The sequence below is a fragment of the Bacillus sp. V2I10 genome, from assembly GCF_030817055.1.
Lineage (GTDB): Bacteria > Bacillota > Bacilli > Bacillales > Bacillaceae > Bacillus_P.
Genome location: NZ_JAUSYV010000001.1, coordinates 4,080,092 through 4,195,114, shown reverse-complemented (window position 1 = coordinate 4,195,114; position 115,023 = coordinate 4,080,092). Strand labels below are relative to the sequence as shown.

At 40.7% G+C, this 115,023-nt stretch carries 118 protein-coding genes, 1 pseudogene and 1 riboswitch (2 of these 120 only partly in view); of the genes and pseudogenes, 88 read left to right on the top strand and 31 right to left on the bottom strand.

Annotated elements, in window-relative coordinates; genetic code table 11:
• From QFZ72_RS21280 to QFZ72_RS21210, 15 genes and pseudogenes are all read left to right on the top strand, one after another.
• Window positions 1–572 (top strand): annotated as a pseudogene (locus tag QFZ72_RS21280) (PhnE/PtxC family ABC transporter permease); it begins 273 nt to the left of the window's first position.
• Between the two features lie 317 nt (window positions 573–889).
• Window positions 890–1,327: a phosphonate C-P lyase system protein PhnG gene (gene phnG / locus QFZ72_RS21275; RefSeq protein ID WP_307437476.1), complete on the top strand. Its 438-nt coding sequence runs from the start codon at window positions 890–892 to the stop codon at window positions 1,325–1,327.
• Window positions 1,314–1,934, top strand: coding sequence for a phosphonate C-P lyase system protein PhnH (gene phnH, locus QFZ72_RS21270; RefSeq protein ID WP_307437473.1), 621 nt, complete (start codon window positions 1,314–1,316; stop codon window positions 1,932–1,934). Before phnG ends, phnH begins: the two co-directional genes overlap by 14 nt.
• Window positions 1,935–3,056, top strand: coding sequence for a carbon-phosphorus lyase complex subunit PhnI (locus QFZ72_RS21265; protein ID WP_307437472.1), 1,122 nt, complete (start codon window positions 1,935–1,937; stop codon window positions 3,054–3,056).
• Between the two features lie 25 nt (window positions 3,057–3,081).
• Complete coding sequence (locus QFZ72_RS21260) at window positions 3,082–3,942, top strand: alpha-D-ribose 1-methylphosphonate 5-phosphate C-P-lyase PhnJ (RefSeq protein WP_307437470.1); 861 nt, start codon at window positions 3,082–3,084, stop codon at window positions 3,940–3,942.
• Window positions 3,939–4,790 carry an ATP-binding cassette domain-containing protein gene (locus QFZ72_RS21255; protein ID WP_307437467.1) on the top strand — a complete coding sequence of 284 codons (852 nt, stop codon included), beginning with the start codon at window positions 3,939–3,941 and terminating at the stop codon, window positions 4,788–4,790. The genes QFZ72_RS21260 and QFZ72_RS21255 overlap by 4 nt, the downstream gene beginning before the upstream one ends.
• A gap of 19 nt (window positions 4,791–4,809) precedes the next feature.
• On the top strand, window positions 4,810–5,991 hold the full coding sequence (locus QFZ72_RS21250; RefSeq protein WP_307437464.1) for an alpha-D-ribose 1-methylphosphonate 5-triphosphate diphosphatase: 1,182 nt from the start codon (window positions 4,810–4,812) through the stop codon (window positions 5,989–5,991).
• A 14-nt stretch (window positions 5,992–6,005) separates the two neighbouring features.
• Window positions 6,006–6,611 (top strand): DapH/DapD/GlmU-related protein, encoded by a 606-nt coding sequence (locus tag QFZ72_RS21245; RefSeq protein ID WP_307437461.1) that lies wholly within the window; start codon window positions 6,006–6,008, stop codon window positions 6,609–6,611.
• Between the two features lie 25 nt (window positions 6,612–6,636).
• Window positions 6,637–7,350: a phosphonate C-P lyase system protein PhnL gene (gene phnL, locus QFZ72_RS21240; protein WP_307437459.1), complete on the top strand. Its 714-nt coding sequence runs from the start codon at window positions 6,637–6,639 to the stop codon at window positions 7,348–7,350.
• A gap of 20 nt (window positions 7,351–7,370) precedes the next feature.
• Window positions 7,371–8,228, top strand: a complete 858-nt coding sequence (locus QFZ72_RS21235) for a PHP domain-containing protein (protein WP_307437455.1) — start codon at window positions 7,371–7,373, stop codon at window positions 8,226–8,228.
• Between the two features lie 287 nt (window positions 8,229–8,515).
• Window positions 8,516–9,211, top strand: coding sequence for a sigma factor-like helix-turn-helix DNA-binding protein (locus QFZ72_RS21230; protein WP_307437452.1), 696 nt, complete (start codon window positions 8,516–8,518; stop codon window positions 9,209–9,211).
• Window positions 9,212–9,241: 30 nt separating this feature from the next.
• Window positions 9,242–9,823: an ATP-dependent Clp endopeptidase proteolytic subunit ClpP gene (clpP, locus tag QFZ72_RS21225; RefSeq protein ID WP_307437447.1), complete on the top strand. Its 582-nt coding sequence runs from the start codon at window positions 9,242–9,244 to the stop codon at window positions 9,821–9,823.
• A 158-nt stretch (window positions 9,824–9,981) separates the two neighbouring features.
• Window positions 9,982–10,356 carry a nuclear transport factor 2 family protein gene (locus tag QFZ72_RS21220; RefSeq protein ID WP_307437445.1) on the top strand — a complete coding sequence of 125 codons (375 nt, stop codon included), beginning with the start codon at window positions 9,982–9,984 and terminating at the stop codon, window positions 10,354–10,356.
• 396 nt (window positions 10,357–10,752) lie between these two features.
• Window positions 10,753–11,256, top strand: coding sequence for an RNA polymerase sigma factor (locus tag QFZ72_RS21215; RefSeq protein ID WP_307437442.1), 504 nt, complete (start codon window positions 10,753–10,755; stop codon window positions 11,254–11,256).
• A gap of 170 nt (window positions 11,257–11,426) precedes the next feature.
• Window positions 11,427–11,807: a hypothetical protein gene (locus QFZ72_RS21210; RefSeq protein WP_307437439.1), complete on the top strand. Its 381-nt coding sequence runs from the start codon at window positions 11,427–11,429 to the stop codon at window positions 11,805–11,807.
• A 111-nt stretch (window positions 11,808–11,918) separates the two neighbouring features.
• Here QFZ72_RS21210 and QFZ72_RS21205 read toward each other — a convergent pair whose 3' ends face one another.
• On the bottom strand, window positions 11,919–13,454 hold the full coding sequence (locus tag QFZ72_RS21205; RefSeq protein ID WP_307437436.1) for a glycine betaine uptake BCCT transporter: 1,536 nt from the start codon (window positions 13,452–13,454) through the stop codon (window positions 11,919–11,921).
• A 575-nt stretch (window positions 13,455–14,029) separates the two neighbouring features.
• Here QFZ72_RS21205 and QFZ72_RS21200 point away from each other — a divergent pair.
• The 11 genes from QFZ72_RS21200 (at window position 14,030) to QFZ72_RS21150 (ending at window position 23,047) form a co-directional block, all read left to right on the top strand.
• Window positions 14,030–14,308: a YhdT family protein gene (locus QFZ72_RS21200; protein ID WP_307437435.1), complete on the top strand. Its 279-nt coding sequence runs from the start codon at window positions 14,030–14,032 to the stop codon at window positions 14,306–14,308.
• Window positions 14,305–15,738, top strand: coding sequence for a sodium/pantothenate symporter (panF, locus tag QFZ72_RS21195; RefSeq protein ID WP_307437432.1), 1,434 nt, complete (start codon window positions 14,305–14,307; stop codon window positions 15,736–15,738). Before QFZ72_RS21200 ends, panF begins: the two co-directional genes overlap by 4 nt.
• 154 nt (window positions 15,739–15,892) lie before the next feature.
• The gene (locus QFZ72_RS21190; protein WP_307437429.1) at window positions 15,893–16,291 is read left to right on the top strand and encodes a peptidoglycan-binding domain-containing protein; all 399 of its coding nucleotides are present in this window, start codon (window positions 15,893–15,895) and stop codon (window positions 16,289–16,291) included.
• Window positions 16,292–16,510: 219 nt separating this feature from the next.
• A complete protein-coding gene (gene ssuE / locus QFZ72_RS21185; protein ID WP_307437426.1) occupies window positions 16,511–17,065 on the top strand; it encodes an NADPH-dependent FMN reductase in 555 nt (184 codons plus the stop codon).
• A gap of 23 nt (window positions 17,066–17,088) precedes the next feature.
• On the top strand, window positions 17,089–17,247 hold the full coding sequence (locus QFZ72_RS21180) for a YezD family protein (RefSeq protein WP_307437423.1): 159 nt from the start codon (window positions 17,089–17,091) through the stop codon (window positions 17,245–17,247).
• A gap of 106 nt (window positions 17,248–17,353) precedes the next feature.
• Window positions 17,354–18,520 carry an LLM class flavin-dependent oxidoreductase gene (locus tag QFZ72_RS21175; protein WP_307437420.1) on the top strand — a complete coding sequence of 389 codons (1,167 nt, stop codon included), beginning with the start codon at window positions 17,354–17,356 and terminating at the stop codon, window positions 18,518–18,520.
• 15 nt (window positions 18,521–18,535) lie between these two features.
• A complete protein-coding gene (locus QFZ72_RS21170) occupies window positions 18,536–19,306 on the top strand; it encodes an ABC transporter ATP-binding protein (protein WP_307437417.1) in 771 nt (256 codons plus the stop codon).
• Window positions 19,307–19,322: 16 nt separating this feature from the next.
• Window positions 19,323–20,168 carry an ABC transporter permease gene (locus tag QFZ72_RS21165; RefSeq protein ID WP_307437414.1) on the top strand — a complete coding sequence of 282 codons (846 nt, stop codon included), beginning with the start codon at window positions 19,323–19,325 and terminating at the stop codon, window positions 20,166–20,168.
• An 18-nt stretch (window positions 20,169–20,186) separates the two neighbouring features.
• The gene (locus QFZ72_RS21160; protein WP_307437411.1) at window positions 20,187–21,530 is read left to right on the top strand and encodes an LLM class flavin-dependent oxidoreductase; all 1,344 of its coding nucleotides are present in this window, start codon (window positions 20,187–20,189) and stop codon (window positions 21,528–21,530) included.
• 26 nt (window positions 21,531–21,556) lie between these two features.
• Window positions 21,557–22,576 (top strand): aliphatic sulfonate ABC transporter substrate-binding protein, encoded by a 1,020-nt coding sequence (locus QFZ72_RS21155; protein WP_307437409.1) that lies wholly within the window; start codon window positions 21,557–21,559, stop codon window positions 22,574–22,576.
• Window positions 22,577–22,645: 69 nt separating this feature from the next.
• Window positions 22,646–23,047, top strand: a complete 402-nt coding sequence (locus tag QFZ72_RS21150) for a hypothetical protein (protein WP_307437406.1) — start codon at window positions 22,646–22,648, stop codon at window positions 23,045–23,047.
• A 45-nt stretch (window positions 23,048–23,092) separates the two neighbouring features.
• Here QFZ72_RS21150 and QFZ72_RS21145 read toward each other — a convergent pair whose 3' ends face one another.
• Window positions 23,093–24,106 (bottom strand): aliphatic sulfonate ABC transporter substrate-binding protein, encoded by a 1,014-nt coding sequence (locus QFZ72_RS21145; protein WP_307437405.1) that lies wholly within the window; start codon window positions 24,104–24,106, stop codon window positions 23,093–23,095.
• A gap of 341 nt (window positions 24,107–24,447) precedes the next feature.
• Between QFZ72_RS21145 and QFZ72_RS21140 the strand changes: the two genes are divergently transcribed.
• Together QFZ72_RS21140 and fbpA are read left to right on the top strand one after the other, a co-directional pair.
• A complete protein-coding gene (locus QFZ72_RS21140; RefSeq protein WP_307437403.1) occupies window positions 24,448–24,735 on the top strand; it encodes a DUF2325 domain-containing protein in 288 nt (95 codons plus the stop codon).
• Window positions 24,736–24,883: 148 nt separating this feature from the next.
• Window positions 24,884–24,988: riboswitch (SAM riboswitch) on the top strand.
• Window positions 24,989–25,089: 101 nt separating this feature from the next.
• Window positions 25,090–25,242 (top strand): Fur-regulated basic protein FbpA, encoded by a 153-nt coding sequence (fbpA, locus tag QFZ72_RS21135; RefSeq protein ID WP_307439915.1) that lies wholly within the window; start codon window positions 25,090–25,092, stop codon window positions 25,240–25,242.
• Between the two features lie 181 nt (window positions 25,243–25,423).
• Here fbpA and QFZ72_RS21130 read toward each other — a convergent pair whose 3' ends face one another.
• Window positions 25,424–26,335 (bottom strand): hypothetical protein, encoded by a 912-nt coding sequence (locus QFZ72_RS21130; protein WP_307437400.1) that lies wholly within the window; start codon window positions 26,333–26,335, stop codon window positions 25,424–25,426.
• A complete protein-coding gene (locus QFZ72_RS21125; RefSeq protein WP_307439912.1) occupies window positions 26,336–26,848 on the bottom strand; it encodes an RNA polymerase sigma factor in 513 nt (170 codons plus the stop codon).
• Window positions 26,849–27,072: 224 nt separating this feature from the next.
• On the opposite strand from QFZ72_RS21125, the gene QFZ72_RS21120 reads away from it, so the two are divergent.
• The 4 genes from QFZ72_RS21120 (at window position 27,073) to QFZ72_RS21105 (ending at window position 30,580) form a co-directional block, all read left to right on the top strand.
• Entirely contained in the window at window positions 27,073–28,014 is a 942-nt protein-coding gene (locus tag QFZ72_RS21120; protein WP_307437396.1) for an ABC transporter ATP-binding protein, read from the top strand.
• Entirely contained in the window at window positions 28,011–28,967 is a 957-nt protein-coding gene (locus QFZ72_RS21115) for an ABC transporter permease (protein ID WP_307437395.1), read from the top strand. Before QFZ72_RS21120 ends, QFZ72_RS21115 begins: the two co-directional genes overlap by 4 nt.
• A 98-nt stretch (window positions 28,968–29,065) precedes the next feature.
• Entirely contained in the window at window positions 29,066–29,905 is an 840-nt protein-coding gene (locus tag QFZ72_RS21110; RefSeq protein WP_307437393.1) for an STAS domain-containing protein, read from the top strand.
• A 105-nt stretch (window positions 29,906–30,010) separates the two neighbouring features.
• Window positions 30,011–30,580, top strand: coding sequence for an MEDS domain-containing protein (locus tag QFZ72_RS21105; protein WP_307437391.1), 570 nt, complete (start codon window positions 30,011–30,013; stop codon window positions 30,578–30,580).
• Window positions 30,581–30,618: 38 nt separating this feature from the next.
• On the opposite strand, the gene QFZ72_RS21100 is transcribed toward QFZ72_RS21105, so the two are convergent.
• Complete coding sequence (locus QFZ72_RS21100) at window positions 30,619–31,020, bottom strand: hypothetical protein (RefSeq protein WP_307437388.1); 402 nt, start codon at window positions 31,018–31,020, stop codon at window positions 30,619–30,621.
• 244 nt (window positions 31,021–31,264) lie between these two features.
• On the opposite strand from QFZ72_RS21100, the gene QFZ72_RS21095 reads away from it, so the two are divergent.
• Window positions 31,265–32,269, top strand: a complete 1,005-nt coding sequence (locus QFZ72_RS21095; RefSeq protein ID WP_307439910.1) for an LLM class flavin-dependent oxidoreductase — start codon at window positions 31,265–31,267, stop codon at window positions 32,267–32,269.
• Window positions 32,266–32,889 carry a peptidylprolyl isomerase gene (locus QFZ72_RS21090; protein WP_307437384.1) on the top strand — a complete coding sequence of 208 codons (624 nt, stop codon included), beginning with the start codon at window positions 32,266–32,268 and terminating at the stop codon, window positions 32,887–32,889. Before QFZ72_RS21095 ends, QFZ72_RS21090 begins: the two co-directional genes overlap by 4 nt.
• A gap of 26 nt (window positions 32,890–32,915) precedes the next feature.
• Here QFZ72_RS21090 and QFZ72_RS21085 read toward each other — a convergent pair whose 3' ends face one another.
• Both QFZ72_RS21085 and QFZ72_RS21080 read right to left on the bottom strand, forming a co-directional pair.
• Window positions 32,916–33,146, bottom strand: a complete 231-nt coding sequence (locus tag QFZ72_RS21085) for a hypothetical protein (RefSeq protein ID WP_307437380.1) — start codon at window positions 33,144–33,146, stop codon at window positions 32,916–32,918.
• A gap of 106 nt (window positions 33,147–33,252) precedes the next feature.
• Window positions 33,253–34,302, bottom strand: a complete 1,050-nt coding sequence (locus QFZ72_RS21080) for a lactonase family protein (RefSeq protein WP_307437378.1) — start codon at window positions 34,300–34,302, stop codon at window positions 33,253–33,255.
• Between the two features lie 431 nt (window positions 34,303–34,733).
• On the opposite strand from QFZ72_RS21080, the gene QFZ72_RS21075 reads away from it, so the two are divergent.
• Genes QFZ72_RS21075 through QFZ72_RS21065 form a run of 3 tightly spaced genes read left to right on the top strand, consistent with a single transcriptional unit; the run spans window position 34,734 to window position 36,964 of the window.
• On the top strand, window positions 34,734–35,546 hold the full coding sequence (locus QFZ72_RS21075; protein ID WP_307437374.1) for a basic amino acid ABC transporter substrate-binding protein: 813 nt from the start codon (window positions 34,734–34,736) through the stop codon (window positions 35,544–35,546).
• A gap of 42 nt (window positions 35,547–35,588) precedes the next feature.
• Entirely contained in the window at window positions 35,589–36,245 is a 657-nt protein-coding gene (locus tag QFZ72_RS21070) for an amino acid ABC transporter permease (RefSeq protein WP_223441003.1), read from the top strand.
• Window positions 36,242–36,964 (top strand): amino acid ABC transporter ATP-binding protein, encoded by a 723-nt coding sequence (locus QFZ72_RS21065; RefSeq protein WP_307437365.1) that lies wholly within the window; start codon window positions 36,242–36,244, stop codon window positions 36,962–36,964. Before QFZ72_RS21070 ends, QFZ72_RS21065 begins: the two co-directional genes overlap by 4 nt.
• Window positions 36,965–37,087: 123 nt before the next feature.
• Here QFZ72_RS21065 and QFZ72_RS21060 read toward each other — a convergent pair whose 3' ends face one another.
• Together QFZ72_RS21060 and QFZ72_RS21055 are read right to left on the bottom strand one after the other, a co-directional pair.
• Window positions 37,088–37,627, bottom strand: a complete 540-nt coding sequence (locus tag QFZ72_RS21060; protein WP_307437362.1) for an STAS domain-containing protein — start codon at window positions 37,625–37,627, stop codon at window positions 37,088–37,090.
• 221 nt (window positions 37,628–37,848) lie between these two features.
• Complete coding sequence (locus QFZ72_RS21055; RefSeq protein ID WP_307437358.1) at window positions 37,849–38,919, bottom strand: DUF3900 domain-containing protein; 1,071 nt, start codon at window positions 38,917–38,919, stop codon at window positions 37,849–37,851.
• A gap of 102 nt (window positions 38,920–39,021) precedes the next feature.
• Here QFZ72_RS21055 and QFZ72_RS21050 point away from each other — a divergent pair, with 102 nt between their 5' ends.
• From QFZ72_RS21050 to QFZ72_RS21030, 5 genes are all read left to right on the top strand, one after another.
• Window positions 39,022–39,189 carry a hypothetical protein gene (locus QFZ72_RS21050; protein ID WP_307437355.1) on the top strand — a complete coding sequence of 56 codons (168 nt, stop codon included), beginning with the start codon at window positions 39,022–39,024 and terminating at the stop codon, window positions 39,187–39,189.
• Between the two features lie 264 nt (window positions 39,190–39,453).
• The gene (locus tag QFZ72_RS21045; protein WP_307439908.1) at window positions 39,454–40,668 is read left to right on the top strand and encodes an acyl-CoA dehydrogenase family protein; all 1,215 of its coding nucleotides are present in this window, start codon (window positions 39,454–39,456) and stop codon (window positions 40,666–40,668) included.
• Window positions 40,669–41,044: 376 nt separating this feature from the next.
• Window positions 41,045–41,365 (top strand): DUF3870 domain-containing protein, encoded by a 321-nt coding sequence (locus tag QFZ72_RS21040; RefSeq protein WP_307437352.1) that lies wholly within the window; start codon window positions 41,045–41,047, stop codon window positions 41,363–41,365.
• Between the two features lie 5 nt (window positions 41,366–41,370).
• The gene (locus QFZ72_RS21035; protein ID WP_307437349.1) at window positions 41,371–43,056 is read left to right on the top strand and encodes a sigma-54 interaction domain-containing protein; all 1,686 of its coding nucleotides are present in this window, start codon (window positions 41,371–41,373) and stop codon (window positions 43,054–43,056) included.
• A 113-nt stretch (window positions 43,057–43,169) separates the two neighbouring features.
• A complete protein-coding gene (locus tag QFZ72_RS21030; RefSeq protein ID WP_307437346.1) occupies window positions 43,170–43,712 on the top strand; it encodes a DUF420 domain-containing protein in 543 nt (180 codons plus the stop codon).
• Between the two features lie 235 nt (window positions 43,713–43,947).
• Here the strand turns inward: QFZ72_RS21030 and QFZ72_RS21025 are convergent, their stop codons facing one another.
• From QFZ72_RS21025 to QFZ72_RS21015, 3 genes are read right to left on the bottom strand one after another with little or no spacing between them, the layout of a single operon-like run.
• Window positions 43,948–44,115, bottom strand: a complete 168-nt coding sequence (locus QFZ72_RS21025; RefSeq protein ID WP_223441021.1) for a hypothetical protein — start codon at window positions 44,113–44,115, stop codon at window positions 43,948–43,950.
• A gap of 53 nt (window positions 44,116–44,168) precedes the next feature.
• Window positions 44,169–44,612: a hypothetical protein gene (locus QFZ72_RS21020; RefSeq protein WP_307437342.1), complete on the bottom strand. Its 444-nt coding sequence runs from the start codon at window positions 44,610–44,612 to the stop codon at window positions 44,169–44,171.
• Window positions 44,564–45,694: an Ada metal-binding domain-containing protein gene (locus QFZ72_RS21015; protein ID WP_307437338.1), complete on the bottom strand. Its 1,131-nt coding sequence runs from the start codon at window positions 45,692–45,694 to the stop codon at window positions 44,564–44,566. The genes QFZ72_RS21020 and QFZ72_RS21015 overlap by 49 nt, the downstream gene beginning before the upstream one ends.
• Window positions 45,695–45,805: 111 nt before the next feature.
• On the opposite strand from QFZ72_RS21015, the gene QFZ72_RS21010 reads away from it, so the two are divergent.
• From QFZ72_RS21010 to QFZ72_RS20900, 23 genes are all read left to right on the top strand, one after another.
• The gene (locus tag QFZ72_RS21010) at window positions 45,806–46,012 is read left to right on the top strand and encodes a hypothetical protein (protein WP_307437335.1); all 207 of its coding nucleotides are present in this window, start codon (window positions 45,806–45,808) and stop codon (window positions 46,010–46,012) included.
• Between the two features lie 255 nt (window positions 46,013–46,267).
• The gene (locus QFZ72_RS21005; RefSeq protein WP_307437333.1) at window positions 46,268–47,416 is read left to right on the top strand and encodes an acyl-CoA dehydrogenase family protein; all 1,149 of its coding nucleotides are present in this window, start codon (window positions 46,268–46,270) and stop codon (window positions 47,414–47,416) included.
• Window positions 47,417–47,440: 24 nt separating this feature from the next.
• Window positions 47,441–48,706: an MFS transporter gene (locus QFZ72_RS21000; RefSeq protein WP_307437330.1), complete on the top strand. Its 1,266-nt coding sequence runs from the start codon at window positions 47,441–47,443 to the stop codon at window positions 48,704–48,706.
• Between the two features lie 12 nt (window positions 48,707–48,718).
• On the top strand, window positions 48,719–50,335 hold the full coding sequence (locus QFZ72_RS20995; protein WP_307437327.1) for a long-chain-fatty-acid--CoA ligase: 1,617 nt from the start codon (window positions 48,719–48,721) through the stop codon (window positions 50,333–50,335).
• Window positions 50,325–51,209, top strand: coding sequence for a 3-hydroxyacyl-CoA dehydrogenase family protein (locus QFZ72_RS20990; protein WP_307437324.1), 885 nt, complete (start codon window positions 50,325–50,327; stop codon window positions 51,207–51,209). Before QFZ72_RS20995 ends, QFZ72_RS20990 begins: the two co-directional genes overlap by 11 nt.
• 10 nt (window positions 51,210–51,219) lie before the next feature.
• A complete protein-coding gene (locus tag QFZ72_RS20985; RefSeq protein WP_307437321.1) occupies window positions 51,220–52,038 on the top strand; it encodes a 3-hydroxyacyl-CoA dehydrogenase family protein in 819 nt (272 codons plus the stop codon).
• Window positions 52,039–52,049: 11 nt separating this feature from the next.
• Window positions 52,050–53,198: an acyl-CoA dehydrogenase family protein gene (locus QFZ72_RS20980; RefSeq protein WP_307437316.1), complete on the top strand. Its 1,149-nt coding sequence runs from the start codon at window positions 52,050–52,052 to the stop codon at window positions 53,196–53,198.
• A 19-nt stretch (window positions 53,199–53,217) separates the two neighbouring features.
• Complete coding sequence (locus tag QFZ72_RS20975) at window positions 53,218–54,399, top strand: thiolase family protein (RefSeq protein ID WP_307437313.1); 1,182 nt, start codon at window positions 53,218–53,220, stop codon at window positions 54,397–54,399.
• A 22-nt stretch (window positions 54,400–54,421) separates the two neighbouring features.
• Window positions 54,422–54,805, top strand: coding sequence for a PaaI family thioesterase (locus QFZ72_RS20970; RefSeq protein WP_307437311.1), 384 nt, complete (start codon window positions 54,422–54,424; stop codon window positions 54,803–54,805).
• 6 nt (window positions 54,806–54,811) lie between these two features.
• Entirely contained in the window at window positions 54,812–55,594 is a 783-nt protein-coding gene (locus tag QFZ72_RS20965) for an enoyl-CoA hydratase/isomerase family protein (RefSeq protein ID WP_307437308.1), read from the top strand.
• A gap of 16 nt (window positions 55,595–55,610) precedes the next feature.
• A complete protein-coding gene (locus tag QFZ72_RS20960; RefSeq protein ID WP_307437306.1) occupies window positions 55,611–56,024 on the top strand; it encodes a PaaI family thioesterase in 414 nt (137 codons plus the stop codon).
• A 434-nt stretch (window positions 56,025–56,458) separates the two neighbouring features.
• Complete coding sequence (locus QFZ72_RS20955) at window positions 56,459–57,283, top strand: M55 family metallopeptidase (protein ID WP_307437303.1); 825 nt, start codon at window positions 56,459–56,461, stop codon at window positions 57,281–57,283.
• A gap of 13 nt (window positions 57,284–57,296) precedes the next feature.
• Window positions 57,297–58,229 (top strand): ABC transporter permease, encoded by a 933-nt coding sequence (locus tag QFZ72_RS20950; protein ID WP_307437299.1) that lies wholly within the window; start codon window positions 57,297–57,299, stop codon window positions 58,227–58,229.
• Window positions 58,229–59,182 (top strand): ABC transporter permease, encoded by a 954-nt coding sequence (locus QFZ72_RS20945; protein WP_307437297.1) that lies wholly within the window; start codon window positions 58,229–58,231, stop codon window positions 59,180–59,182. Before QFZ72_RS20950 ends, QFZ72_RS20945 begins: the two co-directional genes overlap by 1 nt.
• 4 nt (window positions 59,183–59,186) lie before the next feature.
• Window positions 59,187–60,182: an ABC transporter ATP-binding protein gene (locus tag QFZ72_RS20940; protein ID WP_307437295.1), complete on the top strand. Its 996-nt coding sequence runs from the start codon at window positions 59,187–59,189 to the stop codon at window positions 60,180–60,182.
• Window positions 60,183–60,214: 32 nt separating this feature from the next.
• Window positions 60,215–61,831: a peptide ABC transporter substrate-binding protein gene (locus QFZ72_RS20935; RefSeq protein ID WP_307437292.1), complete on the top strand. Its 1,617-nt coding sequence runs from the start codon at window positions 60,215–60,217 to the stop codon at window positions 61,829–61,831.
• A gap of 63 nt (window positions 61,832–61,894) precedes the next feature.
• A complete protein-coding gene (locus QFZ72_RS20930; protein ID WP_307437290.1) occupies window positions 61,895–62,818 on the top strand; it encodes a S66 peptidase family protein in 924 nt (307 codons plus the stop codon).
• 15 nt (window positions 62,819–62,833) lie between these two features.
• Window positions 62,834–63,937, top strand: a complete 1,104-nt coding sequence (locus tag QFZ72_RS20925) for a dipeptide epimerase (RefSeq protein ID WP_307437288.1) — start codon at window positions 62,834–62,836, stop codon at window positions 63,935–63,937.
• The gene (locus tag QFZ72_RS20920) at window positions 63,934–64,854 is read left to right on the top strand and encodes a C40 family peptidase (RefSeq protein ID WP_307437285.1); all 921 of its coding nucleotides are present in this window, start codon (window positions 63,934–63,936) and stop codon (window positions 64,852–64,854) included. The genes QFZ72_RS20925 and QFZ72_RS20920 overlap by 4 nt, the downstream gene beginning before the upstream one ends.
• Window positions 64,851–65,861 (top strand): ABC transporter ATP-binding protein, encoded by a 1,011-nt coding sequence (locus QFZ72_RS20915; protein ID WP_307439906.1) that lies wholly within the window; start codon window positions 64,851–64,853, stop codon window positions 65,859–65,861. The genes QFZ72_RS20920 and QFZ72_RS20915 overlap by 4 nt, the downstream gene beginning before the upstream one ends.
• Entirely contained in the window at window positions 65,858–66,637 is a 780-nt protein-coding gene (locus QFZ72_RS20910) for a serine hydrolase (RefSeq protein ID WP_307437283.1), read from the top strand. The genes QFZ72_RS20915 and QFZ72_RS20910 overlap by 4 nt, the downstream gene beginning before the upstream one ends.
• A 443-nt stretch (window positions 66,638–67,080) precedes the next feature.
• Complete coding sequence (locus QFZ72_RS20905; RefSeq protein WP_307437280.1) at window positions 67,081–67,500, top strand: hypothetical protein; 420 nt, start codon at window positions 67,081–67,083, stop codon at window positions 67,498–67,500.
• Between the two features lie 77 nt (window positions 67,501–67,577).
• Window positions 67,578–68,030, top strand: a complete 453-nt coding sequence (locus tag QFZ72_RS20900; RefSeq protein ID WP_307437277.1) for a YoqH family protein — start codon at window positions 67,578–67,580, stop codon at window positions 68,028–68,030.
• Between the two features lie 184 nt (window positions 68,031–68,214).
• Here QFZ72_RS20900 and QFZ72_RS20895 read toward each other — a convergent pair whose 3' ends face one another.
• Window positions 68,215–68,892: a carbonic anhydrase gene (locus QFZ72_RS20895; RefSeq protein WP_307439904.1), complete on the bottom strand. Its 678-nt coding sequence runs from the start codon at window positions 68,890–68,892 to the stop codon at window positions 68,215–68,217.
• A gap of 144 nt (window positions 68,893–69,036) precedes the next feature.
• Between QFZ72_RS20895 and QFZ72_RS20890 the strand changes: the two genes are divergently transcribed.
• The 3 genes from QFZ72_RS20890 (at window position 69,037) to QFZ72_RS20880 (ending at window position 71,783) form a co-directional block, all read left to right on the top strand.
• Window positions 69,037–69,627, top strand: coding sequence for a TetR/AcrR family transcriptional regulator (locus QFZ72_RS20890; protein ID WP_307437274.1), 591 nt, complete (start codon window positions 69,037–69,039; stop codon window positions 69,625–69,627).
• Between the two features lie 111 nt (window positions 69,628–69,738).
• A complete protein-coding gene (locus QFZ72_RS20885; RefSeq protein ID WP_307437272.1) occupies window positions 69,739–71,118 on the top strand; it encodes an MFS transporter in 1,380 nt (459 codons plus the stop codon).
• Window positions 71,119–71,168: 50 nt separating this feature from the next.
• A complete protein-coding gene (locus QFZ72_RS20880; RefSeq protein ID WP_307437269.1) occupies window positions 71,169–71,783 on the top strand; it encodes an FMN-dependent NADH-azoreductase in 615 nt (204 codons plus the stop codon).
• Window positions 71,784–72,030: 247 nt separating this feature from the next.
• On the opposite strand, the gene QFZ72_RS20875 is transcribed toward QFZ72_RS20880, so the two are convergent.
• Entirely contained in the window at window positions 72,031–73,275 is a 1,245-nt protein-coding gene (locus QFZ72_RS20875; protein WP_307437268.1) for an ATP-binding protein, read from the bottom strand.
• 171 nt (window positions 73,276–73,446) lie between these two features.
• Between QFZ72_RS20875 and QFZ72_RS20870 the strand changes: the two genes are divergently transcribed.
• From QFZ72_RS20870 to QFZ72_RS20850, 5 genes are all read left to right on the top strand, one after another.
• Window positions 73,447–74,319, top strand: a complete 873-nt coding sequence (locus tag QFZ72_RS20870) for a dimethylarginine dimethylaminohydrolase family protein (RefSeq protein WP_307437266.1) — start codon at window positions 73,447–73,449, stop codon at window positions 74,317–74,319.
• Between the two features lie 410 nt (window positions 74,320–74,729).
• Window positions 74,730–75,647, top strand: coding sequence for a LacI family DNA-binding transcriptional regulator (locus tag QFZ72_RS20865; RefSeq protein ID WP_307437265.1), 918 nt, complete (start codon window positions 74,730–74,732; stop codon window positions 75,645–75,647).
• 61 nt (window positions 75,648–75,708) lie between these two features.
• Window positions 75,709–77,472 (top strand): glycoside hydrolase family 13 protein, encoded by a 1,764-nt coding sequence (locus tag QFZ72_RS20860; protein ID WP_307439902.1) that lies wholly within the window; start codon window positions 75,709–75,711, stop codon window positions 77,470–77,472.
• Window positions 77,473–77,587: 115 nt separating this feature from the next.
• Entirely contained in the window at window positions 77,588–78,610 is a 1,023-nt protein-coding gene (locus tag QFZ72_RS20855; protein WP_307439901.1) for a M42 family metallopeptidase, read from the top strand.
• A 145-nt stretch (window positions 78,611–78,755) separates the two neighbouring features.
• Window positions 78,756–81,869, top strand: a complete 3,114-nt coding sequence (locus QFZ72_RS20850; RefSeq protein WP_307437262.1) for a cell wall-binding repeat-containing protein — start codon at window positions 78,756–78,758, stop codon at window positions 81,867–81,869.
• 283 nt (window positions 81,870–82,152) lie between these two features.
• On the opposite strand, the gene QFZ72_RS20845 is transcribed toward QFZ72_RS20850, so the two are convergent.
• A complete protein-coding gene (locus QFZ72_RS20845; protein WP_307437260.1) occupies window positions 82,153–82,671 on the bottom strand; it encodes a CBO0543 family protein in 519 nt (172 codons plus the stop codon).
• Window positions 82,672–83,054: 383 nt separating this feature from the next.
• Between QFZ72_RS20845 and QFZ72_RS20840 the strand changes: the two genes are divergently transcribed.
• On the top strand, window positions 83,055–83,312 hold the full coding sequence (locus QFZ72_RS20840) for a cell wall-binding repeat-containing protein (RefSeq protein ID WP_307437257.1): 258 nt from the start codon (window positions 83,055–83,057) through the stop codon (window positions 83,310–83,312).
• A 26-nt stretch (window positions 83,313–83,338) separates the two neighbouring features.
• On the opposite strand, the gene QFZ72_RS20835 is transcribed toward QFZ72_RS20840, so the two are convergent.
• Window positions 83,339–83,980: an alpha/beta family hydrolase gene (locus QFZ72_RS20835; RefSeq protein WP_307437255.1), complete on the bottom strand. Its 642-nt coding sequence runs from the start codon at window positions 83,978–83,980 to the stop codon at window positions 83,339–83,341.
• A gap of 163 nt (window positions 83,981–84,143) precedes the next feature.
• On the opposite strand from QFZ72_RS20835, the gene QFZ72_RS20830 reads away from it, so the two are divergent.
• From QFZ72_RS20830 to manA, 5 genes are all read left to right on the top strand, one after another.
• Window positions 84,144–85,091 carry an ABC transporter ATP-binding protein gene (locus tag QFZ72_RS20830; protein WP_307437253.1) on the top strand — a complete coding sequence of 316 codons (948 nt, stop codon included), beginning with the start codon at window positions 84,144–84,146 and terminating at the stop codon, window positions 85,089–85,091.
• A 3-nt stretch (window positions 85,092–85,094) separates the two neighbouring features.
• A complete protein-coding gene (gene opuFB, locus QFZ72_RS20825) occupies window positions 85,095–86,615 on the top strand; it encodes an osmoprotectant update ABC transporter permease/substrate-binding subunit OpuFB (protein WP_307437252.1) in 1,521 nt (506 codons plus the stop codon).
• 302 nt (window positions 86,616–86,917) lie between these two features.
• On the top strand, window positions 86,918–88,870 hold the full coding sequence (locus QFZ72_RS20820) for a BglG family transcription antiterminator (RefSeq protein ID WP_307437250.1): 1,953 nt from the start codon (window positions 86,918–86,920) through the stop codon (window positions 88,868–88,870).
• A 125-nt stretch (window positions 88,871–88,995) separates the two neighbouring features.
• Entirely contained in the window at window positions 88,996–90,930 is a 1,935-nt protein-coding gene (locus tag QFZ72_RS20815; protein ID WP_307437247.1) for a PTS fructose transporter subunit IIABC, read from the top strand.
• A gap of 194 nt (window positions 90,931–91,124) precedes the next feature.
• On the top strand, window positions 91,125–92,066 hold the full coding sequence (gene manA, locus QFZ72_RS20810) for a mannose-6-phosphate isomerase, class I (RefSeq protein WP_307439898.1): 942 nt from the start codon (window positions 91,125–91,127) through the stop codon (window positions 92,064–92,066).
• Between the two features lie 728 nt (window positions 92,067–92,794).
• Here manA and QFZ72_RS20805 read toward each other — a convergent pair.
• From QFZ72_RS20805 to QFZ72_RS20795, 3 genes are all read right to left on the bottom strand, one after another.
• Entirely contained in the window at window positions 92,795–93,028 is a 234-nt protein-coding gene (locus tag QFZ72_RS20805; protein WP_307437243.1) for a hypothetical protein, read from the bottom strand.
• A gap of 152 nt (window positions 93,029–93,180) precedes the next feature.
• On the bottom strand, window positions 93,181–93,699 hold the full coding sequence (locus QFZ72_RS20800) for a GNAT family N-acetyltransferase (RefSeq protein ID WP_307437240.1): 519 nt from the start codon (window positions 93,697–93,699) through the stop codon (window positions 93,181–93,183).
• A gap of 388 nt (window positions 93,700–94,087) precedes the next feature.
• Window positions 94,088–94,633: a helix-turn-helix domain-containing protein gene (locus QFZ72_RS20795; RefSeq protein ID WP_307437237.1), complete on the bottom strand. Its 546-nt coding sequence runs from the start codon at window positions 94,631–94,633 to the stop codon at window positions 94,088–94,090.
• Between the two features lie 214 nt (window positions 94,634–94,847).
• On the opposite strand from QFZ72_RS20795, the gene QFZ72_RS20790 reads away from it, so the two are divergent.
• The gene (locus QFZ72_RS20790) at window positions 94,848–96,209 is read left to right on the top strand and encodes a D-serine ammonia-lyase (RefSeq protein WP_307437233.1); all 1,362 of its coding nucleotides are present in this window, start codon (window positions 94,848–94,850) and stop codon (window positions 96,207–96,209) included.
• A gap of 433 nt (window positions 96,210–96,642) precedes the next feature.
• Here QFZ72_RS20790 and QFZ72_RS20785 read toward each other — a convergent pair whose 3' ends face one another.
• Both QFZ72_RS20785 and QFZ72_RS20780 read right to left on the bottom strand, forming a co-directional pair.
• Complete coding sequence (locus QFZ72_RS20785; RefSeq protein WP_307437232.1) at window positions 96,643–97,266, bottom strand: LysE family translocator; 624 nt, start codon at window positions 97,264–97,266, stop codon at window positions 96,643–96,645.
• 206 nt (window positions 97,267–97,472) lie between these two features.
• Window positions 97,473–97,754, bottom strand: coding sequence for a VOC family protein (locus QFZ72_RS20780; protein WP_307437230.1), 282 nt, complete (start codon window positions 97,752–97,754; stop codon window positions 97,473–97,475).
• Between the two features lie 200 nt (window positions 97,755–97,954).
• Here QFZ72_RS20780 and QFZ72_RS20775 point away from each other — a divergent pair, with 200 nt between their 5' ends.
• The 4 genes from QFZ72_RS20775 (at window position 97,955) to QFZ72_RS20760 (ending at window position 104,170) form a co-directional block, all read left to right on the top strand.
• The gene (locus QFZ72_RS20775) at window positions 97,955–100,342 is read left to right on the top strand and encodes a M14 family zinc carboxypeptidase (RefSeq protein ID WP_307437224.1); all 2,388 of its coding nucleotides are present in this window, start codon (window positions 97,955–97,957) and stop codon (window positions 100,340–100,342) included.
• 354 nt (window positions 100,343–100,696) lie between these two features.
• A complete protein-coding gene (locus tag QFZ72_RS20770) occupies window positions 100,697–100,876 on the top strand; it encodes a small acid-soluble spore protein H (RefSeq protein WP_252204575.1) in 180 nt (59 codons plus the stop codon).
• A gap of 588 nt (window positions 100,877–101,464) precedes the next feature.
• Window positions 101,465–102,613 carry a glycoside hydrolase family 76 protein gene (locus QFZ72_RS20765; protein ID WP_307437219.1) on the top strand — a complete coding sequence of 383 codons (1,149 nt, stop codon included), beginning with the start codon at window positions 101,465–101,467 and terminating at the stop codon, window positions 102,611–102,613.
• Window positions 102,614–102,625: 12 nt separating this feature from the next.
• Window positions 102,626–104,170 carry a GxGYxYP domain-containing protein gene (locus tag QFZ72_RS20760; protein ID WP_307437216.1) on the top strand — a complete coding sequence of 515 codons (1,545 nt, stop codon included), beginning with the start codon at window positions 102,626–102,628 and terminating at the stop codon, window positions 104,168–104,170.
• 211 nt (window positions 104,171–104,381) lie between these two features.
• Here the strand turns inward: QFZ72_RS20760 and QFZ72_RS20755 are convergent, their stop codons facing one another.
• The gene (locus tag QFZ72_RS20755) at window positions 104,382–104,516 is read right to left on the bottom strand and encodes a hypothetical protein (RefSeq protein ID WP_307437214.1); all 135 of its coding nucleotides are present in this window, start codon (window positions 104,514–104,516) and stop codon (window positions 104,382–104,384) included.
• Between the two features lie 407 nt (window positions 104,517–104,923).
• On the opposite strand from QFZ72_RS20755, the gene QFZ72_RS20750 reads away from it, so the two are divergent.
• Window positions 104,924–105,151: a hypothetical protein gene (locus tag QFZ72_RS20750; RefSeq protein ID WP_307437213.1), complete on the top strand. Its 228-nt coding sequence runs from the start codon at window positions 104,924–104,926 to the stop codon at window positions 105,149–105,151.
• A 56-nt stretch (window positions 105,152–105,207) separates the two neighbouring features.
• On the opposite strand, the gene QFZ72_RS20745 is transcribed toward QFZ72_RS20750, so the two are convergent.
• Window positions 105,208–105,390 carry a hypothetical protein gene (locus QFZ72_RS20745; protein WP_307437211.1) on the bottom strand — a complete coding sequence of 61 codons (183 nt, stop codon included), beginning with the start codon at window positions 105,388–105,390 and terminating at the stop codon, window positions 105,208–105,210.
• Between the two features lie 125 nt (window positions 105,391–105,515).
• On the opposite strand from QFZ72_RS20745, the gene QFZ72_RS20740 reads away from it, so the two are divergent.
• Entirely contained in the window at window positions 105,516–106,436 is a 921-nt protein-coding gene (locus tag QFZ72_RS20740) for a patatin-like phospholipase family protein (RefSeq protein WP_307437209.1), read from the top strand.
• 296 nt (window positions 106,437–106,732) lie between these two features.
• Entirely contained in the window at window positions 106,733–108,361 is a 1,629-nt protein-coding gene (locus tag QFZ72_RS20735) for a M14 family metallopeptidase (RefSeq protein WP_307437206.1), read from the top strand.
• A 50-nt stretch (window positions 108,362–108,411) separates the two neighbouring features.
• On the opposite strand, the gene QFZ72_RS20730 is transcribed toward QFZ72_RS20735, so the two are convergent.
• The 8 genes from QFZ72_RS20730 to QFZ72_RS20695 all read right to left on the bottom strand — a co-directional run bounded on the left by QFZ72_RS20730 (window position 108,412) and on the right by QFZ72_RS20695 (window position 114,786).
• Complete coding sequence (locus QFZ72_RS20730) at window positions 108,412–109,590, bottom strand: NupC/NupG family nucleoside CNT transporter (RefSeq protein WP_252208463.1); 1,179 nt, start codon at window positions 109,588–109,590, stop codon at window positions 108,412–108,414.
• A 169-nt stretch (window positions 109,591–109,759) separates the two neighbouring features.
• Window positions 109,760–110,377, bottom strand: a complete 618-nt coding sequence (locus QFZ72_RS20725) for a YczE/YyaS/YitT family protein (protein WP_223441133.1) — start codon at window positions 110,375–110,377, stop codon at window positions 109,760–109,762.
• Window positions 110,378–110,680: 303 nt separating this feature from the next.
• Window positions 110,681–111,409, bottom strand: coding sequence for an amino acid ABC transporter ATP-binding protein (locus QFZ72_RS20720; protein WP_307439896.1), 729 nt, complete (start codon window positions 111,407–111,409; stop codon window positions 110,681–110,683).
• Between the two features lie 29 nt (window positions 111,410–111,438).
• Window positions 111,439–112,104, bottom strand: coding sequence for an amino acid ABC transporter permease (locus tag QFZ72_RS20715; protein ID WP_307437202.1), 666 nt, complete (start codon window positions 112,102–112,104; stop codon window positions 111,439–111,441).
• 33 nt (window positions 112,105–112,137) lie between these two features.
• Window positions 112,138–112,917 (bottom strand): transporter substrate-binding domain-containing protein, encoded by a 780-nt coding sequence (locus QFZ72_RS20710; protein ID WP_307437201.1) that lies wholly within the window; start codon window positions 112,915–112,917, stop codon window positions 112,138–112,140.
• Between the two features lie 438 nt (window positions 112,918–113,355).
• Window positions 113,356–113,859, bottom strand: a complete 504-nt coding sequence (locus tag QFZ72_RS20705; protein ID WP_307437199.1) for a GNAT family protein — start codon at window positions 113,857–113,859, stop codon at window positions 113,356–113,358.
• Window positions 113,860–114,019: 160 nt separating this feature from the next.
• Entirely contained in the window at window positions 114,020–114,283 is a 264-nt protein-coding gene (locus tag QFZ72_RS20700; protein ID WP_307437196.1) for a hypothetical protein, read from the bottom strand.
• Between the two features lie 80 nt (window positions 114,284–114,363).
• Window positions 114,364–114,786 (bottom strand): pyridoxamine 5'-phosphate oxidase family protein, encoded by a 423-nt coding sequence (locus QFZ72_RS20695; RefSeq protein WP_307437194.1) that lies wholly within the window; start codon window positions 114,784–114,786, stop codon window positions 114,364–114,366.
• A gap of 164 nt (window positions 114,787–114,950) precedes the next feature.
• On the opposite strand from QFZ72_RS20695, the gene QFZ72_RS20690 reads away from it, so the two are divergent.
• Window positions 114,951–115,023, top strand: partial view of an FAD-binding oxidoreductase gene (locus tag QFZ72_RS20690; RefSeq protein WP_307437191.1) — the start only. Its footprint extends 1,379 nt past the window's final position; only the first 73 of its 1,452 coding nucleotides appear in the window; the start codon lies at window positions 114,951–114,953; its stop codon lies beyond the right edge, outside the window.

Sequence of the window (115,023 nt, the reverse complement as noted above, 5' to 3'; positions counted from 1 at the left end):
CTTGCAGCTCTTACGACATTGTTTGGAGCTGTAATCGCCTTATTTCTTGGTCTATTTGCAGCGCGGAATTTATCGAATGAGAAGGTTTCAGCTGTTATCAAAGGAGCAGTCGCCTTTATTCGAGCTGTTCCTACGGTGTGCTTTGGGTGTTAATTTTTGCTGTTGCTGCTGGACTCGGCAGCGTAGCCGCTGTAATCGGAATGACATTTCACTCTGTCGGATATTTAATTAAAGCTTACTCGGAATCCTTCGAGGAGATGGATGAAGGAGTCATTGAAGCCCTGCGGGGAAGCGGGGCAAGCTTCTGGCAAATTGTGTTTCAGGCTGTCATGCCTTCAACGATTACCTATTTGATTTCATGGACGTTTCTGCGATTTGAAATAAATTTTGGGGTAGCTGTAGCGATGGGTGCGGCTGCAGGTGCGGGCGGAATCGGATTTGATTTGTTTATGGCAAGCGGATTCTATTTTGACTTGAGAGAAGTTGGAATGATCACATATTTCATTTTAACGTTTGCTATTTTGCTTGAGATTCTGGCTATTCGAATTAAATCAGGTCTTCATGTCCGATAATGAAACGCCGATGCTTCGGCGTTTTTTAGCGTTTCGCCTTTTCTTCTTACTTAATTCCGAGACTTTCAACCATTTTCCCGAGACTTTTTCATTTAATTCCGATACTTTCAAAAATAATTCCGAGACTTTCGGAATGAATTCCGTATAAATGTGAACAAACCGAACCAGAGATATATAGTCTCTCTTAACTTTACTCATTCTTTACCTTTTTTTACATTCCCTTAACCTTTGAAACTTGGCGACAAGTTAGATTGTAAGTAAGGAAAAGATGAAAAGCTCTTTCATCTTCAAACAGACTGTTTATGAGAGGAGAACCAATGAAAAAATCAAGGTTATCAAAGATTTTAATAGAAGGAAATCCAAATCTGCTTAAGAAATTATCAGCCCAAGTTGAGGAAACTCACACAGTTAATGTAAAGCGTTCACCAAGTACTGGTCTTGTCATGATGAAAACGCGTGATTCGGTTTCCAGGCAGCCATTTTATATGGGTGAAGTTCTCATTACAGACTGCACCGTTGAAGTTCATGGCTCACAAGGATTGGGTGTCCTTATGGGCGAAGAGTCTGACCGGGCATATTCGCTTGCCGTTGTGGATGCCGCCTTTAATGCAAAGCTTCCGCTTGCTGGGTTTTGGCTTCATGAACTTGAAGAGGAAGAAAGGAACATAGCAAAGCTAAAGCAAAAAGAAATGTCAATACTTGCTCGTTCACAAGTAAGTTTTGACACGATGGAGGATTACAATGACAAAAGTTGAGCCGTTTGATGCTGTGAACAATACACAGCAAATTTACCGCAAGCTTCTGGATTGCATGGCAAGACCGGGTAAAGTGAATTCCATTGAGCCTTATTTAGCCCAAGAGGATCATGAGAGTTTATTTTCTAAGCCCCTGCTTAGTCTTGCTTATACGCTTGTCGATCGGGAAGTGAGTTTTCACGTGATAGCTGATCTTAAAGAAAAGGCTGAACAATATATATATTGGCAGACTTTCAGCCAAACTGCCGAGCTGCATGAAGCCCATTATGTTTTTATCGGGAAGCAGCTGAGTGATGCAGAGATTCAAAGTGTAATGAATGAAGTAAAGGCTGGAACTCTGGAAGATCCTCATTTAAGCGCAACGATTCTGATTCAAGTGAATACACTGACAGATGGTTATGGAGATGGCATGAAGCTAAAGTTAACTGGCCCTGGCATTCAAGGCGCAAGAGAGGTATATACAGATGGACTGCCTTCTGCTTGGATCGCCGAGAGAAAGAAAATAAACAATGAATTTCCGCTCGGAGTTGACATGATTCTGACAACCTCTTCTGGTGAAATCATGGCGATTCCACGTACTACAGTGATTGAAAGGGAGGAGATCTGAGTGGGGTATGTAGCAGTAACTGGAGGGCAAAAAGCGATTGAGCATGCAAGTCGTCTAGTTGATTATTTTCGCTTAAAGGATAGGGGAGAAACCTTAAAAACGAATCAAATTGAAAGTCAAATGCGCCTTTTGATCGATCGGGTGATGGGAGAAGGCGGCTTATATGCACCTGAATATGCAGCCCTTGCCCTCAAGCAATCAGAAGGAGATCCTGCTGAAGCGGCATTTTTATTAAGAGCCTATCGCTCTACTCTTCCAAGAAACTATTATTCTCTTACCGCCGAACCAGGGGACATGAGAGTGGTCAGAAGAATTTCCTCTTCATTTAAAGATATCCCTGGCGGACAGCTGCTTGGTCCAACCTATGATTATACCCATCGCTTATTAAATTTTCATTTAAGAAATGAAGATGAACAAGAAATTCAATCATTTTTGGAATCTATGAATCTCGATGCAGAAGACATCAAGTTTGAACACACTTTTCAAAAGGTTGCAGACTTGTTGAGAGATCAGGGTTTTCTTTCAAACCGGGAGAAGAAAGAAGAGGAGCCTTTTGATATTACCAGGGAAAAAATAACGTTTCCGGCTTCACGATCTGCCAGGCTTCAATCTCTTGCAAGGGGTGAAACTGGAGCCATGACGGCGATGGCTTACAGCAGTATGAGAGGGTATGGAGTCGTTCATCCGACGATTGGAGAATTGCGGGTTGGACAAACAGATGTTCATATCCCATATCCGTTCGGAGATAAGGATGACAGTCTCTATATTGGAGAAGTCCTGCTGACTGAAGTTGAAACCATCAACTCTTTTACACAGAACGATGAGGGAGAAGTCGAGTTTATGCTAGGTTACGGACTGACATTTGGTCAAAACGAAGTAAAGGCGATCGCTATGGCCATTTTGGAAAGAAGCTTGGAGACTAAGGGGACATCCCCTGCACAGGATGAAGAGTTTGTGCTGCTGCATATAGACAGCATTGAATCAAATGGCTTTGTCTCCCATTTGAAATTGCCTCATTATATTACCTTTCAATCCACTTTGGATCGAATCCGGCAGGCTCAGGCAGAAACAGCTTCTAAAACAGCCCAATTCGAAAGAGAAGGATCGTTCAGTCATACATAATTCTGGAGGGAAAGGAGTGTTAATCATGAAACAGCAGCTAAAGCAAGCATACAATTATGCTTTTTTAGACGAAGGATCAAAAATGGAAATTCGCCGTTCCACACTGAAAGCCATTGCCATTCCAGGCTATCAGGTCCCTTTTGCATCAAGAGAGCTGCCAATCGGCAGAGGCTGGGGAACAGGCGGACTGCAGCTTACATTATCATTGATCGGAGAGAGGGACTGTGTGAAGGTTATCGATCAAGGTCATGATGACAGCGTGAATGCGGTCAGCATAAAAAAGTTGATTGAATCTTGCTCAACCGTCATAACTACCAATGATTCTGAGGAAGCCACGATTATTCAAACCAGACACAGAGTACCTGAAACACCACTGCGAGAAGATCAAATATTAGTTTTGCAGGTGCCCCTGCCTGAACCGCTGAGAAGAGTAGAAGCAAAGGAGCAGGAAACGAAAAAGCTGCATGCTGAAATGGACTACAGCTCAATGTGGCTTAGATTATATGAAGATATTGTGCACTATGGAAAAATTACGATAGGCGCTGATTACCCAAGCTTGGTGAATGGCCGCTACATTTTTAATCCAAGTCCAATCCCGCGCTATGATTTGCTGAAGCTTCATCAGGCAGAGGGCCTCTATCTTTTCGGAGCAGGAAGGGAAAAGAAGATTTATGCCATTCCTCCTTATACGAATGTCGCTCCGCTTGAATTTGAGGATTATCCTTTTGAAGCAGAACGGTTTGAAGGTCTTTCATGTCATATATGCGGCAGTGAAGACACGTTCCTTGATGAAATATATAACAGCGAAACAGGAGAGAAAGTGCATCAATGTTCAGATACCGGCCATTGTGCAAAGGTTCAGGGAGAAAGGGGGTTAGAGGTATGATCCAGCCATCGGCGGACACCCCTCTATTAAAAGTAAGAAACCTGAATAAACGATTTGGGAAAGGATGCACTCATTGTCATTCACCGCAGGATCTTAATAGCAATGACAACCGTTGTCCAAAATGCGGCAGTGTCTGGGCGTGTATTGATGTAAATGTGGATTTGTATCAAGGAGAAATTTTGGGAATCGTCGGCGAAAGCGGTTCAGGGAAGAGCTCCTTCGTTAAGAGCCTCTATTTTGATGATGCTGTCACTTCAGGAGAAGCAACAATCTCCACATACCATGACGGAAAAGCTAACATTTTTTCAGTCTCTGCCCAGCAGAAACGGTACATTCGCAATTACATGATGGGAATGGTTTATCAAAACCCATGGCTCGGTCTTAAAATGTCGTTTTCAAGCGGCGGAAACATTGCAGAAAAATTAATCGCGTCAGGGACCTACCATGTCGGAAACATCCGTGAACGCGCATCAGATCTGCTTCTGCATGTTGAAATTCCGGTCAGCCGGATGGATGAGCTTCCGAAGAATTTCAGCGGCGGCATGCAGCAGCGCGTGCAGATTTCAAAAGCGATGGCGAATAATCCTCCCATTCTTTTGCTTGATGAAGTGACAACTGGCCTGGATTTATCGGTACAGGCAAAAGTATTGGATCTTATCCGCTGCATTCAGCGTGAGTTTGGCGTATCCATGATTGTTGTATCCCATGATCTTGGCGTGATTCGCATGCTTGCTGACCGGACGCTTGTGATGAAAAGCGGAAGAGTTGTCGAACAGGGATTAACCGACCAAATCTTAGAAGATCCAGAGCACCCTTATACTCAATTGCTTGTGCATTCTCTTTTATAAAAATTAGATGAGGTGACCTATGAAAATCTATCATGCAAAAATCGCAACGCCTGAAAACGTCATCGAGAATGGGACGATTGAAATTCTTGAAGGGAAAATCGCTTCTATTACTGAAGGAGAACCGAAAGCGATTGGATTTGAGGATATTGATGCAGCAGGAAGATGGGTTTTCCCAGGTTTGGTTGATTCCCACAGCGATGCCATTGAATTAGAGCTGGAACCTCGTCCAAGCAGTACTTTTCCAATAGAAATCTCATTTTTCGAGCTGGAAAAAAAGCTTGTTGGAGAAGGTATTACGACAATCTATCATTCTTTATCGCTAATGGAAGAAAATGCAAAAAAATGGATTCGTCAAAATGATACGGTGCTTCAGGTAATTGATGATATTAAAAGGCTGTCTGCCGGAAAACAGCTGATCCGCCACAAAACACACTTAAGATATGAAATTACAAACACAGACGCAGTTGAAGATGTGAAAAGAATGATGAAGGACGGAAAAATTGATCAATTATCTTTTATGGATCACACGCCTGGACAAGGTCAATTTCGTGATTTAGAGGTTCATAAACGATTGTTAATGGATCACCGTCATTTTACAGAGGAAGAAGCAATACAGGTCATTGAAGACAGCAAGCTGCTGCCGAAATTAGGCGGTGAAATCTTAACGAAGCTGTCAGAGCTTGCAGCAGAATATAACATCCCCCTTGCCTCTCATGATGACGATACACTTGAGAAAATTGAATTGGTTAAATCATGGAACGCTGTCATAAGTGAGTTTCCAATTGAGCTTGATGTAGCAGTGAAGGCGAAGGAAGAAGGACTTTATGTTGTCATGGGTGCACCAAATGCCCTGCTTGGAAAATCACACAGCAATAACGTTTCTGCACTGGAAGCTGTTCAGAATGGTGCGGTTGATATTCTATGCTCTGACTATTATCCATCATCTTTATTGCATGCAGCTTTTAAATTGTATAAAGGAGGAATGCCAATCTATCAAGCTTTTAATATGGTGTCTTTAAATCCAGCGAAAGCGCTGGGCATTGATGCGGAAATAGGTTCGATTGAAGAAGGAAAGCTTGCAGATCTCATTTTTATCAGTGAAGAAGGTGTGCGTCCGGTTCTTGAAATGGTGATGGTAAATGGCCAGGTTGTCTGTCAAATGAATTATCACTTCCCTGCAGCAGTCCCAATTCCAATGTAAAGGATGAAAAAAGAATGAAATTATCAGAAAAACCAACCATTCATGAGGGTGCAAATGTTCTTGACAGTACACTTGGCGCCTGGACAGAAATAGGAGCAAACTCCGTTATAGAAGAATCTATCATTGGTGATTACACCTATACTGCCGGAGATGCTCAAATTACGTATTCAGAGGTCGGGAAGTATTGTTCAATTGCCTCCCATGTGAGAATTCATCCGGTTAATCACCCAATGTGGAGAGTCACGCAGCATCACTTGACCTACCGCAGAGTTCTATATGACTTAGCTGAATATGACGACACGGAGTTTTTCGAATGGAGAAAAGACCATAAAGTAACGATTGGCCATGATGTCTGGATCGGCCATGGTGCCATTATCATGCCGGGTGTATCGATTGGTACAGGTGCAGTCATCGGTTCTGGGGCTGTTGTGACCAAAGACGTCCCTCCTTACATGATTGCAGCTGGAGTGCCGGCAAAGCCTATTAAAGAGCGCTTTCCAAAAGAAATCGCGGAAAAACTGCTGGAGATTGCATGGTGGAATTGGGATCGCCCTACATTGGAAGAACGCTTTGAAGAATTAAATAATGTCGAACTTTTTATCCGGAAATATGGAAAGTAATCTCCGCCCTAGAAGGAGGAAATCAATGAACGAATTATTGAAAGTAGAAAACTTGCAAAAAACGTTTAATATGCATGAATTTAATGAAAAACAGATTGTAGGCTGCAATGGCATCAGTTTTTTACTTAACGAAGGTGAATTTATCGGAATAACAGGCAAAAGCGGATCAGGAAAGTCAACTGTACTAAAAAGCATTTACCGGACGTATGCACCGACAGGCGGTTCGATCCATTACAAATCGGAGCAGTTTGGACCTATTGATTTGGTGAAAGCGACCGATCGTGAAATGATTGCAATCCGAAAACATGAGATAGGATATGTATCTCAATTTTTAAATGTTATGCCAAGGATTACAGCTATTGAAGTTGTTGCAGAAGCACTGATGGAAATGGGAAAAGGAAGCGAACATGCAGCGGCGGAGGCAAAATCAATATTGGCTCATTTCAACCTTCCATCTTCCTTATGGGATTCTTATCCCCGCACGTTCAGCGGCGGAGAAAAACTGCGGCTGAATTTGGCACAGGCCATGGTCAAACGCCCTAAATTATTGCTGCTCGATGAACCGACTGCCTCCCTTGATGATGCATCAAAGATTTCGGTTAAGGAAATGATTCTCCAGCTGAAAACAGAGGGAACAAGCATGATTGGCATTTTCCACGATCTTGATTTCATGGAGACAGTGGTGGATCGTGAATACAGCTTAACGCAAGGTGTATTAAAGGATGAAATGATCGTTTAAGAATGGAGCTGACAGAAAAAATGATCGATTTGCATTGTCATACAAAGATATCGGACTGTTCATTTACAACAGAAGAAGTTATTTCAATTGCTGAACGAAAAGGTGTTACGCATTTGGCTATCACAAATCATGACACAACTTCAGGGCTCAGTGAAGCAGCAGAAATCGGAAAGACTCTTGGCGTTTCCATTATTCCAGGCATAGAAATATCTGCATTTGATTTCACTCGGGGAAATCGCGCCCACATATTAGGACTGTATGTGACACCTGGACATGAAGCAATAAGTGAACTCTGTCAGCCTTTAATCGAACAAAGGAACAAAGCATCCCAAAAGATGGTCAGGATTTTAATTGAAGCAGGTTACGACCTGTCATGGAATGAAGTCGAGGAGCTTGCTGCAGGCGGAACAGGTGTCTATAAACAGCATATTATGCATGCATTATTGAAAAAGGGCTACACACCATCCATTTATGGCACACTATACAAAAAGCTGTTTTCAAAAGGAAGTACTGCAGAAGAGAGAGGACTGGCGTATATACCTATTGAATATGTATCAGCAGAAGATGCGATTAAAGCCATTCGAAGGGCCGGTGGAATGCCTGTCCTTGCACACCCAGGCCAATTTCATAACTTTGATGCAGTCGAAAAATGGGCACAACTTGGCTTAGAGGGAATTGAAGTCAACCATCCGCTGCATAATCAAACAGACAGAATGAAAGCTAGACATTTAGCAGAGCGCTTTAACTTGATTCAAACAGGAGGTTCCGATTTTCACGGGTTTTATAGTGATACCCAATCTGAAATTGGAGCTTTTGCAGCAGATCAAGTGGAATTTGATAAACTGATCGCGAGAAAAGATAGTATGCTAAAGCTATGATGTGTGATAGATATCCAGAGGGGTATCTTTTTTTTTCATAGCTGGAATAACCTGATACAAGGAAAATTTCCCGGTACGAAGATCGTGTGGATACGTTCAAATCAGACAAGACTCTTAATGTTTAACTTTCTAAAAAAAGTCCAGCTCTAAAACAGAGCCGGTTTTTTTCATCTAAATGGTCAAAACCAATTGAAATTGTATAAAATAAAAATAAATAAACCGAACCCGTATCTTTTAATCCCCCTTCATTCGTTTAAAAAGCAGAGAGGTTTAAAAGGAGTGAGATCATGCACGGTAACAGGCTGTCAGACATTAAAAAACAGGATTGGCAAGCGTTTGAAATACTTGAGCACTACCCAAAATTACAGCAATATTGTCAGTTTCTGACCCAAAATAAACATGACGGGGAAGATGTAGCCCAGGATGTGATGCTAAAAGCGATTCTTAAATACGAGCAAGAAAAAATCAGTTCTGCCCTTTTGAATAAAATGGCGTATCATCATTGGGTCGATTTGATTCGAAAAAGGAAAAAAGAATCTCTTGGCGAGCTTCCTGAGCTGAGTGCAAGGGATCATGCATCACGAATGAATGAACTTTCAGCAATGATTGATCATTTAGTGGCGAAGTGTACCCCAAAGCAAGCAGTCCTTTTTCTCCTGAAAGAAGGATTTCAATTTCAGTCCAAAGAGCTTGCAGAAATGCTTGAGACGTCCGAGACTTCGATTAAATCCGCTTTGTTCCGTGCAAAGAAACGATTAGCGAAGGATAAGGAAGAGGCTGATTCCTACTGGGACGAGGAAGAACGCGAGCTGCTTTCTGACTTGATGTATACCTCCCTGCAATTTCAGGACCCATCTCCTTTGCTTCAGGCGTTGCCGAAAATTCTTACATTTGATGGTGCTGACAGCCCTGCGCTCATCCTTACAAGTGTGCGCCCTTTACCGAGCTTCTCTTCTTCGGCCTCTCTGTGCATGGCTGCATAGCCTGCAAAATCGAAACGAGGAGGAACTCAGATGAGTACGATTCCATATGTCATTGAACAGTCAGGGCGCGGAGAGCGTTCCTATGATATTTACTCGCGCCTATTGAAGGACCGCATTATCATGATTGGTGATGAAATTAATGATCATGTAGCAAACGTAGTTGTCGCCCAGCTCCTGTTTTTGGCGGCAGAAGATAACGAAAAAGACATATCCATTTATATAAATAGCCCTGGTGGATCAATTACGGCTGGGTTCGCAATTTTTGACACAATGCAATATATCAAGCCTGATGTCAGGACCATCTGCACCGGCATGGCCGCTTCATTTGGCGCGATGCTGCTATTGGCCGGAACAAAAGGAAAACGGTTTGCACTCCCAAACAGCGAAATCATGATTCATCAGCCGCTTGGCGGAGCACGCGGCCAGGCAACTGAAATTGAAATCTCCGCCCGCCGCATCCTTAAGCTTCGCGAACACATCAATGAAATCATCGCTGAACGCACAGGTCAATCCATTGAAAAAGTAGCAAAAGATTCTGACCGTGATTATTACATGAGTGCTGCTGAAGCGAAAGAATACGGGATTATTGATGAGATTATTGTTTCGAGATGAGAAGAAAGATACATGACTGCCTGTGGGGGCTCTCATGTATCTTTTTTTGTGTATATATTGAACTTTACTATTGGCAATTGTAAATTAAAGATAAATCCACTTTATGGAGGTAATAACATGACGTTCATGATTCATGTTTATAAAAAGGAGGAAGAATAATGAACTCACATCTAAAAGAACATTTAAAAGAATTAGAGAAAAGCCATACAAGTCTAGAAGTGCGGGAAAGCTGTGAAGAACTGGACAAGATACTTGCGGATGATTTCTTTGAAATAGGCAGTTCGGGTTATATGTTTGATAAAAAAGAATGTCTGGAAAACGGATTAGTATTGACGGAGATGACCTTACATAATTACGAAATTTATCCTTTAGCTCCGGATGTTGTATTATCCACCTATTTTATAAACGATAAAACCAGAAAGCGAAATACACTTCGCAGCTCAATCTGGAAAAAGATCGACGGCAGGTGGCAATTGTTTTTCCATCAAGGTACCATAACCGATTTGCAGGTAAGTGATGTTGAAAACGGATAACTAATTAAAACCTTTTAAAATATGCACTAGGAATCACCGATTTTGATCCTAGCAAAATAATAACCTTTTAAGGCAAGAATCGGTGGCTCAGATAGATGTAATGCATTGTTTTGACCGCTCGCCCCGAGTTTCTGACCACCCCACAGCGATTTGTGACCTTTCAGACCATTATTTTTATAAAATAAGTCAAAAGCTGAGGTCTGTTTCTCTATACCGACTCAATCAGGAGAGTAGTTTATTCTTTTTTCCCTAAAAAAAATGACTAATAGGCAAATCTTAAAAATTCTTTAAAAAATCTTAAGAAAAAGTTTCCTTTCAACATACGATAAGCTGACATATAATCATGACATGGAAAGTAAATTTAACGAGAATACTAGAAAGACGGGTGAGTCATTCATGCCCCCAGCAGCTATAGGATGTAAACAGACTACTTTTAATGATATATATCAAACTTATTATACGGTGATATACCGGATTGCACTGCGGATGACAAAGGATCCCCATTTGGCTGAGGATATTGCCCAGGAAACCTTTCTTAAGGCTTTTATGAAGATGGATACGATATTTGAAAAAGAGAAGCTGAAAAATTGGCTCTCCGCCATAGCGAGGAGAACGGCAATTGATTTGTTTTTAAGAAAGAAGAGAAACGAGATCTCGATTGAGGAGCAGCTGATAGCGGACGGCAGGGAACTGATTGAGGATACGATTGACTATACGCTGTTAAAAGAGAAGACGAAGCTGCTGGTTTCTGCGCTTAAATCCGACTACAGAGAAATAATGACGCTAAAACTTTTTTTGGAAATGAAAGATCAGGAGATTGCAGAGTATCTTTCTTTGAACCTATCGACTGTTAAAACAAAAATACATAGAGCGCGAAAGGAATTGAAGGCTGCGCTGTAAAAGAGGATGAAAACTCATGGGAGTTCATCCTCTTTTTTTAATTCCGAAGTGTTAGGGTCTAGTTCTATTTCAAGAACATATATCTAAAAAAAGATGGAAATAATTATCAGAAAAATGAAACTTTAACGCGGCTGAATAGTATTAGTAGTTGTAAGAAGGGGGGAAAAGATATGGTCTATATTTTTACACTTATCCTTTACGCTGTCACACTCGGTTTCATTGGACTTGGTATCTTTATGCTATTCGTTGGTTATGAAAAAAAGAAAACAATCATTGTTCTAACCATTGCCCTCATTTTAGTCATTGCAGGACTATCCATTAATAAACTTATTCCTGTCTCAGAAGGTGAAAGAACGATAAATGTAGACAATAAAGCAGTTTCTGAAATAGATGGCGTTTTTCATTGTGTTTTGAATGACGATTACCTGGAAATGGATTTCAGCTATGAAACTGGCGATAAAGCCAAAGCAGATACTTTTTGTAAACAATTTAATCAAGGTGAAGAATATACGATAAAATTCGTTCGCAAAGATGGGGTTAATATGATATAGGAAGTGATAAATTAACTGCACTATTTATTTAAAAACATGGAAAAGGGTATACCTGAAAAAACACCCTTTTATAAGTGAAAAACAATTGAAAAAAGCAGAAGCTCCAAGCCATCAGGCCGGAGTTTCTGCTTTTTTCTTTGGTTTTTTAACTGGCACTTGATTCATGCCCAGTTCTTTCGCCTCTTTTGTTAAAGCTTTTATTAAGCTGATGGTCATAAGGGCCATAATGACTGAGAACGGCAGAGCCGCAATGATCATCGTGTTCTGAAGAGCCTGTAATCCGCCTGAATATAGGAGGACTAATGCGATTGCAGCAAGGAATACTCCCCAGATCACTTTCACGCTGCCGCTTGGATTTTGCGAGCCGTTTGTTGTCATCATACCGAGAACAAATGTACCAGAGTCAGCTGATGTGATGAAGAACGTACTGACTAACAGCATAGCAATAATAGAAAGAATAGTGCTCATCGGGTAATTCTCAAATACACCGAAAAGGGATTCTTCTGTTGCAAGTGCTGAAATCTTAGCTACACCCTCATGCTCAAGCAAGATAGCAGATCCGCCAAAAGTTGAGAACCAGATAAATCCGATTAGTGATGGGATGAGCAAGACGAATACGACAAATTCCCGAATGGTTCTTCCTTTAGATACACGGGCGATAAAGATACCAACAAAAGGAGACCATGCAATCCACCATGCCCAGTAGAAAATCGTCCAGCCATTGATCCAGCTGCGGTTTTCTTCATTGAGAGGCGAGATGCGGAAACTCATGTTCAATATATTTTGCAGGTACGTTCCAATCGTGTCTGTAAAAAGATTAAGCGTAAAGAGCGTGGGCCCAAAAATGAACATTAAAATAAAGAGTGCAAAAGCTAAAACCATGTTTGCGTTACTTAAGATTTTAATCCCTTTACCAAGTCCGCTCAGTGCAGAAAGGATGAAAAGAATGGTAAACACAGCAACAATTATAAATTGAACGGCCATGTTTGAAGGGATACCATATAAGAAGGATAAACCTCCGTTGATTTGAACTGCTCCAAAACCAAGAGTAGTCGCTACCCCGATGACAGTTGCGATAACCGCGATTACGTCGATCGCTTTACCAATTGGTCCATTTGCATGGCGCCCGATAATTGGTTTTAGTGTTGCGCTGATTAATCCAGGCTCACCTTTTCGGAAAGTAAAGTAAGCAAGAACAAGTGCTACGATTCCATAAATGGCCCATGCATGGACACCCCAATGGAAAAAGGTGAATCTCATGGAATTGCGAATTGCCTGATCTGTGCCTGTTTCACCAGTTGGAGAACTTAATGCATAGTGACTAATCGGTTCAGCCGCTCCCCAGAATACAAGACCAATTCCCATCCCCGCACTAAAGAGCATTGCAAGCCAGGTTGGGCGTGAAAACTCAGGCTTATCCTCCTGCTTCCCAAGTTTTATCCGGCCAATCGGGCTTACCAGAAGATATAAACAAACAAAAACAAACACGGTAACGATTATCAGATAATACCATCCAAACTTATCTGTAATAAATCCTTGCATACTGCCTGTGACACTTTCAAGAGATGATGGTGCAAAAACACCGACCAAAACGAGAAATGTCAAAATGGCAGCTGACACGTAAAATACAGCTGAAACATTTTTCATATTAAAATAAAAACTCCCATCTTTGATAGATTCGCAGAGGGCTTTACTTCAATTGGAAAACACAAAAACATGCAAAACCAACAATTCATTTTATCTCTTTTTTTATGAAGCAATAGTAACTAACCCTTAAAGATTGCGTTAATAAAATACGTTAACTAATCATTCTCACTTAGCTATTATTTCCTCATGAACACTAAGCTGTCTGAACATTGATTCAGGCAATTTACATCTGGATGGATGTTTGGTTATGTGTTTGTCTTGCAGCGCGGACATTCTGCTCGGATGCGGGGGATTGTGATGGTCTTCTGAATAAGGCACTTCAACAGTATACACTACCTGAGCAGGTAATGTCTGTTCATTAAGAGCTTTTTAACAAAATTGTAATTGGCAGAAAAGAACCGTGTTTTGCAGATTTTTGTGTTTTTGAAGCAAACCTCTAAGAACATTTCCCCATTCCAAAGGGTTTTAAAACTGTTTTTGTGAAAAAATGAACATGAAAATCTGTAATGAATATTCTCCAAAAGACAGATATAATAAATACTAGATTTGCGAACTGTGCTAAAAGGAGATATGGGATGAAGAAAAAAGAAGATATTCGTTTTAAAATTGCCCATAGAGAAGCCAAAATCGGAATTGGTCTTGTTCTTTTTAATTTTATTTGGTGGTTTGGCTTCGCCTATGGGCTTGGTTCGGGTGACCCTGAGAAATATAATTACATCCTCGGATTGCCAGAGTGGTTTTTTTACAGCTGTGTTTTTGGTTTTCTTGTTATGATCGCACTTGTCATCATCTGCGTGAAATTCTTTTTTAAGGAAGTATCGTTTGAGGATGAGGAAGAAGGTGATCAAAGGTGAATTGGGCAGTTATATTACCATTATTGCTGTTTCTAATCCTCATTTTCTTCATCGGCTTTTGGGCGAACCGTTATGTGAAATCCGCAGACTCCTTTTTGCAGGAGTATTTTCTTGGCGGAAGGCAGCTCGGGGGATTTGTGCTTGCGATGACGATGATTGCAACATATGGAAGCGCAAGCAGCTTTATTGGAGGACCTGGCGTTGCATATACAAGAGGACTTGGATGGGTGCTCTTATCCATGGCTCAGCTTGCAACAGGTTATTTTGTGCTGATGGTGCTTGGGAAAAAGTTTGCGATTATGGCACGGCAGTACAAGGCGATTACGCTGATTGATTTTTTAAAGGAAAGATATAAGAGCCATGCGGTCGTCATTATTTCAGCCATCAGCATCATTGTTTTTCTGTTTTCAGCAATGGCAGCTCAATGGGTTGGCGGAGCAAGATTGATAGAATCACTGACCGGGCTATCATATACAACAGCCTTGTTCATTTTTGCCGTGTCCGTACTTGTTTATGTCATTATTGGTGGATTCAGGGCCGTAGCTCTGACAGATGCAGTTCAAGGTGTCATTATGTTTGTGGGGACGCTTGTCCTGCTGGTGGCTACAATTATTGCAGGCGGCGGAATCTCAAACATTATGGCAGAGCTTGTGGCAGAAAATCCAAATCTTGTTTCTCCATACGGGGCTGAGCGGGATTTGACTCCGCTCTATGTTTCTTCTTTTTGGATCCTGGTTGGAGTTGGTGTCGTCGGCCTTCCGCAAATTACTGTCAGAGCGATGTCTTATAAAGATTCTCGTTCAATGCATAGAGCGATTATTATCGGTACAGTTGTGATCGGATTTATTATGCTAGGCATGCATTTAATTGGTGTTTTTGCACGGCCGATCCTCCCTGGTGTAGATATAGGAGATCAAGTGATGCCGATGCTGACGCTGAACGTATTGCCGCCTTTGCTTGCAGGACTAGTGCTTGCTGCACCGATGGCCGCAATTATGTCGACAGTAGATTCGCTGCTGATTTTGGTCAGCTCAGCGATTGTGAAGGATATTTATTTGAACTACATTAAGCCTGAAGCAACGGAAAATCAGGTGAAAAAGACAAGCTTCTGGGTAACAAGCGTGATAGGGATTTCTGTTGTTCTGTTTGCCCTAAGCCCGCCTGAACTGCTGATCTGGCTGAACTTGTTTTCGTTCGGAGGACTCGAGTCGGTCTTTATATGGCCAGTTGTTTTCGGTTTATATTGGAGCAAAGGGAATAAATACGGTGCCGTATCTTCCATGATTTTTGGAATGGGTTCATATATTCTGCTTGACCGGCTTCATCCAAATGCACTTGGCATGCACACTGTTGTGCTTCCGATTCTGATTTCATTTTGTGCCTATGTTGCTGGAAGTCTGTTTACACAGCGAACAATTAAAAATAAATAAATTGGTTCATTTTTCCTGAAAAAAGTGAAACTTTTTGTCTAGTGACTCGTACCTATAGTACAGTTCTAAAAACATGGACTCATACATATGGGAATCACCCAAGTGCAGTCGGGTCAGCAGAACTGAATGATCGATTTTTCAGGGGGAAAAGAGAATGTCATTAGATGCAAAAGCGTATTCATGCAATGGAAGAAGTTCATGGTCAGGAAGTACACGTTCAGAAACAGAAGGGTATCAATGGATAATCAATACTTCGGACAAAGGATATGTTAAATCTGGAGTATCCATTTGCGGAGTAGTCCTAAGCAACACTGTTATTGATTTCAGCACTTCCTTTATCGTTAAAAATGGCTATTCAGGCAACAAATCATCTTATGTAGCAAGCATTCAAAGAACGCTTGCATGCCTAGGCTATTCACCTGGCGCTGCTGATGGGATCTTCGGAATCCAGACAGAACGGGCTGTAAAGGACTTTCAGGCTGACAAAGGCCTTGCTGCTGACGGAATTGTGGGCAAGGATACATATTATTGCTTATCAACTGCCAGATACTAAAAAAGCGTGTTATCCTTCACTTTGAAGGATAACATGTTTTTTTTATTGGATAAATTTATAAAAAAATAAAAACCTAGTTGACTTATCGGATTAATGTATTATAAAATACAGACAATTAAAAAAATAGTTGATTTGCTAATCGGAAAACCGAAGGCTCCAGATCTTGCTTCTAAGCGAGAATTGGAGCCTTTATGCTTATCAAAGAAAGGGTGGTAAAACATGAGTTATATCGTTGCCATATCGGGGAGTCCGTCGTCAGAATCCAGATCTTCCATTCTGACAAACTACTTGAAGAGGGAAGCTGAGCAGAAGGAAATTCAAATAAAAGAAATCTCAGTTCTTGATTTTGAGCCTGAGGTGCTGATCCGCGGCATTTACGATCATCCGTCCATTCTGCAGTTTATACAGGAACTAAAGGGGGCAAGCGGTGTCATTATCGTATCTCCTGTTTATAAGGCTGCTTATTCTGGGGCTTTAAAAACCCTGCTGGATCTTCTTCCCCAGGATATATTAAAGGATAAACCTGTGTTTCCTTTGATGGTTGGAGGAAGCGGGGCACATTTGCTTGCGATTGATTATTCTTTGAAACCTCTGCTGGCCGCTTTAAGTGCCCAGACCATATTAAAAGGCGTCTATGTCTTAGATAAGTTTGTGGATAAGTCTGACCTCAGAACCCCAATTAAAGATGAAGAGGTTCAGTCAAAAGTAACGGTTCAATTTAAACAGTTTATAGAAATTGCTTCAAACTTAAAAAGCTCTGCTGAATTGAAGTAAAAAGGAACAGGGAGGAAAAGCGGATGGCAAATATTAACGAGTCAAAAGTTCAGCAAATTTTAACCGCACTGAAAAAAATCAATTACGGCTCTGTACTCATTATCATTCACGATGGTGAAATTACGCAGCTTGACAGCACGGAAAAGAGCAGATTCTCAAAGACTAAACCTGTTAAAAGCTGAAAATTGCCTGACAGTCATTCGACCGGTCATCCGGAGAAGACACGAATTCTACTTGTAGAACGTGTCTTTTTTTAATGAAAAAAAAGATGGAAAGGGATGAATGAGTTTGAGTGATACAGGAAAAGAGATTGAATTTGGATGGTTTATTCCTACAACTGGCGACGGGAAATACATTGGAGTGAAGCCTGAGAAAGAATCAACGGCTGAGTACATGATCGAGGTTGCACAAAAAGCAGAAACGGCAGGTTTTACGTTTGCTTTGATTCCAACGGGAGGTTCATGCCTTGATGCTTGGATTGTAGGATCCATGATTGCCTCCCATACCAGCATTCTAAAACCATTAGTAGCTATGCGTCCGGGATTGATTGAGCCGGTGCCTGCAGCAAGGATGGCGGCTACTCTGGACGTTTTATCCAATGGGAGGGCTTTAATAAACATTGTAACTGGCGGATCTCCAGACGACTTAAAAGCAACAGGAGACCCCTTGGCCCATCATCATGACAAACGCTACGACAGAACGCTTGAATTTTTGCAGGTCATAAAAGGACTCTGGAAAACCCAAATAGCTGCAGAAGGTAATGAATTTTTAGCAGCGCATGCTAAAAGCAGTGAGAAGGGTCTATATTTCAAAGGAGACTATTATGAGATTGAAAATGGCGCAAGTCAGCCTGCACCATTTCAGAAACCTTATCCTCCTATTTATTTTGGCGGAAGCTCGCCTGCAGGAAAACGGACTGCTGCTGAAACAGCTGATGTATACCTCATGTGGGCCGAACCCCTTGATTGGATCAAGGAGCAAATGGACGAGGTAGAAAGTCTGGTAAAAAAGGTGAATGAAGAAAAAGGCTTGAACCGCCGGCTTCGGTATGGTCTTAGAGCTCAGGTTCTGGTGAGGGAAACGGAGGAGGAGGCGTACCGCGCTGCATGGGAAATTATCAGCAAAGTGGACCAGCGGGCAATTGATCAATCCAATCAGCGCTTCACGAGAACAGATGCAACGAACCAGAAGAGACAGAATCAGCTGAGAGTACAGTCGGCTGATCAGGATTATTTTGCAGGGCCTAATTTATGGACCGGTCTTTCTGCAGTCAGGGGCGGGGGCTCACTGCTGCTTGTTGGCACTCCGGACCAAGTGTCTGACCGAATACTGGAATATGCAGATCTCGGTATTTCCTCCTTTATTTTATCCGGATATCCTAATCTGGAGGAAGCAGAGATAACGGGGGAGCTGCTTTTGCCGCTTGTCAAAGAAAAGCTGAAAGTAAAAGCGTAAAGAAAGGAGAAGGCTATGGCTTTACTTGAAATGAATGATTTAAACAAACGGTTTGAAAGTGAAAAAGGATATACTCATGCGCTGAAAGATATAACGCTCTCAGTTAAAGACGGTGAGTTCATTACGATTATCGGTCCAAGCGGATGCGGCAAAAGCACCCTGCTGAAAATAATTGCCGGACTTGATACGGATCTGTCGGGCAGTGTTCAGATCGAGGGTGAAGAAGTAAAAGGACCGAGTATTGACAAAGGGTTTATCTTTCAGGAACCGAGACTTTTTCCGTGGTACACGGTGGAGAAAAACATAGCAGCCAATTACTCTCTGCATGAAAGGGAGACGTGGAAAAAAGTAAAGGAACTGATTCAGCTTGTAAAGCTGGATGGGTTTGAAAAAGCCTATCCTAAGGAGCTGTCAGGCGGAATGGCCCAGCGTGCAGCGATTGCAAGGGCCCTGCTTAGAAATCCAAAAGTGCTTCTGCTCGATGAGCCGTTTGGAGCGCTTGACGCTTTTACAAGATCCCATATGCAGGAAGTGCTTCTTGATATATGGCAAAAGAACCGGACAACAATGCTCTTTGTGACACATGATATCGATGAAGCTATCTATCTCGGGGACAGGGTCGTCATTATGAACGCAAGACCTGGTTCGATCCGAAAAACGGTTACGATTGATTTGCCGCATCCAAGAAAAAAAACAAGCCGCCCGTTTCAGGAATACCGCCAGCTTATTTTAAATGAGTTTGAAAAAACGGAAGAGCTTGAGCTGCTGGACAGTGCAGGTATCTAGAGGAGGTGAAAATGAGATGAGTCAAAAAGCTTTATGGATTTTTGCACCAGCTTCCAAACAGGGGAATAAAAGCAGCTTAACAAAACAAAAGAAGAAAAAGGCTCAAACCGGTGCTTTTATGAGGGGATTATTATTCCCCGCTGCCCTTCTTGCCATATGGGAGCTTGCAGGTTATCTGGGAGTCATTTCTCAAACCTTGCTGCCGAGGCCAACGGACATTTTTGTGTCATTTATTGATCTGCTGACAACAGGCAATCTGCTCTATCATTTTCAGGTCAGCTTATTCCGAGCTTTGGGGGGATTTCTGATTGGAGGTACACTCGGGCTTCTTGCCGGTCTTCTAGTGGGCTTTTCAAATAAAACAGAACAGACATTGGATCCGACCATGCAGATGCTGAGAACCATTCCAACACTTGCTGTGATTCCTCTGTTTATCTTGTGGTTCGGGTTCGGGGAAGTTTCCAAGCTGCTTTTAATTGCCAAAGGTGCTTTTTTTCCGCTCTATGTAAATACCTTTCTTGGGATCCGGAGTGTAGATACAAAAATGTTTGAAGTGGCCAAGGTACTAGAATTCAGCAGGTGGAAACAAATTAAAAATTTGGTGCTGCCATCAGCTCTTCCTAATATTCTGCTTGGCTTGCGTCTTGCTCTCGGTGCAGCCTGGCTCGCTTTGGTAGCTGCGGAACTGATGGGCTCGAGTGAAGGAATCGGCTATCTGATTACAGATGCCAGACAATTTTCTCAAACGACGGTCGTTTTCGTTGGTATTATCATTTTTGCCGTTTTTGGAAAGGCTTCGGATTCTTTTGTCAGGTTCTTTGAGAGAAGACTGCTTAAATGGCGCGACAGCTATAAAGGCTAATACTTAAGGGGGATTGTAATGGCAGAGCTAAAAAAGCGGATGCATTTGAATTTGTTTCTGACAAGCATGGGTCATCATGAGGCAGCGTGGAGGCATCCGTCCTCTGAGATAGGGCGGATCCATGATATCGGCTATTATCGCGAGATTGTCCAAAAGGCAGAGGCAGCAAAGCTTGATTCTATTTTTCTGGCAGACAGGTATTCTGTTTCTAAACAAGCGGTTAGATTTGGGGAGCTTGGAGGCGGGGGACTGGAACCTCTTACTCTCTTATCGGCTCTCGCGGCAGTGACAGAAAAAATCGGCCTGATTGCCACCGTATCCACCTCTTTCAATGAACCTTTTAACGTGGCAAGAAGGTTTTCTTCTCTTGATCACATCAGCAAAGGAAGAGCCGGGTGGAATGTGATTACTTCAGGAACTGATGAGGAGGCGGTCAATTTCAATTTTGACAGCATTCCACCTCATGCAGAAAGGTACAGGCGGGCACAAGAGTTTATGGATGTGGCCATCAAGCTGTGGGGCAGCTGGGAAGAAGGAGCACTTGTAAAAGATAAAGCTTCAGGCGTTTATGCTGATCACGAAAAAGTGCATGAAATTCATCACAGAGGCTATTATTTCTCGGTGAATGGCCCTTTGAACAGTTCCCGTTCTCCTCAGGGTCAGCCCGTCATCGTACAGGCTGGTTCCTCAAAGACCGGAATTGATTTTGCCGCACAATACGCGGAAGCCGTTTTTACTGCCCAGCAGTCGCTGACAGAGGCTAAAGGATTTTATCAAACCTTAAAAGCAAAGGCACTAGAATATGGTCGGTCCCAGAATGAAATCATCATCCTTCCCGGAATTTGCCCGATTATCGGCAGAACAGAAGCGGAAGCGCAAGAAAAGGAGGCAAAGCTGCATGAATTATCGAATCCGGAGTACAGCCTGATCCAGCTTTCAAACCGAATTGGGATTGATTTGACAGGCTATCCGCTTGACGGACCTCTTCCTCGGCTGCCTGAAATCAGTAATATTCAGGGCCATAAAAGCAGGACACAGCTAATTGTGAGCTTAGCAGAAAAAGAGAAGCTGACAATCAGAGAGCTGCTGCTTCGTCTTGCAGGAGGGCGCGGTCACTTCACGATAGCAGGAACAGCTGAGCAGATCGCAGATGAACTGGAATTGTGGTTTGAAAATGGTGCAGCAGATGGCTTTAACATCATGCCGCAGCTGATGAGTGAAGGTTTTGATGACTTTATTCAGCTTGTTGTGCCGGAGCTTCAGCGAAGAGGCCTTTTCAGGACGGAATATGAAAGCCATACATTGCGGGGGAATCTGGGTCTTTCGTTTCCTGAAAATCAACAAAAAATACGAAACTATTAGTTGTTCAAAGAGAGGAGCATGTATTCATGAAATCTGCAGCCAGCCTTGGAAAATGGGGAATTTTTTTAAGTTTACTAATGATCATCCAGCTTTTTCTTACAGGGTGCGGCTCAGAAACCAGCTCTGCTGAAGAAGAAAAAGCCGCTTCTTCCGGCAAAAAAACGGTGGTTCACATTGGTGTTCAGGGAAGTACAGGAATTTTGCCATATGCACGGGAAAAAAAGTCCTTTGAAAAGGCTTTTGAAAAAGCTGGAGCAGCAGTAGAGTGGCATGAATTTGCAAGCGGACCGCCACATTTTGAAGCTCTTGCTTCAGGGAGACTTGATTTTGGGGCAACTGGAGGGACACCGCTGATAGCAGGCCAATCAGGAGGTGTTGATTTTAAAGCCATCGCAGTAACAACAGACGGCAAAAAAGGAAACTCAATCGTTGTTCCAAAAGGAAGTCTTGTTAAGGAACTAAAGGATTTAAAAGGGAAGAAAATTGCAGTAGCAAAAGGAAGCAGTGCCTACAATTTCTTATATCTGGCGCTTGAGCGGGCAGGCTTAAAAGATGAAGACATCAAACTGGTTCAGCTTCAGCCGGATGAAGCGCGCCCCGCGCTCGATAATGGCTCAATTGATGCATGGTCAACATGGGAGCCATACGTGACGACGGCCGTATTTCAAACGGGAGCGAAGGTCCTTGTCAGTGGGGAAGACTTAAATATCAATGCCCCAGGCTTTCTGATTGCACGTACAGATTTTACGGAAGAGCACCCGGAACTGTCTGTACTCTTTCTGAAAACATATGAAGAGGTCAGAAAGCACTTTACTGAAAATCTTGATGAAGTTTCACAGGAAATAGCCGGTGCAGAGGGAGTGGACGTAGACATTATTTCAACTGTCCTGAAAAATTCTGCACCTATCTTATCCCCTGCAACAGATGAATTCAAAAAAGCGCACCAGGATCAAGCTGATTTTCTTTTTGAAGCGGGAGGCATTCATAAAAAACTTGATACCTCTGAAGTCATAGAGAATCGCTTTATTGAAGAAGCCTTGAAATAAGATGAATGCGGGAAATGAGAGTATGCTTTTGCAGCATCCTCTTTTTTCTATATAAATGGAGGTAAACAAATGAAGGATCTTTTGTTTATTATTGGCCCTTTGATAGGTGAGCGGCAGATGAAATCGTTCTGCACCAATTTGGCTGAAAAAGGGTGCAGGGCAAAAGCAATTTTTCTTTGTGATTTTCACCCGGATGTTCTTTTTAACCCCCAGTACGGTCATCCGAAATTCCGTCATTTACTAGATGAAATAATCTCCTCAAGAGTCGTAATACTCGCGGTTCCAAAACAGTTCCTGCCATCTTTTTATGCGATGCAATCCATCCTTGAAGCAATACCTGCAGAGATTTTCAAAGGAAAGCTGCTGCTGCCTGTATTTTCACCGGCAGAGGAGAATGAAGAAATTCCGGAAAAGATCATGCGTCTGATTAGCTGTTTTCATCAAACAACTATTATAGAAGAAAGCAGATAAACACCCTCCTTGCAGTTGAAGGAGGGTGTAATTTTTCATATAGGCTTACTCGTATTCCTTTAATATTTTTTCAATGAATGAATTATCCACTACTTCTGAAACGTTCAGTTCTTTTTTCAGTCCTCCGAGTTCGAACAGAAGATCAGCAGTGCTTTGCTGTTCATTTAGGATGCTCTCATCAATAGGTGTGTTTGCCGGCACGGAGTTTTCAAGAACTTTTCGGATTACTTCTTTATCCGTTTTCTTAAGTTCTGAAAAAATCTCAATTGCTTCTTCTTTGTTTTCATTTTGCCATCTCGTTGCTTTTTCCGTAACTTTCAGATAAAGCTCAACAAGTTCAGGATGTTCATCAGCAAATTGATTACGCACGATTTGAAAGCCAGGGCTGAAGGTGCCGATTGCTTTTCCGTTCGAGAGTATCCTTGCTTCATTTTTTACAACTTGGATGGATTGATAAGGCTCCCAAATCGCCCAGGCGTCTATTTTATTCGTTTCAAAAGCTGCCTGAGCTTCATCAGGCTGAAGCTGAATGATCTGTATTTCAGATGGATCTATGCCTTCGTTTTCAAGGAAGCGGTACAGCAATCCAAATGCGCTGCTTCCTTTGGCTACCGCTACTTTTTTCCCCTTTAAATCCTCTGGTCTTTGAATAGGGCTATCTTTATGGACAAGAATAGCATCCCCTTTTTCTCCGGTGCTTGCTGATGCGATTTCTTTAAACGGAATATCAGCACCCTGGCCGGATAGGACCGGAATATTGCCGACCCTCCCAAAATCAAGCCTTCCTGATGCAATGGCTTCAAAATAGGAGGGACCGCTTTGAAATTCGACCCATTTCACTTTTGCGCCTGCCTTATAGAATTCTTCCTCAAACCAACCTTTATGCTTTGCAAGCAAAATAGGCCAGATGCTTTGCTGAATGCCGATATTGACCGTTATATCCTCTTTCTTTGATTCGCTGTTCTCGATTGTACCAGCTGTTTTAGACCCGCACCCTCCAAGAACGGCCAGCAGTATGAAGAAAATCAAGTACCCAGTCAAACGATTCGTTCTTTTCATATTCATCCCCCTAGAAGATATGTTGAAATTTAGTAGCCCATTTTCACTTCCTTTTCTCCGCTGAAACAGGAAAGGCCCTATCTAATAGCATAAAGATGCTGCTAGACAGGGCCTTCGGTTGACAGATCGGCTTATGTATGAATATATATCCATGTTAAAACTTACTATTCCGATTTGTCAAGTATGATTTATTTTCAAATCCGTATTGATAAATCGGAATATTCGGAGTAAAATAATAACAATAAATGAAAACGTCGACCAGACTGCTGGAGGCTTTCGTTCCTGTTAAATTTACTAACAGAATGAAAGCCTCTTCGTCTATACAAAAGGAGGATGCTGTTATGAAGTATTTGCTGATTGCAGGCGGGGATCGCATCGATCCCATCGTGACGAGACTTGCGCAGCAAGGGGTAAAGGTGATTTCACATCTGGACGGAAGAAAACCAAAAGTGACCATCAAAGAAATTCCAAGCAAAGTGGAGGTGGTGCTCATTCTCACTGATTACATCAATCACAATCTCTCCACGATTGTAAAAAGAAAGGCTCAGGAAAAGTCGATTCCGGTTTTTTTCTCGAAACGCTCATGGACCTCCATCTCCTGTGAATTGAAAAAAATCATGACAGCATAGTCTAATCATGCATTAAAACCAACTTGACACATAGGATTAATTATCATTGAAATTTAATCAGAAAAATCGCTGATCGGTCAACCGAAAGCTCATACCAATTGAGGTATGGGTTATTTTTGTGGGGACACTTAAGTCATAATAGAAATTCTTCTTATCAAGAGAGGCGGAGGGAATGGCCCGACGAAGTCTCAGCAGCAGCTTCTACGAAGACTGTGCTAAATCCATCAAGCTTCAAGTGCTTGAAAGATGAGAAGGGGCACGTTCATTTTCAATGAACCCTCTTCTTTGTAATCAGAAGGGGGTATTATTTATTCCCCCCTATATTAAGAAAAAGGGGTGTCTGAATTGGGAAACATGATTCGTCAGGCTATCGAAAAAAGAAAAAAACATCTCATCGGCAAACTGCTTAGCAACGGCATTTATAAGAAGAATGATTTGCATTTATTTGAACTGACTTTAACGGAGCTTGAGGAGGAATTCAAACGGCTTTTAAAAGTGCAAAATTAATAAAAAAAGTGTCCCAAAAGCTAACATTTGGCCACCCGGGCAGACTGGCAGCATATATCCGCCGTGATAGAAATAACTATAATAAACACCAAAAACCACTTAAATCATTCTAAGAAAAAAGCTGACTCAGGAAGTGCCGTTTTAAAACGTCCTTTTGAGTCAGCCTTTTTGAAGCGATCTATTATGAATCTTTATTGCTCAATCCTTCATCTGTTTCCTCAATCGGACTATTGAACTCTTCAATGATTTCTGCACCTTCAGGTGGTTCAAGATCAAATAATCCATGATTTTTATTTAATTCCTTTACTTCAAACTGGATGACTTTTGGCTGATCATCGATTGCTTTCCCGTCAGCCACAAGCATTTCTTTCACCACATATCCTGTTTCTTTATCAAACCAGAATTCAACGACCCAATCAGCACTATAGGTAATTTGATAACGGTCTGCCTTTCGTCCAGTAATCGTCGTTTCCCCTAAACTCTTTATCTGATCAGGACCTAATTCCTTTAGAATGTCTTGTGTAACTTGAGAAGGTGTTAAAAGCAGTTCAGTAATAGTAAATGTGTTCTCTTCTTTATCGTAACTTTTTTGGAACTTTCCATTTACGACTGTCACATTCCCATTTTCATATTCCCGTCTTTCTTTTCTTCCTGAAATATACTGCTTACTCTTATCGTCAAAAACAATATAAATAATCAGCTCTGTTTCCTTCTTCTTCTTTTTATCCTCATCCTTATGCTGCAGTGGTTTGTCCATTTCTAAAAACTTGTCTCCGATTAATTCATTGAGCACCATTTCTATCGCTGCTTTGACAGGAGGGGTGTTCCAGGCTGCAAGACACAGGATGAAGAGGGATGCACAAATGAGTGCTGCGCGTTTTAAGTATTTATATGGATTAGGTTTTTTCTTTTGAGGAAGCATGACCACTTTATCTTCAAGAATGATGTCTAAAGCTTCTTCAAGCTGCAGAAATTGTTCAAAGGCTTCTGAGCATTCTTCGCATTCTCCAATATGCTCAAGCAGGGCATCCTGATCCGTCTCTGACAGCTGATCAAAGATAAGAATTTTTTCCTGGCATTTTTCGCAGTTCATTTATAGCACCCCCTTACTTTTAAGAGCGTCCATTAATTTTTTGCGGCCCCTAAATACTCTTGTCTTTACTTTTGCAAGGGAAATTTTAAGGCTTGCGGCTATTTCTTCGTATGAACGGCCTTGATTTCTTAAGATGAGAATATTCTTTGTTTCCTGATCAAGTGTCTGAAAAACTTCTTTAACCTCGCCGATCATTTCTTTCGACAGAAATGCCCGTTCAGGTGTTTCGGTGCTGATGCTGATGTGGTGCTTGTATTCTTCACTCACATGCTGTACAGTGTCCTGATTTCGTTTCATTTTTCGTAAATGGTCATAGGTTGTGTTTTTTGACAGAATCGTAATCCAAGCTTCGATATTTTCAGGATATTCTTTCTCTTTGTCTGAAAAGTACCGAAAGATTTTAATTGAAGCATCTTGAAGGATGTCATCGACTAGAGAGGAATTCTTGATTAACTTCCTGATGGTCCTCTCCATTCTGGGACGGTGCGCTTCAATCAGCTTTTCAACATTCACTGTTTCCAATCTCCCCACCCTTTTTCCTTACTGAATTGACGTCGCGTAACGCTATTAGTTTCAAAAATATGTAAAATAAATCATAAAAAATCCAAACCTCTGTCATTATAACAAAGGAAAGCGTGTCCAAATGAAATTATTTTATGATAATGGAAACTTTTTCCCGACTCGTTCGTATTACAATTGAATACATAATTCTTACAGAAAGAAATGAGGTTTAAATCATGACGCAGTATGCACTAGAAGTGCAGTCTCTTACAAAGAAGATTGGCAAAAAAACAATAGTGGATGATGTCAGCTTTCAAGTGAAAAAAGGAGAGATCTTTGGCCTGCTTGGCCCTAATGGAGCCGGAAAAACAACGATCATCCGAATGATTGTCAGTCTGATTAACCGCACTGGCGGGGATGTCATCATCAATGGCCATAATCTCGATGATTCCTTCAAGGAAGCGATGAGTGAGATTGGCGCAATCGTTGAGAACCCGGAGTTTTACAAATATATGAGCGGATTAAAAAACATCCGTCATTATGAACGAATGGCTGTAAAAGATATTTCGGAAAAACGCAGAAACGAAGTTATTGAACTTGTGGGACTTCAGCATGCGATGCATCAAAAGGTAAAAACATATTCGCTTGGCATGCGCCAGCGTCTCGGTGTTGCACAGTCTTTATTACATAATCCCTCTGTTTTAATTTTTGACGAGCCCACTAATGGCCTTGATCCGCAGGGAATCAGAGAGTTCAGAGATTATTTGCGGAAACTTGCAGACGATGGGATCTCTGTACTTGTCTCTTCTCATCTGCTTTCTGAGATGCAGCTGATGTGCGACCGGTTTGCGATTATTGAAAAAGGAAAATTGATTCACATCTCATCCATGCATGATTCAATGGAAGAAAGCAAAGAAATGACGCGTGAAGTTGTTTTTGAAGTAAGCGACAGCTCTGAGGCGGCCATTCTCATTAAAGAAAAAGGCTTATATGAAGGTGTGATTGAAGCAAATGGCGATCAGCTTAAGCTTCATTTGGATAAGGAAAAGACGATGGTCATCAATCAGCTGCTCGTTCAAAACGGAGTCGGCGTATACGGAATCGTGAGCCATAAAGCAACACTTGAAGACCGCTTTTTAGAGCTGACGAACAAAGAGAAAAAGGAGCAAATGCAATGATTGGACTAATACAAAATGAATGGATGAAAATCTTTTCGAAAGTGTCCAGCTGGATTTATCTTATATTAATAGTAATTATCGTATCAGGCGCTGCTTTTATTGATTATAAGTTTACAGAAAAACCAAGCGAAGACTGGCGTCAGGATGTTCAGGCAGAAATCACTCAGCTGCAGCAGGAAATGAAAGAGCAGCCTGAAGAAGAACAGGAATGGCAGCAAATGCAAATCAGCGAAAAGCAGTTGTATTTGCAGGAAGATATAAATCCCAACGCCAAGAGCACGTGGCATTTTCTAAATAATATTGTCTTTATGATCACTTCTGTCGTTACATTGTTTGCGGTTATTGTGTGCAGTGCCAACGTTGCTTCTGAATTTTCAGACGGCACCATCAAACAGCTGCTGATCAGGCCGCATAGAAGATGGAAGGTTTTGCTTTCAAAATACATCGCAGCGACGCTTTATTCGCTTCTTCTTTTGCTCGTGCTGCTGACTGCCGGTTATTTAGCAGGTCTAATCATGTTTGGCGCAGGTGACTTCAGTGAAAGAATGTTTGAGATTTCGATGGAAGGTCAAATGAATCCTGAAAATATCGTCGCTGTAGGCGATCAAGCTGTGCTGAAGCTGCTTTATTTCCTGCCAAGTTTATTCATCGTGACTGCGATTGCATTTATGCTGTCGACTTTATTTAAAAGTCAGGCGCTTGCCGTCGGCATCGGGATCTTTGTTCTCTTTTTCTCATCGACAATCGGAGGCGTCATTCTTTTCGTAGCTGAAAAATACACATGGGCGAAATTTTTAATTTTTCCTCACATGGATTTGACCGTATATGCTTATCAGGATAAAATCCTTGAAACAATTACGCTGCCAATCTCCTTGCTGATTTTGGCCATCTATTATGCGGTATTCATGACGGTGACGTTTGTTTATTTCCAGAAAAGAGATATTAGCATATAATTTGCCACCAGAAAAGAATCAATTCGTTTGGTTCTTTTTTGGTTTATGGAGTAAAATAGAGGACAGACAAGAGTGGAGAAATCAGGAGGAAAAACATCGTGCACAGAAACCAGAAATTCTATAATTATTTGCAGCAGCGTGCGCATCATTTAACAGAAGAATGGTATGAGTCCCTCGATAAATCTAAAACAGGCGGAGTGTACACATCGAATGATCCTGAAGTCATTAAAGAGCTGAAGGCGCAAAACCAGGAATTTCATAAGAGATTTATTCAGGTATTTGCCGAGGAAGACATTAATTTTATGGAGCTTTTTGAAGAATGGATTGAGAAAATCGCTAAGGACGGTGAGCATTTAAATACACCGATCCAGTTTATTATTAAAGAATTTATGAGAACGCGAAGTCAGTATTTAGATGAAGTATGTACATTTGCGGGTCTGTATCCGGAGGAATACTCACAAGAGCAGTTTAATGCCTGGAAGGATTTAATCGTCAGAGCACATGACAGAGTCATTTTTCATTACGTTGAAGAAACACAAAAAACGGCTGACCGTCAATTAAAAGCTCAGCAGGAAATGATTTATGAGCTCAGTTCGCCTGTTATCAAACTTCAAGATGATACAGCCTTGCTTCCGCTCGTTGGAGATATTGACACAGCACGGGCTAAAATGGTCCTTGAAAATACATTAAAGCAATGTTCCGAAAAAAGGGTTTCTCATTTGTTTATTGATCTATCAGGAGTGGTTATGATTGATACAATGGTAGCGCATCAAATTTTTCAATTGATTGATGCGTTGAATCTTATTGGGATTAAGACAACCTTATCAGGCATTCGCCCTGAAATTGCGCTTACTTCCATGCAGCTTGGTCTGTCGTTTGACAATATTTCAATTAAATCAACGTTATCTCAAGCTCTTGCTTCTAAGACTGATAAATAATATATGTAGAGGTACACAGATTTAAGGACATAAAATGTAACCATCAACGAAGAGCGTTAGGGCGTATTTATATTGATAAAAGCCCATTAAAAGGGGTAATGAACGTTGAATCAAAAAATTATGCAGTTTACAAGAGAATTACAGCTATCATCTGGCGGTCATATCTTTTATTATTTTCATGATGAACAACGGTATATTGAAAATACGGTTTCCTTTATTCTTGCAGGCATTGAACAAGGGGACTGTGTTCTTATCATTGAAAATGAAAGAATTTTTCCTTCTGTATACAAGAAAATTCAACGTCTTTTGACAGAAGAACAGCTTACTATGATCCATTATATAAATAATTTTGATTTCTACTGTTTGAATGGTGATTTCCATTCTGAAACAATACTGGATTATTTTTCTTCTATTTTAGCTCCGTATATTACAAAAAATATTTCGATCCGGACTTGGGCACATGTAGAATGGGGAAATATAGCAGAAATAACGGATGTCATCGGAGAATTTGAAAATCAGGCGAATAAAGCAGTGTCTTCACTGGAACTAATCTCAGTGTGTGCCTATGATGCAGACAGAGTGCCTGACTCGCTTAAGGAATCATTATTGAGGTCTCACGGATTTCTGATGACAGATGAAGAAATCAAGAAGCAGACTATTGAACAAAAAAAATAAAATCGTTTTATGTAAGAGCGAAGAGAAAATCTTCGCTCTTATTTTTTGTATTCAACTGCAGCAGTTTCAATTTTAGCTAAAATCGTTGTTATTTTTCCGTTCAGCTCTTTTTCTTTGACGGGTATCACACGCCACCCTTGTTGATCGAGGTACTTCCTTTTTTTTAAATCCTCAATTTTGTCGGTTTCTCCGACGCAGCGCAGGGCAATCCGATAATATGGGAGAACTAAATCCAGCGTATACGGTCCGCATTTTTCTTTAACCCTTACATAGTAGCCATTGTTGCGGAGCGTATCATAAAGCCTGCGCTGCATCCTGTTTTCACATTTTTGAGCTTGATTCAGAAAGACAGCAGGGTCAGAACTTACATGAAGATAAAAGAGGACAATCAATAATGGCAGCCATAAAAAGAATAAGAATAAAAGTGTAACCTGTGTCATGCTTATCACCTCTGCCCATTAGCTTTTGCAAATCAGGCGTGAACCATTCTTTTTAGGGTTAGTGGAAAATAATGCAAGCATTCATGGTAAAATGATAATAAAGCGGCTGCCAAAGCTTGTAAATGAAAAGCGCAGACCTTCTTTTCTTAATGTAAAAGCAGGAAAGCAGAAGCAAGAAAACTTCAATTATAAGCAGTCAAGCGTGTATAATAGAAGCATCAAAATCCAGAAAGAAGTGGAAGGTTTGAAGCTGAGTATTCTAGATCAGGCGCCGATTGCAAGCGGTGCAACCCCGCAGAATGCGCTGCAGGAATCATTGAAGCTTGCACAGCTCGCCGAAAAAACAGGTTATACCCGATATTGGATAGCCGAGCATCATGATATGTCCGGGCTGGCATGTCCTGCGCCGGAAGTGATGCTGAGCTATATTGGTGCAGGGACAAGCACAATCCGGATCGGGGCTGGTGCGATCTTACTGCCGCATTACAAACCATACAAAGTGGCGGAAACGTTTCATTTGCTTGCCTCTCTTTTTCCGGGAAGAATCGATCTGGGAATTGGACGGGCCCCGGGCGGGTCAGCTGAAGCAACGATGGCGCTGTCCGATAATTTCCTTGAAAACGTAAGGACAATGCCGCAAAAATTGAAAGAGCTGCTTCGCTTTTTACATAACGATTTTCCAGATGAGAATATGTTCTCTAAAATTAAGGCTTCGCCCATTCCAGCAGAGCCTCCTGAAGTTTGGCTTCTCGGCACAAGTGAAAAGAGCGGCAAGCTTGCTGCTCAGACAGGAATAGCATACGCATTCGGCCAGTTTATGAGTGATAAGGACGGGGAGGAAATGCTGAAGGAATACCGTACTCACTTTCAGCCGAAATATGAACTAAAGCAGCCCAAATCCATTCTGACCGTAAATGCCGTTTGTGCAGAAACAACAGAAAAAGCAAAAGAAATGGCATTGAGTGCTCATCTTTGGCGAATTCAGCAGTTCCAAGGGATAACAACCGGCATTCCATCAGTAGATGAGGCAAAAGCTTACAAATACAGACCCGAAGAACGGGAAATGATTGTGGCAGCGGAAAAAAAGATGGTGATCGGAAATCCGTCTGAAGTTCGGAAGCAGCTTTTGGACATCGAAAGAAAGTACAATGCGGACGAGGTAATGATTGTTACGATTACCCACAGCTACGATGACCGCCTCAAATCTTACGAATTAATCGCACAGGAAATGGGAGAGATGATGAAATGAAGAAATTAGGTTTTGTATTAATGACGCTGCTTTTACTACTAATGGCAGCTTGCGGGAATGAAACTGATGATCAAAGTTCTGATAAACCGGCAAAGAAGGTTGAAAAAAATCCAATTGTCACAATTACAATGGAAAACGGTAAGCAAATCAAAGTTGAGCTGTATCCGGAAATTGCACCCAACACTGTGGCTAACTTCGTTTCGCTTATCAACGATAAATTTTATGACGGACTGATTTTCCACCGTGTGATACCTGAATTCATGATCCAGGGCGGTGATCCAGAAGGAACCGGAACAGGGGGTCCAGACTACGCTATTAAAGGGGAATTTAGTTCAAACGGATTTGAAAATCCGCTCAAGCATGAACGCGGAGTCATCTCAATGGCACGTTCGCAGGCTCCTGACAGTGCAGGCTCACAATTTTTCATCATGGTCGCTGACTACCCAAGCTTAGACGGCGAATATGCCGCTTTTGGAAAAGTAACAGAAGGCATGGATGCAGTAGATGAAATTGTAAGCGCAGAAACAAATGGAGAAAAGCCAGTTCAAGATCAAAAAATGAAAACCGTAACCGTCGATACATTTGGCGAGGAGTACGGGAAGCCTGAGAAGGTGGAGTAGAGGAAAGCAGCGGGAATCCGCTGCTTTTATTTTGCCTTTTTATGTTCCTTTTCTTCATACGGAGCTTCGTGTTTTGTCTCACTTATTGGTATTTCCTTCGAATAATTGCGGATAAGACCATTGTCGATATCGTTTGCCGGTGTATATTCATTGCTTGGAATCCTGCGGTTTTTCCTGATGATTTTATAGAGAGAAAAAGCGATGATGCCAAGGATGACAGTGAGAAAGATGATTTCCATTTGGATATCTCTGTTCATATTAACCTTCTTTATTTTATTCGCTTATGCGAGTAAAGTATCCTGCTCTGGTATGAAATAGAAAAACCACCCTTCATGCCAAATGCAATAAGGGTGGTTTTAAACTTTATTGATTCAAAAATTTCACACAAACCGGATCCGGAACCGTTACATCAGATTGAAGCAAAGTCAGCGTACCTGTTTCCTGATTTCTTTCAAATAAAACAAGGTTGCTGCTTTCCTGGTTTGAGGCAATCAGAAATTTTTCTGTCGGATCAAGAGCGAAGTCACGTGGCCAGTGACCTTCTGTAGATGTGCGTTCAACAAATGTCAGCTTGCCGCTGTCACTGTTTGTGCTGAATACGGCAATGCTGTCATGGCCGCGGTTGGCTGCATAAACAAATCTTCCGTCAGAAGAAATATGGATCGCGCTCCCCTGATTATTTTCAGTGAAATCATCGGGAATTGTTGAGATGTACTGTAATTCTGTAAAGCTGCCATCTTCTTGATTGTAAGCAAGAACGACAACTTCATTGCTCAGCTCCGTCATTAAATAAGCAATTTTTCCGTTCGGATGGAACGTCATATGTCTTGGGCCGCTTCCTGCATGTAAATGAAGGCTGTGTATTTCGTTTAATTCACCTTTGTTTAATTCGTAGGTATACAGTTTATCTGTTCCTAAATCGATGGCCGCCACATATTTCTGGTCAGGAGTAAAGCCCGCATAATGGGCATGTGGTCCATCCTGTCTGTCTTTATTGGGTCCGTCTCCTACATGCTTTTTAATAGAGAGAGAGGGATAAAGAGTTTCGCTGTCAGTGTTCATTTCATACGATTCAATCGTGCCGTTATGATAATTGGCGGAAACAACAAATTGATTCTCGTCATTCACACTGACATGACAAGGAGAAGCGCCACGCAGAAGCTGTCGGTTCAATTCCTTTAATTCGCCTGTTTCCGTATTTCTTGAGTAAGCAACTACGCCGCCTGCCTCGCCTTCTTTAGCAACGGCATAAACAAAGCGGTTGTCCTTGCTGAGGTTTAAGTATGTAGGGTTTTCAAGGGCTGCAGCAACGCTGACTTCACCCAGTTTTTTAGCAGCTGTATCTAGTGTGAACGTGTAAATTCCTTTGCTGTCGCCTTTTGTGTAGGTACCAATATAGCCAGTATACTTCATCTTTTTTCCTCCTATTTAGTAGGTTTGCCTTTATTTTAGCACATGAAGGGCGTGAACTCTCATTTGAAAGGTCAGATATTCATCCATACCCTCCCGCCTTGAGAACAGAAACCCTTTTTCTTTAAAATATCTTGAAGCTATTCCCATAATTTCGGTACGCTTTGCAGGTAATTAAACTTTCAATTTTTTAAAAAACTATAAATAGAATATTAACAAGTTAGGAGAGAATGCAGGAAGTATTCTCTTTTTGTGTGTATTTTCAAACTATTAAAAAAATTTTTATTGAAAAAAGGTTGGACAACCAATATGATAATAAAAAATACACTCATGTAATAAAAGGTAACATTTTGTTATTTTTTAGGAAAAAAGGAGGTGAAAGGCTAAGTCACTTGAGCAAAAAATGAAAACCATTAGAAAAGGGGAAAAATTCTATGAAAAACAGCAATAAGCTTATAGGTGTCCTGTTATTTACCATTATTCTCATGCTATCTGGATGCGGCAGCAGTGAGAAAGCAAGCAATGGTGCAGAGTCAGATGAGAAGAAAGTCCTTAAAGTTGGAACCGATGCGGCATTCGCGCCGTTTGAATACATGGATAAAGGGAAGATTGTTGGCTTTGATGTCGATTTTCTGGATGCAGTTATGGAAGAGGCAGGCTATAAGCATACACTTGAAAACATCGGGTGGGATCCATTATTTGCATCCGTACAAGGGAAACAAATCGATTTGGCGATCTCAGGTATTACAATTAATGATGACCGCAAACAAACCTATGATTTTTCAATTCCTTATTTCGAATCCACACATATGATTGTTTTTAAAGAAGGTACAGACATTAAAAGCGCTGAAGATCTTAAAGGGAAGAAAATCGGCGTGCAAAACGGTACAACCGGACAGCTTGCAGCAGAAAAAGTAGTCGGCGCAAATAACAATATATCAAAATATGACACTACCGCTGTTGCATTTATGGCACTTGAAAATAATGATGTTGAAGTGGTTGTGACAGATAATGTAGTGGCAAGTGAATATGCAAAGAACAATCCAAACAGCAAAGTCAAAGCGATAGAAGATAAAGAAAGCTTTGAATCTGAATTTTACGGCTTAATGTTTCCGAAAGACAGCAAGTTAAAAGCGGAATTTGATGAAGCAATTAAAGCGGTCATTGAAAGCGGGAAGTACGCAGAAATCTATGAAAAGTGGTTTGGAAAAGAGCCGAGTGTAGATACTCTATTAAAAGCAGAATAAATACCGGGCTTTTCATTCGATTTAAACACAAAGGAGACAGCTATGGATTTCCGTTTTGATATTATAGCAGATTATCTGCCGCTTTTTATAGAAGGAACACTATGGACAATCGCCATCACGATTATGGGCGTACTGCTTGGCGCAATCTTAGGTCTATTTATCGGAATAGGTAAAATGATGAAAAACCCGCTGGCAAAGCTGCCTTTTGTCTGGTATATCAATTTTTTCAGAGGAACACCGCTGCTGGTTCAGATATTCATAATCCATTTCGGCGTTATGCCGTTGTTTATGACTACCGTGAATCCCATCATATCAGGAGTTGTCTCCTTAGCCTTAAATGCTGCTGCTTACATAGCGGAAATTTTCAGAGCCGGCATTAAGTCAATCGACAGGGGACAGATGGAAGCTGCACGATCACTTGGAATGAATCATATGCAAGCAATGAAGGAAGTAATTTTGCCGCAGGCAGTGAAACGGATGATTCCTCCGCTTGGAAATGAATTTATCGTGCTGCTTAAAGATTCTTCGCTGATTTCGTTAATTTCAGTGCCGGAATTAATGTATTGGGGCAAGGCCGCTACCGGTCAATATTACCGGATTTGGGAACCTTACTTAACAGTCGCTTTCGTTTATTTAGTGCTTACATTAAGCCTAACCTATTTGCTAAATTATGTTGAAAGAAGGTTAGACACAGAATGATCTCGGTAAAAGCACTGAAAAAATCTTTTGGTAAAAATGAAGTACTCAAAGGGATATCAATGGAAGTAAAGCCTCAGGAAGTTGTCGTCGTTATTGGACCTTCAGGCTCAGGAAAATCAACGTTTCTGAGGTGTTTGAATTTATTGGAAACTATTTCAGAAGGGCATGTGTACATCGAAGGAGCGGATTTGACCGCCAGATCGACAGACATCAATGCTATAAGAAAAGATGTGGGAATGGTCTTTCAGCATTTTAATTTGTTTCCGCACAAGACAGTCCTTGAAAATCTGACGGTCTCACCCATCATTGTACGAAAATGGAGCAAGGAAAAAGCAGAAGCTAAAGCAAGAGATCTGCTGCAAAAAGTGGGGCTTTCTGAAAAAGTAAATGTTTATCCGGATTCCTTATCAGGCGGACAAAAGCAGCGTGTGGCGATTGCACGGGCACTCGCGATGGAACCGAAAATCATGTTATTTGACGAGCCAACCTCCGCACTGGATCCGGAAATGGTTGGAGAAGTGCTCGAAGTCATGAAGCAGCTGGCTAAAGAAGGAATGACAATGATGATTGTCACGCATGAAATGGGCTTTGCCCGTGAAGTAGGAGATCGTGTCATCTTTATGGATGAGGGCATGATTATCGAAGAGAATACCCCTATGGAATTATTTGAAAATACGAAGCATGAACGAACAAAGAGTTTTCTCAGTAAGATTTTATAGAAGCAAAAAAAGCTGCAGCCATTTTAGTTGGCTGCAGCTTTTAACGTTTTCGAAAACCGAAATCATGCAAAGCGTGTTTCATATTAAAATTAGTCGCAACTGAATTAAAATCAAGTCCAAGGCTCATAATGTCTGGGCAATTTCTGGACGAATGCCTGTCAGTACGGTCTCAATGCCGCTAAGCTTCAAAGCATCAACGATTAAAATTTGATCAGCAACCATTGTATCGATAATCGGAACTCCGGATACATCCAGAATCACATGCTCTAAATTCAGACGGGCTCCTTCATGGAGCGCAACTCCCATAATTAAGGAAGCACGGCGAGTATCGATTGTGCCAACAAGCGGGATAACGGCGATGCCATCTGTAATCGGCACAACAGGTACAGATAATTCTTCAAGCGCCGAATAAGCGATCTCCATTAATTCATTGCTGTGATCTTCATAAACATTGCCGATTACACTGCACGCCTTATCAAGGAGGGGATCGATTATTTTTGAGACATCAAGCATCGTAATGGCTGAAAAATTGTTTTTATGGAGCTCTTCAGTGAGGGTGTCCCATAATGCAGTACGGTACGCAGCAATTGCACGCAGACATTGGCTTAACGGAACATCAAAATGAATCGCCCGCTTAGAAATTTTAATGCTCCAATTTTTCATATTCTCATTTTTTACAGACTCTTTTTCTCCGCATAAAGCCTGTCCTAAATATCCTATCAGTTCTTCACGGAATGCAATGCGTTCTTTTAACGGAAAACCGGATTCTTCCAGCTGCCTGCTTTGCTGCCCTTTTATTACCCAAAGAGGTGAGAATAAGAAAATGGGGTCATCAAACTAGTTCTATGAGTACCCCAAAAAACAAAATATGAAAAGAGATATTTTTAATTAGATTCCGTTTTATTAGCAATCCTCTCAATGATTTCCCCAAGCTCATCCGGCCGGTGAAACTCAATCGGCGAGACCCCTTTCTCAAATTGAATCGTATCCGCCTCGACAAGCAGCACATACCTTCCATTAATCTTGCCTAAATGAATATTCTCCCCAAAGTCGGCAAGCAAGCCTTTAATAGAAGTTTCACCAAGCTTCATTTTCAATTCAGCTTCCGGCGTGTGCTCAACAATCTGTGCAGCAGCTTCTATGACTTGATGCGTGTCTAATCGCTCTTGAATCTCCCTTTTTTCGCTGGCTTCCCAGATTTCCATGTCATGTTCGAACTGCTGGCGCTCCTGGCTGTTTTCCTCGTAGGTTTCGAGAACATGCTCCTGAACCATGCTCATGACTTGGGTTTTCATGATTTCGGGCATAGATTCTCCGTATTCGACGAATTTTAAGAAGTCTTCAAAGTAGCGGGCGTGTGAGGCCTGATGAATTTTCAGCTCGCCCGGTTCTGTCATTCCTTCTTCAGGCATATGCGGGTACTGAATTGATTTCATGTTTTTTGTTGTGATCGCCATTTGCACGTTGCGGATGAGCGTGGATTCATCCGAGATTGAAGCAACTTTTGGTTCAAAATCACATTTTAAGATGAACAAAAAAGTATCTTCAAAGTACTTTTCTGGAGTGGCAGAAAGAACTAGAAATGCCCCGCCGCGAACTGCGCTTGCATCTAAATAAGCCCCGACAAATCGTTCGCTCGCTTCTTTAAATGATTCCTTTGTATCAGCAGTAAGTGCTTTGTGGAAAAGGTTGTAGTTCGGATTAGAATCCAGCTCATAGCCTGGCTCAACGACAAAGTGGCCAAGCTTCGTCGGAACCTGTTCGCTGCGCGGATGCTTCTCGACTTTGCGCTTGACGATTTTCTTCAGTTCGCCGTCCAAAAAGTCTTTCAGTGCGTTCCTTTCGTATTCTTCTGTCGTTAATGTTTGAAAATGCTTGTATTGTTTATTGGCATTCTCCTCTTTGCCATCCACTTGGATAAGGTAAAAAGAGAGATAGTTAATTTTGAATTCCATAGATTCACCTGCTTCTTTTTCAGTTCCTCAAGTGTAAAAGATTGGACTATAGCAGTCAATCTATTACAATATGTTTCTCCATTTATTCTAATAGGTATTAATTTGCTTGGAATTGATTCTATTTACTGGCCAATGGAAAAGAGACTGGCTGTCTGGGAAAGACTTGCGTCTGATATGAAACCGGCAAACCTCGATAAGGAAATCGTCCATGAATTGAAGGAAAAAAATAGTAAGGGGAAAGTACGGGGCAGAACGCTTGTAAAAATATAAGATTCGCGAATAGATAGAATTTTCAATTAAAAGATTGCGTTTTCATTCGGTTATGTGTATAATCCTCTTAACTAAACGTATTTCACGCCCAAAGAGTTAGCCCTCTTGTGTTCCGTGATCTAGTTTATAACCAGTTTGAATAGGATTTTTTCAAATCTGCTGAATTGTCTATGGAAGAGTTTTTTAACGTTGACAAAAGCCAGCTGCCTTTAGTGTGCAGCTGGCTTTTTTATATTTACAACAAAAAAGGGGATGGAGTAAATGATGAACTTTAACTTGTCAGAAGAACAAAATGCAGTAAGGAAAATGGTCCGCGATTTCGTAGATAAAGAAATTAATCCGAATATTGCAGAGTGGGATGCAGCTGGACATTTCGAGCCTGCCATTTTGAAAAAGCTTGCAGAGCTTGGACTTATGGGGATTTGTATTCCGGAAGAATACGGCGGCAGCGCTATGGACTACAATACACTTGCGATTGTTTGCGAGGAGCTTGAGCGCGGCGATACAGCTTATCGTACGGCAGTTTCTGTTCATACGGGTTTGAATAGCCTGACGCTGCTGCAATGGGGAAATGAAGAACAAAAGCAGAAATACTTAGTTCCGCAGGCGAAAGGCGAAAAGGTTGGGGCATTTGGATTAACAGAGCCGAATGCGGGATCTGATGTGGCAGCGCTTCAAACGACTGCTGTTTTAGAAGGAGATCATTACATACTGAACGGTCAGAAGACGTGGATTTCATTATGTGATTATGCGGATCATTTCCTCGTGTTTGCCTATACGGATAAAAGCAAAAAACATCATGGAATCTCAGCATTTATTGTGGAACGCACAATGACGGGCTTTGATTCAAAAGCAATCAAAGGCAAGCTTGGGATCCGCGCAGGCAACACAGGAGAAATCTTCTTTGATCATATTAAAGTTCCGAAAGAAAATCTGCTGGGGCAAGTTGGAGACGGCTTTAAAATTGCGATGTCCGCACTTGATAACGGGCGTTTCACAGTTGCAGCAGGAGCATGCGGGCTCATTCAGGCATGTATTGAAGAAAGCGTGAACTACTGTCACGAACGGAAAACGTTCGGAAAAGAAATTGGAAAGCATCAGCTCGTTCAGCAAATGATCGCAAAAATGGAAGCGGGCTATCAAATGTCACGGCTGCTGGTATTCCGCGCAGGATGCCTGAAAAACGAAGGCAAGCGCAATACGAGAGAAACGTCACTTGCAAAATGGCAATCCTGTGATTTCGCGAACGAAGCAGCTAACGATGCCGTGCAAATTCACGGGGCATATGGATATTCCAACGAATATCCAGTCGAACGCTTCTTGAGAAATTCAAAAGCACCGGTCATTTATGAGGGAACAAGAGAGATCCACACGATCATGCAGGCGGAATACGTTTTAGGATACCGTGAAGATAAAGCGCTTTCGAGTATGCTGCCCAGCTGGCCGTTTGAAGAGGCTAAGGAAAAAGTAAAAAGGTAAATGTGGAAGCCTGCGGCGGGGAGCTGCGGGTTTTTGTTAATATTTTTAAGGTGCCCCTTTTTTGCGGCAGGGGAATTGGATTGGAGCGTTAGCCCTTTATAGGAATTCACTTTTGTTCACATTTATACGGAATTAAGTCGGAAAGTCTCGGAATTAAGTTGGAAAGTCTCGGAATTATTATGAAAAGTAGCGGAATTAATTACTTCTGCTGCTCCAAATCATATAAAAAGTGTTGGGCCAATAATTTAGAACACAAGGCGTCATCTCATAACGCGAAAATCACGGCGAATCCCAAAAATAAAGCAGGATTCCCCCGATAAATAAAGAAGTAAGTCAGTATCAAATTGGGGTTTTTGTCGAAAGGACGGGCTGCACGATGCATTCACAGACGATGTTTATTGCCGGCCATGCACGTTTGCCAGCAGGAATGGCTGCAAAAAATGTATATGATATGCTGACCATTACGGTTGAAATTGATAAAAGGTATGCGGTGATTTTAGAAGCGTCCTGTACACTTGCGACAGAACACGGGAGAGATTTCGTCGGACGCCTGCTTCGGGGCTACAGTCTTTTGCATGGTGTGGATGAAGTCGTTCAGCATGTAAAAGAAAACTACTACGGGAAAGCAATTCATGCGATTGTTGCCGCTCTATCAGACCTTCATTTTCAGTATCAGCAGCTGAAAATAGAGAGGTGACAGGGATGAATGTGAAGATCACTGAATGTATTCCTTTTCCATGTATTGTGACGTCAAGCAGCCATATCATTTTACACAGCAATGAAGTTGTCCTGAAATTTACCAAGCGCATGGACGTTCAAAATATGATAGTCAGCGAGTTATTTGATGTGTGGGAAGAACTCGAAGGCGGGAAACTGATCCATGCGAGCAGCAATGGTTCAAGCTGTATTTTTATGAAGACAAAGCTTGCCGATTCTTCTGACAATCTCTATATTGGAACCGTTTCCACTGAGCTGATTTCCTTGATAAATGAGCTTAAGGAGTCGAAGAGGGTTAATCGGGAACTTGATGCAATTATCGAAAATTCATATGACGGCATTTATATTACAGATAAAGAGGGAATTACGTTAAAGACGAATTCAGCGATTGAGCGGATAACCGGCATTCCGAAAGATTACTATATCGGGAAAAATGTGAATGCCCTTATTAACCGCGGTATTCTTGAAAATTCAGTCACTCATAAAGTATTAGATAAAAAACGGAGTGTTTCCGTCGTTCAGCTAAACCGGGCAGGGAAAGAAACACTCCTCACCGGCAATCCGGTATTTAACGATAAAGGCGAAATCGAGAGCATCGTGACAAATATTCGTGATCTCTCAGAGCTTAACGATCTTCAAAGTGCATTGCGGAAAGCGACGAAATTGAATGACAGCTATAAAAAAGAAATTGAGAGGTTAAAAGGAAAAACGGATTTGAACGGAGATGTCGTCATTAAAAGCAAAGAATTGGTCTCCATTTATGAAACGGCTGACAGAGTGGTGAATGTAGATGCAACAATTTTAATCCTAGGGGAAACTGGAGTCGGCAAGGATGTGCTTGCCCGCTACATTTACAGCAAAAGTGCCCGTGCAAGAAAGGGTGAGTTCATTAAAGTGAATTGCGGGGCGATCCCTGCTGATTTGCTTGAATCGGAGTTGTTTGGCTATGAAGCAGGCGCTTTTACGGGAGCGAATAAACATGGGAAACCAGGCATGTTTGAAATGGCGCACAAGGGTGTCGTGTTTTTGGATGAAATCGGCGAGCTGCCGCTAAGTCTTCAGGTAAAGCTGCTGCGTGTCATACAAGAAAAAGAAATTCAGCGCGTAGGCGGAACTTCACCCCAAAAAGTGGATCTCAGAATCCTTGCCGCCACAAATAAAGATCTTAAGGATATGGTTCAAAACGGAGAGTTCCGTGAGGATTTATTCTACCGCTTAAATGTTGTCCCGATTCTTATTCCTGCGCTAAGGGACCGAAAAAGCGATATCCTGCCGCTGACGGAGCTTTTTTTGGAAAAAGCCAACAAAAGGTATGCGAAGAAGAAACGGATGGATACGGCTCTTAAAGATTTTTTTTACTCATACAGCTGGCCTGGAAATGTAAGGGAGCTTGCGAATTTAATTGAAAGACTCGTCTTAATCAGCGAAGAGGATTTATTAAATACCCGGCATCTCCCTTCAGAGTATAAGCGGCAGGAAGGACCCATCCATATTTCTAAAATTGTCACACTGAAGGAAGCGGCAGAGCTTGCTGAGGAGAAGATCTTGTCGCTTGCGGTTAAAAAGTACAAAACGACCTATGAAATTGCTGAAGCTCTAGACAGCAGCCAGCCTACGATTGTGAGAAAGCTGAAGAAGTATGGATTATGTTTCGGACAGCCTGTCCAATAAAACGCCTCCCGAACCCGAGCAGTTTGCAGGAGCATCCTTCATACAATTGTCGAATATTAGCACATAATCTCGTGGTACAATAAAACATATTGAATCATGAGGAGAGAATACTTATGGAAGAAACAGCTCGCACAGGCAAGAATTATACAGCGATTATCGTCACACTTTCCCTTGTCGTAAATGCGATTATTCTTGGTTTGTTCTTTTTGCCGATAGGCTATGGCGGCGAAGTTAAATTTGATATTCATATTTTTCCGCGGATAAATGCCGTACTGAACAGCTTTACGTTTGTTTTTCTAGTCATAGCGCTTGTCTCTATTATTAAGAAAAATGTGAAGCTGCATAAAGGCTTTATTTTAGCCGCTTTTACTACGACATTGCTTTTTTGTGTGTCTTATCTGACGTATCACTACATGTCAGGTGAAACAACGCGTTTTGGCGGAGAAGGTTTCATTCGAAATGTATATTTCTTCATTCTGATTACACACAGCTTCCTTGCTGCAATCATTGTTCCGCTTGCCCTGTTCTCACTTGTCTGGGGCTGGACAGGCCAGCTTTCAAAACACCGCAAGATTGTCCGCTGGAGTATGCCGATCTGGTTATATGTAAGCTTTACGGGTGTCATTGTTTACTTGATGATTTCACCATATTATTGAAAAAGAGCTCAGCTTGCGCTGAGCTTTTTTTATTCATTTTTTACAATAAATAGATAATCAGTCTGAGAAATGACGTCCAGTTTCTTCCCATTTTTCTTGTGCGTTGTCAAAGCCAAGGGTACCACCACATTAAGATACGTCTTAACGTAGCGTTTTGATAGTACTTCGACGTTAAGTAGTCGTGGACATAGTATTAAAATGTAAAAAACACCCCGAAGGATGTTTATCATGTTTCTTAATGATCTTCTTGTCTTGTAATGATTTCGTTCCGTTCTCCACCATCAGCAAGTTCTTCTGAGAATTCATAATCATTTTCATGTTTAGATGAAACTAATTTTGAGGACCGAATTTCTTTTGAAGACAAGTTGTTATTAGGAGCAGCTTCTTTATTCATTTTTCCCATTCGATTTCATCCTTCCTCTTTTTTTTAGTATGTGACTAATAATAAAAGGACATTCAATTTAATAAAATAAGTATCACCAAATGCTTAAAGGGGTACTGACGCATAGCCATCAAGATAAAAATAAAAAACACCCCAAAACGGGCTACTTTTTCTGTAAAATCATACAAATATATCATAGCTTGATGGGCATGTGTCAAAGCCCCCAACTGATCGATTTTCTTCCAGCCCCAAAGTCTGATGGCAAGCAAATAAGCAGCAGGGAGACCATTCTCCTCTGAAGCGAGTGACCAGCTGTATTCCTCGTAGGCTTTATCATTAGAAGACTCACTAAGCTTTGCGCTCACTGGTACCGGGAAATCCCTCGCTAATGGGGAAGAGTGGTATAAGCCATAAAAATAAATGAGCAGCGCTGCAATCAAAGTGCAAGGAAGAATAACCCGCTTTTTTATTATTGATACAACGACCTCCATAAATAAAATACTGCATACGCTTCCCATCCCTGCCATCCTTCAGAGAGTTTTACTAGTTCATCCATTGAAGGCTTCCTCTCTAAACCCAGCTGAGCTTTTATAGCATGATGCAGGCCGACATCTGCAGCAGGAAAAGCAGAAGTGTCCATTAAGCATTTCATCATGACATAATCCGCTGTCCATGCTCCTACACCGCGAATGCTTAGCAGAAGAGAACGTGCTTCATCCGTTTCTAAGCGAAGCAGCTTTTCTTTAGAAAGATCGCCGTTCGCCATCTCCCTCGCAATGCCAAGAATATATTCTGCTTTTCTCGTTGTGAATTGAAGGTTTTGGAGATCTGATATCTCAAGAGAAGCGATCACTTCAGGTTTAGGAAAAAGCCACAGCTGTCTTCCTTCAAAATGATGACACTCACCGAACTGTTCGATTAATCTTCTTTTTAGTATATAGGCAAAATTAAGATTAATTTGCTGGCCAATGATCGCCCAGGTCAATGCTTCAAACAAATCGGGAATGCCAATGATCCGTAGTCCGTAATGCTTAGTGACGACGTTTCTTAATAGTTCATCCTTTTCAGCAAGCTCGTAAAAAGGCTGCATGTCCCTGTCTAAATCAAATAGAGTCCAGATGTATTTGGCTGCTTGTACACGGGTGAACTTGTCAGGTGTAAGATCAGGGAATTCAATGACTAGTCTATCTTGCTTCATTGACACCTTCATCATCACCCTATTACCATCGATTTCGATCCATTTGAGCAGGAACCCCTCTTCGACATGGTGAAGAACTTCAGCAGAGGATCTTCCGAGAAACACAAGACATTCACTGAAGGCAAAATCATTTGGAGGGATTAATTCTATGTAACTCTTATGATCAATCCATTTACTTTGCAGAAAATCAGGAAAACATTTTTTGCATGAGCGGAATTGCTGGTTTTCAGCATCGGCTGCCGATTGGAAAAAAATCACATTCTCTGGAAGCGGCTTTTTTGCATGACAGGAGGGTAAACAATAGATTTTCGTGGTTTTTACGCCGGTGTAGAATACGCCATCAAACGTTTTGTCAGCAGATAGCATCGCTTTAAGCATCGTGCTGCGAAGTAACACTGTCATGATTTCATCCCCTCTCTTTTTTTAAAATGATACCACTATTTTACATATTTTTGTATAACGATGTAGATTTCATCACTTTGAAACTTTTCTTACACGAGGTTCCTCTAACATATGATAGGAGAGGAGTCATGTACATACAGTAGTGAAGCAATAAGAAGAAATGAAGAAGCATTTGAAGAGCTGATTAAATTAGAAAGCTCCAAGTTATATAAAACGGCTTTTTTATATGTCGTGAATAAAGAAGATGCATTAGATGTTCTGCAGGGTACAGTGTTTAAAGCCTTTGTATCAATAGGGAGCTTAAGGCAGCCGGTATAATTCATCCGCACGGCTTATGAACTTTTGAAGAAAAAGAAAAAAACCGTTTTAATCGAGAGTGCAAGAGACCGGTTTTTCAATTAATTCAATCCTGAATCCTCCAATTCAAAAATGAATCACAAAAATCCTCCTATATCGACAGGTATGATTCAAAAATGAATCTTCTGCTCCTGACACTCGCGCTAACTCAGCTTTTCCACAGTTGGCACACTTCTTGCATCTATCAAACTAAGAATCTAAAAGGGGGATATATAGATGCAGGCAACGGTTACTCAGGAAATTGAACAAATGAAGAAAATGGTGAAGAGCTTTGTAGATAATGAGGTTGAACCATACGCACAGCAGATTGAGGATGAAGACAAGATTCCGGATCATTTAGTAGAGCAGGCGAAGGACCTTGGTCTTTTCGGCATCAGCATTCCAGAAGAGTACGGCGGGATCGGGCTGAATGCGGTTGGAAAAGCAGTGGTGCTTGAACAGCTCGGGCATACGCATAATGGTTTTGTCAGCTTAATCAGTGCACATACAGGAATCGGAAGCACTGGTTTAGTGAAGCTTGCTTCCGAACAGCTGAAGCAAAAATATTTGCCTGATATGGCAGCCGGAAAGAAAATCGCCGCGTTTGCTTTGTCAGAGCCCGGTGCTGGTTCCGATGCTACGAACCTTGCAACTCGTGCAGAAAAACGGGGAAATCAGTGGATATTGAACGGGACAAAGCATTTCATTACGAATGCGCCGGTTGCTGATGTTTTTACAGTCTTCGCGTTAACAGATAAGGAAAAAGGAGCAAAAGGGGGAATTACCGCATTTTTGATTGAAAAAGATTTTCCGGGATTCATGCTCGGAAAAAAAGATAAGAAAATGGGGCTGCGCGGATCTCATACCGCACAATTGATTTTTGAAGATTGCGTGGTGCCTGAGGAAAATGTAATCGGGGAAGTCGGCATGGGATATATGTCTGCGCTGAAGATTTTGAGCGAGGGACGTGTGGGGCTTGCAGCAAGAGCAGTTGGATCGTGCGATAAGTTGTTAGCGCTTTCAGCTTCATACGCAAAAGAGCGGGTTCAATTCGGAAAACCGATTGCTGATAATCAGGCGATTCAATGGATGCTTGCCGATATGGCGACGGAAACGGAAGCTGCCAGAACACTTACATACATGGCTGCTTCTAAGATTGATGAAGGTAAAAAGGTCATTAAGGAAGCATCGATGGCAAAGCTGTTTGCTTCAGATGTTTTCAATCGGGTAGCGGACAAAGCGGTACAGATTCACGGGGGAATGGGCTATGTTTCGGATTATCCAGTAGAGCGTTTTTACCGCGATGCCCGGATTACGAAAATTTATGAGGGAACAAACGAAATTCAGCGTCTGATCATCGCAAGACGTGTACTGGAAGAAAATTGAGCAAGAGCGGATAGGGGGAGTTAGATGCGCTGGACTGTGCTTGTTTTACTGTTCTTTGGGATGTTCATTAACTTTGCGGATAAATCGATTACGGGTCTTGCAGCTGTACCGATTATGAAGGAATTTAATCTTTCTTATGCCGATTGGGGTCTTGTCGGAAGCAGTTATTATTGGCTGTACCCGGTAACAGGGATTTTCGGAGCAGCATGGGCCGACCGGATCGGAGCAAAAAAAGTGCTCGGCTTTCTGATGCTGACATGGGCAGTCTTGCAGATAGGTGTGCTTGCCATTGCAGGTCTGCCATTGCTGCTGCTTTACCGTTTTTTACTGGGTGCTTTTGAAGGTCCGTTCAGCCCGATTGCCTATAACCATGCAAATACTTGGTTTCCTCCGAAGCTTCGCGGTCTTGCTAATTCTGTAGTTGTTTCAGGAGCTACGTTAGGTGCGATGGTTGCGGCGCCAATTCTTGTAGCGCTTATCCACATTTTCGGATGGCGCGTTGCCTTCGCCTTTTTAGGAGCGGCAAGTATTGTCTGGTTTGTCGCGTTTCAATTCACGCGCGGCGTTCCAAGAGCTGAAGAACTGGAAGAAGATGAAAAACCGAAGAAGAAGCAGCTTGAAAAGCTTGATATAAAAGCTTTTTTAATCCTGCTGTCTAGGCCTTCAGCCTTGTTCACGACGCTAGCATATTTTTCAACCTACCTGCTTGTTGTCTGGTTTGCCGTGTGGCTGCCTGTTTACTTAGTAAAAATCGTCAACATGTCAAACATTGAGATGGGCTATGCGGTATCAGGCATTGGCGTTGTTTCAGTCGGAGTTTATATCGGCGTTTCCGTTTTATCGGACAGAATGTTTAAACGGAATAAGGACTGGCGGATTTCCAGGGTGTATGTCGTTGGACTGGCCATGATCATGGGTGCGCTGCTGCTCGCTTCAACGGCTTTTATTACAAATGCCGTCTGGGTCATTATAGCAATGTGCTTTGCAAAAGGTCTTACTTATGGAATTTTAACGATAGGACCAACCATTATCATCCATCTGCTTCCGGAGCGCGGCGGGCTGATGACGAGTATTTTAACTTCATCTGGCAACCTGGCGGGCATTGTTGGACCTTTAATTACAGGTTATATCGTGGGATCATCCGGTGATAACAGTGCGGCTGGCTTTGATTTGTCCATCATCTTCATGGCCGGTCTGATTACGTTATTCGGGATTTTGTTCACTGTTTTTGTAAGACCTAATTCGAAAGTGGACCTTGCCGCAGATAATCATGCCGCAATCGGAAAGTAAGGAGGAGGTAGTGTGGAGCGTGCGATTCAGCGTCCCTGGCATTCTTTTTATCAGCACGGGGAGGTTCATATTCCGGAACAGTCCGTTTATACGATGCTTGAGAAAACGGCCGAACGCTATGGCGGGCAAACCGCGATTATTTTTGAAGAGGAAGAACTATCATATCTGGAGCTTAAGAGCAAAGTCGATTTGCTTGCAGGCAAATGGAACGAAATGGGGTTCAAAAAGGGTGAGCGCATTGGATTAATGCTTGCCAATCACCCCGATTACGTCATTTCATATTACGCCGCTCATGCACTGGGGCTGATCGTGGTGCAGATTAATCCGATGTACACAGCAAGAGAGCTGCTTCAAATCGTGACAGATGCTGAAGTGACTTCGATCGTTGCAGATGCCTCGGGCATGAAAACAATTAATGAAGTCAGCGACCTGTATTCCTTCAGACATATGATGGCTTCTCAGCTGCCAGACTCAGACGGCCGTTATCTGAAGCTTGAAGAGTTAATAGCCTTTGGGATTCCTTTAAAAAGTCCTGCTGAAATCAATGCGAAGGAAGATGTGGCAGTTATCCAGTACACAGGCGGAACTACAGGGAAAATGAAGGGCGCGATGCTGACACATTTTAATCTGACAGCAAACGTCTATCAAAGCTGCCTAATGTACGGGGATTCGATGGTTCAGGGAAAAGAAACGGTGCTGATCGCAACACCGCTCTATCATGTGTACGCAATGACAAGCGGAATGAATCTGGGGATCTTCATTGGAGGCAGACTGCTTTTATTCAGAAAGTTCGAGATTGATGATGTGCTTGCAAAAATCAAAAAGCATAGGCCTACTTTTTTTCCGGGCGTACCGAAGATGTACATCGCTTTTGTCAATCATCCTGAGATTGAAGAGGCAAAGCTGAGTTGTCTAAAGTTATGTTCGTCAGGATCTGCTCCGCTTCCGGTTGAAATCATTCAGCGCTTTGAACGCTTGACGGGAACGCGGATCGGGGAAGGATTCGGATTGTCAGAAGCTTCTCCTTCCACACACCGCAACCCTCCGTTTGGCAAAAGAAAAATCGGCAGCATCGGTATTCCGGTTCCAGAAACAGACTGCATGATTGTGGATGAGGACAACCGGGAGCTAGGGCCAAAAAGTGTCGGGGAGCTTTTGATTAAGGGTCCGCAAATTATGAAAGGCTACTGGAACAATGAAGCTGAAACACACGCTGCGCTGCAAAATGGCTGGCTGTATACCGGGGATCTGGCGACGATGGATGATGAAGGCTACTTTTATATCGTCGGCCGCAAAAAAGAAATGATCATTTTGGGCGGCTTTAATATTTATCCGCAGGAAATTGAAGGTGTCCTCTATGAACATCCGGATGTGAAGGAAGCGGCTGTTGTAGGTCTGCCTGATGAAGAGCTCGGAGAAAGAGTGAAAGCGTATGTTGTTCCAAAGGTTGGGAAGACAATTGATAAAGAAGAGCTGAGAGGCTATTGCTATACAAAACTGACACCCTATAAAGTTCCAAAGCAGTTTGAAGTGAGAGACAGCCTGCCGCGGAATACGGTTGGAAAACTATTAAAACGTCTGCTGATAAAAGAAGAATCAGAGAGAGGGGACAACCTAAATGGGAATTGAATCAATTGAAAGAGTAGCTGTGATTGGAGCGGGGACGATGGGATCGCAAATCGCGATGGTCTGCTCACTTGCAGGATATCCAGTTACATTGCAGGATGTAAACGGGGAAAGCCTTGAAAAAGCAAAGCAGTTTTTAGGTGTACAAATGGAGAAGCGAGTGAAGAAGGGAAGGTTCATTGCAGAGGAAGTTGAAGCTGCGTTCAGCCGGATTTCGTTTACCGCATCTCTTGATGAATTAAGGGAAGCAGATCTTGTTATTGAAGCGATCGTTGAAAAGCTGGATGTAAAAAGAGCGCTATTTAAGAAGCTGGATGAGATCACGCCACCGCATGCCATTCTGGCCACAAACAGCTCAACAATCGTCAGCTCAAAAATAGCTGATGTAACTGGCCGTCCCGATAAGGTCTGCAACATTCACTTCTTCAACCCTGCTTTAGTAATGGAACTTGTGGAAGTTGTGAAAGGACCGCACACTTCTGATGAAACTGCTCAAACGTCGATGGACTTTGTGAAAAAGATTAATAAGCTGCCAGTGTTATTGAACAAAGAAATCTCAGGATTTATTGCCAACCGCATTTTAGGAAAGCTGATGGATGAAGCGGTGTATCTGCTTGAAAATGGCTATGCAACCTTTGAAGAAATCGACCTCGTTTGTACAAAAGCGCTGAATCATCCGATTGGCCCGTTCGGCTTAATGGATCTGACCGGCATTGATGTCAACTATTTTGTCAGAATGCAGCGCTACGAGGAAAGCGGAAACGAGTGTGATAAGCCTGCCAAGATCGTCCAAGAAAAGGTGGAAAAAGGAGAGCTCGGCAGAAAAACCGGCAAAGGTTTTTACACATATGACAACAAAAAGGCAGCAGTGAAATAGGGGGGATTCTGTGCAAAAAGTCAGTGTGATTGGTGCAGGAACGATGGGCCGCGGGATCGCTTTTGCATGTGCGGCTGCAGGGTTTTCAGTTGTTGTTCAGGATATTCATGAACAATCGCTGGATACTTGCCGGGCCTATGTGTCAAAACAATTTGAAAAGATAGGCAAGACAGATTCAGAAGCCAGCATGATCTACACTACTGATCTAAAACAGGCAGCAGAAGACGCAGATCTCATTATTGAAGCCGTGCTTGAAGTAATGGAACTGAAAATCAGCGTGTTTAAAGAGCTTGACCGCTTTGCTAAACCTTCAGCGATTATGGCAACCAATACATCGACAATGAGCCCGACTGAAATCGGTGCCCAAACAAGCCGCCCCAAACAGTGCATTGCGCTTCACTTTTTCAATCCTGTGCCAAAAATGAAGCTGATCGAAGTCATTTGCGGTCTGGAAACATCCGAGGAAACGATTGATGCGTGCTTTAAATTTGGAGAAGCACTTGGAAAAGAATGCGTAAAGATTAATGAGTTTCCAGGTTTTGCTGTCAGCCGCATGAATTGTCTGATCGGAAATGAGGCGATGACAATGGTGATGGAGGGAGTCGGTTCTGTTCAGGATATCGATAAGGCGATGAAGCTTGGCTTAAATCATCCAATGGGGCCGCTTGAACTTGCTGACTTAGTCGGGCTCGATACGAGGCTCAGGAATATGGAATATCTTTATAAAACGCTTGGCGAAAAATTCCGTCCTTGTCCGATCCTTGTGAAATATGTAAAGGCAGGCTGGCTAGGGAAAAAAAGCGGACGAGGATTTTATGAATACAGCTAGGAGGCAAGCTCATGAACTTTCAATTTGATGAGGATATTCAATTTTTAAAACGGAGTGTCCGTGATTTTGTTCAAACAGAAGTTGAAGCTGTTGCAATGGAAATTGAGGAATCAAATGCGATACCTGAACGGATTATTGCCATGTCAAAGGAACTGGGGCTTTTCGGATTAAGCATTCCGGAGCAATACGGAGGACTTGGCATCGGAATGGTCGGAAAATGTGCTTTATATGAAGAAATCGGTGCAACTCATAATGGATATACGACGTTAATCGGCGCTCATACAGGTATTGGAACAGTCGGAATTGTCGAAATGGGAAATGAACAGCAAAAGCAGATGTACCTGCCTGCCATGGCGAGCGGCGAGAAAATCGGCGCCTTTGCCTTGACTGAGCCGAGCGCCGGCTCTAATGCAACAAATCTTAAAACCTCTGCTGTGAAAAAGGGAGATAAATATATTCTTAACGGCACGAAGCATTACATCACAAATGCGACTGAGGCAGATGTATTTACTGTGATGGCCGTAACGGACTCTTCAAAAGGAGCAAAGGGCATCACGTCTTTTATCATAGAGAAAGATTTTCCGGGATTTCAAGTAGGAGCTGTTGAAAAGAAAATGGGGCTCCGCGGTTCCCATTCAGCTGAAATTATTTTAGAAGATTGTGAGGTTCCCGCTGAAAATATACTTGGTGAAGAGGGTCAGGGGTATGTGAATGCTCTTAAAATCCTCGCAAATGGACGTGCCGGTCTTGCGGCCAGAAATCTGGGATCGTGTCAAAAGCTGCTTGACCTATCGATGACGTATTCAAAGGAAAGAGTGCAATTTGATGTACCTATATTTGAACATCAGGCAGTTTCCCATATGATTGCAGAGATGGCGATGGAAATTGAAGCGCTTCGGTCGTTTACCTACCGGGTAGCGTGGATGGTGGACGAAGGCATGAAGGTGATTAAAGAGGCGGCGATGCTGAAGCTGTTCGGATCAGAGGTGTATAACCGGGTGGCGGATAAAGCCGTTCAGGTACATGGCGGTATCGGCTATATTGCTGATTACCCAATCGAGCGATTTTTCCGGGATGCACGGATTACTAGGATCTATGAAGGCACTTCAGAAATTCAGAAAAACATCATAGCAGGTCAATTGAAAAAGCAATATCAATAAAGGAAGGAGCAACGAAACTATGGAAACCATTGTAATAGCAAGTGCCGTGCGAACACCAATCGGCCGGTACGGAGGAGCGTTAAAAGATGTTGAGGCCAGTTTTTTGGCTTCCTATGCGATAAAGGAGTCACTTAATAGAGCCGGAGTTCCTGCAGAACAGGTCGATGAAGTCATTTTAGGGGAAGTCAGACAAACAACCCTTGCCTCTAATGTTGCGAGAGTTGCAGCTCTGCGGGCTGGTATTCCAGAAACAGCTCCTGCATTTTCAATTAATCGGCTCTGCGCTTCAGGCATGCAGGCTATTGCCTCTGCTGTGCAGCAAATCCAGTCAGGCCAGGCGGAAATAGTAGTAGCCGGCGGCACGGAGAACATGAGCCAGGCACCGATTTATCTTCGAGGCTCCCGTTTTGGCGGAGATGCCGCTCATTTAGTTGATTCGAATAAAGAGAACGGGCAGCAGCCAAAGGAAACGTTCGGGGAGCACCTCGGCATGGGCATTACAGCTGAAAATGTGGCCGAGAAATATCAGATTTCCAGAGAAGATCAGGATGCCTTTGCCCTTGAAAGTCAAAAGAGAGCGGAGAAGGCAAATCAAAATCAGCTTTTTCAGGATGAAATTGTGCCGATTGATGTTCCTCATAAGAAAGGGTCTACTTTATTTAGTACAGATGAACATCCGCGCCCTGAAACAACCTATGAAAAGTTATCACAATTAAAACCAGCATTCAGAAAGTCAGGGACAGTGACTGCTGGAAATGCATGCGGACGGAATGACGGGGCAGCCGCTTTAGTTCTGATGACAGAAAGCAAAGCAAAGGAACTCAATATAAAGCCGATTGCGAGAGTAGTAGACTGGGCGGCTGCAGGTGTTTCCCCTGAAATTATGGGCATTGGTCCGGTACCAGCTGTGCGGAAGCTTTTAGAAAGAACCAATAAAAGCATCGGCGATATTGATGTATTTGAACTGAATGAAGCATTTGCTTCTCAAGCCCTTGCTGTAATCAGAGAGTTAGAGCTTGATAGGGAAAAAGTCAACGTAAATGGCGGGGCCATTGCACTAGGCCATCCACTGGGCGCGACAGGTGCAAGAATTGTGACGACGCTGGTTCACGAGATGAAACGGAGTGATCGCAGGCTTGGTGTGGCGACGCTCTGTGTGGGGGGCGGCCAGGGAATGGCCATGATGATTGAACTCATATAAGGAGCAAAAAGGAGCGGGGCAGATGCTGGACATTATGCATTCATCTTTTTTTGACCATTTGTCCCTTAGGAGGGAGCAGAATCAAGGAGAAGAGATTATCATTTCCGCTGTGATTGAAAAAGAGCATCTTGCAGATTCCGAAACGATTGGAAGCGGGATTTTTTACACGATGCTTGATATTGCCATGGGAACAGCTGCTTCTAAAGCGGGAGGTGCTCCTTCTGCAACAATTGCCTTAACCACAACCATTTTTGATTCATCCGTCAAGTCGTCATTATTATGCAGGGCTAAGGTGACGCACTGTTTTGAGGGCATGGCATCTGCTGAAGGCTGGGTCTTCGACGAACACAAGTCCCTGATTGCGAAAAGCCAGGCAGACTTTAAACTGCTGAAAAAAAGGAGCTGAAGAAAAATGAACGCTTTTGCAAATATTGAGATCAGAAAATCAAATGGACTTGCTTATCTTGTCATCAATCGACCTGAGCTTCGAAATGCCTTAAACAAAGAAACGTTAATTGAAATGATGGAAGCTTTAGAAATCCTTGCATCAGATGATGAGACCGGATGTGTGGTGTTTACCGGAAGCGGCGAAAGATCATTTGCTGCAGGGGCTGATATCGGCCAGCTGAAGTCAAGAACAGCACTTGATGTCTTTAACCGCGGAGGCATGCAGCAGGTTTATGATTACATAGAAGCCTACGATAAACCAACAATCGCCATGGTGAATGGGTTTGCACTTGGCGGAGGCTGCGAGCTTGCGATGGCATGTGATATCCGGATTGCTTCAGAAAATGCCAAGTTCGGACTGCCTGAGCTGAATTTATCCATCATACCAAGTGCCGGCGGAACACAGCGGCTAGCAAGACTTGTTGGAAAAGGTGTTGCAATGGATATGATTCTAAGAGGGAAAATCATTGATGCGAAGGAAGCGTACCGAATAGGGCTCGTGTCGGAGATTGCAAGCATCGAAGAGCTGCAGGAAAAAACCGAGGAAGCAGCAGGACAAATTCTTTCAAAAGGTCCTCTTGCGGTAAAACTTGCGAAGCTTGCTGTACATGCAGGATTTGATGCAGATCAAAAAACAGGACTAGTGATTGAAAAGCTTGCGCAGGCTGTTCTTTTTTCAACTGATGATAAAAATGAGGGAACGTCTGCCTTCTTAGAAAAAAGAAAGCCTCAATTCACTGCCAAATAAGAAAGGATGAACGCACGTGGCCATTCTCGTTCAGGATATTCGGGAAAGCTTTGAAAGCAGCCCTTTTTTCAACCATATGGGAATTGAAATCATTCATTTTGAAGAGCATTCCGTAAAAATTAAGCTCACAATCAAAGAACATGTACTGAATGCAAATGGAACGCTGCACGGCGGTGTTCATGCGACAATGCTGGATTTTATCCAGGGCATGCTGCTTAGATCCATTACGAAAACTAGTTGTGCAACATTAAACCTAAACACGCAATACTTGGCAGCCATTTCAGAAGGTGACATTTTCGCAGAAGCAAACGTTTTGCAGCTTGGTTATAAGCTTGCTTTTTTGGAAGGTGAAATCAGAGATTCCTCTGGAAAAATAGTGGCCAAGGGAACAGGGACGTTTAAAGTTATCAGAGAAGCAGAAGGTATTTAGATGGGCGAAGCTTATGCACGTGAAATTCGGCAGGGAGTCTAAATAACTGTTTTCCGGCAGGCGGAACAAATCTGGCCGAATGGAAAGTATGCAGATCGGGATATTTGTCCGTGTACCTGCCGGGTGTAACGAGATCTCGGATGAATGGTCATTAAAACCCTTTATAAATAAAGGGTTTTTCGTGCTTGCTATTAAAATTATTGTTTTTTAAAACTCCTGAAAAATTCATTCTTTTACTCTATCTATTGACTTGGAAGATAGGTTTTCCTGCACATTTCAATCTACTAAAATGTGTATTTATTAGGACTTTTTATCCATGGTAAATGAAGTAAATGTATTCGGGATTGTGTATTTTTATGTAAATGTTATTGTAAAGTAATGATATTTAATTTATAATTTTAAGAAAATTGGAAATATAAACAGGGGGAATCTGGGTGAAGATATATGTCTCAGTTGATATGGAAGGAATCACTGGACTCGCAGATGAGACACATGTGAATTCATCTAAGCACAATTACGAACGGGGCCGTCAAATCATGACGGATGAAGCCAATTATGTCATCCAATCTGCCTTTGACCATGGTGCAAAAGAGGTCATTGTCAATGACAGTCATTCAAAAATGAACAATTTGCTGATCGAAAGACTGCATCCGGAAACACAGCTGATTACGGGAGATGTAAAACCATACAGCATGGTGCAGGGACTTGATGACAGTTTTTACGGTGCGATGTTTGTCGGGTATCATGCACGCGCTTCAAAAAAAGGCGTGATGTCACATACGATGATTTTTGGGGTCAGGGAGATCTACATAAATGATACGGCTGTTGGAGAATTAGGCTTTAATGCTTATGTTGCCGGCTATCACGGGGTACCGGTATTGATGGTTGCCGGAGATGATCAGGCGGCAATGGAAGCGGAAGCGCTCATACCGAATATCACGACAGCTGTCGTAAAGGAGACCATTTCAAGGTCTGTCGTTAAATCACTGACACCTGTCAAAGCAGGAGAGCTGCTCAAAGAAAAGACAGCCCTCGCCATTAAAAACAGAGAAAACGTTAAACCGCTCACTCCTCCGGACAATCCGCTATTAGCAATCGAGTTTGCCAATTACGGACAGGCTGAATGGGCTGCGCTTATGCCGGGAACAAAGCTTGTTGAAAACACCACGATTGTCCGCTACCAGGCACGCGACATTCTCGAGGCTTACCGGGCAATGCTCGTGATGACGGAGCTTGCGATGAGAACGACATTCTGTTAGGAAGTGAGAATTTATGAATACATATCTTTTTAAACGTCTGCTTTCCATGATCCTTACACTTTGGCTGATCATTACGCTCACGTTCGTTCTGATGCATACGATTCCCGGTTCGCCTTTTAATCAGGAACGCGGGACAAGCGAAGCGGTTCAGCGAAATCTTGAAGCTTATTACCATTTAGATGAACCGCTGCCCGTACAATATGCGATGTACATGAAATCACTTGTCACATTTGATTTTGGACCTTCTATCAAAAAGTCTTCTCAAACAGTCAATGAACTGCTCGGCCGCGGCTTTCCGGTTTCCTTTGAGCTTGGAATCGTCACGCTTATTGTAGCTGTCTTTTCGGGAATTGCGCTGGGCATTATTGCAGCGCTCCGCCACAACGGATTCATCGATTATTTAGCCATGACAATCGCCGTTCTCGGGATATCCGTTCCAAACTTTATTATGGCGACCCTATTAATTCAAAATCTGGCTGTTAATTTAAAAATACTGCCTGCTGCAACCTGGTCGAGCCCGATGCACATGATTTTGCCGACACTTGCGCTTGCAACAGGACCGATGGCGATCATTGCGCGTCTGACAAGGTCAAGCATGCTTGAAGTGCTTACTCAGGATTACATTCGGACAGCCCGGGCAAAAGGACTTTCACCAGTCAAAATCGTGTTCAAGCATGCGCTTAGAAACGCACTGCTGCCAGTTGTAACAGTTCTTGGTACGCTTGCGGCCAGTATTTTAACAGGAACATTTGTAATTGAGAAAATTTTCGCGATACCCGGCATGGGAAAATACTTTATAGAAAGCATTGGAACCCGCGACTATCCGGTCATTATGGGTACGACCGTTTTTTACAGTACAATTTTGATCGTGATGCTGTTCCTTGTAGATGTGGCATATGGAATTTTAGATCCGAGAATTCAATTAAATAAAAGGGAGGGAAGATAATGGAGCTTAGAAAACAGCATGATCCTCATCTTTCCCGGGATATCCCTGATGAGTGGTTTGTTCCAAAAAGCAGGGACAAGCAGGATGCAGAAGCCGTCGTCAGACCAAGTCTTTCCTACTGGCATGATGCCTGGAGAAGACTGCGTAAAAATAAGCTTGCCATGACAGGCTTGCTCTTCTTGATTTTTATTGCCTTCATGGCCATTTTCGGGCCGATCATTTCACCGCATTCCGTCAGAACACAAATTCTGACTGATCAAAATCTGCCTCCGTCCGCTAAATACTGGTTCGGTACAGATGAACTAGGCCGCGATGTTTTTACAAGAACTTGGTACGGGGCGAGAATTTCGCTTTTCGTGGCAGCGATTGCCGCATTAATTGATTTTGCGATTGGGGTTCTTTACGGCGGAATTGCCGGCTATAAAGGAGGAAAAATCGACCATTACATGATGCGTGTCGTTGAAGTTCTGTATGGCCTTCCTTATTTGCTTGTCGTTATTTTGCTCATGGTCGTGATGGGGCCTGGTTTGTTTACCATTATCGTTGCGCTGACTGTCACAGGCTGGATCGGCATGGCGAGGATCGTAAGGGGACAGGTTCTTCAAATCAAAAACTATGAATATGTTCATGCTTCTAAATCATTCGGTACGAAAACTAGCAGGATCATCAGGAAAAACCTCCTGCCCAATACAATGGGGCCGATTATTGTTCAAATAACACTTACTGTTCCTTCTGCTATTTTTGCAGAAGCGTTTCTGAGTTTTCTCGGTCTTGGGATTCAGGCTCCGTTTGCAAGCTGGGGTGTGATGGCAAGTGATGCTCTTTCAACAATCTTAACAGGACACTGGTGGCGCCTCTTTTTTCCTGCCCTCTGTATCTCTCTGACGATGTTTGCATTTAACGTGCTTGGAGACGGACTGCAGGATGCGCTTGATCCGAAGCTAAGGAGGTAACATCATGGAAAAAGTACTAGAAGTAAACGAACTCCATGTTTCTTTTCAAACATACGGGGGAAGTGTAAAAGCGGTCCGTGGTGTAAGCTTTGATTTGCGAAAAGGCGAAACACTCGCAATAGTAGGAGAATCGGGCTGCGGAAAAAGTGTGACTTCTCAAAGCATTATGCGCTTAATTCCTGAACCGCCGGGAACAATTGATTCAGGCTCTATCCTTTTTAAAGGAAAAGACGTAACCAAAATGAAGGAAAAAGAGCTGAGAAAGCTTCGCGGCGCTGAAATATCAATGATCTTTCAGGATCCGATGACAGCGCTGAATCCGACGCTGACCATAGGTGATCAAATCATGGAAGGCATTATCCAGCACGAAAGCATGCCGAAAGAAAAGGCAAAACAAAAAGCACTTGAGATGATGAATCTTGTTGGCATCCCAAGCCCTGAAGCCCGGTTAAAGCAGTATCCGCATCAATTCAGCGGAGGCATGCGGCAGCGGATTGTGATTGCGATGGCTCTTGTCTGCGAGCCTGAAGTGTTAATCGCAGATGAACCGACCACCGCTCTTGATGTGACGATTCAGGCTCAAATTCTCGATTTATTCCGCGACATTCAGAAGAAAACAGGCGTTTCCATTATTCTGATTACCCATGATTTGGGTGTTGTCGCACAAGTAGCTGATCGAGTAGCGGTTATGTATGCCGGTAAAATCGTGGAAGCAGGATCAAGAAGAGAAATTTTTTATCAGCCGCAGCATCCGTACACAAAGGGACTGCTTCGCTCCATCCCTCGTCTTGACATTGAAGGAGAAGAGCTGATTCCGATTGCAGGTTCACCTCCGGATTTATTTTCGCCTCCTGAAGGGTGCCCGTTTGCGCCAAGGTGTGAGCATGCAATGGAAGTTTGTGATCGTGTGTATCCTTTTACGTCTGCATTGAGCAAAGAGCACCAAGTGGACTGCTGGCTGCAGGACAGCCGCGCATTAGCTGCAGCATCAATGAAATAAACCTATAGATCAAGAATAAGAGGGGGAGAACAATGAAAAAGTGGATGGCTATGTTCCTGACTGCATTGTTAGTATTCGTACTTGCAGCATGTACAGCAAATGAGAGTGCAGGAAAAGATACAGAAAAAGAAGAAAAAGAAAAAGAGAAAATTTTGCACCTGAATAATGGAGCTGAACCAACATCATTTGACCCTGTCATTGGATTTGACGCTGTTTCATGGAATGCGCTGAACAACTTAATGGAAGGTCTTACCCGTTTAGGAAAAGATCATGAGCCTGAAGCAGCAGCGGCTGAGAAATGGGACGTTTCTGAAGATGGCAAAACGTACACGTTTCACATTCGCGAAAATGCAAAATGGTCAAACGGCGATGATTTAACAGCTGAGGATTTCGTGTTTGCATGGAAACGCCTTTTAAATCCTGAAACAGGATCAGGAGCAGCATTTTTAGGCTACTTCATTGAGGGCGGAGAAGCTTACAACAGCGGAACTGGCTCTGCAGATGATGTAAAAGTGAAAGCTGTTGACAAAAAGACATTTGAGGTTACGCTAATCAGTCCTCAAGCATATTTCTTAAGTGTCATTGCGAACCCGGCATTTTTCCCGGTAAATGAAAAAGTAGCTGCGGAAACACCAGACTGGTTTGCAGAAGCTGACACGTTTGTTGGCAACGGACCTTTCTCACTCGAGTCATGGGAGCATGACAAGGAATTTGTAATGAAGAAAAACGATCAGTACTGGGATGCAAAAAACGTGAAGCTTGATGGCGTTCATTGGGCGATCGTAGAAGATACTAATACAGAATACCAGCTCTACCAAACAGGTGAATTGGATACATCAGACGTGCCTGCTGACTTGGCAGAATCTCTTTTTGAAGAAGGAAAAGCAAATGTTGAAGAACAGGCAGGAGATTACTTCTACCGCATGAACGTTACTCTTGAACCGTTCCAGAACGTAAACATCCGCAAAGCATTTGCAATGGCAGTTGATCAAAAGCAAATCGTTGATTTCGTAACGAAAAACCAGGAAACAGCTGCATACGGCTTCGTTTCTCCTGGCTTTAAAGATCCATCAGGCAAAGACTTCCGCGAAGCAAGCGGCGATCTTGTAAAAACAGATGCAGCTGAAGCAAAAGCATTGCTTGAAAAAGGCATGAAAGAAGAAGGCTATGACAAGCTTCCTGAAGTCACATTAACTTACAGCACAGATGATACGCATAAGAAAATTGCAGAAGCGCTTCAGCAAATGTTTAAGGAAAACTTAGGCGTGGATGTTAAACTTGCGAACCTTGAAGCGAACGTATTTGCAGAAGATCAAAAAGCATTGAAATTCCAGCTTTCAAGAAGTTCATTCTTAGCTGACTATGCCGATCCTGTAAACTTCCTTGAGAACTTTCAAACAGGACATTCTATGAACCGCACAGGCTGGACAAATGCTGAGTACGATCAATTAATCAAAGACTCTAAAAATGAATCTGACGAAGCAAAACGCTTTGACATGCTGTACAAGGCAGAAAAGATTTTATTTGAAGAAGCACCGATCATTCCGATCCATTTCTACAACCAGGTTTACTTGCAAAATGAAGATGTATCAGGCATCGTCCGTCACCCTGTCGGATATTTGGAATTAAAATGGGCAGATAAGAAGTAAGCCAGGCAAAAGGGGTGTTCAGCTGATTGAACATCCCTTTTCTATATAAAGGAGACTAGTAGCATGATAAAATCCCAGGCTTTAAAAAAAGGCGATACAATCGGCATTATTTCCCCGGCAAGTCCTCCGAATAAAGAGAACCTTAAGCGCTCCCTTTCTTTTTTAGAAGAAACAGGCTTGAAATTTAAGCTCGGCAAACATATTGAACGGGAATACGGATATCTTGCAGGAACAGATGAAGAAAGAGCAGAAGATATTCATACGATGTTTCAGGATCAAGAGGTTAAAGCCATCATCTGCGCGTGCGGCGGCTTTGGAACAGCCCGAATGGCCTCTCTATTAGACTATGACCTTATTCAAAAGAACCCGAAGATTTTCTGGGGCTACAGCGATATTACTTTTTTACATACAGCCATCAGACAGAAGACCGGTCTCGTTACGTTTCACGGACCTATGCTCAGCTCTGATTTTGGAGAGGAAGCAGGTGTTCTTCCGTTAACCAAACAGTATTTTCATCAGCTTTTTGAGAACAGCCCTCTGACTTATAATGAATCTCTTTCACCCCTTGAAATCATGCTGGAAGGAAAAGCAAGCGGTAAGCTTGTTGGCGGGAATCTATCATTAATCACAAGCTCGGTCGGTACCGCTTTTGAGATTGATTCGAAAGAGAAACTGCTTTTAATTGAAGACATTGATGAAGAGCCTTATGCAGTCGACCGCATGCTGAATCAGCTTTATATGGCAGGCAAGTTAACAGACGCAGCTGGTATTCTCGTCGCTGATTTTCATAACTGCGTTCCTCAAAAACGAAAGAATTCGATTCCGCTTGATGAAGTGCTGGCCCATTACATAAAACTTGCAGGCAAACCGGCTTTAAGAGGGTTTAAAATCGGACACTGCAGTCCTAATATCTCTGTTCCGCTTGGAACACATGCAGAAATGAATACATTCGAAAAGAAAGTTGTAATCGAAAGCGGAATTCTTTAAAAAGGGTGGATTTTTATGAAAATCGAACAAGTGGAAACATTTCGGGTGGCTGTCCCTCTGACAAAGCCTTTTAAAACGGCACTCCGGACAGTTGTGACAGCAGAATCCGTCATCTTAAAAGTGACGTGCGAAAGCGGTATTACCGGCTGGGGAGAAGCGCCGCCGACACTTGTCATTACGGGTGATAGTCTCTCGAGTATAGAAGCCAGTATTCATCAAGTGCTGAAGCCTTTTTTAATCGGCAAAAATCTATTGAACTACGAAGTTATTTTCCAGGGAATACAAATGGTCTTAGCTGGCAATTCAAGTGCAAAAGCCGCAGTGGACATGGCCCTTTATGATTGCCTTGCCAAGCATAGCAGACTGCCGCTTTATCAATATTTAGGCGGTTATAAAGATAAAATGGAAACAGATTTTACCGTCAGTGTAAATGACGTGCGGGAAATGGGAGAAGATGCTGCTTCCTATATTCAAAATGGTTTTAATGTTTTAAAGGTGAAGGTTGGGCTTGGCGACAGTGCTCTGGATATCGACCGGATCAGGGAAGTCAGAAGCCGTGTCGGTCCGGATATTAAAATCCGTCTTGATGCCAACCAAGGATGGAAGCCAAAGGAAGCGGTCACTGTAATAGGCAAAATGGAAGACCTGGGCTTGAACATCGAATTAGTTGAGCAGCCAGTGAAAGCTCATGACATTGAAGGATTAAAGCAAGTAACTGATACCGTGGAAACACCGATTATGGCGGATGAAAGTGTGTTTACTCCGAAGCAGGCCTTTGAAGTTCTGAAAACGAGAAGTGCAGATTTGATTAACATTAAATTAATGAAAGCAGGGGGCATCTATCAAGCTGCCATGATCAATCAGCTTGCTGAAATATGCGGGGTTGAATGCATGGTTGGAAGCATGATCGAAACGCGAATCGGCATTACCGCAGCCGCTCACTTTGCAGCAGCCAAAAAGAACATTACACGTTTTGACTTCGACGCCCCGCTCATGCTTGCAAAAGAAATTGTAGAGGGAGGAGTCCGATATAACGGAAGAAAAATGACATTTTCAGAAGGAAACGGGCTTGGAATTTCAGATGTTCTTGTAAATGACGGGGAGGTTTCAGCAAAATGACAATAAGAAAAGGAAGAGTTGCGGTATCCGTTGCAACCGTATGGACGTCAAAGGATTCCCCGCGTGATTTGGATGAAAAAGCAGTTGTGAATCCGGCTGACATTGAATCATGGCTGAACGGGCTTACATATGAAACGAGTCTTGCTCTATGTAATGAAAATCGGATTCAGACTCAGGCTTTGCTTGGAGAAGAAGTATGGATCATGGACGAACAGGATGGCTATGCACATGTCATTATTCCCTCTCAGTCCTCTTCAAAGGATGAAAGAGGGTACCCGGGGTGGATGCCGCTTTGCCAAATCGAGCTGAATGCAGAATCACTGCATGGTCCTATCGCAGTTGTTCAAAGCAAAAAAACCATGCTTTATTCTGAAGATGAAACACCTCAATTTGTTCTAAGCTTTCAAACCATCTTGACAGTTCTAAAAGAAGGAACAGAGTGGATTGAAGTAGAAACTCCATATGGCAAAGGGAAACTGAAGGCAGCGGATGTTTCCATTTATGATGCTTTTGAAAGTGTTCCGAATGGAAGTGGTCAGGACATTGTGGATGAGGGCGAAAGATTCATCGGTCTTCCTTATCTTTGGGGCGGAATGAGCAGCTTTGGATTTGATTGTTCAGGGTTCAGTTACACCATGTGCAGAGCAAATGGATACATGATTCCAAGAGATGCCCATGATCAGGCTGCTTCAGGGGGGAAAGTAGAGCTTGCCGAGATTGAGCCTGGCGATTTATTGTTTTTTGCGTACGAAGAAGGGAAAGGAAACCTTCATCACGTAGGCATTTATTACGGAGACGGAAAGCTTCTTCATTCGCCAAACACCGGGAAGTCGATTGAGATTCTTGATATGGCCGGAACCATTTATGAAAAGGAATTATGTGCAGCTAGACGCTATTGGCTAAAGACGGAGGGATAACAGTGGAGAACTTGCTGGAAGTACGAAATTTAAAGAAACATTTTCACCTTGGTAAAGGGGCAACGCTAAAAGCAGTAGACGGCATTTCATTCACGGTGAAAAAAGGTGAAACGTACGGCATCGTCGGGGAATCAGGGTGCGGAAAATCAACTGCCGGCAGGACCATACTCGGTTTATACGATCAGACAGAAGGAGAAGTATTATTTAACGGCAAAAACATCCATGAATTAAAAGGAAAAGACAAATTTGCCTACTATCGTCAGATGCAAATGATTTTTCAGGATCCATATGCATCATTAAATCCGCGGTCAACTGTCCTTGAGATCATCTCTGAACCAATGGAAGTTCACGGCATGTATAAAAATAAGCAGGGCCGGACGGAAAAAGTGCATCAGCTCCTTGAAGATGTGGGTTTAAACCGTGATCATGCCAACCGCTATCCGCACGAATTCAGCGGCGGCCAAAGACAGCGGATCGGTATTGCACGCGCACTTGCCCTTGATCCGGAATTCATTATCGCAGATGAGCCGATTTCGGCTCTCGATGTTTCCGTGCAGGCTCAAGTAGTGAATCTAATGAAGCGCCTGCAAAAGGAAAAGGGACTGACTTACCTTTTTATCGCGCATGATCTGTCCATGGTGAAGCAAATCAGCGACCGCATCGGGGTTATGTATTTAGGCCACCTTGTCGAGCAGACCGCAAGCAGAGAGCTTTACAAAAAACCGCTGCACCCTTATACACAGGCACTTTTGACTGCTATTCCGATTCCTGATCCGGATGTAGAGGATAAGCGGGAGCGCATTATCCTGCAGGGCGAGCTGCCGAGCCCAATGAATCCGCCGAGCGGCTGTGTATTCAGAACACGCTGTGCCTATGCGATGGAAGCCTGTGCTTCTAGAAAGCCCGTGTGGCAGGAAGTAGAGGAAAATCATTTCGTTGCCTGTCATTTATATGACCGCAGCATCATGGGCGACCAGGATTTTTCTCAAATCGCAGCGACGAAATGACGGACTTTGAGCAGAGGCTGCAGGAAGTGATTGAATGCTGTCCTGGAAGAATAGGACTCTCACTAGATCTTGATGGAAAAATCTTCGAACGGGACAGTCGCGAAATTTTTTCATCGGCGAGTCTGATTAAACTTCCCATCCTGCTGACAGCTTTTCATCTAAAAGAGCACGGTATTCTTACTTTAGAAGAAAAGGTGAAAATGTGTGATATTGAAAAAACAGGCGGAGCCGGTGTCCTGCAGTCTTTTTCAGATGATGCTGTCTTAACCATTTTGGATTTGCTTTCATTAATGATTGTCGTTTCTGATAATGCGGCGACAAATTACATGATTCATAAAGCCGGAAGAACGGCAATAAGCGCCTGTATAAAGGAACTAAACCTTAAAGGCACTGAGCTGAACCGGGATATGATGGATTTGGAAGCAATCAAAAACGGTTTGAATAACTGGACGACCGCAGATGACATACTGAAGTGCCTGAAAGCAATCGGCGGGGAAGGCTTCCTTTCCACAGCAAGCAGAAAACAGATGGCAGACATCCTTCAAAAGCAGCAATTCACAGACAAGCTTCCCTATCATATGGATAAGGAAAAGGTATACGCAGGCAACAAAACCGGAGAGCTTCCAGGCATTGAGCATGACTGTGCAATCATCCGCTTTGGCGATCGAACGGCCTATATCGCCGTGCTGATTGATCAGCTTTTGAATAAGGAAGCAGGCAGAAGGACAATCAGTGAAATCGGGAAACTAATTTATGAAGAGCTTATAGACATGTAACAAAGATCAAACTGTTTATGGATAAGCAGTTCAAATAACTTAAAAAACAACTTGTAAAACGAGTATGAAATCGCAGAGATTTTTGCTCGTTTTTTTATTGTCTGCATGATTATCGGTTTAAGCGAAGGCGTCTTTTTTCATTTGGGCCAAAAAGATGAAGGAGGTATTTAGTCAATGATAAAGAATCTTTTAAAGGAAACCGTTTTCAAACTCTAGGGGAAAAGTGCGATATTAATTAATGTGAATAATGAATATTCAACATTTGGGGCAATTACTTAAATAGGAATAATTAAAATAATAGAGGAAGTTCAAAAGAGAAACTTAAATAGTAAGATGATCTTATCTAAATGCTATATAATTGATAGTCAAATGGAAAGTATGACATTATAAAATAATTGAAAATAAGCTAATTATTACTGAGAATTTTAGCAGGGAGAGATAAGATGCTATATATATGGGATATTGAGAAAATAATTAAAACGACACTACATGAGCACAGTTTAGATATTAAGTATGAATTTGATAATAATCTGCCAGCACCAATGAGTTTTAACGTATCGACAAATACGATTAAATTTAATTATCTTCAAATAAACGGGTATAGAGGGAAGGTAAGAATTAAAGAGTCGGATGAAAATTTTGTGAAAATCATTCTTTATCATGAGATTGGCTATTATTTAAGTTTTAAGAAAAACAAACATGATTTAAGAACCCTGATCTATGGTGACGATGAAGAAAAAGAAAAACTTATGTCTGAAATAGAAACCAACGCTTGGGAATATGGGAGAACATTGGTAACTGAACACCTATTAGAGTCATATGACAAAGTGCGTGAATTAGATAAAATGCTAATAAAGAGATAATAATTGAAAAGAATCTAAACAGTAATTAAAGCAGAATGGGGGATACTAACCAAACAAATTCAGGAGAGGTGTTTTATTTGAAACAATTTGTTTTGGCAATATCCTTAATTTCTATTTTTGCTATGAATCCTGCTCAAACAAATGCAATCAGTATGCCTTGCAGTATGGTATTAGAGCCAGTAGATAAAAATCTGAAAAATGCAAAAGGAACAGCTTTGATCTATAAAGTTCAACTAAATCCGCCTAGTTTTGCTCGCACGAATGTGAGTATACTTGCAGTTCACCTCCCAGAACCGTCTTCCTATGGGAATTACGATGGGTATGAAGGTTTTGCCTTTATACCAGGTGAAATAAGTTGGCGTTTTAGGCTGTACCCTACTCCTGAAGAAGATCGTCCAACCTGGGCAGGAAGATTTGATTTAATAACAGCAAGGATGAAAAACGCAGAAGTTCAGGTTAGACTCTCTAACTCTAAAACCGAAAAATTGGGACCAAGTGTATTAACGAAGCCTATTACATTCTGTAAATGATTTATTAACAAATCGGGGGAATACACTAACCCTAGATAAGAATCCATTTTGAACAATCTTTTTTTTAAAATGGATTCTTCTTATTTACCGTAAAATATGAGTTTGTGAGGTATTTTTCTTCGGGAAACAGGAAAATGACCACTCAACTTTTCTTTAAGTGGTCATCACTACATGAAATCATTCTTTATTTAGTTCCATATAATTCACGATCATTTAAAGGTTGAACAGGACGATGGTTGTCAGGGAGGATTTGCTGGAATGCCTGAATTTGTTCTTTCGACATTTCAATCGGCTGCTCAAATATGATCCATTTCACTTCTTCTGTACAAGGAGGAGTTGTTAACGATCCATTATAACGAAAAGACATTTGTTCTTGAGGGAGTATACCCTGTAAATCGACCGGTTCTTTTACGGAAATATCTTCTCCTGTTTCTTCCTTCGGTAATACATCCCAAATAGATGCAAGTTTTTCATTTTTTTTACCCTCTTGTATCATCACTCCAAGGACGGTAATCTTTCCATTCGCGTCTTTATGTACAAGGTGTAGCTCCATATCATAATTTTGGCCATTAAATTGATGTTCACTCGGAGTATGGAAATGAAATTGAGCGAGATTGTACTTATTTCCTTCAACTAAAATACTGTTGCTTTCTGTTGTGGCATTAGCCTGCACGGTATGACCGTTGTTTACAAGTGTAAAAGGTGTAGGCTCATATTGAATCTGAATGTTTTCCATTTTTTTATCGGTTTTTACCTGTGAAAATTCAATAGTAATTGGAGATTGTTCACTTCCGTTGACACATGTTGAGTTCGCTTGGTCCAATTCTCCCCAGTGTTCAGGTCCTGTTTCCCCTTCATAGATAGGCTCCCTTCTACTCGACTTCTTCGATAAGACAACATTTTTTTATGAAAAAATTGAAATTCCTTTTGACATTTAACAGTAAATGGAATAATATAAAATTACAGTAAGTACTGACAGTCAAAATAAAAAAAAGAGGGTGAACGAATGATCAAAAGTAAAAATCTGAGCAGCAATGATAAACTGCTGTTGGCAGCTATCGATCTAATAGCTGAGAAAGGCTACAATGGAGTGACTACTATGGAAATCGCTACCACAGCTGGTTTAAGCGAAAAGACGTTGTTTCGCCACTTTGGTAGCAAGCAAAATCTTCTCGAATCTGCTTTTGACCGTTTTCATTATATCGAAGAGATGAAAAAGCTTTTTAACGAGAAGCTTGTGTGGGATTTACAAGCAGATTTGCTCATGATTAGCAGGACGTACCATGAAATTATGAACCGCAACCGGAAAATGATTCAGATCAGTATTAAGGAAGAAGGCAATATGCCAGGGTTTCGAGAAAGAACACAGAAACAGCCTCAACAATTAATGGAAATCTTAACAGGTTATTTCACGGTTATGTTTGAGAAAGGCAAACTGATACAGACGAACCCGGAAGTTCAGGCGTTGTCGTTCATGATGATGAATTTTGGTGCATTTATGAACGATCTGGAGTCTAATGCTAACTTTCCAACCGTATCACTTGAAGAATTTATAATGGAAAGTGTCCAGATATTTACTAGGGCTTTAACCCCCTAGTATTTTAAAAAACAAAATGTCGGTCAGTACTGACAGAAATTAATGCGATTTGTGTGTTAAGGATAAGGAAAACCTTGTTCTTAAAAAAAGAAAACGAAAGGAGTGTAAGGAATGGAAAAGGAAGTTCAGCAACAAACTGGTGAGAAATTGATGCTCATTTTAATGTTTACGCTCATCATATCAGCGATGAGTGGATTAATGTTTAACATTGTACTCCCTGATATTAGTGAAGAGTTTAATCTTTCTATCTCTCAAGTAAGCTGGTTCTCTTCTGCGTATGCTCTGATTTATGCGATTGGGACAGTGACTTATGGGAAGTTATCAGATAGCTACAAGCTCAAAAATTTGCTGACGTTCGGATTGATACTTTTTGCTATCGGTTCACTGGTCGGTCTAGTTTCCCAAACATTCTGGTTAGCGCTTGTCGGAAGGTGCTTGCAGGCAATGGGGGCTGCTGCTATCCCAGCAACGGCCATGCTTATTCCGGTACGCTACATTACTCCAGAGCGAAGAGGTTCAGCTTTAGGCCTGGCGGCAGTAGGATTGGCGATAGGCAGTGCTCTTGGACCAGTTATTTCTGCATTAATTGTTGGTGTTGCTCATTGGCGCTGGTTATTCTGTATCCCTCTCTTAATTTTAATCACGCTACCTTTTTACCGTAAATATTTGAAAGATGAGAAGCAGGGGATGTTTGGAAAATTTGACTGGTTTGGAGGAGGTTTGTTAGCTGCAGCAGTAGCTTTTTTTCTTCTTGGTGTTACGAATGGAACATGGTGGTTTCTGATTGGGGGGTTACTGGCTCTGGTGTTCTTCATAGCTCGAATTCGTACCGTTGCCGATCCGTTTGTTCAACCTAAACTCTTTGAAAACAAGGAGTATATACTCGTTTTAACGCTTGCTTTTCTAATAAACGGGATTGGTTTTTCTCTCTATTTTCTTAGTCCCCTGCTTCTATCACAGGTTCATCAGCTAACATCTAGTTGGATTGGTTTTGCAATGGTTCCTGCCGCAGTTGCCTCAGCCATTTTGGGGAGAAAGGGCGGCAAATTAGCTGACATGAAGGGGAACTCGCATCTATTCTTTGTTGCATCAGGATCATTATTGACCTGTTTTGTTTTACTTTCAACCTTTACTGGAAGTTCTCCATTTTTCATTGCCATGTTTCTGATTTTCGGTAATGTCGGGCAATCCTTTATGCTCATTTCTATGTCCAATTCAATCTCAAGAACATTACCAAAGGAGCAGGTTGGAGTTGGAATGGGACTCTTTTCAATGATGAATTTTATTGCTGGAGGAATGGCTACAGGGGTTTATAGCTGGGTTGTGGATATTGGTTCTGATGTCCTCTGGAATCCGTTAAATATCAATTCAAAAGGTTTTATTTACAGTAATATCTTCTTCGTACTTGCTGCTTTACATGTGGTCATTCTGTTGTTTTACTATTTCCAGTATGGCAGAGCAAAGAGAAAAAGCATTCAGTTGGAAGGTTGAAGATAGTTTAGATCAATTTTCACTATTACTCAAATTTGGAGGAGATTAAAATGACAACAACTTTATTTATAAAAGCGAACAATCGTCAAGAATCTGTTAGTGGGAAATTATATGATGCTTTTTTAGAGAGCTTTAGAGCCTCATACCCTAATGACACGGTGATTGAACTCGATTTATTTAAAGAACCATTACCTTATTTAGGTGATGTTATGATTAGTGGAAATTTCAAATCCTCTCAGGGAATGGAGCTTACACTAGAGGAAAGGTCTGTACATGATGTTGTGGCTAAGCACCTTGAACAATTTGTAGCTGCTGATAAAGTGGTTATGGCCTTTCCACTTTGGAACTTAACCGTTCCTGCCGTGTTACACTCGTACCTTGATTATTTGCATCACCCACGTAAAACATTTAAATATACAGCTGAAGGCTTAGTTGGTCTATTACCCAATAAGAAAGTGGCATTATTAAACGCAAGAGGCGGGAAATATGCCGAAGGAGATTCCTCTGAAATGGCTGTAAGCTTTGTTAAGAATCATTTGAATGTATTTGGTATAACAGACATTACAACAGTAGTTATTGAGGGACATAATCAATTTCCTGATCAACGTGAAGCTATTATTGCGGAAGGGATATATAAAGCTGTTCAAATAGCCAAGAATTTCTGAATGATTAAGAACGCATTTCATTAAAATGTGAACAGAACCTCAAGTTTAAAAGATAACTTCTAACATTTTAATAAAGCAGAAAAACAAATAGGTTTTTCTTGTTCGACAAAGGGGGTTATTATGGAAGTAACCATCTTAATAATTATAAAGGCCCAGAGCAAATACTCTGAGCTTTTTTTGTATTCCTGAGCTTCTCTTTACTAAATTTGCAAGGGAATTTATATAGCAATTTTCAGGTCGTATACTTTTAAATCCGCTCCTCCCAAACAGGAAAATCCAGATAAAATATAGTACCGTTTTCGTCACTGCTTGCCGTCATTGTACCCTTATGGTTCTCGACAATTTTTTTCGAAACAGAGAGACCGAGTCCTGTTCCGCTGTCTTTTGTAGAGAAGAACGGATCGAATATATGATGCAGAGCGGAAGGGATAATGCCCTTTCCATTATCAGAAAAGCTGATTTGCAGACGATTTTCCAGGCGCGTGCAAGAGATGTGAATTCTCAGCGGATCTGTGTTTTTTGCCTGAAACGAATTTTGAAACAGATTCAGAAAGACCTGAAGCAGTTCATCCTTATTTCCAAGGATATAGATCCCTTCTGCTGAGGGGTCAATTTTGACTTGAAACTCAATGGAGTAAAGAAGCGATTCGCTTTCTAAGATTCTTCCTAAATGATTCAGGAGAAATTCTTTCACTTCAAAATGCTCAGACCGAATTTCGGCAGGTTTTGCGATGCTCAGGAAATCTGAAATGATTTTATTTGCCCGGTCGATTTCAGGAATTAAAATTGTCTGAAATAAGCTTTTCGTTTCAGGATCTGCTGAAGCTTGAAGCACCTGAAGAAAGCCTCTGACCGTAGTTAAGGGATTTCTGATTTCATGGGCAATTCCAGCAGCAATTCTGCCGGCGATCGCCTGTTTTTCGGCTTCTTTTATCGCATTTAAAAAGTAGAAGGTGCCGATTACCCGTTTAATGGATCCGTCGCTATTCCAGAGGATTTTCGTATTCAGGATTCCATAATTTTTATCAAGCACTTCACGGTCAATGAATTCAATCCCGGTGCGGGCGGTTTCAAGTGTCAGAAGCTGATCGTCTGGAATGCATACAAGCTCCCTTAAATGCTTGCCGATAATCTCGTCCCGGTTGACCCCGTGATCCTTTGCTGCTTGAAGATTGCATAAAGTAACAATGCCCGCTTCATCAATGAAAACAACATGATGGGCAACTAAATCGAAGATGTCGGATAAAAAAGCTTCTGTGTGATGAAATGAATCATTTGCTGATGATGATAGGTAGAGGCGCTGATTTGTGTAAGCTGTCAGCTGTGTGCTGGTCATTTTCTGAATGGATGGAGGCATGTCTGCCTTCTCTTTGCAAACCGCAAGCTCGAGTTCCGGATTTACATAAGTAAATGCAGACGGCCATTGTGTGATGAGTTCTTTTAAAAGCTGATTTTCTTTTCGTAATGTTTCTAGTTCAATTTCATTTTTCATTCTTTCCAGCCTCATATGAGAAAAATATAGTTTAACTTTTAAAACTATATAACAATTTAACATGTTTGACAATTACTAACAGTCATGATTAAAAAAATAGGCGTAAGATAATGTCACAAAAAAGTTTAATATTTATGCCATTTAGGGAATAATCTCATAAAAGCAATCTTTATGGGGGAATTTATTTTGACGACCATTCGAAAACCAGATCAGACGCTAGCCTGTTTTAGCGAATATGATTCATTAAAGCGGGTGCTGGTATGTCAGCCAAACTATATGCGGATCACCGAAGTTATTAATGAAACACAGAGGCATTATGCCGATGAAAATATTGATGTAGACCTCGCAATCAGCCAGCATCAGCAGTTTGTCCGGACATTAGAGAAAAATGGGGCAGAAGTAATTATGCTCACACCTTATGAAAAATACCCTGAGCAAGTGTTCACCCGTGACATTGGCTTCACTTTAGGCAAAACCGTTTACGTTTCGGAAATGGGCCAGGACATCAGACAGGGAGAGGAAGAAGTGCTGCGGAGCTGGCTTGACGTACATGGCTATCCGCTGCAATGTCTGAGAGAACACCGGATTGAAGGCGGAGACGTGATCATCGACAGAACGGCTATTTTCGTTGGGGTGAGTGACAGAACGTGCATGTATGCGATCGAAAAACTGCAGTCGCTTGTTCCAGCCTTTGAGGTTATACCTGTTCCTATCAATGAAAAATACCTTCATCTAGACTGTGTATTTAATGTCCTGTCTGAATCGGAAGCCCTGGTCTTTCCTGATGCGTTTGAAGAGAAAGAGCTGAAAATGCTTAGGTTGCGCTATAATTTAATTGAAGTAACGGGAGCTGAACAGTTTACAATGGGCACAAACGTCCTTTCGATAGGCGATAAAAAAATCATCAGTCTTCCTGTTAATAAAAATGTTAACAAACAGCTCAGAGACAGAGGGTATGAGGTTATTGAAGTGGATATCACTGAAATCATTAAATCTGGCGGCTCTTTCAGATGCTGTACATTACCTCTTTTAAGAACAGTATAAAGGGTATAAGAGCCTGCTGCCAAAATGAGCAGCCGGCTTTTCTTGTAATCAATAAATCTAGCTTTCGGAGAGTTAGGAGCCTTTATCCGCGAGTTGGAACGGAAACTCCATTCTTATTCGCGGCCTTTTCAAATTAATTCGGGTCCTTTCTAAAATAATTCGCGGCTATTTTTACATTACGCATAAATGTTGTAGAAAAAAGTGCATCAAAGCGGTGAATGGAGCAGAAAAGTGCTTCTGCGCAGAAAAAAGTGCATCAAACTGTCAAAATTCACTAGTCTGATAGGAAAGCTTGCACACCATTCGAGTTCGATTTTGGCGGTAATAGGAACTTCAATTTTTGATTCTGGACATTTAAGTCAATGATCTGTATACTCAACTTAAACGATTAAGTGAAAATGGTGAAAGAAATGAAAAAAGCAACAATGAAAGATATTGCGTCTCAAGCGAATGTTTCTGTTGCGACTGTGAGCTACGTTTTAAATAATGCAGAAAATCAATCGATTCCAGCAGAGACAAAGGAACGTGTGCTCCAGATTGCAAAGAAATTAAATTATGTGCCTAACCTAGCTGCAAGATCACTTGTTAAGCAGAAGACGGGGTTAATCGGAATTCTTTTAAACCGCTCTGCACATGAAGGGGTATGGAGACGCGCTTATCACGCCGAGTTTATTTTTGAGCTTGAGCAGCTGCTGACAAAACAGGGGTATCACGTTGTGCTTTCAAGTATTGATGTGGAGAAGCCCAATCTTGAGATTATCGCAGAACGTAAGCTGGATGGCGTTTTCTTGATTGATGCCCGGGAAGATTTCTTCTACAGCATCTCAAAAACTGTTCCAACAGGAGTGCCGCTCGTACTCGTTGACAGTGTAATTGATGATGAATTGTTTTACAAGGTCATGTATGATTACAAGAGAGCTTTTTCAGCTGCAAAAAAACAGCTAAAAGGAAAATCAGCCATTTTAATTATGGAGAAGTTTCACAATGCTGGACTTACTGAGCATATTAAAATCGCATCGGGTCTTGCAGAGGATGACATACATCTTATGGAGGATGAAAGAGTCCTTGCTGAATTTTTAGTAAAGAACACCGATCAATCAGCGATTATTCTAAACGAGTTTTTGGCCTCCACTGTATCGAAATACCGGAACATTGAAGATGATGCCGTGATTTGCACATCCAATTGTCCGGAAATCCTTCCTGCGGGAGCTGAAATGGTTTTATTCAAGGACTCTAAAGCGAATATTGCATTCAAGGTTTTATCCGATCTTATAAAAGACAACAGAGGTCTGCATTTAGAAAAATACACTTATATACCGGCAGAGTAGCTTCTGCTTTTTTCTACCGTTACTTAAACGTTTAAGTCTATAATTGGGGGAACTGAAAATGATGTTAAAAGAAGCGGTTTACCACCGTCCTAAAAATAATTTTGCTTATGCTTATGATAAAGATACGCTGCACATCCGTCTGCAGACAAAGAAAAATGATGCTGAAAAGGTGAATTTGATTTGGGGGGATCCATTCACGTGGGAGCAGGAGAGCCAAGGAGTCTGGAAATGGAAGTCTGAAGAGCATATAAAGATGACTTTGCTTGGAAGGACGGAGCTTTACGATATTTGGACGGTTTCGCTTAAACCTCCGCATAGACGCTTGAAGTATGGGTTTGAAATGATATCGGGAGATCAAACGCTCATTTTTACGGAGCAGGGATTTTTGGATAAAAAGCCGCAAGATCATAACGAGTACTATTTTACCTTCCCTTATATAAATGAAGAAGATATCTTTGCTGCCCCGTCATGGGTCAAGGACACGGTCTGGTATCAGATTTTTCCGGAACGCTTTGCGAATGGAGACAAAGCACTGAACCCCAAAGATGCTTTGCCTTGGGGAAGTACAGAGCCGACAGCAGCGAACAGCTTCGGCGGAGACTTTGAAGGGGTCATTCAAAATATTCATTACCTGGTGAAGCTTGGCATAACGGGTATCTATTTTACCCCTATTTTTAAAGCGTTTTCGAATCACAAGTACGATACAATTGATTATTTAGAAATTGATCCGCAGTTTGGAGACAAAGAAACGTTTAAAAAGTTAATGAAGGTCTGTCATCAAAATGGCATTAAAGTGATGCTTGATGCCGTGTTTAATCATTGCGGCTATGAGTTTCCCCCGTTTCAGGATGTGGTCGTAAACGGAGAAGCGTCAAAATATAAAGATTGGTTCCACATTGATCAGTTTCCGCTGAAAAAAGACGGCAAGGTTCATTACGAAACGTTCGGTTTCTCGGAAAATATGCCAAAGCTCAGAACAGGGAATCCTGAAGTGCGGGAATACTTGCTTGAGGTTGGGCGATACTGGGTGAAGGAATTTGGCATTGACGGCTGGAGACTTGATGTTGCAAATGAGGTTTCCCATGACTTCTGGCGTGAGTTCCGTAAAGAAATCAAAACGATTGATCCTGAGGTTTATATTTTAGGAGAGGTATGGCATGATGCAATGCCTTGGCTGCAGGGTGATCAGTTTGATGCAGTGATGAATTATCCGTACACAAGTGTGGCAATCGACTATTTTGCTCACGGAAAAGTAACAGCATCAGAGTTTATCAACCGAACGGCAGAAGCGCTTCTTATGTATCCTGAGCAAGTGTCGGAGGTTGCATTTAACTTGCTTGGAAGTCATGACACCCCTCGTATCGCTACTGTCTGCGGAGAAAATACAGATAAAGTAAAGCAGCTTTTCGTTTTTCTGCTCTCATCACCGGGCGCACCATGTATTTATTATGGGGACGAAATAGGCATGACGGGCGTGATGGATCCAGGCTGCCGCAAATGCATGATTTGGGATGAGGAAAAACAGGACGGGGAATTATTGAAATTTATTACGCAGATGATTGAGCTTCGCAAAAACAATCCGGCATTCGGCAGCAAGGGGAAAATTCAATTTGTCGAGGCTGGGCGAGAAGATCAGCATATCATGTATACAAAAACGTTTAACGAGGAAAAAATCCTGTTCATTTTAAACGGGGCAGATCATGTAATTAATGTTTCTCTTCCTAAGGATTTGAAGAAGGCATCATGCCTATTAACAGGTCAAGAGATTTCAGGATCAACGGTTAATCTTGATGCCCATGGGCTCAGCATTATCTCATATGAATAAGGTCAATCAGCCGATTTCCCAAAATGGGGAATCGGTTTTGCTATTTTAAGGATGTCTGGAACTGCTATAATATAGAAAAAGCAACTAAAGGGGGAGAATTCTTTTGAATGAAACGATGCAGCTGATCAAAGAGCTCGTGTCAATACCGAGTCCATCAGGAAATACAAATGAAGTGATTACATATGTAGAAAACTATTTAGCTGAATGTCAAATAGAGACGAGACGCAATCGCAAAGGCGGACTGCTTGCAACTATTCCGGGAAGAGACAATTCCCATCACCGCATGCTGACAGCGCATGTTGATACGCTTGGGGCAATCGTAAAAGAAATTAAAGCAAGCGGACGGCTGACAATTGATTTAATCGGAGGTTTCAACTATAACTCAATTGAAGGTGAATATTGCAAAATCGAATCTTCATCGGGCAAGATGTTTACAGGCACAATCCTGATGCACCAGACTTCTGTTCATGTCTATAAAGATGCAGGAAAAGCTGAACGGAATCAGGCCAACATGGAGATCCGCCTTGATGAGGCGGTGAAAAACGCCGATGATGTAAGGGACCTCGGCATTGAAGTCGGAGACTTTGTTTCGTTTGATCCCCGTGTGGAAATAACGGATAATGGCTTTATTAAATCCCGTCATTTAGACGATAAAGCAAGTGTTGCGCTTTTGCTTCAGCTTATAAAGCAAATCAAGGAAGAAAAATTGCTGCTTCCTTATACAACTCATTTTTTAATATCAAATAACGAAGAAATCGGCTACGGCGGAAACTCTAATATCACACCTGAAACAGTCGAATATTTAGCAGTTGACATGGGTGCGATGGGTGACGGACAGTCAACGGATGAGTACACCGTTTCAATTTGTGTGAAAGATGCAAGCGGTCCTTACCATTATAAGCTCCGCAAAAACTTAACGAATCTTGCGAAAGAGTATAACATCGGCTATAAATTAGATATTTATCCTTACTATGGATCTGATGCCTCAGCAGCGATCCGTTCCGGCCATGATATTGTTCATGGATTAATCGGACCGGGAATCGACTCCTCACACGCGTTTGAACGCACTCACAAAGACTCGCTTGAAAATACAGCTAAGCTGCTTTATCACTATGTGAAATCTGCTATGGTGATGTAAAAAAAGGTTCAACTAGCAAGGAGCGGCGAGAAGCAGCTCCTTGTTTAAATCTACCTTAAATAGATAGAAATGTTTTCCATAAAAGAAATTTCTATGTTTTAATAGAAAATGTAAATATTATGAATCTATTAAGCGGAGGTTTCAAATGACGAAAAGAAAGTTTAGCAGTTTCATGGCAGGCATTCTGATTTTTGCCCTGTTTTTCAGTCAATTTCCTGTAAAGGATGTTAAGGCAGCAGAAGCAGATGTGCCGAAAGAAGAAGCGAAATTAACCATTTCAGAACCAGTAGAAGGTTTGTTTGAGGAATCGGACCAAGTACAATGGTACACGATAGATCCAACGGAAGCAGAAATTAAAGATTACACGCACCTGCGCGTAAAGCTTCAATCAGAAGCTGAATTGAATGTAACGGTATATTCCAGTCTTGAAAATGCAATTGATAATCGCGCATTCGACAGATATATGGGGTATTCTTATGCAGATCAGCCGGCAGTCATTGATTTCCCGGTAGCATGGGCGGGACCTTTTTATATTAAAGTAGAGCATTACGCTGGTGAAGAAGAGATCATAGAAGAAGAGATGACGATTGAGGAAGAAGAGGAAGAGCCGTCAGAGCCACCCGCTTCCTATACGATCGGGTATGATGGGATAACACTTCCTCCTTCTGAATATGTAAGTGCGGAAGAGTGCCCGGCAGAGCTTAGCACAAAAGAAAGAGAAAACGGCAAAAACATCTTAAATGACTTGAGAACTATTCGTGAGGATGTGCTTGCTAAAACAGAAAATGGACAAGAATTGTCATCCATGTATTACAAAATTGCCCCATTCTTAAGCACGAAAATGGTTTTCAGCAAAACCATCCGTGATAATGTTTATCAAGATTTAATGCAATTAAAAGGCTTATTTACAGATGTTGCTGAAAAAGGCAGCAGCAGTACGTATAAAATCACAAAAGCCGATCAAGATGCAATCAATCGTCTATACACGACTGCACTTGAGTCTGTTCCGGCTTTCCTTCAGGATCAAATTGAGAAAACCGGGAAAAGCATCGGAATTTCAAACGTGACGAACAAAACAGTTTCTTCCATTTTACAAAAGGGCGGATATACGGTACCTTCTGCAAGCAGCTATGAAAGCCGAGTCATTGTAAAATTAAAAGAAGGCAAGAAACTTAGCAGCATACAGTCAAAAACAAAATCATTCGGCATTCAGTCGGCTGCTCCGCTAAAAGCCAATAAATCTGTTTTTCCTGATATGTACGTCATGGAAGTAGAAGCCGGCACATCAGGCTACAAAGCTTCAGCGAGTTCTTTAAAAACAGCAGCAGGAAAGCTTGCCAAGCTTCCTGAGGTAGAATTTGCCGAACCTGTTCAGCAATACAAAGCATTTACTGCTGACGCTCAATATCCATATCAATGGTCGCTGAAAAACGAAGGAAAAGATGGCGGCACTGCTGGTGCTGACATTAAATTTGAACAGCTTCAGGAATTAATTGAAGGCAGAGAGCTGAATGATACCGTTATTGCCGTTGTTGACACTGGTGTAGATCATACACTTGCCGATCTTAACAGCAAAGTGCTTGCGGATAACGGCTATAATTTTATTGAAAAAAATTCAAATGCAATGGATGATCATGGGCATGGCACACATGTTTCAGGCATCATCGCTGCAGAGAACAATAACCATTACTCAATGTCAGGCATCAATTCACATGCTGAAATTCTTCCTGTAAAAGTTCTTGATGCATCAGGAAGCGGCGACACGGAGCAAATTGCATTCGGAATTCGATATGCAGTTGATCAAGGTGCAGACGTGATCAACCTGAGTCTTGGCGGAGGTTACAGCCGAGTGATTGAGAGTGCTTTAAAATATGCTTATGATCATGATGTAACGGTTGTTGCAGCAAGCGGAAATGATGGAATGGACGGATTATCTTATCCTGCTTCTTCTAAATATGTCATTTCAGTAGGCGGAACAAACCGCATCGATCTAGTATCGGATTATTCCAACTATGGAAAAGGACTGGATCTTGTTGCACCAGGTACTGACATTCCTAGCTTATTGCCTGATGGCAATGTAACGAATATGACGGGAACATCAATGGCAACACCTCATGTTGCAGCAGCAGCCGGCCTGCTTCTTTCACATAATATGGATTTAACGCCAAGTGAAGTAGAACGAATCCTGACGAAATCAGCTGCTGACATTGCCTTTGATGAACAGGATAATCCTATGGATGACATCGAAGAGTATCCATATGACGAAGAATACCCTTATCCTGAAGAAGAAGTCATTCCAGGCTATGACACAGTTTCTGGCTGGGGCCGACTTGATACATTCGGCGCTGTTAAAGCATTTGATCGAATGAATATTCAGGTGGAACGCATTTCTGGTTCAGACCGCTATGAAACAGCTGTAAAAGTATCAAAAGAAAGCTTTACTGGGTCCGGTACAGCTGTCATTGCAACAGGCAAAAATTATCCGGATGCATTAAGTGCAACTCCTCTTGCCCATAAACACAAGGCCCCTCTTTTATTAACAGACACGAATTCACTTCCTGCTGTTGTAAAAGGTGAGCTTAAGCGCCTGGGAGCGAAAAAAGTTATCCTTGTTGGCGGAAAATCAGTCATTACAGCTAACGTAGAAAAAGAGTTGAAAGCTGCCGGCATAACAACGATCTCAAGAATCAGCGGCTTAGACCGTTATGAGACATCAGTTAATATTGCTAAACAGCTTGGAACGGCAGATCGTGCAGTAGTTGCTACTGGGGAAAGCTTTGCAGATGCCTTATCAATTGCACCAATCGCTGCATCGAAAACGATGCCTATTTTACTGACAAAGAAAAATGCCATACCGAATTCTGTCAGCCAATACGTTAAATCAAGCAAAATGAAGCAAACCTTTGTTATTGGCGGCGCAGCTGTTGTGCCTGATAAAATAGCCAAATTGTTCCCAAATCATAAACGCATCAGCGGGGCAACTCGTTATGAAACAAACAGCAGCATTATCAGCTACTTTGCAGCTGACTTGAATATGTCCAGTCCGTTTATTGCAACTGGAACAAACTACCCTGATGCATTGTCAGGTTCTGCTGCAGCAGCAGTTCATGGCAATCCTATGATTTTAACAAATCCAAAAGCAGCTGAGCAAACAACGATCGATACAATTGCTGCTTATGCTGATTCAGCTAAAATGTATTACATCATTGGCGGAGAAAATGCTCTTCCTGAATCTGCAATCAGCTCATTATTTGAATAAGTTTCTCATGAAAAGTCCTGATCTGATCAGGGCTTTTTTTGAGTTTTAAGAATCTATATAATTTGCGCTTCGATGTCTAGTTCCATCGCCAAACTCCTCGGACAGAACGAATCCGCCAGTAAAGGCAAAAAGCGCCTTTACTGGCGGATCCTTATCTGTCTGTCGGAGCTAACGGGAGCTTGCGCTTTTCTTATGAAAGTCATGTCATATTAAGTCGAAAGAAATAGTTGGTAGTATATTATTTAAAATTTTGTTAGTTTTAGCAGAAATGAAAAATATCTGTTTAAAGATGGTTAAGTTGCTTCATTTTAATGAAATCCACGATGATCTTTACAACAACCCCTATCACAAACAAAACAAGCAATGAGTAAAAGTAAGTCCAATTATGTAATTTATAGATGTTAAGATAAACAAAGATCGGCTGAACAATAAAAGAAATGATAAGAGAAACAATAAAATCGACAATCAGGAAAAATTTCCATCTACTAAACATTTGATACATTAAGGCCATAATACTAGGAACAATAATAAATTCTACTGTAGCCACTGGTGAAAGAAACTGAACTAACTGATGGGGATGACTCCATAATTGAAAATATTCTCCTATATCATCAAAAATATTATTGATTACATAACTGATCATAAATGCAAGTGTGATCAGTAAAATCCTTTGTCGATCTATTAATAAAATAAATAATATGAGGAAGATAGCATTCATGATGAGAATAGCCCACCACTGGAAACTGAATAAATCATGGTTAATCCAATAGTCCATTTCGAGTTGATGTAATGTACTGGTCATTCCTTCTATTTCCTTATCCATTCAATCCCTCCTTAGCAGTAAGTATCTCTTGATATAATAATATTATACGCATGACTTTTATCTGTAATCGTTTGAACAGAATAAACCTTTTTTTCATTAATTCTCGTTATTATTCAGCTAACACAATATCTGATCTCGGATGCAAAAACAAAGACACCTCCGAATTAGTTTAACCTTCAAAACAAAGTACTGAATGAATACCTTATACAAATCTAGTTAACATAATCATTACTAGAGGAAATTATGAAAAAGAAAACCCCTTGATACTCAAGGGGTTTTTTGGTGTCAGGATTTATCGGTTATGCACGTTTTTATACAAGGTTGATCCATCAGCGTTTATAGTTTCTTTAAAAGCCTAATTAATGCATAAAAAACTGTTCATTTATACATTCTCACCTTTTTTTGCTGTTCTTGCTACAGGAACGAATTATCCAGATGCACTTGCGGGGTCTGCACTTGCGGCTCAATATTTAAGCCCGGTTGTTTTAACAAATCCAAATACTGCGAACGGCGCAACTAAAACTACTATTGACAAGTATAAGGAACAAACATTTGTTTATTACATTCTCGGAGGAGAAAAAGCTCTTCCTCAAAGTGCAATTGATCAGCTGTTTGAATAAAAGAAGCGCGGCTTGCTGCCGCGCTTTTAAAATGCCTCAATCTTCGCCATCACTTCTTTTAATATATCCACGGAACCCACAGGATCACCATCCAATTCTAAACTATGATTCGCCTCAGGAATAAGGACGGAGTGAAGAACAGGGTTTTCCTTCAGCTGCTGAAATCTATCTTCCTTATAATAAGGATCCTTATCGCCAATCATGCACAATCCTCGTTTTTTGCTCTTTACGATCGACCTAAAAACATCTTCTCTATTTAACAGCGGTGTTAACCAAATTACTTTCGCATCGAAAAAAGCTGTTCTGCTGAGCTCTGAAGCTAATGCAATGGTTCCGAGCGATTTTCCTATTAGATAAAAATCACTGTAAGTATGTGCGCTTAAGACAGTGTCGATTACGTTTCTTACATCTCTTTTTAAAGCCTCATCGATTTCTTCATTTGTAAAAGATTCATAGAATGCTGAATTGTATTGATAATTGATGCGGAGCACGTCAGCATTCTTGTTTAAGAATACGCCTGTTGAATAATGAAAAAGAGGACCCTGGGCTGTATAGCCTAAGCCTGGAAGCATAATGGCAAGGCTTTTTGTGTTAGAATTTTTGCTGAGAAGCGTATATGGAATGTTAGCATCCTTAAATCCGGTTACAGAATCTGTTTTGATCTTCATCACTGGCTTCACCCTCTCTTTCTAGTATTATACAGATAATTCCACTTTTGCTTAAGAGAAAATTTCCTTATTTGAAAAAAGATGCATAACTCCTGAATAATTCGGGTAATAGAGGGTAAGGTATGACTATTTTTTCATTATCATAATAGAAAAAGGTGAGCTGATGATCCGCTTTGAGAACGTATCTAAGGTATATAAGGATGGTACAAAAGCCGTTAATGCCTTGGATTTAACCATAGAAAAAGGGGAGTTTTTTATTTTTATCGGGCCTTCAGGCTGCGGAAAAACAACAACAATGAAAATGATTAACCGTCTGATAGATGCAACGGCTGGAACTGTTTACATAGACGGAAAAAATGTTCATGACTACGACATTCATGAACTCCGCTGGAATATTGGGTATGTGCTGCAGCAGATTGCTCTGTTTCCGCATATGACGATTGAAGAAAATATCGCGATCGTTCCTGAGCTTAGAAAATGGGACGCTGACAAAATCCGCAAGCGGACAGATGAGCTTCTTGAAATGGTAGGTCTTGAACCTGAAACATATCGAACACGGAAACCGAGCGAATTATCTGGCGGTCAGCAGCAGAGAATCGGAGTCATCAGGGCGCTTGCTGCTGATCCTGATATCATTCTCATGGACGAGCCATTCAGCGCGCTAGATCCAATCAGCCGCGTAAAACTGCAGCAGGATATGATTGATCTGCAAAAGCGGATTCATAAAACGATTGTATTTGTCACACATGATATGCAGGAGGCCCTGGCTTTAGGAGACCGCATTTGTGTGATGAAGGATGGAGAGGCCATTCAGGTTGATACACCTGAAGCCATTATTGCGAATCCTGCTAATGAGTTCGTTAAGGAGTTTATAGGTCATCGTGCCGTGACAAATGTTCTAGAGGGTTCGATTGAAGGGTTTGTTCGTCCTCCTCAGGAAACAGATTCCCTGAAAGTCCCGTTGTCTTATTCGGCAGATATCAAGGAGGCCCTGGCTCGATTAGGAGAAGAAGATATAATTCCAATTGAACGGGATGGACAGATTATCGGAACCATTACACGAGAGTCGGCCGTACAGTTTCTATCGGGGCGAACGGAAGAAAGAGGTTAACGTATGAATGCATTCATTGATGTTTTTAAAGATAGACAAGGCGAGCTATTATCTGCTTTGTTTGAACATATCCAAATTTCGTTTATAGCTCTTTTGCTTGCTGTCATCATATCTATTCCCCTCGGCATTTATTTAACAAGAAAAGCCAAAGCTGCAGAAGGTGTCATTGGAATCTCAGCAGTGCTTCAAACCATACCTTCCCTTGCATTGCTTGGGTTGCTGATACCGCTTGTCGGAATTGGAGTCATACCAGCAATTATTGCCTTGGTTATTTATGCACTGCTCCCAATTCTGAGAAATACATACACGGGAATTAAAGAGGTTGATCCTTCCTTAATTGAAGCGGCAAGAGCGATGGGAATGAACAATTCCAAGCGTCTGTTTAAAGTGGAGCTGCCTCTTGCCCTCCCGGTAATTATGGCCGGAATCCGGACAGCGATGGTGCTGATCGTAGGAACGACAACACTTGCAGCTCTAATTGGCGCAGGGGGATTAGGGAAACTGATTCTTCTTGGCATCGACCGCAACGATAACATGCTGATTTTACTTGGAGCAATTCCAGCAGCCCTTCTTGCAATCTTGTTTGATGTTCTCCTTCGTTTAGTTGAAAAAACATCAGCGAGGAGATCAATGAAAGCAGTTGGTCTTGCAGGATTAATCGCAGTCTTAATTGTTGCTGTGCCGCTTGTATTTGGGACAGGGAAAAAAGATATCGTCATCGCCGGCAAACTTGGATCTGAGCCTGAAATTTTAATCAATATGTATAAGCTGCTGATTGAGCAGGAGACAGATTTAGAAGTGGAAGTTAAACCTGGTCTCGGAAAAACCTCTTTTGTTTTCAATGCGCTAAAATCAGGAGATATTGATATTTACCCGGAATTCACTGGTACCGCCATTACTACATTTTTAAAAGAGGAAGCTGTAAGCACCAATCGAAACGAAGTGTATGAGCAGGCCAAAAAAGGTATGATGGAAGAATTTGATATGGCCTACCTTGAGCCGATGAAATTTAACAACACGTACACTCTAGCCGTACCCAAGGAAGCAGCTGAACAATTTGGCCTTGAAAAAATGTCAGATTTAAAACAAGTGGCAGGCAATATGAAGGCTGGGTTTACACTTGAGTTTTCTGATCGTGAGGACGGATATAAAGGTATCCAAAAGCTTTATGAAACAACCTTTCCAAACTTAAAAACGATGGAGCCAAAGCTGCGTTACGAAGCCATTCAGTCTGGTGAAATCAATTTAATTGATGCATATTCAACAGACAGTGAGCTGCAGCAATACAACTTAACAGTTTTAGAAGATGATAAAAACTTATTCCCGCCTTATCAGGGTGCGCCGTTATTGAAAAAAGAAACGCTTGAAGAGCATCCGGAGATTGAGGACGCGCTAAATAATCTCGCAGGAAAAATTACGGACGATGAAATGCGGGATATGAATTATCAGGTAAATGTTGAAGGAAAGCAAGCTTCAGAAGCGGCGAAAGAGTACCTTCAAAAAGAAGGCCTGCTGAAAAAATAGAGAATAAAAAGAGAGAATCCAACTGGAATTCTCTCTTTTTGCTATATGACCAAGGGAATATGTGTAATGAATATATAGAAAACCATACAAATTAAGCTTTCTGAATAGATTTCTTTGTTTATCATAAATGAAAAATGATATATGATGAGATTTAATGTCTGCGGTTTTTACAAATTCTCCGTCTAGTTTTTATAGATGTATTGGGTCAATTAGATTATCATCAAATGTATCGTATAAAAAACGGTGTTAAATCCACAATATAATGAATATAGAATTGTTCCAAAGATAAGCAGGTGAACCTAATGAATGCAAGACAGCAAGAAATCCTACATATTTTATTAACTCAATCCGATCAGCATTTGTTAGTGCAGGATATTGCAGAAAGAGTGGATTGTTCCGAAAAAACAATACGCAATGATTTTAAGGCTATCGAAGAATACATGAAACATCATTCAAATGCTTCTTTGATTCGAAAACCAGGGTTAGGCGTATACTTAGAAATTGAAGAGCGCGAGAAGACAACCTTATTTAAACAGCTGCACCTGGCAAAAAATCCAGTCTATGAATCTAATGAAAGGGTTCTCCAAATAGCATATCAGCTTCTGATGTCCGTAAAGCCAGTAACAGTGCAGGATTTTGCTTTGCAGTATTTTGTGAATAAATCAGTTATCAAAAAAGACTTGGACAAAATCAATGAATGGCTAAAGGATATGGACTTAACATTAATTTCTAAGCAAAGAGTCGGTCTATCGATTATAGGAACTGAAAAAAATAAACGAACAGCTTTTTCCCGATTCTATCAGCTGACCAACAATATGACATCCAGTATTCAATTTATAAAAGAACAATTTTCATCTCATGAAGCTGAAGCAGTAAAAAATGAATTGAAAGAACTGCAAAATCGGCAGTCTTTTTATTTTACAGATGAAACAGTTGAAAGTTTAATCATACATACACTCCTGATGATTAGGCGAATAAAACTTAAACAGCCTATTTCCATCTCAGAAAAAGAAAAATCTCTTCTCAGAGATAAGAAAGAATATGAATGGACTTCTGAATTTCTAAAAAGGCTGGGACCTGTTTTTTCATTGCATTTTCCAGAAGAGGAAATCACTTATTTAGCTTTACATATATTAGGCGGAAAAATTCGTTATCAACAAAGAAACGAGACAGACAAACTGGCTGGTTTTACTGAAAATAACCCTATGCTATTAATGCTGGTGCATCTTTTAGTAAATCGTATGTCCGAGTTAAAAATGATTGAATTTACAAAGGATCAAACCTTGTTAAGCGGACTGAAGGTTCATTTGTATACAACCTTAAATCGTCTTAATTACGGTCTTTCCGTTACAAATCCAATGTTGGATGATATAAAAAAAATGTATCCTTATATGTTTGATATGGTCATTAACGTCTTAGAAGAAATTAATCAATCTTTCGCTCTGTCAATTCCAGAGGAAGAAGCAGCTTATGTCACTTTGCATTTTCAAGCATCGATTGAACGGCTTAAAAGTACCAGAGAAAAAAAGAAAAATGCCGTTATTGTCTGTCATATGGGAATTGGTACGTCCCAGTTATTAAAAACTAAAATTGAGAGAAAGTTTTATTCCATCCATATCATGGGGTGCATAGCGGAGGCAGACTTAAAAGAATTTTTAGCGAAATATGATATCGATCTTGTGATATCCACTGTCTCTTTGCCGGAACTAAAGATTCCGCATCTTGTCGTTTCCCCATTGTTAACGGCGGCAGAAGTAGAGAAATTAAAGAATTTTATCAATCAGTTTGAAGAATCTGTACATCATGAAATAGAAGAATCTGTTGTGTTGAAATATACGAATCCTTTTTTAGTTTTTTTACAGCAAGATGCAGAACATCGTTATGAAATAATCGAAATGCTTGCTGACTCCTTGTATGAAAAAGGGTATGTGGAAAAAGAATATGCACATAACGCCATTAATAGGGAAAAAATGTCATCAACAACCATTGGTGCAGGCATTGCCATTCCACACGGCAACCCCAAACTGATCAAACAGTCAGCGATTGCAATTGCTACTTTAAAAAAACCGATTAAATGGGGATCAGAAAAAGTAACACTCGTATTTATGCTCGCTGTAAAAAATGATGAGCATGAAGAGACAAGGCAGCTATTTGGTGAATTGTCCTATATAAGTGAACAGCCTGCTTTCATTCAAACTCTCATTAAAGAAAAAGACAAAATGAACTTTTTAACTTATTTTCATGTTAGAAGGTAGTAACCTATAAGGGATAAAAAACGATATTTCCGGAAGCTGCGGTAAAAAGTTAAACTTTTCCCCTAGTTATTTCGCGGTATAGTAAGAATGTAAGCGATTGCGAGATGAATTTAGGAGGATTAGAAATGAAGATATTAGCGATTACATCCTGTCCAAACGGGATTGCTCATACTTATATGGCTGCAGAAAATCTTCAAAAAGCTGCTAAAAAGTTAGGCGTTCAAATGAAGGTTGAAACCCAGGGCTCGATCGGGGTAGAAAATGAATTTACTGAGAAGGATATTCGTGAAGCGGACGGCATTATTATCGCTGCTGACAAAACAGTCAATAAAGATCGATTTATTGGCAAAAAGGTGTTAGTTGCCGGTGTTCAAGACGGTATACGCAAGCCTGAAGAATTGATTAATAAAATAAGCGGCGACGTACCTGTGTACAAAGCATCAAAGTCTGCAGAAAATAATCATAAAAAAGAAGAAAAACAAAACCCATTTTACCGGCATTTAATGAATGGTGTTTCTTATATGATTCCATTCATAGTGATTGGCGGGTTATTAATAGCGATTGCGTTAACTCTTGGAGGAGAAAAGACTCCTGGAGGGCTGGTGATTCCGGAGGATTCATTCTGGAAAACAATCGAAAAACTCGGTGGAGCATCCTTTACATTCATGATTCCAATTCTGGCAGGATTCATTGCCGTTAGTATTGCTGATAGACCTGGTTTAGCTCCTGGTATGATTGGCGGATATATTGCAGCAAATGGCAGTTTTTACGGAAGCGAAGCTGGTGCAGGCTTTATCGGCGGTATTATCGCGGGTTTCTTAGCTGGGTATGTAGCTTTAGGTATTAAAAAATTAAAAGTACCAAAAGCCATTCAGCCTATCATGCCAATTATCATCATCCCGATCGTTGCGTCACTCATTGTCGGTCTCGTATTTGTTTATATTCTTGGAGCACCTGTTGCACAAGTTTTCGAATCATTAACATCTTGGTTAGCAAGCATGCAAGGTACAAGCTCAATCCTATTGGCATTAATTTTAGGTGCAATGATTTCCTTTGATATGGGAGGTCCTGTAAATAAGGTTGCCTTCCTTTTCGGATCTGCAATGATTGCTGAAGGAAACTATGAAATCATGGGCCCAATCGCAGTTGCAATCTGTATTCCGCCTATTGGAATGGGACTTGCGACGTTCTTAGGAAAGAAAAAATTCCAGCCTGCAGAAAGAGAAGCAGGAAAAGCGTCATTTACAATGGGTTTATTCGGAATCACAGAAGGAGCAATCCCGTTTGCAGCTCAAGATCCGCTTCGTGTCATTCCCAGCATTATGGCAGGTTCTATGATTGGTTCAGTTATCGCGATGCTTGGACATGTTGGAGATAAAGTTGCACATGGAGGACCGATTGTTGCCGTCCTCGGAGCTGTTGATAATGTTCTGATGTTTTTTATCGCCGTTATTGCAGGTGCAATTGTAACAGCTCTTTTGGTCAATATCTTAAAAAGAGATGTTCAAACAATGGATATCCCTGATGCAAAAGAAGCTGAAGAAACAATAGAAGTACCGCAAAAAGCGCATCAAAAAGAGGTCAAAACAGCAAATATAGAAATTAAAAAATTAACAGATATCACCAGTCTAGATCTAATTGACGTAAATTTAGCCGGATTAACACGTGATGATGTTATTGATGAAATGATACAGAAATTAGATGATTCAGGAGCATTAAGTTCAACTTCAGATTTCAAGCAGGCCATCCTAAATCGAGAACAAGAAAGTTCAACAGGAATTGGCATGAACATTGCTATCCCTCACGGAAAATCAATGGCCGTAAAAAAACCTCGCGTTGTTTTTGGTCTCAAAAAAGTCGGAGTAGACTGGAAAAGCCTTGATGGTACAGATGCAAAGCTGATTTTCATGATTGCTGTTCCTAAGGATAGTGAAGGGAATGAACATTTAAAAATCCTTCAAATGCTTTCTCGTAAACTGATGGATGAAAGCTATAGAGAACAATTATTAGCTGTTAAAACAAAAGAAGAAGCATTTAAGCTATTAGAGTCGATTGAATAGGTTAGCCACCAAGAGAGTTCAGCCCTTAAACTAAAGGATAAATTTTAGCCCTTTTTCTTATTTTTGATGGGAAGAGGGCATGAAATTTTCACTTAAAAAAAAGATGTTTCAAAGGACACAGTATGACAACTTAGAGCCAAAGATATGTATACTAAAAAGATAATAAGTATGAAAGGGAGAGATTTGTTTTGACCATGGAGCCATTGTTTTTTGAACCTATTTTTAAAGAAAGAATTTGGGGCGGAAAGAACCTGACTTCATTCGGATATGATATTCCATATAATCAAACAGGAGAGTGCTGGGCATTCGCAGCACATTCAAATGGTCAAAGTGTTGTGAAAAATGGTGCATATAAAGGGTTATCCTTGGGTGAACTATGGGAAAAACACCGTGAGTTATTTGGAAATATAGCTGGAGACCGTTTTCCTCTTCTTACTAAAATATTAGACGCAAATCAAGACTTATCGGTTCAGGTTCACCCTAATGATGAGTATGCCAAGATTCATGAGAATGGAGAGTTAGGGAAAACCGAATGCTGGTATATAATTGATTGTAAAGAAAATGCCGAAATTATTTATGGACATCATGCAAAAACACAAGAAGAATTAATCCGAATGATTAATAATGAGGAATGGGATAAACTGCTTCGTTCAGTAAAAGTCAAACCAGGTGATTTCTTTTATGTGCCTAGTGGAACCATTCATGCGATTGGTGAAGGTATTATCATTTTAGAGACGCAGCAAAACTCTGACACTACCTACCGTGTTTATGATTATAATCGGAAGGATTCAGAAGGGAACCTCCGTGAGCTTCATATTCAAAAAAGTATCGAAGTAACTGAAGTTCCTTTCACAGCAAATAAATTAAATACTCAACCTGAAACAATAGCGGGCTTAACGATCGATTCACTAATTGAATGTCCTTACTTCACAGTGCAAAAATGGGAATTAGATGGTACAGCCAGCTTAAAACAGCAAAAGCCTTTTCTTCTTGCCAGTGTTATTCATGGAAATGGAGAACTAATCCATAATGGAAATCATTCCTTCTTTAAAAAAGGAGATCACTTTTTATTACCTGGTGAATTCGGTGAATTCGAGCTTGCAGGTAAATCAGAACTTATTATTTCAAGTATTTAAGAGTCACATCGCCGCTCTCGTATTAAAAAAGAATCATAAAGAATTTACTTACAAACAGCACCCATAATAAAATAGGTGCTGTTTGTAAATAATTGTTTATAAAATTAAAAGATGTTGAAGTTAGTGTAGTAGGTTCAGATTCAAATTTTCAATTCCATGAAACTACCATGTTTTTCCGCCATGAAGACTTTGTCAAGGCTGACGATAATTAACATACCGCCTTACCATTAGCAAAGAGATTATAACCTTAGTCAGACATAGCCAACATATGACTAAGGTTATTTAATTTTCTCGAAAACGAACCCGTTTCGTCATTATTATTTTCTAGTGATTGTAAGTATTGTTAGTATGATTTTCTTCTTGAACTAACTAACTTGCTTCTTTACTTCAATAAGAAGAGACGACACTTTGTTAAGCAATCGCCTCCTTTAATGGAATAACTACAATATTTGCCTCAGCAAGTCTTTGAAAACTTAATAAATTACCTTGAGGGAGACAGAAATGACAAAAAAATGACCCATGGCAAGTAGGTCAGTTAAGATTTAATATCCACTTTATGCTCTCCATGCAAACTGGCAGATATTTGAAGATTTTTATTTTATAATAAATTGTTACCCACAAGCAAGGTTGGATTTCGCATGGGATCTTCAGAAGGATCCTTTTCTTATTCAATTAAAGCCCCCGATTGTGGAAGATCAATGAAACAACAACCTTTTAATAATATTGGTTTATGCCAGCTCCTTCTTCTTTTCGGCAATAGCAGTTTTGTCGACACGCCCGAATTTTACATAATAAATAGCTGTCATCACAACGACCAAAATGGCAAGTACCAGAAAAATGTTGCTGTATACGAAAGCAGCGCTATTTTGCGATATTGGATTTAAGCGAACGGTCGGTGTACCGAAGTCAAGTACCTTGCCAATTGCAGCTGTCGATGAAGCCCCAGAAATGAAATTGAGCATTGAGAACAAACCCATTCCTATTCCTATCTGCAACTATGTTAACTGAAACACATCTCTTCTTCAAGTAACCTACCAGTTAGCTCAATAAGCCTTATTCAATTAAACTGGCCCGTTAAATAAACAAGGTACACGCGTGTAAATCTTTGATACTCTTACTCATCACATAATTCAGAGATATCCTTCCAGCCATACGCAACATCCTCTACTACGGTTCCTCCAAACGTACTAGTCCTATGAATATATTCTTTTCCTCCCATACGTTCATAAAAACCAAGTCCAGATTTATTCTGTTTCATTACCCATACCATCATAGAATAAATACCTTTTTCTTTAAAATGCTTAGAAATAGCTGAAACAAGCTGCCTACCAACACCTAATCCTCTACATTCCTGTAAGAGATAAAGCGAATATAGTTCTCCATCAAAATTCTTCTCATTAATACTTTTACCTGATGCAAAACCTATAATTTTTCCTGTATCATTAATTGCAACATAAATAAAAGGTTCATTTTCGTTATTTAAAAAATCAATCCATCTTTTTTCTGCATCTTCGTACGATAATTCGTCCAGATAATCGTCAGGTACTAGACCAAGATAAGTAGTCCTCCAACTATCAACATAAACTCTTGATACGCCCTTTAAATCTTCTTTACTTGCTTTTCTAATTTCCAAGTTAAGAGCCTCCAATGCAAAACAGTAAAATAATAAAATTTATTATAACATTCTTTCTTCAACCCCCAGTTAGCTCAATAAGTGTTATTTCATAAAATGCACCTTATGTAGAATAACGATCGAGTTCGATTACTCCGTTAAACTGCCCGATTGCTTAATACCAATTATTTCAAAATTAGGTGATTAACTCAATCTTTTATTCCATTAAAAAGGACACTTACCTTATTACAGATAAGCGCCCTTTAATGGAGTAACTGTAATATAGCCTCATTCTTAAAATCACTAAATCCTTATTCAACAAACGCACCCGTTAGTTCATTAAGAAAAGCGAACCTTCTTCAAGAATCGCGCCCAATTGTGGAAGAACATTACATTTAATTTTTTCTCATTAAAACGCAGGTGGGGTAACTGAAAATAATACAACTGTATTCTGACTAAAATTATTTTCCCATTTATGTTTGAAATTTGCTGGTATTTTCACACTATCACCAGCTTCTAATATATATTCTTCTTCACCTAAATACAGCTTAATTTTCCCTTCCAAAATAAATGCTACTTCCTCTCCTCTATGTTCTAGAGGATTTTCTGACGAAGAAATATTCGGAGGAACTTTCATAATCGCTGTTGCTAAATTACCCGTAAAATCAGGTGACAATAACTCATAAGACAAATTATCAATGATCATTTTCTTACGTTTACTGGACCTAACGATTAAATCCTCCGTAATCGTTTCTTCAAGTAAAAAACTAAATGTTGGAACATTCAGGGTTTTAGCTAAGACCTTTAGGGTTTGAATAGAAGGATTCGCCAAACCTCGTTCAATTTGGCTTAACATTGAAGGTGTAATTTCAGCTAATTTTGCTAACTCTCTACTACTCAATCCTTTAGCTTTTCTATATTTTTCAACTTTCTTGCCAATATCTATATTTTCCATAATCGATACTCCTTAACGAGGTATTAAATTTCATTTAAATAAAGTTAATATAAATTAACATAGTGATGATTGTGTGTTAAACTGTATTAAATTTCATTTAAATAAAGTTAATATAAATTAACATAGTGATGATTGTGTGTTAAACTGTATTAAATTTTATTTAATTATAATTTACGAAGCAACTTGTTACAAGAAAATTAGGAGGATTAAACAAATGAAAGAGATTGAAAGCAAAGAATTACAAACATGGAAAGACAAATATCCTTTACTAAAGAAGCTCATTTCGATGGATGAAGTATTTTGGCTCAATCCAAATGTCGAAAAATTTCAAACGGGAATTAAAAAATCCCCCCTTACTCAAGAAGATGTAAGAGATGCAGAGGAAAGGTTGAAACGTTTTGCTCCATATATCGCCAAGGTTTTCCCTGAAACAAAAGGAACGAACGGTATCATAGAATCTCCTTTAGTGAGAATTCCTGCCATGAAACAATCCTTAGAACAGGATTATCAACAACCTATATTAGGAGAATTATTACTAAAATGTGATAGTCACCTTCCTATATCAGGATCTATTAAAGCAAGAGGCGGGATTTATGAAATTCTCAAACATGCAGAAGAATTAGCTTTTCAACATCAATTGTTAACGATTCAAGATGATTATTCGATTTTAGATAGTGATAGGTTTCGAACCCTTTTCTCAAAATATTCAATCGCAGTAGGCTCTACTGGAAATTTAGGACTTAGTATTGGCATCATCAGTGCAAAGTTAGGTTTTAATGTTTCCGTTCATATGTCAGCTGATGCAAAACAGTGGAAAAAAGACTTGCTTAGAAGCAAAAATGTCAAAGTTATTGAATATGAAGCTGATTATAGTAAAGCTGTAGAGGAAGGCCGAATCCAAGCAGATAGTGACCCAACATGTTATTTTGTGGATGATGAAAATTCTCACGACCTATTTTTAGGATATGCAGTGGCTGCATCTCGTTTGAAGAAACAATTAGAAGAGCTAGAGATAATAATAGATGAAAATCATCCTTTGTTTGTTTACCTTCCATGTGGAGTAGGTGGTGGTCCTGGAGGGGTAGCTTTTGGTTTGAAATTATTGTATCAAGACCATATTCACTGTTTCTTTGCAGAACCTACCCACTCACCATGTATGTTACTCGGTTTAATGACTGGACTTCATGATAAAGTTTCTGTACAAGATGTTGGTATCGATAATGTAACAGACGCGGATGGACTTGCTGTAGGAAAGCCATCTGGGTTTGTAGGTAAAACTATGGAACCTTTTTTAAGTGGCAATTATACGGTTAGCGATGAACAGTTGTATAAGTTGCTAAAAGAACTAATCGATACAGAGGGGATCCATTTAGAACCTTCAGCACTAGCAGGCATGATAGGACCAAGTAAATTATGTAAAGAGGGCATCGATTATTTACAGAAGCATAGTTTAACGGAAAAGATGAATAAGGGTACACATATTATTTGGGGGACTGGTGGAAGCATGGTTCCTGAAGAAATGATGACGCAATATTATCAAAAAGGGTTGAAATTAGCGTTAGAGAAACAGAAGTGATTTAACTTTGCCCAACAATTACATGTGGCTATAAAACAAAAAAAAGACTGTAGGCAAAAGGAGTTTTATCTAACTGTGAAAACAAAGTTGATTGGAACGGAAGGTGCGAGACTCCTGCGGTAAAAGCGCGTCCAAGGGAGACCCCACAGGCGCACTCGCTTTCCGAGGGCGGACCGCCCGCGGAAAGCGAGTGCCCTACGTTCTAATCAACTTTCGAATTTTTACAAACCCTCAAAAAAACTTTAGACTACAGGAATGCTAACCTGCCCCGTTTGTTGAATAAGAACCACTTATATTTCACCATAAAATACAAGTGGTTAGTTTTTTATCCAGAGAGCAACAATCTTTTAGAAAACAGCCTAAAATTAAAACAAGAAATGTAAGAAAGGACAACTCTTAGAGTTGTCCTTTCTTACTGAAAAATGGATTTTCATTATTTTTCACTAAACGCAATTTGCAATCCAATAAAGCCCAGCAGTGAACCTTTTATGACGTTCATTCTCTTTGCTATAAACGTTTTTCTTAATAGTAGATTACGTATTTTATCCGAAAATACACTAACTGCTATTAAAATGATTAAAGCCTGTACCATAAAAATAATTCCTAAAATAAGCATTTGGATTGATGCATGCCCCAACGTTTTATCAACAAATTGAGGTAATAATGCTAAAAAGAATAAGGATACTTTAGGATTTAGAATGTTCATCAAAATACCTTTTTTGTACAATGATTTATAGTTTAAAGAATTCTGTTTACCAATTGCAAAATCAGATTCTCTTTCTCTAAAAGACTGCCAAGCTAAAAACAATAAATAAGCCGCCCCGGCGTATTTAACAATTGCAAAAGCCAGCGCTGATTGATAAATCACTGCTGAAATGCCAAGGGTCGCTGCAGATATGTGTATGACTAGTCCTGAGCAAAGCCCTAGTGCTGTTGTTATACCAGCTTTTTTATTTTGTGAGATACTTTGGGCAATTACAAACAGGATGTCAGGACCAGGCATCAAAGTAAGAAAGATTGCCGTTCCTAAAAAGGATAATACTAATATTAAGTCCATTTTCTCAGGTCCTCCAAATATTGAAATAAATTTTCATTTTATTATAAATCTAATCTTTTCCAAAACTAAAGTAAAGTATCTACTTAGTCTTAAGGAGGCATTAGTTAAGGGTATGTGTTATTTTATCGTTTTTTCGCCTATTGAATTTTGTAAAAGCATAATGATATGCATTTAAGCGATAAAAAAGGAAAGTATATCAATCCATACTAGCTATCCGATCCGTTTATTAATGGTTCAAGGGATTCAATTCTCTCCCTATCAGGTCCATAAAAGAAGATATATTTAGAACCATTAGGAAGTGTATTTATGCTTTGATTCACAAATGAAACATTATGAGATTTCAAGCGTTCAATTTCGGATTCAATATCTTTAACAGTGAATGCGAGATGATGAACCCTTCCCTCTTCTTGGAATAGATCATCCTTTTTGTCTACTAATTCAACGATTGTCTCTTTTGCGTTCGTAAATCCATGAAAACCAAGAGTCACCCAATATCTAGTTCTAGCTTATCTATCAAATCTAAACGTAATGATAAAATCCAGAAATAATGCCCTATTATAGACTATTAATCTCTAATTTATCTAGTGCTATATAATTATTGTACAATTCTGAAAAATAAATTATTATGTAAAAAATATAATATTAATAACATGTTAGAGAGACTTACATACTTGAAGGGGGTTATTTAATGAAAAACAAGAAAGCAATCTCAGGTCTTTTAGCAGTAAGCTTACTTACAACCGTTCCATGGTCTACTGCTCTTGCCGAATCTACTAAATGGGTAAATGTAAATCAATATGAGGAACAGAATGGAAGTTTATTTAATAGTGAAAACTATAACTTTATGAAATTTTCTCAAATCGGTACAAAATTAACAGAGATTGAAAAACAATCAAATCGAGTAAAAGTTGAAATAAAGGGAACATCAGCTGCAGGTCACCCTCTATATGTTGTTACGATTGCCGATCCTTCTACTCAAGGAAAATTCGGACCTAATAAAGCACTTAGAAAACAAATGTTCAAAAACCCCGAAAAAGCTCAAGAGTGGATTGCGAAAAATCCAGACTTTAAAGTTCCTATTATGATCAATGGTTCCATCCATGGCACTGAGTTTGTAGGAACAGATGCGATAATTCAGCTAATAGAGCGCTTTGCAAAGGATAATGATGAGGTAACAAAGAACATTTTAGCAGATAATATTTTAATCTTTAATATTGTCCAAAATCCAGATGGCCGGATTGATGCTACTCGTTTTAATAGTGAAGGGATTGATTTAAATCGTGATTTTATCACTCAGTCACAGCCAGAAACACAGGAAACCGTTGAACTTATAAAAGAATGGAATCCTATGGTATTTTTAGATACACACGGATATGTTAAAAACTATGGTCCTAACTTGCAAGGATTAATCGAACCTTGTACACCTCCACACAACCCGAACTATGAATATGATTTGTATAATAAGTGGGCATTGGATCAAGCAAAAGCAATGGAAGCTGAGATCATGGGAAATCAGAGTGAATATGGAGGAAGTCTATACAAGACGATGGAAGGAAGTTATATTCCACAACGTAACGATGCAGCAGGTTGGGATGATTATCCCCCTATTTTCGCACCTATGTATGCAATGTACCACGGAGCATATGGACATACTTTAGAAGCACCAACTAATGATGAAGATGGAGTTAAGTGGCAATATGACGCGATTATGGGTGCTTTAAAATTTGCAACAGAAAATAAAGAAGAAATGATTACAGATCAAATTGAAATGTTTAAACGGGGAATTAATTTTGAGCACCCTGCGCATGAGGAAGGATTTTTCCCGAAAGCATACATCCTGCCAGTTGATGACAATGACTCGACAGTAACCGAAAAGGCTGTTAACCATTTACTCAAAAATGATGTTGAAGTTGTACAAGCATCTAAATCATTCGATGTGGACGGAATAATCTATCCGAAAGGTACATACATTGTCCAAATGGATCAAGCGAAAGCGGGCTTAGTAAATACAATGCTATGGGATGGCGAAGATATTTCAAACGATACACCTGCTATGTATGATATTTCTGCATGGAGTTTACCAGAGCTATGGGGCTTTGAAGCAATTGCTACTCAAACTAGTGTAAATGTTGCTTCTAAAAGGGTTAACCAAGTAACAACACAAGGCACCATTTCTGGTAAAGGTCCTTTCCTTATCCCGAATAGCTCTGTAAAGGCTGTTAATCTAGTAAATACTTTACTTCAGCAAGGAATTAGTGTTGAACGAGATACAGAAGGTACTTTTTACACAGAAGCAGAAGCAAATAAAATTTCTTCTGCTGTGAAGGAATCGGGACTCAAAATTGAGACTGAGCAAATCCCAGATCATACAACAATTGTTAAAAACTTAAAAGTTGCCATTTTAAAAGACGGCGGTATGGGAAAAGTTCAATCTCATTCTGGTACAAAGCTAGCGCTAAAACGACTCGGTTTTGATGTAACAGAACTTACTCCTGTTCAGGTTGCTGAACAAGGATTAAAAGAGTATGACGTCTTTTTCTACAGTGGTACTGAAAATCTTATTTCGACGAATTTAAGTGCTGCAAATAAAGAATTTGGATTCCAACATGAAGAACAATTGGCATCCTTTAAAATGAATGTAGAATCCTATCTGAATGAAGGAGGGAAATACATTGCAATCGGGACTGGCGCATCAAGAGCTACTAAAACTCTTGGTTTAACAGATGATACGATCGAAGCTGGAGGCAGTAACAGTAACGGTATCGTGAAAGTGAACTATCAAGGTAATGGAGTAACAGCTGGTTATGATCAAGATGACATAGGTTTTGTCTATCGTCCTGCATGGTATTCAGGAGCAGGAGTTGATAACGATGAAATATTAGCTGCTTATAAAGACTCATCCGATTTCTTTGTAGCTGGACATTGGGTAGGTACTACCAGAGCTAAAGCTCAAGGACAACCGGTAATGGTTCGTGAACAAGATAAAGATGTAATATTAATCGGGTTAGAGCCAGGATTCCGTGATCACACAGACTATCTCTTTAGACTCCTTTCAAATGCTATTTTTGAAAAATAAAAAAAGGATTTGACTCATTAGTTAAACTATTAGCCGAATATTGGAGACTTATAAATCAAAGTTTCCGATGTTCGGTTTAATGGTTTATTTAACTTACATTCAGAGGTTTTCACAAAAATTCAGATGGATTAATTAGTATAAATTTTTTTTGGTTTAGGGGGTAATTATTTACCTTAGCTTTATGGGCATGTGGCGGTACCCCTAGTTGAAAAACAAAAAGTTGCCGAAAATACCCTGCTAGTGAGTAACCATATTTAACAATTAAATCTTTATTATGTTGAATAACAAGAATAATTATATTGTTTGAAGTTAACATTATGACTTGATCGTTATAAAAAGAGAGGGGGTCTTAATATGAACAAACAACGTGCACAAGAGATTGCTGCATCACCAGTTATGGCTAATGTAACCTATAATGAAGCTCCAATCTATATTCAGAATGTGGATGAAAACAATGAAACAGCTAGAATTTATCCTATTGATGAACCACAGAATGAACAAGTGGTTCCTTTGTCTAACTTAAAAGAACATTAAATCTTCAAAGCGTGTTCATTCGATGTGTTCGGCGAGCGGCTATCAGGATGGAAGCAAATTAATGAAACGCACAAGGCAGTATTGCAGGACAGAATACGCTAGTCCAATAATCTTATTTCAACTAAAGAATTGCGTTAGTAAAGATTGGAGCTGCCTTTTAGGCAGCTTTCTTTCTTTTATCAACTATCTGGTCAGTTTAGTTTCATGCTAATTATTGATAATTAACCTGATTTTATAGGAATAATCGTTTTTGGAGTCTTGGTATATGATTAAAGTTATAGCCCTTGTTTTCCTTACGTCGTCTAATAGGAGAAAAGTAACGAAGGTTTTTTTAGAAATGGATCTTTTATCCATGTTTCAAATTAGACCTATTTCCTTTTTGACGAAATATTCAGATTATATATAATCGATATATAGATATATATTGTTATATTTTTCATGTCTATCTATATAACAACATATCAATCGAGAATGTAAACAGCAGAAACTAAGGGATCTGCTGTTTTTTCTTCATAGAAAATGCACCAATCTAATGAAAGGAGGTTAAAAGGTTTAGCCTGTTCAATTAAATTTACTTAGGAGGTTCTTATGAAATCAATTGTTAGTCTGCTAATTACATTGTGCATCTTCTTATCAATCTTTAGTCCAATGAGGGTTCAGGCAAAGCAGCATCAAACTCAAAATGCAGAAAGAGCCGTTCAATCATATGAGTCTCTGCAGCATTACTTTTATAAGAAAGATTCAAAATTGTATTTAGAGGAATTTCCCTATCAAAGCGGAAATCCATATTCCTATGTTTGGCCTTTTTCTCAAGCGATGGCAGGAACCATTGACTTATCAGGAGTACCAAAGATAGGTTCAGATTATGAAGATGATGTACAAGACCGTTTAGATGCGCTTGAACTGTATTGGAACGAAGAAAAACAGCCAAAAGGCTATGACTCTTATGTCCTTGCTCCGTATGGACATGGGGGAGATTTTTTTTATGACGATAATGAATGGATTGGTCTTGAGTTTATTCAGCTCTATAAAATGACTCATGACAAGAAGTATTTAGAAAGAGCAAAAGAAATATTTAATCTTGTAGTCTATGGATGGGACAATGATTCATCACATCCTGCTTCCGGTGGTGTCTTTTGGACACAAGCAGCCTGGAGCAGCGATCGGAATACAGTGTCAAATGCTCCAGGGGCCGAGCTTGGGTTCCATCTATATGAAATAACAGGCAAGACTCATTATTTTCAATGGGCAAAGAAAATGTATGACTGGACAAATCAATACATGCTCGCACCTAACGGGCTTTTTTGGGATCATATTGATTTAGCGGGAACGATTGAAAAAACGCAATGGAGCTACAACCAGGGTGTAATGATTGGAGCGAATGTTCTTTTATACCGTATTACGAATGAGAAAAAATATTTGACAAGAGCAGAAAGCATTGCAAATGCAGCTTTAGCCTATTACGAAGAAGAAGAGCGACTGTATAAACAGCCAGCGAGATTCAATGCGATTTTCTTTAAAAACCTTTTATTGCTAGAAGCAGAAACAAAAAACAAAGAATATTCCCATGCGATGCAAACATATGCAGACAAGGTCTGGGAGCAGTATCGAGACCCTGAAACAGGACTATTTAAATTTGACGGTGAACATCCTGTTACTCTTCTGGAACAATCAGCTATGGTGCAAATTTATGCTTCGCTTGCCTGGAAGAAAAAAGATTACCGGAAAAAAGCTTAATGGTGGTGTTTTATGAATAATCGTAAAAAAATTATATCATGGATGACCATACTGCTTATCATGATGGCTTGTCATCCACTATATACAACAGCTAAAGCACAGTATCCGGAGCATATTTACGTAATCAAAACGTCTGAAATGTCGGCTGAAGAAGCGACAATGATTGCCACTCTTCAAGGCTTATTGGCTCAGCAAAACTCAAAAATTCAGCTTTACCTTGACCGCGATTATGGCGGGTATCAAACATGGTTAAAGGACTTGGAAGAAAACTATGGCATCCCATACTCTTATACGGACAATCCTTGGGAACTTGTGAAGAAATCTAAAATAAAGGACTATATTCTATTTAAAAAAGGAGATGATTCGATCAATTCCGCAACAAGTTTAGCTGGGGTGACCGGAGCAATTGCGGTTGAGGAAAGTCTTGTGAGCAAGGCAGAATTTTATGGTTTAAAAGAAAAAATGGATGTGAGAGGCAAAGATGAAAAATGGGTAAAGGATCATTATTGGCCTCAATTTAAGAAGGATAAAATTGTTGAACAAAAAGAGGATTTTGCCTTCCAATTAAGAGATTTTGCAGTGAAAGAAAAGTCGATGATTTTTTATGACGGAAACTCGCCTTTCCGTTCTGAATTAATGGAGGGACTTAAAAAAGATTCAACAGCATTTGGATGGGGAGATGCATCCTCAGGGGAGGATCAATTTATATCTCCATCATCAAAAGCCGGTGTATTTACGATTCCTTCTGACCATGCTTCTAATCTATCGATATTATCAACTATTAAAACCGGACCTCTTAAGCAGAAAACAGCTGATACAAAGCGGGAGGCAAACAAAAACACCCATTATGTTACATTTTTGATGACAGATGGAGATAATGTCCAGTGGCTTCTCGGTGATTTTCAATCAGACAACAGGTGGTTTTCGAGTAAAGAAAGAGGCACCTTCAATATGGGCTGGGGAATATCCCCGCTGCTTTCTGAACTGGCTCCTTCAGTTATGAACTGGTATTATGAAAGCGCTTCAGAGGGAGAGCACTCTGATCAATTTGTAGTCGGACCATCTGGAACAGGCTATATGTATCCGAGTCAATATCCAGAGAAGGAATTAAATAAGCATGTAAAAAAGCTAAATCAATATATGGGTAAAACAGATCTGCACATTGCACAAATTATTGATTTCAACTCACTGGAAAATAAATCTCTTTGGAACAAATATACCTCGCAGAATAATATAGACGCCTTGTTTTACCTTGAATATTCAAGGTATGACACCCATAAAGGGAAAATTGTCTGGTCAAACGATAAGCCGATCATATCTGCCAGAGAAATGTTATGGAGCGGACTTGTTGGTGCAGATGAACAAAGTGTCATAGAAAGCATCAATTCAGCACCGCGAAATCCTGAAAGTGAACAAGGCTACACACTCGTTTTGGTACATGCATGGAGCAAGTCGCTTTCCGATGTGAAGACCGTAGTGGAACAGCTCGATTCAGATGTAGAGGTCGTGACACCAGAAGATTTTTCGTCCCTCATTAAAGAGAATGTAACCCATTAACATATGGAAGGTGCCGATAAACATGGCACCTTTCTTTAAATCTTAGTTCGTTTCTTTCACAATCTTTTCAGTATGAGATTAAAAGCTTTCTCTTTCGTAGATCCATCTCTTAAGAAAAACTAAAAGAAGGTATGAGCCTTCTTATGCAGTCCCTTGAATTCGGTGCTGAGGAATTGATTTAAACGCATTTATCGCGGGCTTTCCTTTTACTTTAATACTCAATTTCATCGTAATCTTTAGGCTGAGGGACCGGCTGTCCGTTTTCGCTGGTTGAAATATCATTAATTGTTTGCAGCTCCTCTTGCTTTTCCGCACGGTCCTTTTCATTTTGCTTTCCTTTTTTCATCGTGATTAACCCCTTCCAATTATTCTAAAAATTAATATGCACAACTAGAGGTTTCACCATGCATTTAAGAAAAATGCTGCCAAATCTTCAATCGGCTGAATCATTTTTCTATCATAAAAAAAGTATTGGCTCCTCCTTCGCCAAATACCATGATAGCCACTCTTGCTATCCAACCTATTTATATTTTAACTGCATTTTATTAATAAATCGGACAGTCTTTATTAAGGATTGTTAAAGGTTTATTAAAGGCTCTGTTAAGGAATGTTGAATATTCCAATCCTTGAAAAGGGTAACGCTGCTTTTTTAATTTTGAGAATCTGGGCAGACTGGTCGGAAAAGTGTATAAACAACAATTTAAAGTTCATTCTATATACATAATAAGAGAACGATAAAAAGGAGATTACATCGTGAATCCATATGAAATAAATAACATGATTATTGATGACGGGTTTAATGGCGAAGAATCGGTGACAGCTGATTTTACTCACAATAATAAAGAATATAGTGTTACTTTTAAAAAAGCAGACCTTGAAATAATTAATTCCTGGGTTTTCGAAGATGGCACATCCATTCCAGCAAATTTATCAGACAATATGATTGAATCACTAAAAGAAGATGTTAAAAAGAGGATCTAGTCACATGTACTGGATCTTTTTTATATTGGTCCGGAAAAGACTATTTTTGATTTTTTCTAATACTTATTAAAAATGGTGACTAGTACTGAAGTCAATTGGATATGATCACCTGTCATTCTTTGAGAATGATGCATGGCGATAGCCTGAATTGATTTTTGCTGATTAAACATGATTCTATCCCAAATACAACTATGAGTTCGAGCTGCCTCCTGAAGGGCAATGGTTCGTTCACGAATCATGTATGAAAAATTGCTTCATCTTATTAAATTGGGTGAAATGAATCATTTGAACATTGTGAACAGGAATTTTCAAATAGAATCTTGAAGGTAAGAGTAAGAAAATTTAACATGCGGGGTGACAGCAAATGAAGGCAGATGCCGTATTTGAAGGCGGTGGAGTGAGGGGAATTGCTTTCACGGGAGCGATCCAGGCGATGGAGGAAGAACAAGTAGAGTGGGAAAGGCTTGCCGGGACCTCGGCAGGAGCCGTAATCGCTTCACTTCTGGCATGCGGCTATAAGAGCTATGAAATTCGTGATTTGCTGAAAGAAATGGATGTCTCAAAATTTAGAGGAAAATCATTTCTGAACTATATTCCGATTGTCGGAAGCCTGTTTGAGCTTATGATTCATCTAGGATTTTACAAGAATGATTATTTGGAAAAATGGGTGGACACTCTTCTTGCCGCAAAAGGCATCAGGACGTTTGCTGATTTGCCTGAAAATAAATTGAAGATTATTGCTTCTGATGTATCAAATGGTGAAATTCTCATATTACCTGATGATTTAACAAAGTACAACATGACCCGAAGCGACTTGAAAATATCAACCGCTGTCATGATGAGTGCATCCCTTCCGTTTTTTTTTCGGCCCGTCATATGGAAATCAAAATCGAGATATAAATCTTATATTTTAGATGGCGGGCTGCTCAGCAACTTTCCCATTTGGATTTTTGATTCAAAAGATGAACCCCGCTTTCCGACGTTTGGCTTTCTGTTTGTGAAGGATGAGATTAAGATGGGTGCGGTGATCCCGACACCTGTTCATCTATTTAAAAATATTTTTAAAACCATGCTGCAGGCCCATGATCTCAGACATTTGACAGAAGAAACAAAGGGAAGGACGATTCAAATTCCAACAGGAGGCATTACTGCAACAGATTTTGAGCTGAAAGATGAAGAAATAGATTTTCTTTATGAATCAGGATATTCATCAGCAAAGGCGTTTTTAGAAAATTGGAATTTTGAGAAATATAAAGAATTACGAAAAAAAAATAAAAAAGATTAGACCAAATATGGTTGAAATAAAAAAAGCCTATAAATCATTTTGATTTTAAAGCTTTTTTTTTGCCTTGTAAAAATGATTCTATAGGGGGAGAATCAATAAATTATCCTCTAGAGGATGGGACATTCTTTCTATAAATGTTTCGATTTGCGAAATACTCGTTGCATCTTTTATCCTAATTAACGTATATCAAATGTAAGTCTCGAATGTTATGAGTACAACAAACTATTCTCAATTTTTTGAAAATAATTATTCTTTCCTCTATCATTAGATTCATAATAGAAAAGAGGAGGCAGTCCATGAAAAAGGTTCTTAAGAAAAGGTCAATTCCAGTATTACTGACAGCCAGTTTTTTATTAGCCCCAGCAGTCAGTGCCGAAACACCTTATTACGGGAAGGATTACAGCCAGCCTGAACAGGTACGGCCTCTGTTTCCTGAGGTAGAGGCAACGGATGGAACACCTGCATTTGTGAAAGATGAAGAAGCATTTACAACTCAGGAGGAAATGCTTGATTACATAGAAGAGCTGAAAGGGAAGAGTCCATACGTTTCAGTGAAAAACATTGGCACTTCACAAAATGGCCTTGAAATACCGGCCCTCTATTTTACTAAAGATCAAAAAATCAATCCTAGTTATTTATCACGAAAACCAACTGTGTGGATTCAAAGTCAGATTCACGGCAATGAGCCGGCAAGCGGAGAATCTATTTTGGCGATTGCGAGCCGATTGACAGGTGATCTTGGAGACGAGGTATTAGATAAAATTAACGTCATTGTCGTTCCGCGAGTGAATCCGGATGGTTCGTACAATTTCAAACGTCAGCTGCAAAACGGACTTGATGGAAACCGGGACCATGTAAAGCTTGAGTCTCCAGAGGTACAGGCAATTCATCATGAATTTAACAAATTTACGCCTGAAGTTGTGATTGATGCGCATGAATACTCCCCGTATACGAGTTCATTTGATCAATTCGGCGAGGATGGGCTGCTAAAGTATCATGATATCCTCCTATTATCGGGAAGAAACTTAAACATTCCTGAAAAAATCCGCACAATGTCCGACAGCCTGTATATAGATCCGACTTTAAATACTTTAGAAGACAAGGGCTTTACAGGTGACCGCTATTATACAACTGGTGTAACAAACGGGGAGATCGACATTCTTGAAGGGGGAACTGAACCCCGCATTGGACGGAACTCGTTTGGCCTGCAGACATCGTTTTCATTTTTAGTTGAGAGCCGCGGAATTGCCATTGGAAGAGAAGATTTCGGCCGCCGTGTTGCCGCTCAAATCGCGACCCACGAGCATATTTTAAGGCAGACCGCAGAGAATGCGAAAAAGGTAAAAACGACAGTTGCCTTAGAACGGGCAAAGCTTGTTAGAAAAGGGCTGCTTCCTAATGATAAAGATCCAATCATCGTAAACAGCGAAGCAGCTGAGCTTGAAAATCAAACACTTGAAATGATTGATATCGCTTCAGGTACTGTAAAAGATATTCCAGTGAACTATTTCAGCGCAACAAAAGCAGAACCGACGTTAACGAGAGAACGCCCGACAGCCTATGTGCTGAAGCCTGAACAGGCAGAAATTGCTGCCAAGCTTCAGAATCAGGGATTGAAAGGGTTCCAGCTGCCAAAGCAAATGAAGCTTTCAGTTGAAGCCTACGATGTAACAAGCAAAGAGTACACGGAGAAGTATGAAGGCAAACAGCTTGTAGAAGTACAGACAGAGCTTGAAAAGAAAGATGTCGTGTTCCCGAAAGGCACTTATGTATTCTTATCTGCACAGCCAGAAAACAACTTGCTGTCACTCTCTTTAGAGCCGGAATCGATTGACAGCTATGTCACATTTGGATACATTCCCTCTGAAGTTGGAAAAGAGCTGCCGGTCTACAGGTTTATGTTTGACGGGAAGAAGCTGAAGTAAGGGGGAAAAACAAAAAAAGCAGCGGGATAAACATTCCCGGCTGCTTTTTCTTATAGTACGATACTAACAATGATCGCAGATAATATACTTACAAGTGTAGCACCGTAAAGCAGTTTCAATCCAAAGCGGGCAACAACGTTCCCTTGTTTTTCATGAAGTCCTTTAACAGCACCTGCAATAATTCCGATAGAGGAGAAGTTCGCAAAAGATACTAGGAACACAGAGATAATTCCAAGTGTGCGTTCGCTGAAGTTCTCAGATACTTTTGCCAAATCCATCATCGCAACGAATTCGTTTGTCACTAATTTAGTAGCCATAATTCCGCCAGCAGCAACTGCTTCACTCATAGGAACACCCATAATGAACGCAATTGGTGCAAAAATGTAGCCCAAGATTCCCTGGAACGTAATGCCGAAAATCATATCAAAAATATTGTTTACAGCAGCAATTAAGGCAACGAAACCGATAAGCATTGCACCTACGATAATAGCTACTTTAAATCCGTCCATGATATATTCGCCAAGCATTTCGAAGAAGGATTGCTTTTCTTCTTGAATCACCAAGATATCTTCTTCATCTGTAACTGTATAAGGATTGATAATCGATGCAATAATAAATCCGCCGAACAGGTTGATGACGATTGCCGTTACAACATATCTTGGCTCGATCATAGTCATGTAAGCACCAACGATAGACATGGATACGGTTGACATAGCGGATGCACAAAGCGTGTAAAGACGCTGTGATGTTAATTGGCCCAGCTGTTTTTTTACGGTGATGAATACTTCAGATTGTCCAACAATGGCAGATGCTACAGCGTTATAAGATTCTAATTTGCCCATTCCATTGATCTTGCTTAGAACAAGTCCGATTCCTTTCATAATAAAAGGAAGAATTTTAAGGTATTGGAAAATACCAATAAGTGCTGAGATAAAGACGATAGGAAGTAAAACATTCAAGAAGAACGGAGCTTGTCCATCATTGGCAATTCCGCCGAATACAAAGGAGATCCCTTCGTTTGCATATCCTAATAATTTTCCGAAACCATTCGCAATAGCTGTGATCATGACAAGGCCAAATTTAGTATTCAGAAGCAGGAAAGTTAACAGAATTTGAATCACAATCATAAGAGCTACAGGTTTGAACTTAATTTTTTTGCGGTCGCTGCTTGCAACCCATGCTAATCCTAGTACGATCGCTAGACCGAGTAGGGCTATTAGGTATTTCATTTTCTTCACCTCTGAGATATATTTTAAAGCATTTTGGAAAGGATCTGTATACGCTTTCATCTAATTCCATAAAAGATAGTCAGTGTCCTCTGATGTCTGACCTCTGACGTATTCAACTATAATAGATTTATAGAAACAAATCAACCCTATATTTAAAAAGAATTTTGTTTTATTTATAAGATAGTTTGCTACTCATTTTAAATAATAAACCTTCAAATTTAGGGTAAAAATACTGAACAACAAACCCTAATGTAAGCGTGACGATAAATGTCCCGATTCCTATTGCCCCTTGAAAAATAAAAGCAAGAAGAAGAGCAAATGCTTCACTGATAATTCTTGAGTTTCTTAAATTCAAGCCAAAACGTGTATGAATGGCTACCATCAATGTGTCCATCGGGCTTGCAGGAAATTTAGCCTGCAAATATATGGCTACTCCGACGCCCATTGAAAGAATGCCGGCGATAAGAGCTGAAGCCTGGAAAAACAGAACAGTCGGTGAATAATGCTTTAAAACAACCAAAAGCCAGAAATCAATCAGTGCTCCAATTAAAAGAATACTTGCTGCTGCTAAAAGTTCAGGCTTTTTCTTCAGCAAGAATGCATTTATAAAAATTAAAGCGATTCCATTAATGAAAATACAAGTTCCCACTGTCAGGCCAAACATGTTTGATTCACCTACAGCCAGTGCATCCCAAGAGGAAGCGCCTAAACCTGATTTAATAATCAATGCTACACCTAATGTTAAAATTAATAATCCTGTGATGAAAAATAAAGCTCTTTCTTTCATTGAAATCCCCTCTCATGCTGGCACCTATTGTAATTATTTGGATGTTAGTCATCAGACCTCTTTGAACCGTTTTCATCATACTTAATTCTGCCTGCAAAAGCAATATGAAATTTCTTGTAAAGAGATCAAAAAAAGACGCGAGATCCTAAAATCTCACGTCAAGTCGGCTGTTTAGGTAATTATAAAAGTCAAAAATGTTGTGGTAATAAAATAAAATCAGCTGCGTCAGCTCCGGTGCCGAGATCCTCAGCCACATCGGATTGGCCTGTTGAATCTGCCCAAGACGACTTTTAGCTTTTGTTATTAATTCAGCTGTGTCGTTTTAAGAAATTCTTTCGTACGTTCTTCTTGAGGATTCGTAAAAAAGTCATCTGGGTGACCTCTCTCAACAATTCGTCCTTCATTCATATAAACAATCCAATCGGCCACTTCACGCGCAAATTGCATTTCATGGGTCACGACAACCATCGTCATTCCCTCTACAGCAAGCTCCTTCATGGTAGCAAGAACCTCACCCACAAGCTCCGGATCAAGAGCTGAGGTTGGTTCATCAAAAAGCATAATTTCAGGCTTCATCGCAAGGGCGCGGGCAATGGCCACACGCTGCTTCTGACCCCCGGAGAGCTTATTTGGATACACATCGGCTTTGTCAGAAAGACCTACTTTTTCAAGCAGGGCACGAGCTTCAGAGGCTGCCTGCTCTTTCTTCATTTTTTTCACCATTAATGGTGCTTCCATAATATTTTCAATCACCGTTTTGTGCGGAAATAATTGAAAATGCTGAAACACCATTCCGACTTTTTGACGAACCTCATTGATATCATGTGTCGCTTGAGTGATTTCCTCGCCATTAATGATGATTTTTCCATTGTCTTTTTTCTCAAGAAAGTTCAGGCATCTGAGCAGGGTGCTTTTTCCCGATCCGCTTGAGCCGATCAGACAGACAACATCGCTCTCATTTACTTTCAAATCAATATCTTTTAATACGTGCAGGTCACCGAATGATTTATTCAGCTTTTCAACCTTAATCATTTCTTTCGTTTCCAAAAATCATTACCTCCTTAGCGGTCGCTGATCGACATTTTCTTTTCAAGACCATTAACGATAAGTGTTAAAATGGCCACTAAAATTAAGTAATAAACGGCAACAATTAATAAGAATGTCATTTCATCAAAGTTATTTGAACCGAGTGTGGTCGCCACATTAAAGAGCTCGTTTATAGAAATAAAGGCTGCAAGTGATGAATCCTTCAGCCCGATAATCACCTGGTTTCCTAGCGGCGGAAGAGCGCGCCTGAAAGCCTGGGGCATAATGATCCGTCTCATTGTAAGGCCTCTTGTCATGCCAAGAGAGCGGCCTGCTTCCATCTGTCCTTTATCAATGGACTGAATGGTTCCGCGAAATATTTCGGCAATATAGGCTCCATTATGAAAAGCAAGTGCAAGTGAGGCAGCCCAGAAATCAGGAATTAGAAAGAGTCCGCTGAAGCCGAAGTACAAGATGAAAATCTGTACAATCAATGGCGTCCCGCGAACTAAATAAATGTAAGCATCCGAGATCATGGCAAGGACTTTTAATTTTGAAATTTTTAAAAGGGCAAAAAAGAGGCCAATAACAATACCGATTAATATTGAAACAACCGTTAACTGCAGGGTAATGAGCATCGCATCAAAAAAGACGCCTCTGTTCGCAATTAACGAATCGAAAAAATGTGAAAAACTAGGCAAAATGAACAACATCCTTTCTGTGCAATTGGTGGGTTATTCAGGTTTCGTCGTAATGTCTTCTCCGAAGTAGTCAATGCTGATTTTCTCAAGGGTACCATCCTGTCTGAGTTTTTCCAGCGCTTCATTCACTCTTTTTAAGAGAAGGGGATTATCCTGTGGAATGACAACGGCCTGCTCGCTTCGTTCAATAAGCTGCTGTCCGACTATGTCAAATCCGCCTTTAGCTGCACTTTTTCCTGTTACAAAATCAGTTATGACCGCGTCATGCCGGCCTGTACTCAGCGCTTTAAGGGCAGTAATATCGCTATCGTACATCTTTATGTTTTTCGTGTATTTTTCTGCGGTTGCAGCATATGTAGAACCTTTGGCTACGGCAACTTCTTTTCCTTCTAAATCTTCTACTGTTTTAATATCACTGTCAGGGCGTGTGAAAATCTGAGGACCTGAGTAGTAGTAGGGAGTGGAAAAAGAAACATGCTTTGCACGCTGATCGTTGATGGTATGGCTTGCAACTGCTGCATCTGCACGGCCGGTTTTCACGCCTTCAACGATGCCTTTAAATTTGATGCGCTTTTGAACAGGCAGAAGACCAAGCTCCTTTGCGATCGCTTCACCGACCGCAACATCAAACCCGGTCATCGTCATATCATCCTTAACATAGCTGAATGGCTTGAACTCACCTGAAGCCGCGAACACAAATTCATCTTTATCAATCAGTTCTGTGCCATCTGATAATTTCTCTTTTTCTGCGCAGGCGCTAAGCATGCAGACAAGAAAAAGGGCAGAGAATAAGAGTAATGCTTTTTTTCTCATTGAAGGATCATGGCTCCTTTCTTTTTTTGAAATAGTGCGATTATGGTAAACAGGAAAAAATGCCCTAATTGTAGATACCCTAAGTTTCAGGAGAGTAAACCTATCATTTGAAAATTTTGAAATTAGGGGTGTGAGGGAGATAGGATAGATTCATGACAATACAGGGAGGATGCAGCACATGATGCTGACTTTGCGGTTTGGCTGAAAAAAGTGAAATACGGCTGAAAGATTTGTATCTTTGGCTGTAGGAATTCAAAATTCGGCCGTGAAAATCAGAAAAAAGGCAGAGTAAATTGAATAATCGGCTTTAAGAGCCGCCCCATCATTTTGCTGATTTGCAATACATTTCACCTGCGATGACGAGGGAAAATGACGGCTTTGAATCAAAAACATTCCCAATCTCAAGCAACAAAAAAAGAAGCAGAAATCTTCTGCTTCTCAATACATATCATTCCACTCGATTTCGCCTGCTTGCTTATCGTAGTCAATGTTTACTTTAAAGTTGTGTTTTTCATAAAAATGCACAAGACGGTCAACGTGATCCCAGTCTCTTTTGGCAATGTCGCCAGTGATGTAGGGAATGTTTTGATCTTTCGCAAATTCTTTTAAATAATTCATGCAAATGGATCCGTAGCCCTTATTTGCAGGGCCTTTAATATCTCCGATGTGGATCGCTTTATCGTCATTGTATGTGGCGTGAATGGAAAAATCCCATGTGCCCCGATAAGCTGATTCACAATCATTCAGCATCACCTTGCATGAATCACCGTCATTTTGTGCATAAACCACAACCCATTTATCTTCTTTCGTTTGATCAATTCCGACAACCTGCCATCGCTTGGCAATTTCCTTCAGATTATCCTGCATTCTAAAGAGCTGAAACTGAAGTTCTTCAGCGTCTATGGATGTCTGATCGCTGCGTGTTAATACAGAATTATACATACCTGACTCCTCCCATAATTAAGATCCGAACGCAAAACACAGTTTACAATTCTACTAGATTTTAAAAAGTGAATCAACCGTTTTGTCCGAATTGGAAGGAGTTGCAGATTTGTCTATATTTATGAAAAAAAGCACCCGCGTTCAAGCAGGTGCCATTCCTTCATTCCTCTTCACTGTCATAAATAAGATGGTCAAAACTGTTATTGTGAATGGCGTTGAGATCCTCAATTTTATAGATTAAAAATTGATGGTCGTCACCGTATAGGTCAAGTTTATTTGTTGCTTTATACTGCCGAAGCGCAGTTCGTGCTTTTGTTTCTTCCGTGAAAATCCCGACAACATTCGAAGCTTCTCCGCAGTCAGAACAGCCAATATCCACTACTACGAAATACATGTGATCACCTTCTAGTTTTCGTTCTTGCATCCATTTTCTCATGTGGCTCTAATGAAAACAAGAAATCGGCACAAAAAGAACCGGCAGACTGATGCCGGTTTCTCTAATCCCTATACTTCTAATGTTTGCGGTGACTCGTGTTCGCTGTTCATTAATCTGATTTTATTTGGCTTGATCGCAAGAACGATATAATCGGGATCATTTGGTCCTTCAAACCAGTTTTTCATATGATCATTCCAGATCTTTTCTTTTAATCGCTGATCTTCGCTGATGCTTGCCTTGCCTTCAAACTCAATATAGTCATCTCCAAAGCCCTCGCCTTCATATCCGAGCAGGATATGGACATTAGGATTTTCGTCGATTTCTTCTGCTTTATGAGTGTTCTTAGTTGTTGGTGTATAAAGCATTAATTCATCATTAAAGAATGTCATATAGCGGGAATGGGGCTTATTATCCACTACAGTAGCAAGTGTGCCGACCTTATGCTTTTTCAATATATCTAATACTTCTTTGTTTAATTTCTGCTTATCCAAGTAAAACATCTCCTTTTGGTAGGTGTTAGTATGTATATTCCTTCTTATTAGCAGATTAAAACATTGGAAGGTGCTCGCAGTTAATGAAAAACAGTATTGTTAAAAATAACCACTAAGTGTAAAATGTAACTAAATAACACATTTTTCTATTTGGCGGTGGATCTATGAAAAAGAGATATTTAATGCTCCTCACTCTCGGATTTTTCATTGTTTTTGCATGTTCATTAAAAGCAGCTT

What these genes read in the sequence shown, in the direction of transcription:
- QFZ72_RS21130 (WP_307437400.1), bottom strand. Translation starts at nt 26,335, where the DNA reads ATGAACTGCGAAAAATGCCAGGAAAAAATTCTTATCTTTGATCAGCTG.
- QFZ72_RS21230 (WP_307437452.1), top strand. Translation starts at nt 8,516, where the DNA reads ATGCACGGTAACAGGCTGTCAGACATTAAAAAACAGGATTGGCAAGCG.
- QFZ72_RS21150 (WP_307437406.1), top strand. Translation starts at nt 22,646, where the DNA reads ATGAAGGATCTTTTGTTTATTATTGGCCCTTTGATAGGTGAGCGGCAG.
- phnG (WP_307437476.1), top strand. Translation starts at nt 890, where the DNA reads ATGAAAAAATCAAGGTTATCAAAGATTTTAATAGAAGGAAATCCAAAT.
- QFZ72_RS20720 (WP_307439896.1), bottom strand. Translation starts at nt 111,409, where the DNA reads ATGATTAAGGTTGAAAAGCTGAATAAATCATTCGGTGACCTGCACGTA.
- QFZ72_RS20775 (WP_307437224.1), top strand. Translation starts at nt 97,955, where the DNA reads ATGAAAAACAAGAAAGCAATCTCAGGTCTTTTAGCAGTAAGCTTACTT.
- QFZ72_RS20940 (WP_307437295.1), top strand. Translation starts at nt 59,187, where the DNA reads ATGGAAAAAGTACTAGAAGTAAACGAACTCCATGTTTCTTTTCAAACA.
- QFZ72_RS21115 (WP_307437395.1), top strand. Translation starts at nt 28,011, where the DNA reads ATGATTGGACTAATACAAAATGAATGGATGAAAATCTTTTCGAAAGTG.
- QFZ72_RS21170 (WP_307437417.1), top strand. Translation starts at nt 18,536, where the DNA reads ATGGCTTTACTTGAAATGAATGATTTAAACAAACGGTTTGAAAGTGAA.
- QFZ72_RS20805 (WP_307437243.1), bottom strand. Translation starts at nt 93,028, where the DNA reads ATGCTCAATTTCATTTCTGGGGCTTCATCGACAGCTGCAATTGGCAAG.
- QFZ72_RS20845 (WP_307437260.1), bottom strand. Translation starts at nt 82,671, where the DNA reads ATGACCAGTACATTACATCAACTCGAAATGGACTATTGGATTAACCAT.
- QFZ72_RS21145 (WP_307437405.1), bottom strand. Translation starts at nt 24,106, where the DNA reads ATGAAAAGAACGAATCGTTTGACTGGGTACTTGATTTTCTTCATACTG.
- phnL (WP_307437459.1), top strand. Translation starts at nt 6,637, where the DNA reads ATGAACGAATTATTGAAAGTAGAAAACTTGCAAAAAACGTTTAATATG.
- QFZ72_RS21065 (WP_307437365.1), top strand. Translation starts at nt 36,242, where the DNA reads ATGATCTCGGTAAAAGCACTGAAAAAATCTTTTGGTAAAAATGAAGTA.
- QFZ72_RS20920 (WP_307437285.1), top strand. Translation starts at nt 63,934, where the DNA reads ATGACAATAAGAAAAGGAAGAGTTGCGGTATCCGTTGCAACCGTATGG.
- QFZ72_RS20725 (WP_223441133.1), bottom strand. Translation starts at nt 110,377, where the DNA reads ATGAAAGAAAGAGCTTTATTTTTCATCACAGGATTATTAATTTTAACA.
- QFZ72_RS20880 (WP_307437269.1), top strand. Translation starts at nt 71,169, where the DNA reads ATGACAACAACTTTATTTATAAAAGCGAACAATCGTCAAGAATCTGTT.
- QFZ72_RS20785 (WP_307437232.1), bottom strand. Translation starts at nt 97,266, where the DNA reads ATGGACTTAATATTAGTATTATCCTTTTTAGGAACGGCAATCTTTCTT.
- QFZ72_RS21200 (WP_307437435.1), top strand. Translation starts at nt 14,030, where the DNA reads ATGAAGAAAAAAGAAGATATTCGTTTTAAAATTGCCCATAGAGAAGCC.
- QFZ72_RS20935 (WP_307437292.1), top strand. Translation starts at nt 60,215, where the DNA reads ATGAAAAAGTGGATGGCTATGTTCCTGACTGCATTGTTAGTATTCGTA.
- QFZ72_RS21155 (WP_307437409.1), top strand. Translation starts at nt 21,557, where the DNA reads ATGAAATCTGCAGCCAGCCTTGGAAAATGGGGAATTTTTTTAAGTTTA.
- QFZ72_RS21120 (WP_307437396.1), top strand. Translation starts at nt 27,073, where the DNA reads ATGACGCAGTATGCACTAGAAGTGCAGTCTCTTACAAAGAAGATTGGC.
- QFZ72_RS21210 (WP_307437439.1), top strand. Translation starts at nt 11,427, where the DNA reads ATGGTCTATATTTTTACACTTATCCTTTACGCTGTCACACTCGGTTTC.
- QFZ72_RS20860 (WP_307439902.1), top strand. Translation starts at nt 75,709, where the DNA reads ATGTTAAAAGAAGCGGTTTACCACCGTCCTAAAAATAATTTTGCTTAT.
- QFZ72_RS20790 (WP_307437233.1), top strand. Translation starts at nt 94,848, where the DNA reads ATGAAAGAGATTGAAAGCAAAGAATTACAAACATGGAAAGACAAATAT.
- QFZ72_RS20990 (WP_307437324.1), top strand. Translation starts at nt 50,325, where the DNA reads ATGGGAATTGAATCAATTGAAAGAGTAGCTGTGATTGGAGCGGGGACG.
- QFZ72_RS21040 (WP_307437352.1), top strand. Translation starts at nt 41,045, where the DNA reads ATGCATTCACAGACGATGTTTATTGCCGGCCATGCACGTTTGCCAGCA.
- QFZ72_RS20840 (WP_307437257.1), top strand. Translation starts at nt 83,055, where the DNA reads ATGCATAAAAAACTGTTCATTTATACATTCTCACCTTTTTTTGCTGTT.
- QFZ72_RS21030 (WP_307437346.1), top strand. Translation starts at nt 43,170, where the DNA reads ATGGAAGAAACAGCTCGCACAGGCAAGAATTATACAGCGATTATCGTC.
- QFZ72_RS21180 (WP_307437423.1), top strand. Translation starts at nt 17,089, where the DNA reads ATGGCAAATATTAACGAGTCAAAAGTTCAGCAAATTTTAACCGCACTG.
- manA (WP_307439898.1), top strand. Translation starts at nt 91,125, where the DNA reads ATGGAGCCATTGTTTTTTGAACCTATTTTTAAAGAAAGAATTTGGGGC.
- QFZ72_RS21220 (WP_307437445.1), top strand. Translation starts at nt 9,982, where the DNA reads ATGAACTCACATCTAAAAGAACATTTAAAAGAATTAGAGAAAAGCCAT.
- QFZ72_RS20740 (WP_307437209.1), top strand. Translation starts at nt 105,516, where the DNA reads ATGAAGGCAGATGCCGTATTTGAAGGCGGTGGAGTGAGGGGAATTGCT.
- QFZ72_RS21250 (WP_307437464.1), top strand. Translation starts at nt 4,810, where the DNA reads ATGAAAATCTATCATGCAAAAATCGCAACGCCTGAAAACGTCATCGAG.
- QFZ72_RS20735 (WP_307437206.1), top strand. Translation starts at nt 106,733, where the DNA reads ATGAAAAAGGTTCTTAAGAAAAGGTCAATTCCAGTATTACTGACAGCC.
- QFZ72_RS21010 (WP_307437335.1), top strand. Translation starts at nt 45,806, where the DNA reads ATGATAGGAGAGGAGTCATGTACATACAGTAGTGAAGCAATAAGAAGA.
- QFZ72_RS21055 (WP_307437358.1), bottom strand. Translation starts at nt 38,919, where the DNA reads ATGGAATTCAAAATTAACTATCTCTCTTTTTACCTTATCCAAGTGGAT.
- QFZ72_RS21215 (WP_307437442.1), top strand. Translation starts at nt 10,753, where the DNA reads ATGCCCCCAGCAGCTATAGGATGTAAACAGACTACTTTTAATGATATA.
- QFZ72_RS21100 (WP_307437388.1), bottom strand. Translation starts at nt 31,020, where the DNA reads ATGACACAGGTTACACTTTTATTCTTATTCTTTTTATGGCTGCCATTA.
- QFZ72_RS20760 (WP_307437216.1), top strand. Translation starts at nt 102,626, where the DNA reads ATGAATAATCGTAAAAAAATTATATCATGGATGACCATACTGCTTATC.
- QFZ72_RS21070 (WP_223441003.1), top strand. Translation starts at nt 35,589, where the DNA reads ATGGATTTCCGTTTTGATATTATAGCAGATTATCTGCCGCTTTTTATA.
- QFZ72_RS20875 (WP_307437268.1), bottom strand. Translation starts at nt 73,275, where the DNA reads ATGAAAAATGAAATTGAACTAGAAACATTACGAAAAGAAAATCAGCTT.
- QFZ72_RS20815 (WP_307437247.1), top strand. Translation starts at nt 88,996, where the DNA reads ATGAAGATATTAGCGATTACATCCTGTCCAAACGGGATTGCTCATACT.
- ssuE (WP_307437426.1), top strand. Translation starts at nt 16,511, where the DNA reads ATGAGTTATATCGTTGCCATATCGGGGAGTCCGTCGTCAGAATCCAGA.
- QFZ72_RS20700 (WP_307437196.1), bottom strand. Translation starts at nt 114,283, where the DNA reads ATGCAAGAACGAAAACTAGAAGGTGATCACATGTATTTCGTAGTAGTG.
- QFZ72_RS21075 (WP_307437374.1), top strand. Translation starts at nt 34,734, where the DNA reads ATGAAAAACAGCAATAAGCTTATAGGTGTCCTGTTATTTACCATTATT.
- QFZ72_RS21140 (WP_307437403.1), top strand. Translation starts at nt 24,448, where the DNA reads ATGAAGTATTTGCTGATTGCAGGCGGGGATCGCATCGATCCCATCGTG.
- QFZ72_RS21000 (WP_307437330.1), top strand. Translation starts at nt 47,441, where the DNA reads ATGCGCTGGACTGTGCTTGTTTTACTGTTCTTTGGGATGTTCATTAAC.
- QFZ72_RS20850 (WP_307437262.1), top strand. Translation starts at nt 78,756, where the DNA reads ATGACGAAAAGAAAGTTTAGCAGTTTCATGGCAGGCATTCTGATTTTT.
- QFZ72_RS21205 (WP_307437436.1), bottom strand. Translation starts at nt 13,454, where the DNA reads ATGAAAAATGTTTCAGCTGTATTTTACGTGTCAGCTGCCATTTTGACA.
- QFZ72_RS21015 (WP_307437338.1), bottom strand. Translation starts at nt 45,694, where the DNA reads ATGACAGTGTTACTTCGCAGCACGATGCTTAAAGCGATGCTATCTGCT.
- QFZ72_RS21080 (WP_307437378.1), bottom strand. Translation starts at nt 34,302, where the DNA reads ATGAAGTATACTGGCTATATTGGTACCTACACAAAAGGCGACAGCAAA.
- QFZ72_RS20945 (WP_307437297.1), top strand. Translation starts at nt 58,229, where the DNA reads ATGGAGCTTAGAAAACAGCATGATCCTCATCTTTCCCGGGATATCCCT.
- QFZ72_RS21085 (WP_307437380.1), bottom strand. Translation starts at nt 33,146, where the DNA reads ATGAACAGAGATATCCAAATGGAAATCATCTTTCTCACTGTCATCCTT.
- phnH (WP_307437473.1), top strand. Translation starts at nt 1,314, where the DNA reads ATGACAAAAGTTGAGCCGTTTGATGCTGTGAACAATACACAGCAAATT.
- QFZ72_RS21090 (WP_307437384.1), top strand. Translation starts at nt 32,266, where the DNA reads ATGAAGAAATTAGGTTTTGTATTAATGACGCTGCTTTTACTACTAATG.
- QFZ72_RS21025 (WP_223441021.1), bottom strand. Translation starts at nt 44,115, where the DNA reads ATGGGAAAAATGAATAAAGAAGCTGCTCCTAATAACAACTTGTCTTCA.
- QFZ72_RS20765 (WP_307437219.1), top strand. Translation starts at nt 101,465, where the DNA reads ATGAAATCAATTGTTAGTCTGCTAATTACATTGTGCATCTTCTTATCA.
- QFZ72_RS20905 (WP_307437280.1), top strand. Translation starts at nt 67,081, where the DNA reads ATGCTATATATATGGGATATTGAGAAAATAATTAAAACGACACTACAT.
- QFZ72_RS21260 (WP_307437470.1), top strand. Translation starts at nt 3,082, where the DNA reads ATGAAACAGCAGCTAAAGCAAGCATACAATTATGCTTTTTTAGACGAA.
- QFZ72_RS20865 (WP_307437265.1), top strand. Translation starts at nt 74,730, where the DNA reads ATGAAAAAAGCAACAATGAAAGATATTGCGTCTCAAGCGAATGTTTCT.
- QFZ72_RS20950 (WP_307437299.1), top strand. Translation starts at nt 57,297, where the DNA reads ATGAATACATATCTTTTTAAACGTCTGCTTTCCATGATCCTTACACTT.
- QFZ72_RS21165 (WP_307437414.1), top strand. Translation starts at nt 19,323, where the DNA reads ATGAGTCAAAAAGCTTTATGGATTTTTGCACCAGCTTCCAAACAGGGG.
- QFZ72_RS20835 (WP_307437255.1), bottom strand. Translation starts at nt 83,980, where the DNA reads ATGAAGATCAAAACAGATTCTGTAACCGGATTTAAGGATGCTAACATT.
- QFZ72_RS21245 (WP_307437461.1), top strand. Translation starts at nt 6,006, where the DNA reads ATGAAATTATCAGAAAAACCAACCATTCATGAGGGTGCAAATGTTCTT.
- QFZ72_RS20730 (WP_252208463.1), bottom strand. Translation starts at nt 109,590, where the DNA reads ATGAAATACCTAATAGCCCTACTCGGTCTAGCGATCGTACTAGGATTA.
- opuFB (WP_307437252.1), top strand. Translation starts at nt 85,095, where the DNA reads ATGAATGCATTCATTGATGTTTTTAAAGATAGACAAGGCGAGCTATTA.
- QFZ72_RS20965 (WP_307437308.1), top strand. Translation starts at nt 54,812, where the DNA reads ATGAACGCTTTTGCAAATATTGAGATCAGAAAATCAAATGGACTTGCT.
- QFZ72_RS20930 (WP_307437290.1), top strand. Translation starts at nt 61,895, where the DNA reads ATGATAAAATCCCAGGCTTTAAAAAAAGGCGATACAATCGGCATTATT.
- QFZ72_RS21190 (WP_307437429.1), top strand. Translation starts at nt 15,893, where the DNA reads ATGTCATTAGATGCAAAAGCGTATTCATGCAATGGAAGAAGTTCATGG.
- fbpA (WP_307439915.1), top strand. Translation starts at nt 25,090, where the DNA reads ATGATTCGTCAGGCTATCGAAAAAAGAAAAAAACATCTCATCGGCAAA.
- QFZ72_RS20975 (WP_307437313.1), top strand. Translation starts at nt 53,218, where the DNA reads ATGGAAACCATTGTAATAGCAAGTGCCGTGCGAACACCAATCGGCCGG.
- clpP (WP_307437447.1), top strand. Translation starts at nt 9,242, where the DNA reads ATGAGTACGATTCCATATGTCATTGAACAGTCAGGGCGCGGAGAGCGT.
- QFZ72_RS20820 (WP_307437250.1), top strand. Translation starts at nt 86,918, where the DNA reads ATGAATGCAAGACAGCAAGAAATCCTACATATTTTATTAACTCAATCC.
- QFZ72_RS20970 (WP_307437311.1), top strand. Translation starts at nt 54,422, where the DNA reads ATGCTGGACATTATGCATTCATCTTTTTTTGACCATTTGTCCCTTAGG.
- QFZ72_RS20885 (WP_307437272.1), top strand. Translation starts at nt 69,739, where the DNA reads ATGGAAAAGGAAGTTCAGCAACAAACTGGTGAGAAATTGATGCTCATT.
- QFZ72_RS20855 (WP_307439901.1), top strand. Translation starts at nt 77,588, where the DNA reads ATGCAGCTGATCAAAGAGCTCGTGTCAATACCGAGTCCATCAGGAAAT.
- QFZ72_RS20830 (WP_307437253.1), top strand. Translation starts at nt 84,144, where the DNA reads ATGATCCGCTTTGAGAACGTATCTAAGGTATATAAGGATGGTACAAAA.
- QFZ72_RS20745 (WP_307437211.1), bottom strand. Translation starts at nt 105,390, where the DNA reads ATGATTCGTGAACGAACCATTGCCCTTCAGGAGGCAGCTCGAACTCAT.
- QFZ72_RS21160 (WP_307437411.1), top strand. Translation starts at nt 20,187, where the DNA reads ATGGCAGAGCTAAAAAAGCGGATGCATTTGAATTTGTTTCTGACAAGC.
- QFZ72_RS21020 (WP_307437342.1), bottom strand. Translation starts at nt 44,612, where the DNA reads ATGGGAAGCGTATGCAGTATTTTATTTATGGAGGTCGTTGTATCAATA.
- QFZ72_RS20795 (WP_307437237.1), bottom strand. Translation starts at nt 94,633, where the DNA reads ATGGAAAATATAGATATTGGCAAGAAAGTTGAAAAATATAGAAAAGCT.
- QFZ72_RS21045 (WP_307439908.1), top strand. Translation starts at nt 39,454, where the DNA reads ATGAACTTTAACTTGTCAGAAGAACAAAATGCAGTAAGGAAAATGGTC.
- QFZ72_RS21255 (WP_307437467.1), top strand. Translation starts at nt 3,939, where the DNA reads ATGATCCAGCCATCGGCGGACACCCCTCTATTAAAAGTAAGAAACCTG.
- QFZ72_RS20890 (WP_307437274.1), top strand. Translation starts at nt 69,037, where the DNA reads ATGATCAAAAGTAAAAATCTGAGCAGCAATGATAAACTGCTGTTGGCA.
- QFZ72_RS21005 (WP_307437333.1), top strand. Translation starts at nt 46,268, where the DNA reads ATGCAGGCAACGGTTACTCAGGAAATTGAACAAATGAAGAAAATGGTG.
- QFZ72_RS20925 (WP_307437288.1), top strand. Translation starts at nt 62,834, where the DNA reads ATGAAAATCGAACAAGTGGAAACATTTCGGGTGGCTGTCCCTCTGACA.
- QFZ72_RS20755 (WP_307437214.1), bottom strand. Translation starts at nt 104,516, where the DNA reads ATGAAAAAAGGAAAGCAAAATGAAAAGGACCGTGCGGAAAAGCAAGAG.
- QFZ72_RS21035 (WP_307437349.1), top strand. Translation starts at nt 41,371, where the DNA reads ATGAATGTGAAGATCACTGAATGTATTCCTTTTCCATGTATTGTGACG.
- QFZ72_RS20980 (WP_307437316.1), top strand. Translation starts at nt 52,050, where the DNA reads ATGAACTTTCAATTTGATGAGGATATTCAATTTTTAAAACGGAGTGTC.
- QFZ72_RS20910 (WP_307437283.1), top strand. Translation starts at nt 65,858, where the DNA reads ATGACGGACTTTGAGCAGAGGCTGCAGGAAGTGATTGAATGCTGTCCT.
- QFZ72_RS21235 (WP_307437455.1), top strand. Translation starts at nt 7,371, where the DNA reads ATGATCGATTTGCATTGTCATACAAAGATATCGGACTGTTCATTTACA.
- QFZ72_RS20770 (WP_252204575.1), top strand. Translation starts at nt 100,697, where the DNA reads ATGAACAAACAACGTGCACAAGAGATTGCTGCATCACCAGTTATGGCT.
- QFZ72_RS20710 (WP_307437201.1), bottom strand. Translation starts at nt 112,917, where the DNA reads ATGAGAAAAAAAGCATTACTCTTATTCTCTGCCCTTTTTCTTGTCTGC.
- QFZ72_RS20705 (WP_307437199.1), bottom strand. Translation starts at nt 113,859, where the DNA reads ATGTATAATTCTGTATTAACACGCAGCGATCAGACATCCATAGACGCT.
- QFZ72_RS20870 (WP_307437266.1), top strand. Translation starts at nt 73,447, where the DNA reads ATGGGGGAATTTATTTTGACGACCATTCGAAAACCAGATCAGACGCTA.
- QFZ72_RS21060 (WP_307437362.1), bottom strand. Translation starts at nt 37,627, where the DNA reads ATGAAAAATTGGAGCATTAAAATTTCTAAGCGGGCGATTCATTTTGAT.